The organism is Bacillus sp. SH7-1 (assembly GCF_008042405.1).
GTDB lineage: Bacteria > Bacillota > Bacilli > Bacillales > Bacillaceae_G > Bacillus_A > Bacillus_A thuringiensis_N.
Genome location: NZ_QNUD01000007.1, coordinates 1 through 115,343 on the forward strand (window position 1 = coordinate 1; position 115,343 = coordinate 115,343).

The following is a 115,343-nucleotide window of genomic DNA, read 5'->3' on the forward strand; positions in this document are numbered from 1 at the left end:
CGTGTATAAAAAAGTAAAACTAATTTGGGGCGTAATCTATCTATATGATAATTTAAAATGAAATATAAGTCTATATCTTTGTTGTTTTTTTGATTATATTTATATCACTGAGCTCAGAACAATGATGTGGAGGATGAATATATGAAATCAAATGATGTACCGGTTTTAATTGTTGGAGGAGGATTATCAGGATTAGCATCTGCGCTCTTCCTTGCAAAACATTATGTTGATTATTTACTTATTGAGAGGCATCCATCTACTGCAATTCATCCGAAAGCAGGTGGAATCACTTTTCGTACGATGGAGTTATTTCGAGAATTAGGTTTAGAACAAAGAATTAGATCGGCGGGTAAAACATTAGAAAATTGCCGAGGAAGAATAGTAGTTCATACAATAGCTGAGGCGAATAAGGAAGAATTGTCACAAATGAGGGCGACTCAATATGGAAACGATGAAAAGTTACTTCAAAAAATAGAAGAGATTAGTCCATCAAAACAAACTGCGTGCTATCAAATAATTTTAGAAGAGATGATGTTACAAAAAGCGGAAAAATCAGGCGGAGAACTATCTTTTTATCATGAATTAGTTTCTTATGAGCAAAATGAGCACGGGGTAATAGCAACGATTCGGAATCGCGAAACGGAAGAAGAAAGTAATATTCATTGTGACTATGTAATTGCAGCAGATGGAGCGAAAAGTAAAATACGTGAGCAGTTAGGGATTAGTACCGAGGGCCGTGGAACAATTGGTGGTTATTATATGAATATTTATTTTGAAGCTGATTTAAGTGAATTTATACAAGGAGACGCATTCGGATTTTCTATGATACTTCATCCTGAAGTTCTTGGTGCGCTTATTCCAGTTGATAACGCAAGAAGATGGATTTACCATGTATCCTACGATCCATTAAAAGGGGAGGGGCCAGAGGATTTCACTATAGAACGTTGTAAACAAATTATTCAAACTGCAATTGGAAGCACAAATGTTGAATCAGAAATCTTAAGTGTTTTACCGTGGGAGGCGACTGAAAGTACTGCTACAAAATTTCAAGATAATCGCATTTTTTTAGTTGGCGATTCTGCACATATTATGCCGCCAACTGGAGGGTTTGGTTCAAATACAGGAATACAAGATGCGCACAATCTAGCTTGGAAATTAGCGGCTGTTTTAAAAGGGAAGGCAAAACCAAATTTGTTAGAAACATATCATGAAGAGAGATACCCTGTTGCAAAATTAACGACAGATTATGCGAGTAGTTTACTGTTTCGTGCGGCGAATAGAGAGGGGGGCAGTTTGAATAATATGGATGGTTTAGCTGTAACTGCTGGGTATCAGTATAGTTCAGAGGCGATTATAGATGACTTAGTTACCCCGCATAGAATGGATATTGTACAGTTGAACGGAAGACCTGGTACGCGGGCACCACATTTTGTTGGAATGTATGAGGAGAAAGAAGTCTCTGTACTTGATTTATTAGGTAACGATTTTGTTTTATTTACTGGAGCAGAAAATGGTTCTTGGGCTGAATCAGCACATATTGTTTCAGCTAAATTAGGAGTAAATATAAAAGTGTATCGCGTTGGTTTAAGTGGAGGCTTTATTGCTCAAGAAGATATTTTTAGCAAATTATATGGAATAGAGAATGGAGGAGCTGTATTAATTAGACCAGATGGTTTTATAGGATGGCGTTCGGAAAAAGAGGTAGTAAATCCATATTTCGTGCTGGAAGAGGTAATGAGAAATTTATTATGTGATTTTTAAGTAACTGAGGAAGTATTGTCTTTTATAGGACGATACTTCTATTTTTTTAGCTTACAAAATAAAGATTGTGTAGTGAAGAGACATTATTATTATAAAAATATATGTAAATTAATTCTCTTTCTTTTTTGTTATTAGAATTTTTTAGTTTTTAGATATAAGTGTTGACAATTACTAGATTGGATCATTTTTTTATTGTATTATATTTCCTAGAGATTACATACTACATTACCTCTAGCCGAAGTAAAGCAAATAGACGATGTAAAAAGACATATTTTATTAACAAAAGAATTTCTTAAAGATTCATTGGAATTAAAAACAAGTGCTTTAGGCTATGCAGCAATCGGGGTTGGTACAACTGCTGTAAGTGCCTTTGCGGGAGCCAAAGTAGGCGCAGCTGTTGGAACTGTTGCTGGGGCTTGTATTGGCTTTGGTGTTTCTATAGGAGCTAGTATAGTAACAGATGGAATTAAGTTTAATAAAGGTAATTGGAATCATGATGGTAAACAGGATTCGATAAAAGATAAAGTTAAAACTGGAATCGGAGCAGCTTTAGATAAAATTTTTTAGTTTTTGGGAGATTAATATGGAAAAATACCACGGAAAGAGCACGGAACAAATTATTCAGAAATTGATGCCTGACAGTGTAAGATCGAGTGTTGTTATGGTGTGGGTAGTTATTAATTTTATGATTTTAACCCCATTTTTATTTCCTCCAACCTTTACTATATACTTATATATAATTTTACCTTTTCTTTTGACTGCTAATATATGGGGGGGATGGGTATTTTTTTATAAACCAAATGAGCCAAGGTTGGTACACATTTTATATAATGGATTTATGGGAATAACTTTTTCTTTTGGAAGTTTTATAGTGATTCAAAAGATTGCATATACTTTTATTAAAATTGAAACACCTCTGTTTTTTATTGTTACTTTTCTGCTTTACATTCTTACAATCTATAAATTGATTTCAATTGGAATGAAAAGTTTTTTAAGGCGATTAAACAATGAAGAAAATGACAATATAAAAATTTCTCCAATTGTTTATTTATCAGGATTGGGATATGTAATTGGACAAATATGTATAGGTACATTATCACAAAACGGTTTAGCGACGGTCTTAATTTTAGTCTTTTCTTTATTGGCTGTTGTGTGTAGTATATATAGCGTATACATATGGGTATATGTGGATTTGAAGAGGAAGGAAATGGATGGGATGCATAATGGACAAATATAATGGCAACAACATAGTGGATTGTATACGAATATTAATACCATTTGATATAAGGAATATTGTAGGCTTTGTATGGTTCTTTATGAATTTTATGCTACTTATCATTCTATTCATATTTCCACCGTTCAATATATACTCTTACGTAGCCTTACCATTTTATGTGATATGTAATCTATGGGGGATTTGGGTTTCCATTTATAAGCCTCGGCAGCCTCAGTTGCAACATTTACTATATTCTGGATTTGTTTCATTAAGTATTTCATTTTGTAGCTTCATAGCTGTGCAAAAGTTAGCTTACGAATTCGTAGAAATAAAGTCACCTTTATTTTTTATTCTATCGCTTATTGCATATAGTTTAATTGTTTATAAATCTGAATTATTCTGGATTAAATATTTTATAGCCCGCTTAAGGGGTACAACTGATCAAGATGTGAAAATTCCTAAAATTGTATTTTTTTCAGGTTTAGGCTATATGATTGCTCAAGTTATTATTGGTGTTTTGAGTCAAAAGGCTATGGCTATTGTATTAATCATTCTCGCTTCATTTTTTTCCGTTGTGTTCATAGCTCTAAGTACACATTTGTATTTTTACTTTGATTTCAAAAAAACAATGTATTGCTTCAGGACATTTAAAAAAATTACATTCTCAAAAGAAGCCTAGGCTGTCAAGGAAGGAAAGGAGACAATCCGTGGCTGCTTCGGGACATGTAAATATACCACATTCTCAAAAGAAACCTAAACTTGCAAGAAAGGATATACGAAATTAAGAATTTGTAATTAAGTAAAACCTATATTTACGTAAATATTACGTCAAATGACAATAGAATTTTATCTTGTATGAATGGAAATTAAAGAAGTTAGATAGGAATTAGGCTGTACAGAAAATTTGATGTGTTCAAATACTAATTAGTATAAGATAGATATATAACTTATACTGATTAAAGCTTTACCGTACTGAAAAAATAATATTCACAAATTTTAATAGGTTTGGTATGATTAATTTCGACAAGTTAATCGAGGCCGGAGATATTTGAGATAAGCCATAAATTTATTTAGGGGTACAGAAGTGTCCTCTAAATAAATTATGGCTTTTTTTATTGGATGAACCGTACACAATAGGGAAGTTACATGTGGAAAGGAGGGGTATAGAAAATAAATAGTTTTCTATATTAATAACATAAGGAAAGTATATTCGTAAGACTGAAATTTTAATATAAGCTTATAAAAATAATGAAAATATATCTTCTATTTCGTGTAAATCTCATTAACTTGTTGAAATTTACAACATAGGAAGGGTTAGAAGGATGAGAAAAATTATTAGCGTGTTAGTTATTTTCTTTATGACGGGAAGTATCTTTGCTGGGGGAGCTGTTCATGCGAAAGCAGAAGGAAAGCATGAGGGGAATACGAATAAGTTTTTAAATATTGCACATCGCGGAGCAAGTGGACATGCACCTGAGCATACTTTTGCTTCTTATGATTTAGTGAAAAAAATGAAAGCGGATTATTTGGAGTTAGATATTCAATTAACTAAGGATGGCCAATTAATTGCAATGCATGATACAGCAGTTGATCGCACGACAAATGGAACAGGGGAAGTACGAGATAAAACGTTAAGCGAAATAAAGAGTTTAGATGCAGGATCGTGGTTCAATAAAGCTTATCCAGAAAAGGCTAAGCAAGAGTATGTTGGTCAAAAAGTTCCGACTCTTGAAGAAATTTTCCAAAAGTACGGAAGAAGCATGAAGTATTACATTGAAACAAAATCACCAGATGTGTATCCAGGAATGGAAGAAAAATTATTAGCTTTATTAAAAAAATATAATTTAGTAGGTCAAAACATGTCTTCTAGCCGTGTTATGATTCAATCATTTAGTAAAGATAGTTTAACAAAGATTCATAGTATGAATGAAAATATTCCGTTAGTTCAGTTGCTTTGGTATTATCCAAATGAAAACAATGAGATTGTTGAATGGTCTGGGATTACACATGAGCCGAAAAGTGTAACGAATGATGATTTTCAAGAAATTAAAAAGTATGCAGTCGGTATTGGACCAAACTTACGTAATGATAACGGGGAACTAATTATTGATGAGTCATATATGAAAATGGCTAGGCAAAATGGACTGTTAATTCATCCTTATACAATTAATGAGAAACCAGATATGAGATTGTTAATGAAATGGGGTGCTACAGGAATGTTTACAAATTACCCTGATCGATTACATAGTGTACTAAAAGAAAAATAAGTGAGATAGGAGAAAAGGTATACCGAGGTTTTGGTATACCTTTTTCTATTATGCTAGATTATAGTAGTAGGATACATATTCTTCTAAACCTTCAACCTCATTTTCAGGTGGCTCAATGCCGCCTTTTCTACCGTAGCAAATATTTCTCAAGTATTCTCCAAAAATCATAGAGCGACTTTTTTCATTTTCCATCCAATTATATCTATTAATTATAAACTCACCATCGAAACTTGTATCAAATGTATATGGGATACAAGTAATCGTTTTAGGTAAATGTTTTTTTAATACTCGATATTGCCGACCAGCGCCTAAGCTTTTGCATACAAATAGTAGTCGATTAATCTTTGTGAAATCACAAATCTTTTTCGCTTCCGTTACATTAGCGATAGAATGGAGGGAGTTCGTCTCGAACATGATAGTGTCGTTTGGTACGCCATGTTCGATTAATTTATTTACAATTACTTCTGCATCTGACAAATCCCCGTAATTCCAGCTCGGATGTTTCATACCATGCAAACTAGTACCACCTGTAACGATAATTTGATTTCCTAAACCTTGTCGATAAGCTTCTAGAGGAGCTTGCCAATTGCCAGGGTGAGAACCGCCGAAAACGAAAATGGCATCACATTTTTGTGGTGTTATTTCTTTTAGAAAAGTGATTTCTGTAATTTGATCGATTTGTTTTTTCGTAAGAGTAGGGACATCAGGATATTTAGGTATTACCATTTAAAAACCTCCTATATAGTAAAATGATAAATTCATTATATAGCGATTTTGTTAAGTGGAAAAAGGGAAGCTTTTCATTTAAAAGTACCCCTTTTAAGATAACTCTCCAATAAACCAAATCTCTTTTTCATCGATTGCATCCTCATCATAAGTGACTTCTTGAAAGTGCAACATTTGAGGAGTAGGACAAATTGAAATTCCCCATGTTTCCCAAAAATCAATTTCATTCGAAAGAGGGATCCATGTTTGAAATTCATTATTTCTATTGAAAAAGTTATCAAAGTAGTCATCGTTTTTGAATACGATAATTTGCGATCTCCATAAATTCTCTATAGAAATTAAAGCAACAACTCGATATGTATGTGTATCACTCGGTTTTATTTTTATTAAATGATTTACTCGATCTATTAAGGTTTGTATACATAATCGTTTTACTTTTCTAGGTGTTTTATGAGACCCGATAAAAGCTTGAGAAACTGGTAAAGGCATACACCAATATTCATCGTTATAGAAAGTAGAAGGGAACGTTTTTGTATGTTCCTCAATGCGTTTAATCATAGTGTTTGTTTTTCGTTTCATACCACGTATTTTCTTTTCATGCATTGTGAGTCATCTCCATAAATTTTTGTAATGCAGCTGAGCGAAATATGTCTTTTCTAGTAATGAAAGTAGTAGGAACTTTTTTGAAGCTATTTGGTAAAGGGTTGAATGATACGTCATGTTCATGCTCTTTTAAAATTGATTTCATCATAATCGCTATGCCCATATTTGATTTTACACATGCAAGTATGGCTTCGATTGTCCCGAATTCTAATACTCGTTTAGGTGAGATGTCTTCTTCTTGAAGCCAGTCTTCTAATAAACTTCTATAATAGCACCCGCGACTAAAAGCGAGTAAATTCATATCTTCTATGTCTTTAAGAGAGGATAAAGATTTTTTACTAATAAGAACCAATTCTTCTTCACGAAATACATTTGTATGAAGTTCAGCATGCTGAGTAGAGCCAGCTATAAACGCTCCGTCTAGTTTTCGCTCTAATACAAGCCTAATTAGTTGTTCAGTCGTATTTGTGTCTAAAATCAATTCGACTTCTGGGTACTTCTCATAGTAGGCCGTTAATATAGAGGGAAGCCTTACCGCAGTTGTAGATTCTGTACATCCAATTTTTAAAATGCCTTTTGGTTCCATTCCATTACTTTGAACCGCTTTTATAGATTGATCCATTAAGTGGATAATTTGTTTGGCGTACGTTAATAAAATCTCACCGTTAGAAGTTAAAGTTACACCTTTTCCGTTACGGTAAAATAGAGGCACGCCTAATTCATTTTCTAGTTGTTTCATACGCATTGTTACGCCTGATTGTACGTAGTTCAAATTTTTCGCTGCGTGAGAAATATTATTTTCCTTCGCGACTTCGTAAAATACAGTTAAATCTTTTATGTCCACGTATCATCCCTCCAAAAAGATATCAATTTTTTTGATGGATTATATGATGAATCTTTATTTTATATGATATCAGAACTTTCATACAATGGAAGGGGGGAGGGATTATTATGTTGATTGAAGAAAGGGTGAATAGTACTTATAAGTGGGTTATGTTAATTGTTGCGACGATTACACAAACAACAGCGACACTTATAACATATGGTGTCGGGGTTTTCGCTTTATTTTGGAAAGAAGAATATGCACTTACGAATACGGAGAGTGGATTATTAGTAAGTGTTGTGAATATTGGACCGTTATTGTGTATGCTTTTTGTCGGTCGGCTACTTGATCAATATAATGAAAAAATATTAATTTCTATCAGTTCATTTTTGCTAGGGAGTTCGCTTTTACTGACTAATATAGTAAGTGGATTTAATGGGTTATTATTTGTACTTTTATTAATAGGCATGTTTTATAGTGTTTCCCAGCCAGGAGGAAGTAAAGTGATTTTAAAATGGTTCCCAAAAGAAAATCGTGGGTTAGCGATGGGAATAAGGCAAGCTGGTATACCGATTGGTGGCGCGTTAGCGGGAGTGCTAATTCCGTTTCTTACAATACAATATAATATGACTTACGCGATAAATAGTATTGCATGCATTTGTATTATTGGAGGGCTATTATTTTTTATGTTTTATAAAGAGCCATATGTTCAGGAGGAAGCGGGGAAAGGACATATTAAAGTTTCTTTTTGGACACAGCTAAAAGTAGTGATATGCAAAAGAGAGTTGTATCCAATTTATATGACGGGTATGTGCATGATTTCATTACAAATGGTGTTAGTTGGACACTTCATGAAATTTTTAGTAAGGGAACAATCAATTACATCTATTGTAGCCGGAACAGTATTTTCAGTTATGTTCTTTTCTGGAATGATTGGTCGTGTTGTATTAGCAGCTATTAGTGATGTGTTTTATAAGGGAAATCGGCGCATACCTTTATTTATAACTGTCTGTGCTTCTATCGGTTTGGTTCTATTGTTAGTAATGAGTATACATACAATAACGAGTGGAGTATTGTATGGTGTAAGTGCATTGTTAGGATTCTTTTCAATTGGCTGGTTTAGTCTTTTTATAGCCGAAGTTGCTGAATTGGCAAGTGAAGAATCTGTAGGAATAACAGTTAGTTTGGCACTTACATTAAATCAAATTGCTATTATTGTTGCACCTGTTTTATTTGGTTATATTGTAGATGAGAAAGGGTATGCGTATGCGTGGTTATGTATAGTGCTATTGTTAAGTATCTCGGCAGTCAGTTTATATAGAAAAAACAAAAAATAAAAGAAAGTTAGCAATGTAAATTTTTTATGAAGAAAGTCTAAAGAAATGCCGAATAAGCGACATTTCTTTTTTATATGTTGTATAATTAAAATATAAATGAGATTCATTTTCATTTGTGTTCATTTCCTCTTTTGAAATTGCCTGTTACTTTAGCCATAATGAGTTGTTTTTCTGTATCGTTATGTGCATGATTTATTTTGTATAAAAATTTTTCAGCGTCATTTCCTTTTAATATCGTAATCTATTTTACGTAATATTCAATTAAAGCTATGTTGGTTTTTGTTACCCTGTAATGAAACATCCTATCATTTAAACGATTGCGTTTGTCAGTATTTTTCATCGTAACAACTCCGTTTCTTATCGTGTGTAACAAATGTTACATAAGATGTTGAAATTATAGTAGGGTGCATCCGATTGTAAGGTGGAAATTTTGCAAGAAAGAAATACAATAGAGAGTAGCCAAAAACTGAATATGAGAAAAAGGAATCTAGTTTACTTGGGTGAATAATAGATAGTATTATAAAATGTTTGAAAATTAAAAGATATAGAATAGAATGGATGCATGTTAAGTGAAACTAGATAAAAGAGGGTTCCTATTATGCTAAAGAAATGGTTAATCGTTTTCTTTATTTTTGCTGTTTTTTGTGGGAGTGTCGTTGCACTAATACATGCAAATAAAGGTAAGAAATATGATATAAAGGCATTTTCTAATTTAAATAGTAAGCAAAAGGACAAAATGCAGGAAGTTGATGCAAATGAGAAAAAACGCTATGAAGTTGTAGCTAGTAAATTAGATCAATATTTAAAAGATAAAGGATTTAATGGGAGTGTTCTTGTAGCTAGTAAAGACCATGTGATTTTACGAAAAGGTTATGGGTATGCGAATGTGAAAGATAAAGTAGTAACAACGCCAAGAACGAAATATCGCATTGGTTCTATTACGAAAACAGTCGTTGCAATATCTATCATGCAATTAAAAGAAAAAGGGAAATTGAATATTGAAGACAATGTAAACAAATATATCCCATCGTTTCCAGCAGATAAAAACATTACGTTACGAAATCTATTAACACACACATCTGGCTTGCCAGATCAAGGACAAGGTAGGGTGGATGCGGGGTCACGTTTAAAGTTAGTAACGTGGATTGGAGCGCAAAAATTGCAATTTCCTGCAGGGACAGGCTGGAAATATACAGACTATAATTATATGGTGCTTGCATATATTGTAGAAAAAATTACGAATAAACCGCTCGCTGAATACGTCAAAGAAAATATTTTTACTTCTGCTGGCATGCATGAATCTGGAATGGGGGCGACTCTCCCAGAAGATATTTTTTTAGCAGAAGGTTATACGAGAAAAGATAATGAATTAATAGCTGCACCCCGCTTAAAAATGAACTGGTTGTATGGGTGTGGTGAAATGTATACGACTGTTGAAGATATGAAAAGATTAGATGAGGCAATAATGGATGGAAAACTGTTATCTAAACAAAGTGTATTAGATATGTTTACGGCATCACCTGCAAGAAAATATGGATTTAGTTTCTATACGTATCCAGATTATTATCATAACCACGGCGTATTGGCAGGTTGGAATACTTTTAATAATTTTAACTGGGATAAAAAAACGTTTGTCATATTATTCTCTAATGTCCAAAATGGTATGAATGATGCATTTAATCAAGAGTTTAGGAAAATGGCGAGTGATTTAATAGAAGCAAAATAATGATTTTTAAATCGGTATTGATATGAATTTATCAATACCGATTTTTTTTGAATGTTCAACGAAGAAGTAACTATGAAGGGGGAATAGTAGAATAATTTTATTTAGGAAGTTAAATGATATGAATGTTAAATATAGGAAAGATGCTGCGTGAAGTTTATCTATTCATATTGAATTTATGAGGAAGATTAATTGGTAAATTTTACATCAATAAAAAAGCTTGAGCTTCACACTATGTGAAGCTTTACATTATTGGAGACAAGAACAGGAGGTTTACAAAATGAAAAAAATAGTAAAGTTTTGCTTAATGGCTACATTATCTACAACGATTATTAGTGGATGCTCTTTTGAGGGGAACAATGAAAATGCTAAAGGGAAAGAGAGTGAAAAAGTAGAGGTACAGAAAAACGTTGGAAAATATACGATGCCAGATGAAAAAGATAAACATGAAGGTACATGGCTGCAATGGCCTCATGAATACACATATGGTGAAGAGTATAAGCAGGAAGTTGAACCGATTTGGGTTAAGATGACAAGTACTTTAACTGAGGGAGAAACAGTCCACATTGTTGCATACGATGAGGAGGAGAAAGAGCGAATCAATAAACTATTAATAGATAAAGGACTGAATATGGATAAAATTGATTTCTTTATCGCTCCTACTGATGATGTATGGGCACGAGACAGTGGACCGATTTTTGTTTATGACAATAATAAAAATTTAAAAATATTAGACCCGGCATTTAATGGGTGGGGAAAGAAAACGCCGTACAAAAATGATGCTCGTATACGTGAAAATGTGAGTAAACAATTAGGGATTGAAAGAATTGATTGGGGGAAATTTGTCCTTGAAGGCGGCGCAATTGAATTAGACAGCAATGGGACTGCTTTATTAACTCGAAGTGCGGTAACGAATAAAAATAGAAATCCTGATTTATCCGAAAAGGAAATTGAAAAATATATAAGTGACCTGGGTGTGACAAACTTTATTTGGTTAGACGGAGTGCCTAATTTAGATATTACTGATTTTCATATTGATGGATTTGCTAAATTCCATAATAAATCTACCATTGTAACGATGAAAGAAGATGACCTAGCCGAATGGGGTTTATCTAATAAAGATATGGATACATTGTTAGATGCAAAAAATGCTTCAGGAAAGAAATATAAGTATGAATACTTACCGCTTAGTAAAGAAAAAGTGGTATTAGAAAATGGAAAAACTCTCGATTATAAAGGGTCATATATCAATTATTATATTGGGAATACAGTGGTATTGGTGCCTAATTATAATGATCCAAATGATAAAATCGCAAACGATACGATTCAGAAATTATACCCAGATCGTACAGTAGTTGGTATTGATGTGAGAGAACTTTATAAAAATGGCGGTATGATTCATTGTGTTACACAGCAACAACCAATTGCATTGAAGTAATAGATTGAAATTTCGTTGTGCTGCTATATAGACAAAATAGGTGAAATGTTATCTTTGCCTATTTTGTCATTCCTTATTATTTGTAACAATAAAAAATATAAATGCAATGATAAATGAATTATAGTGTGTATTCATTTTTCGTTTTATATGGAAAAGGAGAAAAATGTTTGTGTTAAAGAATTTTAAAATAGTATTTTCGTTTTTCCCTATCGTTCTACAGTACATTTTAAATGTGGCTTTGATTTGTTTTGGGGTTGTTTTAAGTGTGTTTCTAATGAAAGAAGTCATTCAATTTATACAAGAGCTGAAATTAAATGGTGAAGAATCTAGTTATCATTTGATTGATAGTATCGTCGTATTCTTTTTATATTTTGAATTTATTGTAATGATTATAAAGTATTTTCAAATGAATTTTCATTTCCCATTACGATATTTTATTTATATAGGTATAACAGCTATCGTTCGTCTCATTATTATAGATCACGATAGTCCGATAGATTCATTGTTATACGCCTGCGCAATTCTTGTACTAATTAGTGCTTTATTTATTGCAAATTCTAAAATAATGCGTCGTGATTTAGAAGAGTGAATGTTTGTTGTCTGAATTTAAAAAGAGTTATATCTTTTGACGAAAAAAGGAGTAACGGTATTGAAAGAAATAATTTTAACGAGTTTCGTCATGATAGGGTTTATGATTTTACTATTTAATTGTATACTCTCATGATTTTAAAGAATAAAAAGTTAATAAGGGAAGAGGTTTTTGTAAATATGGTGCATTATAATAATCAAAATAGTTTACATCAAATATTTACATTAAAGGGAACAGTAATAAGAGATATTTTCCCGCAAATTTTATTATATATATGTGTTTCAACGGTAGTAACTGTAATTCATTATTATTATGCAGCAATTAAAATGAATCAAACTCCATGGATAATTGTTGGAGGTTCTTTAGGTTTACTGTTAGTTTTTCGTACTAACACCGCCTATGATAGATATTGGGAAGGTAGAAAGTTGTTCGGCACAATTGGTGCTTGTAGTAGAAATTTAGCAGTTAGTTTTTTATGTTATTGGGATTCCGAGGGGAAAAAGACAGATCAGGAACAACTAAAATTTTTACAGTTATTAATTGCTTTTCCGAAGATAGCGAAAGGACATTTGAGAGACGAAAAAGATTTATCTGAAATAAAGGAATTATTAAATGTTTGTTCTGAGAAGGAGAAGGAAATGTTGGATCAATCTATGCATTTACCGATTAGTATAGTTCTTATGTTAAAAACTATACTATCAAAAGGTTTGAAAACGGGTCAAATTCATCCAAATGCAATAATTAATATGGAAACTGATTTGAATAATCTGCTTACGGCTGTGGGGGGGTGTGATCGTATCAAAACGACACCTATTCCTTTTGCCTATTTTGCGCATATAAAAATTTTATTGCTCATATTTTGCGGGACTTTACCGATTGGTCTTGTTGATAGTCTTGGCTGGGTGACTGTACTTGCAACTATGTTTATCAGTTTTGCGTTTATTGGTATTGAAGCGATAGGAGTTGAAATTGAAGATCCTTTTGGTCAAGATCCAAATGACCTTCCGTTAGAAGGGATTTGTATAGGTGTAGAAACGAATTTATTGAATTTATATAATCAAAACGGTCTGTTAGAAGTTATGGATATGAATCAGAATCAGAATCAGAATCAGGTTGAAAAATCATGTAATCGTTAATTGTGTACGACTATTAATTTTAGAATGTTGTTATAAAAAACTTTATTTAAAATCTTGTCAAGAGTCAATTTACAGCTCAATGACGGCTTTATATTTTTTATATAAATATATAATATTTCACCGTGCTATAATCCATTTAAAAAATGTTGAGGAAGAGCTGGCTACTTCATTATTATAAAAAAGCGAGGGAAAGAAAATGGAACACAAACAAAAGGGAATTATTTTTACTGCGATACCAGATGAATCAAATGAATATTATGAACCGTTTTATGAAGAACTTATTTATTTTAATGAAAATTTAAATGAAAAAAAGGGAGCTACAGATCAATTTATTTCTTTATCTGTTGAAGAACAAGACTTTCATACAAGCTTTTTTGAGTATGATGATATTTGGCTAAGAGATGTAGCGCCAGTTGTAACGAATCATCTTGTTAAATTTAAATATCGACCAAATTATTTGCCAGATGATCAAGGGCGATATTTAGATCAACAATTTAATAAATGGTTGAAAAAGAATGACTTTGAATATGTGAAATCCCCATTAATATTAGATGGTGGTAATTTGATTTGGAATAAAAAAGATACCGTTATATTAACAGAACGCATATTTGATGATAATGATGATTGGACAGAAGAGGAAATTATTGAGCAATTAGAGTGGGATTTAGATGTGAGCCGAGTTATAATTATTCCTGCTGAAGAGGGAGATGTACTTGCACACGCGGACGGAATGGTTAAATTTATTGGTGAACATACGATGTTTATTAGTGATTTTTTAGGGGATCATGAATTTAGATATCATGTTCAAGAGATAATTCAAGAGCAAATGCCAGAAGCTGAATTTATAGTTGTTCCATCCTCATATACAGAGAAAGGGCAATATGATCAAGAAATAGCATCGGCAAAAGGATTATATATAAATATGTTAGAAACATGTGATGCTCTTTACGTCCCTAAGTTTGGACTAGCTAAAGATAGAGAAGTTTTACGATATATTCAACAACATACAGAGAAACAAGTTATTCAAATTCATGTAGGAGAAATCTCGACTATGGGAGGCGCAATGAATTGTTTAACGTGGTATTGTCCGAGTCATTTGTTACCTCCAAAAATGAAAAGATTAAACAATCAGAATGAAGGTTCTTCAATTAGAAAGTTTTTAGATTGGTTTTAATAATAAAGGTTACAAAAGAAAATGTATTCAAGGGGTATGTATATGTATACAATTACTGAATTTTCTCGGATTTGTAAAATGAGTACACGGATGCTAAGACATTATGATAAAGAGGAAATATTGAAACCGGCATATGTAAATCCAGTAAATGGATATAGATTTTATGAGCAAGGGCAGTTAGAGATAGCCTTGAAAATTAAAAAGCTGAGGGAGTACAAGTTTCCTTTACCGAAAATTAAAGTAATACTGCAGTCATCAGATCAAGATTCATTTATTCACTATATGCAAGCGCAAATTATCGAGTTGTCACATGAGGTGAAACAAAATTTACAGGTTATTTCTGAAATGAGTGAAATGGTCAATATGAATTATGCTTTAAATATTGCTCGCCATAGAAATTACGATATATTAAATGGAACGAGAAATGAAATAACTGTAATTGCTCAAAGGTTACAAATAGATATAGATTATATGGATGATTATTTTTATGATTTATATGAAGAAGTACAAAAAAATAGTTTGCAAATAGTAGGTTCTCCTTCTACCGTTTTTTATGATGAAGAATTTATGCCGGGTCACAGCGATATTGAATTAAGAATTCCGATTATGGATGGGGACGGTAAAGATGGATTACAAGGATGCGAGATAAAAAAGATACATCAACATCAAATTGTTACTACTATGCATTATGGTAGCTATGACTATATAGGTTATGCTTATATGGCATTAGAAGAGTGGGTGGAAAAGAACGGTTATATAATAGATGGTCATCCATATGAAGTTTATATAAAGGGACCTGAATGTGATTGTTTAGTAGAAGAGTATGTGACGCAAATTTGTTTATTAGTTACGAAAATAGAATGGGAATAAGGATTGACATTAATGTTATGTCAATGTATGGATAAAGTTCCAAATACGAAAATTTTTAATGCTGATTTTACAAGTAGAAATAGTTTATCATAAGGATAATGGAGATGGAAGGAACGACGTTCATGAAATTAATGCAAGCGAATCTAGAGATTTTTGAGGATAAAATTATTAAACCGTCCAACTATTTAATTGAGCGTGCTGGGAATCAATATATATTGCACAGAGAGGTTTTGCAATATGAAATAGAAGCGTTTAGAGAAGAAAAGTTATTTCAATATAAAGGGAGAAGTTTTTTGCCAAATATTGAACGATTTCCTTCAGAGAAGCAAGCTAGAGAAGCTGTATGCTCTTATTGGGCAGCGATTAGTGAATTAGATTAAAAGTGGATATAATTATTTGTTGATACTCATATAAGATAGCAATACATATAGCGAGTTAAAAAAGAGAGCAGACTTCGAATGTTCTCTTTTTTATTTGGAAAATTACAGAAAATAATTATAGTGTCTGTGTAATGATATATTCGCTTGGGCTTTACCGTAATGATTAGCCTTCGAATAGGTATTCTTTTTTATCTCGCATTAGCGAGTAGTAACTTATGCCTACCTCGAGATTCAGAGAACACGAGGAGGTTAGATGAGAGATTACCTACACATAAAACATGATTACCTTACTTAATAATCGGTAAGGGATGAACAAAGTTTTATTTTATTCTTTTGCTAATCACCAGTATTTTGTTGACCTTAACACGATGTCAAAGTATAGACTGTACTTACATTCAGAGAAGGGGTGAATATGTATGAGGAATATAGAAAATAGTTTGTATTATATGCCGGCAGAATGGGAGAAACATGAAGGGACATGGCTCCAATGGCCTCATGATAAAACGCATAGAGGTGAAGGTTACAGAGCTAAGTTAGATGATATTTGGGTAACGATGGCAAAGGAACTTCATTACGGAGAAACTGTGCATATTGTTGTATATGATGAGGAAGAAAAAGTACATGTCCAATCGAAGTTAATGGAAGCGAAAGTAGATATGGATAAAATTGATTTCTTAGTACAAGAAACTGATGATGTTTGGATACGAGATAATGGACCGATCTTTGTAAAAGATAAAGAGGGAAATTTGTGCTTAACACACTGGCTATTTAATGGTTGGGGAGATAAATATCCGCATGAAAACGATGCTGTTATTCCGGCGAAAATAAGTGAAATGTATAGTATTCGAAAAGTTGAATCTAGTTTCTGTCTAGAGGGCGGGGGAATTGAGATAAATGGAAACGGAACCTTAATGGCAGCGAAAACTTCTATTATAAATGAAAATCGAAATCCTACACGAAGTCAGGAAGAGATTGAAATGGAGTTAACGAAATATTTAGGGGTAACGAATTTTATATGGATAACTGGTATTCGCGGTGAGGATAATTATGATGAAGATACGGATTACCATATTGACGGAGTAGCACGTTTTGTAAATGAAAATACGATTCTGTATGAATATGATCCTTTTAAGGAAGGAGAGCCGTATCTTTTGGAGGCGTACGAAAAGCATTATCAAGAATTGCGACAGGCAAGAAATATAGATGGAAAGCCATTTCAACTCATACCAGTACCAGTGACAAGAAAAGTGGTAAAAGAAGCAGACTGTAAGGGCTCATATTTGAACTTTTATATCGGAAATGAAGTTGTATTGGTTCCTATGTATGGAGATGAACATGACAAGTTAGGGCTGCAAATTATTGAAGGTCAGTTTCCAGGGAGAAGAATTGTTGGTATTTATGTGAATGAATTGTATGCGTATGGTGGCATGATTCACTGTGTGACGCAGCAACATTTAGCATAAAGTAACCGAAATGAAAAAAGCATGCAGAGTATATACTCTGCATGCTTTTTATAATGCTGAAAATTCTTCAACAAGTTCACTAAAACGATTTAATGCACTCTCAATCGGTTCTGGCGTAGTTAAATCAACACCAGCTTTTTTCAATAAGTTTAATGGGTAGTCTGAACTTCCGCCTTTAAGGAATTCAATATAATGTTTTTGAGCATTTGGATCGCCGCTCAATAACTTATCGGCAATTTGGATTGCAGAAGCGAATCCAGTTGCATATTTGTACACGTAAAATGGACGATAGAAATGCGGTATTCTAGCCCAGCCGTATTTTACTTCTTCGTCAAATACGAGGGAGTCGCCATTATATTCTCTAAACAAGTTTTCGTAAACCTCGCTAAAGGTTTGGGCATTTAATGGTTTACCTTGCTGTGCCATTTCATGTGTGATTTTTTCAAACTCAGCGAACATGATTTGTGTAAAGAAAGTGCCTTTAAATTTCTCGATGAAATGGTTTACTAAATGGTTACGTACATCAGCATCTTTTGCTTCTTTTAATAAATGATGAATTAATAGCACTTCATTTACTGTAGAAGCGACTTCTGCGACAAAAATAGTATAGTGTGCAGAAATTCTTGGTTGGTATCCGTGTGAGTAGTGCGTATGCATACCGTGCCCACATTCGTGAGTAAGAGTGAAAAGACTATTTAAATCATCATGATGATTTAAAAGAATGAAAGGATGAACACCATATACACCAAAGTTATAAGCGCCGGAACGTTTTCCTGGCGTTTCTCTCACGTCGATATAACGTTTATCTTTAAAGCTCTTTAATGTTTCAATATATTCTTCACCTAAAGGAGCCAGTGATTCAATCATTATGTCGAACGCTTTATCATATGGAATGTCTTGTTTTACACCAGCTACTAAATCAACGCTCAAGTCGTACTGGCGTAGTTCATCTACATTTAATTTTTCTTTTCGAAGCTTATTATAAGTATGTAATGATTGAATGTTTTTTTTCGTTGTATCAATTAGGTTTTCATATACTTCTTTCGGAACCATATCGCCAAATAATGATTTCTCTAACGCAGATGGATATTTTCTCAGCTTCGAAACAGTAACATTATTTTTAATAGCAGCGGATAAAGTAGACGCGATGGAGTTCTTTAATTGAACGTAAGGTTTGTAATAAGCTTTATAGGCTTCTTTACGTTTCTCGCGATTCTCATCTTCTATTAATTTTGCATACATCCCGCGTGTTAAAGTAACTTTTTCTCCATCATCAGTAGTCACTTCACCAAATAGTATGTCTGCATTATTTAACATACCAAATGTGTGCTGCGGGGAGGAGAGCGCTTCGCCCATTTGTGATAAAATTTCTTCTTGGTCCTTATTCAATACGTGTTTTTTATAACGGTATAATTCAAATAAGTCTTCTTTATAATATTGTAAGCCTTCTGCTTCTTCTATGTAAGATTGTAATGTGTTTTCATCTACGCTAAGTAAGAATGGGGAAAAGAAAGATTTAGCCGCACTTACTTTCACATGTAATTGTGATACTTTATCGACAAGAGATTGAGCGTCAGTATCGCGCGTATCAAGATCTGATTGTAGTCGTGCATAAGCGAACATTAAAGATATGATGCTAGATATTTCTTCACTCTTTGTTAAATAAGCTAATAAGCTATTACCATCGTAAATATTTCCATTAAACTCGTGTAATTCCTTCGTTAATACTTCGATTTTTTGGAAATCACTTTCCAAATCTTCAATTGTATGGTAAATATCCGTTAAATCCCACTTCTCTTTATCATCTACTTGTAGTCGATCTTTAAGTTCAGTCATAATCATTTCCTTTCTAAATATGTAGTTATATTCCTATATAACTATGAAATACAACAAATTGCAAAAAATCCCTGCTGAAAATTGAAAAGCCTTGCTAAAATGGCAAGGCTTAAAAAATTATAATGTAATTCCGAATTTTGAATGTAAAAGATTTTTATATTGCACATCTGTAACGTTTTCTTTCGTTTTTTTACCGTTTTTCGCTATTGTGAGACTATCCTTTGTTAAAGATGCATGCCCACCTTCAGTTAGTTTTACAATGAGAGGTACTTTGTTAAATGGTGAGCCTTCATGTTCAACAATAATTTTTTGTGCTGCATTTGTTTTTTCTTCATCCACTTCTTCTATATAAAATGCATAGCCTAACATCCAATCATCAGTAGAAGATTGATCCAAAAACTCATTATTTTTACGCATCTCTAACATGTAGTTTCCCTTTTCGGTCATTTCTTTACGAATACGATAATCTCCTGTAACGGAGTGAATGACTTCACCTGAGAAAGGGACAGGTGCAAGAGGTAAGTATGAGCCGAATCCTACTTCAATTAAATAAAGTTCATTATGATGTGTTAAAACGGTTGCGATATGGCCAGAATCAACAGCCCATATAGAATTTGCAGCATTGTACACTGTTCCTGAAACGAGATGAACATCAAATCCAGCGTCTTTAAGGAAGTAATACATAGTAGGATTGAGTTCATAACAAAGACCGCCACGGTTGTTTACTAAAATTTTTTCTTTTAGATTTTCTTTTGATATTTCTGTAAAGTTGTTTTCGAGAATATTTAAGTTTTCAAAAGGGACAGTTTGTGCCATTGCGTACATAATGTTGGGTAAATCTTCAAATGAAACTTTGTGTTTTTCTTCTATATTTAATCTTGCAAAAAATTGCTTTTGAAAGTCGGTCATAGAAATCCCTCCGTTATGCTTTTATAGATAAATTGTAAACAATCTTGAATAAGATGTGAAATGAAAACTACGTTGAAGTATTGGTTGAATATTTGAAGTTAGACTAAAAAAATATGGGAGAATAAGAGATTCCTACTTTACTAATTGTAGAACGAATATTATAATGATTCCGATAAACTATGCAAACGTTTTCTTGAAAGGGTGATGGTGTAAATATGTTAAAAAAAATAACAGTAGTCGGCTTGTCGGTTGTTTTGTTTTTACCTGGTATATATGGGAGGAGTGAAGCCTATGCAGATACGGTTAACAATGGAACGTTAATGCAATATTTTGAATGGTATGCTCCAAATGATGGGAATCATTGGAACCGCTTGCGTTCGGATGCTGGAAATTTAGCTCAAAAGGGAATTACATCTGTCTGGATACCGCCTGCATATAAAGGAACTACGCAAAATGACGTAGGATATGGAGCATATGATTTATATGACTTAGGGGAATTCAATCAAAAAGAAACGGTACGAACAAAATATGGGACGAAAGCACAGTTGAAATCTGCAATTGAAGCTTTACATAAGCAAAACATCGATGTATACGGTGATGTAGTTATGAATCATAAAGGTGGAGCAGATTATACTGAAACTGTAACAGCTGTTGAGGTAGACCGTAACAATCGAAATATTGAGGTATCAGGTGATTATGAAATTAATGCATGGACAGGGTTTAACTTTCCTGGGCGCGGAGATACTTATTCTAATTTCAAATGGAAATGGTATCATTTTGACGGAACGGATTGGGATGAAGGAAGGAAATTAAATCGAATTTATAAATTTAGGGGTATAGGTAAGGCATGGGACTGGGAGGTGTCTAGTGAGAATGGAAATTATGATTATTTGATGTATGCAGACCTTGATTTTGATCATCCAGATGTTGCGAATGAGATGAAAAATTGGGGGACGTGGTATGCGAATGAATTAAATTTAGATGGCTTTCGTTTAGATGCTGTTAAACATATTGATCATGAATATTTACGCGATTGGGTAAATCATGTCAGGCAGCAAACGGGGAAAGAAATGTTTACGGTGGCTGAATATTGGCAAAATGATATCCAGACTTTAAATAATTATTTAGCGAAAGTCAATTATAATCAATCTGTATTTGATGCACCACTGCATTACAATTTTCATTATGCTTCAAAAGGAAATGGGAATTATGATATGAGAAATATTTTAAATGGAACAGTAATGCAAAATCATCCTGCACTCGCAGTTACTCTTGTTGAAAATCATGATTCTCAGCCTGGACAGTCATTGGAATCTGTAGTCAGTCCATGGTTTAAACCGTTGGCATATGCATTTATTTTAACTCGTGCAGAGGGCTATCCTTCAGTTTTCTATGGTGATTACTATGGGACAAATGGAAATAGTAGTTATGAAATTCCAGCGTTAAAGGATAAAATAGATCCGATTTTGACGGCACGAAAAAACTTTGCATATGGTACGCAGCGTGATTATTTAGACCATCCAGATGTGATTGGTTGGACAAGAGAAGGTGATAGTGTACATGTTAATTCTGGTTTAGCTACATTAATCTCTGATGGACCAGGAGGATCAAAGTGGATGGATGTTGGAAAGAATAATGCAGGGGAAGTATGGCACGATATTACAGGTAATCAAACAAATACTGTAACAATTAATAAGGACGGATGGGGGCAGTTCCATGTAAGTGGAGGATCAGTTTCTATATATGTTCAGCAGTGAATTGTTCATAGAAAAGAAGAGGTAGACTATAATATAAGTTTTCCTCTTCTTTTTATATTGTTATCATTCCTAAATCTGTATTTTAATAAATAAACTAGTTGACTTTTGAAACAACAAGAGATGCGTTGGAATAAATAATGTCACCCGTGGCGTCTCTTATTCGTACTCGAAGAACATCTCCTTACTGTGATTGCTATAGAACTAAATATTAGTATGTTTTTAACGTGATTTTAATAGTAATTATATGTGCTTTACGATAAAATGATTATAGTGTAAAATTACACTATAAGTGTAAAATGGTAACTGATAGTTTTATTATACATATGATTATTAGAAGAAGTTTTTTATATAAATCGCAAATTAAAATCCATAAGGACAGTTCTGTATAGGTGGTAGTAGCAAAAGGAGAGGCAATATGAAAAGAACAATAATGAAATGTAGCATAATGTTTAGTTTATTACTATTAACATCATGTGATATATCGGATGAAGAAATTGAACAAAAAGCACAAAGTTATACAAAATCGGAGCATGGTATTTCTGTGAAACTAGATCGAATTGAAATACCTAGTCAAGGTAAGGATTTTTTAGGACCAGATATACGAATAGCTTATGTACAGCAAGTAGATGAACCATATTTGCAATTTCAAATGTATTTCGATGGACGAACCTCTCCAAAGGTAAATAATGATAACTATAAAATAAAAAAAGAAGCGAATGATTTACGAGAAAGATTCAATACATATTATGAAGAAAAAGGGACTAATACTATACTTACTTTCGAGAAAATGCAAACAGGGGACACTGTTTTCGGTAAGGATGCAGAGAAAAAAATAGCGAAGAAACATCCGAAGCGTTATATTACGGCGGTTTTCAGAAGTAATATCTTTTTGGATTTAGACAACCGGACACATATGGAAACATTAGCAGAAGTTGCGAGAAGTATTCAGGAATTCAATAAAACGATTGAAAATAGTAAGAGTAGTGTGGATGATATAACGGTTCAGCTGCCAAATGCTAATAAGGACGTATTACAACATATTGTGGTAGATTATATAGTAACGGCTGAAGAGGCGAAAAAGACACTTGAGAAAAAGGCTGATTATATGAAGGCTTTACAATCTGCAAGGGAATAGTCTGACACCTTTACTTCTCACGAAACATATAGTATGATGATTTCAGTAAATTAGATTTCAATGACTATAATATAAATTAATGAGAGGTGCTTTTTGTGAGTGCGGTAGGTACTAAATAGGAAAAATTTAATGAAATAAATCGGATAAGAACAGGGGATTTTTATGTATACCATACCCCTAATTTTGTCATGGATTTATTTCGATACCTATGAAGATACCTACAATACTTTATAAAGCGTGTAATAAGGGGATTGCCATCTGTTTTTATGGTTTATTTCCTCATATGTTTATTACTCAAGCCTTGTAAATGTAAAAGCTGCGGTATCCCCGCAGCTTTTTTGTATATGTTTTTAATGTATAAAAATGGTAATTGAATAATGTAGAGCTCATTGGAATCTAATGAGTAGGTATCTTCATTTATGATAAAAATCAATCATAGTGAGGAGAAACAAAATGAATACGATGACTTTTGAAAAGTTACAATATAACGAATTAAAGGATATAGTGAAATCTTATTGTGTAAGTGGATTAGGTAAGGAATTATTAAATAAATTAGAACCAAGTACGAGTATTAAAGTAGTGAGAAATCGTTTGAATGAAACAACTGAAGCGAGAGCTATATTAGATGCAGAAGGGCATGTTCCTTTCTTTGGAATTTCAAATATTGCTAGTACAATTCAAAAATTAGAAAAAGGGATGATTTTAGATCCGGAAGAATTAGTAAGTGTTTCAGACTTTTTACGTGGATGTAGAAAAATTAAAAAGTTTATGTTAGATAAAGAATTTTTTGCGCCAGTATTAGCTTCTTATGCAAATTCAATGACTGAATATAAAAGTATTGAAGAGGAAATTAATTTTTCAATAAAAGGCAATAGTATTGATGCAGCTGCGAGTAAAGAGTTAAAGCGAATTCGAAATAACATTGATTCGGTAGATGGGAAAATAAAAGAACGTTTAACGAAGTTTTTAAATAGTAGTGCAAATAAGAAGTATATTCAAGAATTTTTTATTAGTAAGAAGGATGATAGGTACACGATTCCGATTAAATCTTCTTATAAAAATCAAGTTGCGGGGAGTATAGTTGAAGCTTCCGCTAAAGGTTCTACTGTATTTATAGAACCGCATACGGTTACAAAGTTAAATGTGGAACTCGCAAGTTTGAAAGCAGAAGAAGCGATGGAAGAATATCAAATTTTAGCAACTTTATCAGGAATGGTAGTAGAAAATATTTATCATATAAAAATTAATATGGAATTGATTAGTCAGTATGATATGGTGTTTGCGAAAGCAAAGTTTAGTAAATCAATCGATGGAATAGAGCCGAAGTTAAATGATCATGGCTACATTCATTTAGTAAATTGTAAGCATCCGCTTTTAAGTGGAAAAGTAGTACCATTAAACTTTGAAATCGGTCAAGACTACCGTAGTTTAATTATTACAGGGCCGAATGCGGGAGGGAAAACAATTGTATTAAAAACAATTGGACTACTAACATTAGCGACAATGTCAGGTCTGCATATTGCTGGAGATAAAGAAACAGAAATTGCTATTTTTAAAAATGTATTTGTAGATATTGGTGATAATCAAAGTATTGAAAATGCACTAAGTACATTTTCATCACATATGAAAAATTTATCTGAGATTATGAGGATGTCAAATAATAATACGTTGCTATTATTTGATGAAATAGGAAGCGGGACTGAACCGAATGAAGGAGCAGCACTTGCAATTTCTATTTTAGAGGAGTTTTATCTTGCTGGATGTATTATAGTTGCGAGTACGCATTACGGTGAAATTAAACGCTTCTCAGAGATGCACGATGATTTTATGAATGCAGCGATGCAATTTAATAGTGAAACGTTAGAACCACTTTATAAATTAGTAATCGGTAAATCAGGTGAAAGTAATGCGCTTTGGATTGCAAATAAAATGAACGTAAGAGAACATGTACTGAAAAGAGCGAAAGAGTACATGGGAAATAAAGAATATGCATTAGAAAAAGTAAATGAAAGTAAAATTAGAAAACCGAAATTCGTGCAAGAAAAAAGAGAAAATCATTACGAGTACAAAATCGGTGATCGTGTAAATGTATTAGATTATGATGATTTTGGTATTATCTATAAGGAAATAGATAATTTTTATAACGTCGTTGTATATTATAACGGTGAATTTGTTGAAGTAAATGTAAAACGTATTACTTTAGAGGTAGCAGCAAAAGAATTATATCCAGAGGGATACGATTTAAATACACTATTTGTCGATTATAAAGAGCGAAAAATGCAACATGACATTGAACGCGGATCGAAAAAAGCACTTCGTAAAATCCAAAAAGAAATAAGAAAGAATAGAGGATAATATAGAGTGGTAACGATTAGGCAAGAACAAAAAAGTGATTATAGAAAAACAGAAGAAGTTGTAAAAAAAGCATTTTTAAATGAAGAGTATAGTGATAAAAAGGAACATGAACTTGTAAAGCGTATTAGAGAATGTGACGCGTTTGTTCCAGAGTTATCTATCGTTGCGGTAGATGAGGAAATAGTCGGTCACATTATGTTATCGAAAATTACGATAGAAAAAGATGGAGCCTCTGTAGATTCATTAGCGCTTGCGCCAGTATCAGTTGCTAGTGGCCATCAGAAAAAAGGCATTGGCGGGAAACTTATTGTAGCTGCGTTAGAAAAAGCGAAAGGCCTTGGATACGGGTCAGTTGTAGTATTAGGACATCCAGAGTACTATCCGAAATTTGGTTTTAAGAAAGCAAGTGAGTGGAATATAAAAGCACCATTTGAAGTGCCAGATGAAGTGTTTATGGTGATGGAATTAAGGGAGAATGCTCTTGAAGGCGTAAAAGGAATTGTACAATATTCGAGTGCTTTTGCTGAATAGGAGTATCGGTTAAGAAATGTAATCATAAAAGATGCTATCTTTTTGTATGGATATACAGAAAGGTAGCATTTTTTATTAAGCGAAGCTACTTACATATATTTTGCTCAATGAATAATTGAGGTGGTAAAATTGAGATAGAAATGTAAAGGGAGAGAAAAAAGAATGAAGAATCGAGAAACAGATAGCAATGTAGTTACGTTATATGTTACAAGACATGGTAAAACAATATTAAATACGAACCATCGCGCGCAAGGTTGGGCAGACTCTCCGTTAGTAGAAAAAGGTGTGGAAGTTGCCTCTAATTTAGGAACGGGATTAAAAGATATTCATTTTACAACTGCGTATAGTAGTGATAGCGGCCGAGCGATTGAAACTGCTAATTTAGTATTAAAATATAGTGAGCAATCAAAATTGAAACTTGAGAAAAGAAAAGATTTACGAGAATTAAATTTCGGTATTTTTGAAGGTGAAAAACTTGAAAATATGTGGGATGTGGTTGGAAAAGCTGCAGGCGTTGCATCACCAGAAGAACTTATGAAGTTTTCTATTCAAGAAGTTATTGATCTTATTAGAGCAGCAGATCCTACGAAACAGGCGGAAAATTGGGAGTTATTTTCTACTCGTATAAAAGCAGAGATAGATAAAATTAGTGAAGAAGCAGCTAAAGATGGTGGCGGTAACGTTTTAGTTGTCGTTCATGGGCTATTGATTACTACCTTAATAGAAATGCTAGACAGTAGTAAAACGAAACTTGGAGTGGAAAATGCTAGTGTGACGAAAATTTTATATAAAGACGGGGAATATATCGTCGAGTCTGTTGGAGATATGAGTTATGTTGCAAAAGGGAAAGAAAGTGTGGAAATATAATTAAATCTCAAATAGAAATAAGAAAAGGAAGCTAGAAAATCTAGCTTCCTTTTCTTACTTCTATTTATAAAATTAGGTTGGGGTATTTTAGTGACAATATCCATTATGTAGAGTATTTCTTTGTTCAACAATTGGATCATTTAATTGAATAAGGGTGTAACTTTTTGAATAGGGCTGCTTTGTTGAAAAGGATATCTCCAATTTTTAACGAATACAGGGTTATAAATAAGAAAAAGTGGTGAGATAAATAGGAAGAGAATTTAATTTCTTTTTGGAAAATAAAACGGAAAAATGTATCATTAACAAGCTTCAGAGCGCGGGTTGTGTTTTCGCAGAAGATGAGACCCGGTTACTTATGGCAGAGGCACAAACACCAGAGGAGCTAAAGAAAATGGTGGAAATGCGGGCTCATGGTTTACCACTTGAATATGTTGTTGGATACGCAGTATTCTGTGGGTTGCGGATAGAAGTGGACCGAGGGGTTTTCGTACCTCGTCAACGTACAGAGTTTCTTGTTCACCAGGCAAAAGCTCTGTCGTGTTTTGGTGATATCGTCGTGGATCTATGTTGCGGATCAGGGGCTGTGGGTGTAGCTCTGGTGGAAGCTTTAGGACGAGTTGAATTGTATTCTGTTGATATTGACCCTGTCGCAGTACGATGTGCAAGCCGCAACGTAACAAATTTTGGTAGCCATGTTTTTGAAGGTGACTTGTATAATGCCTTACCTCATTCACTTAAAGGTCGTGTGAATACCTTAGTTGCAAACGTACCATATGTTCCTACTAAGGCGATAAAGCTGCTCCCACAGGAAGCTCGTCTACATGAACCAAAGATAGCGCTTGACGGGGGAGAGGATGGACTTCACATTCAGCGAAGAGTAGCAAATGAAGCATCTCTCTGGCTAGCACCGGGGGGACACCTTTTAATAGAGACGAGCGAAATGCAGGCAACTCATACCTTTGAAATTTTTGCTGATGCTGGGCTTACTCCGAAAGTGGCTAGAGACGAGGAAATAGACGCTACTGTCGTTATAGGAGTGAATTCTCGTTTCTAGCATAAATTAGTACGTAGTCTTATTCACAAATAAAAGATCTATATTCACTTAAAGAGCATTTTAATTGAGCAATGAGCACAAAATTTATTCCAAATTTACACGGGCCCGTTATTTGAAAAAGAAAGGACATAACATATGTTATGTCCTTTCTTTTATTAACTGTTTCAATTTAGGTCTTGATAAAATCGAATCTAGCTTCTTTTTTTTAATAGGAACGATTAAGGGATTAATAAAATCTTCCCCGTACTTTTTCTGCTCTCTAATAATTCATGGGCGCGAGCACCGTCTTGTAAAGAGAATGTAGTAGGACTCGCAATGTTTAATTTTCCACTAGCGATCCAATCAAATAATTGAGTAGAGCGCTTCTTACGTTCTTCAAAGGTAGTAAGCACGTTCCAAAGGTCTCCACCAGTTAAAGTTTTTGAAGTATCCATAAGCATGCGTGGATCAACGGGAGCAGGATTACCGCCAGCCATTCCGTAAAATACGACAGTACCACCAATTTTAGTAGCGGTAAAACTTTCCTCTAATGTAGAACCTACTGATTCATATACAACATTTACTCCAGTGCCGTTTGTTATTTCAAGTACTTTTGAATGCCATTTTTCCGTATATAAAAATACATGATCAGCCCCAGCTAACGTGGCTATTTTGTTTTTTTGGGTTGATGACGTAAGACCAATTACTGTTCCGCCCTGTAGTTTAATCATTTGAATAAGAAGTTGACCAACGCCACCAGCCGCAGCATGGACTAAAGCTGTATCACCTTGTTTTATTTGATAGCTATCTTTCGTTAAATAATGTGCCGTTAGACCTTGTAATAAGACAGAAGCAGCTGTTTCAAAAGAAATAGAATCCGGAAGTGGGATGGCTTTTTCTGATGGAACGGCAACTAATTCTGCATTTGCAAATGGAACGTCAGCAAATGCAATACGGTCTCCAGGATTGATAGTTGTAACGTTAGCTCCTACTTCTTCAACAATACCAGCCCCTTCATAACCTAATATATAAGGTGGATTTCCAGCGAGATGATAATCACCGCGGCGTCTATAAATATCAGCAAAGTTTAAACCGATTGCTTTGGTGCGGACAAGAATTTCATTTGAATTTATGATTGGATCATTTAGTTCTTTATATTGTAGTACATCTGGACTTCCAAACTGTTCGAAACAAAGTGCTTTCATATGGAATACCTCCATTTTATTGTTTGTCGATGCTCTTTATCATACAATATAAATATCAATAGGCAAAGAGGATTATTTCGATGGAATCAATCGAAAATATCGATTGGAAAGAGGGATGATAAATGGAGATAAAACAATTAATTACATTTAAAGTAGCGGCAGATACTTTGAACTTTACACAAACTGCGAAGAAATTAAACTTTGCTCAGTCGAGCGTAACGGCGCAAATTAAAACGTTAGAAACTGAGCTAGGTACGCCGTTATTTGAAAGATTAGGGAAACGTCTTTTCTTAACCGAAGCGGGCAGGAAGTTTCAACTATATGCTGATAAGATGGTTGCGCTTAGTAACGAAGCGAAAATGGCTGTGAAAGATGATGAAGAAATAGCTGGTACGTTAACGATTGGTGCACAAGAAAGTCAGTGTACATATAGGCTTCCATCTATATTAAAGAGGTTTAAAGCACAATTTCCTCAAATAAAACTTATATTTAAACCAGCACATTCTAATAAAGATGCGAAGGAACAATTGATGGAGGGAAAAGTCGATCTTGCATTTATTTTGGATGAATGTAAAACAGAAGATGCTTTACATGTGGAGCCGCTTATGAAAGAAGAATTAAAAGTAGTAGCTGCTTCAGGGCATCATTTACTCCAGCAAACTTCCGTTTCTATAAAAGATTTAGAGAAGGAAACACTTTTATTAACAGAAATAGGGTGCTCATATCGGACTTTATTTGAAGAGTTATTTCGTGCGGAAGACGTATATCCGGCAAATAAGATTGAGTTTGTTAGTGTCGAGGCAATTAAACAATGTGTCATTGCGGATTTAGGTATAGCAGTTTTGCCAGCAATAGTAGTAGAAAAAGATATACGAGAGGGGACGATAAAAGAGTTACATTTAGAAAATGCAATCTCTCCGATTTTTACACAAATTGCTTGGCATAAAGATAAATGGATGACAGTGCCACTGCAGCAATTTATTGATGTAACGAGGGAGTTTTTTACAACGGATTAAGTGGAGAAATATTTATTTTATATAAAAGAAAAAATGGCAATTTTGTATAAAGAACCGATGCTTGAATATAACAAGTATCGGTTCTTTTATGTTTTAAATATACAATGCTATAAAATGTGTATTTCTCAACTTTTTTTCTTACAAGGATAAGTAAATTTCTTCGTATATTCCAATAATCGTAAGGGAATTTACAACTTTTATTCGTTTCTGTAAGATGCCTCTAGGCAGCACGAAAGGAGGGGCGTACATAGGGAGGAGATTGTCTTGAGTATACGTACTTATTTTGAGGGAGGAGATTTACAATGTTTAAAAAGTTAATGAAAGTATGTGTGTTAAGTGTAGCGAGTGTAGGGGTATTATTTAGTTTTCAAGGAAGTACATTTGCAGCAACCGATCTGAGTAGTTATTATGACGGGAAGAATCCAGCAACAACGAAAGTATACGGAGGCAGTACAACATGTGATGCAGATGGATTTAATGCAAAGTCTACAGCGGTGTATGAAGGTAGTAAAAAAGTAGGAACAGTGTATTTACGTTACAGTAATAAATGTCACGCGGCATGGTCTAAGCTTGTTTTAGATCAACCAGCACCTGCTGTTTCTGGAGGAGTATATGCTTACGCTGTTATTAATAAATATAAAAATGGTGTATTTCAAAAATCAGTAGATTCTAATAGTGGTAATGGAGCAATTAAAACGGGGCAAACGAGCACCTATACAGGAATGGTATTTGATTTAACTGCTGATTTTGGTTATACAGCTGATGCTGAAGCGGTGACGATTAATAATGGCTATGGGAAAACTGGACGTTATTAATAAAGGAGTGGAATGTTATGAAGTTTTTTAAAAAGGTAAGCGCATGTCTTTGTCTGGCATTGCTCGTCATAACTAGTGTTTTTAGTACGACGAATAATGATAAAGCATTTGCAGAAGACCATTCATATGATGGGAAAAGTCCTTACTACAATAGCTGTGATCAATCAGCAGTAACGAAAGAAAAGAAGTGGATTGATTCAAATTCTTATGTAGAATTAAAATTTAGCACGACTTGTAAGACAGCATGGGCAAAAGTTACTGTAACTCGTGCAGCGGTTTATAATAACGAAGCTGATGCAAGGATCGTCAGAAAAACCGATGGAAAGGCATATACTTGCGGAAGCGCTGGAGGAAATGGTGTCGTGAATAAAGGGCAAACATCATGCTATACGCCAATGGTATATGATTTAGATCCAAGAAAGGCACAAGCACAAGGGAAACATGCAATTCCGAATAGTGATGCATATAATTATGCTGAGACTATTTGGTATTAATACGATTATGAATGCGTTAAGAGCTGTTATTTGATATGAAAATGAAAGAGCCTTACTGCATTTTACTGTGGTAAGGTTCTTTAAAGTTGTTTAATAGCTTAAGACATTCATTTACAAAGGTCTCTCTATATAATCGCTTTTAAGTATGGCCATAATAATTTCATCCGAGTATGCATCGTTATAAAATAAAGATTGACGTAAAGTTCCTTCTTTTACAAAACCAACTTTTTCATAAGCTTTAATTCCGCGTAAATTATGGCTAAATACTTCTAACTGTAAACGATTTAATGATAGTTGTTCAAAAACAAATCTTAAAATTATTTTAATAGCTTCAGTTCCATAGCCTTGTCCTGTTAATGCTATTGAAAGCATTGATATTCTGAATCCTGCTCTTTTGTTCTCCTCATCGATATCTAAAATCGACAACTCTCCAATCATCTCGTCAGTGCGTGTTAAACAAATAGCAAAATCATAGCGACTTGAATCATTATTTATATGATCTATATGTGTTTTAATTTGCTCCAATGAAAAAGTGGACTTAGTTCCAGTCATATATCTTATTTCATCATCCATTGTACTTTCTAATATAATAGGCGCATCTAGCTGACAAAGAGGTTTTAAATAAATTCTTTCGCTCTCTAATTTCATTATAATTTTCTCCTTTAGTTAGTAATTGAATGTATAAATACTTAAACTTTCTTCAATGAGTTACATAAAAAATATGAATCTTAATTCGATGTTACATGAATTTTATAATGGTTTGGTATACCTAAAACAAATAATAAAAGTTTTATACACAACAAAATGTATCAACGAGTTTTTAATAGATATTTTAAGCTGAAAAATAAGCATGTATCACTAAACTGCATCGTAGTTCAACAAAAATTAAATTATTTTATCGTCACTTTAAAAGCACATGTTTTGATCGCTTTTCAAAACAAGCCCTTTCTTTTTATTTATTTATTTATTTATTTATTTATTCCCCCTTAACGGATAGTAAGATTCCACATTCGAACTGCGAATGAAACAAAGTAGGTAGGTGGAAGTGGGCGCACTCATAAAAGCCTGATTTAGTATGGATGATCCTTTAATATTTTTGGGATAATTTAACATTAAATATTTTATTTTATCCAAATTTATGCTGTAATTAAAACAAAGGAGGCAAATAAATGGGGAATGAGATTAAACGATATGTAATAAGTACTTTAATATTTACATGGACACTTTGGGGGTTATTAATTAGCTTGATAAGATTAAACATTACGACATTTGGTACACCGCTAGCGATGATACTATTTGTTTTCGGTGGGATTATGCCGGCAATCATTGCGATTAGTCTAAAGAAAAAATATGGATCACAAGAGGAGTTTAGAAGTTTTATTAAAAATATTGTAAATCCTAAACATCACTTTGCATGGTATATTCTAATCATTATTCTAGCTTTTATTAGCTGTTATCTTCCGACAATATTTGGTGGAGCAAAGATGCAAACACCATTATACGTGGCATTACTTAGTTTTCCAATAATGATCGTTGGTGGTGGTCTTGAAGAAATTGGATGGAGAGGATTCTTACAACCTGCCCTTCAGAAAAGGTTTTCGGTATTTTTAAGTACGGTTATTGTGAGTGGTATATGGGCTATTTGGCACTGGCCGTTATGGTTTATTCCAGGTACGAATCAAACTCAAAGGGATTTTATAGCCTTCATAATTACGACAATGGCTGTGTCTTTCTTACTTACTACAATTTTTAACGTAACTAAAAGTATTTTTATGTGTCTAATTTTTCATGCGCTTCTTAATTCTTTTTGGAGTGTGTATGTGCCAAATGATAAAGTGTTACCAGCAATTCCAACTTTAGTTTTCGGAATTTTCGTTTTTATTGTGTGCAAAGTCGTAATAAAAAGAAAGAACTTCTTATTGATTAAGTAACTCAAATAATAGAAGGAAAAATAGTAATATATTTTTTAATGGATATTAAACTAATCAATAAGAACACGACACAAACATAATTAAAATATAATACAAGTTTGTGCCGCAAGAAAATTTGCAAAACAATTAACAACATCAAAAAGAATGAAAAGCCTTTCCGTTTACATAAACAATGTTAATGACAATTATAGTAATTCATTTGTTGGAACAATCGAATTAACTAAGGTCTGTATCAGGAGGAGTATATCCAAGGTGCCTAGCCATTGATACGATTTGTCCTTTATGATGAAACTCATGTGTCTCCGTATGAGTTAAAAGCCATAGTGGAGTTGTACTCCAAGGCTCTTTTTGCCACTTTACTTCATTTGCAATATTTTCGAGCCAACGGTCATTGTATTCATCTAGAAAACGTTGTACAGTCTCATCTACTAACTTAAATCTAGCACGAACTTTTTTCACATCTGCATGCTCAATTTCGTAATCGCTAGCAAATGAAAAGTCTGCTCGCTTTTGTTTAAATGCGAATGATCCAAGCCAGTATCGATAGCAATCGGCTACATGAATATGTGTCTTTATAATGCTACCGCTCCCGAAATTCGGAACAGTGCTATGTAATTTTTCTAATGGGATTTCTTCCAAAAACGAAAGTAGAGTTTCTCTTGTAGAGCTAATAAGATTATATTGTTGTTTTAAAATATGTATCATGCAAGTACACTCCTCTTTTATTTACATAGTAAGTAATTCTATATTTACGAGGAGTGAACCTTTTTCTTATTTTTAATAAGCATATTAGATGTATTTCTTATTTGTTTCTGATAGATTAAACAAGGTGAAACTTTAATAAAATGAACATTATTAGTTCATAATAAATTTTACATCAAGAAGGAGAACGATAAAATGAATAGACTAGTTGGCTTAAAACAATTTGAAATAACGCGTGGGGCATTACTTAAATTTATGGAAACGTTAGATGATAAAATTGCAGATACGCAGCCAGAGGGTTTTAACAATACAATTCGTTGGCACATTGGTCATGTATTAACAGCAGCAGAGATTTTCATGTTCGGAAGAGAATTTAAACAATTACCAATGGAATATCCAGGTATGTTTGGATATGGATCAAGACCATCTAAATGGACAACAGAAGGACCGTCATTAGAAGTGTTAACGGCTCAATTAAAAGAACAAGCAAAACGTATTAACGAAATGCCAGCAGAAGCATTTGAAAATAAACTGCCAGAGCCATTTTTAGGACTAGAAACAGTTGGTGAGCTTTACGGTATGATGCTTTATCATGAAGCAGATCATATTGGTCAGATGAAAGCAATGGAACGTATTATTAAGGCTCTTTAGTTTGAATTGCATATAATAAACGAAATGACAGATGTTTTGTCAAAATTGAGTTGTAAATAGTTACATTCTGAAAGCCCATCACTCTCTAATGAGTGATGGGCTAACTGTTTTTACATAATCAGTATTATCTTTTCAACTGCTTCAAATGTTTGAGTTGTGTAACAATCATAATGCTAATAACAACGAGTAAAAACCATGAGCTGATTTTACTTAAGTGAACGAGATTCCACGCTTCCCGTTGATTTGGATATTGCCATGCACCGAAAAATGTTGCGATGTTTTCTGCAATCCAAATAAAGAATCCGATAAGAAAAAAGGAGAGAACGAGCGGCATTTTATATGTAACGCCTCGTAATGAAAATTCCACAAATGTCCGAAAGAAAACGATGAATAGAAGTAAAGTTAAGAACCATCTAAAATCGTATAGAAAATGATGTGTGAAAAAATTGAAGTAAATCATTGCTCCTAGAGGTATTACAAAAATAGCTTTCGGCCAATGATACATTTGTAAATGCAGTCTTCTCCACTTTACAGCGGCTTTATGTAACTTGCGACACTCGCATACATAAAGCCGCTGTAAAGTGGAACTCCAAAAACCTTTGAATATGCCTCTTCCGGATAACTCCATGAACCGAAATGAACTTTATATATTTCTAGTAAAAGGCCGATGAGGTGGAAGACAGTAATTACTTTTAATTCGTCTTTCGTCTCAAGGCCAGTCTTGTACATAACCCACTGCATAAGAAGGCATACGATGAGTATGAAATCGTAGCGGTATAACCCTGGGATCGAAACGATTTTTGAAAGGGCTAGTGTTAAGAAAATAACGACTGGGAATAAGCAGGATAATGCTTGCGCATAAGTGAAGTGTAGTAGTTGTTTTATATATAACATTGGGTCACCTTCATTATTTTTATTTGAAAAATCAAAATAATGATTAAGTATACTACACTTTTAAAAATAAGCTAGTAGTCTATTTTGCGTGTATTTGTAAGTTTTGGAAGGGAATTGTAATAAGTATTTTAATATTTAGCGAAGTGAAAAAATAGTTTGCTATTTAAAAAAAGTGGAGATATAATATCTAAATGAAAATGATAATTATTATCAATAATAATTACAAATAAAAAATAATTATAAAAAACAACTGAATATAAAGGATGAAATGAAACATGTTACATAAGCCTGCTGTATATGCTGGCAATAATCGCTGGCTACATATTAAGTTCATATGTTTCATGAGCTTAACAATTTTATGTTTAATCGGCTCTATATTTTTAGCTGTTGCATTTGGTGCAAAGGATATCCATTTGCAAACCGTATGGACAGCGGTTTTTGATTATAATCCGAAATTAACGCAGCACCAAATTATTTATGAATTAAGACTCCCAAGGGTAATTGGTGCAGCAGTTGTAGGAGCTGCTTTTGCGGTGGCCGGAGCTGTTATGCAAGGAGTAACACGAAATCCTTTAGCGGATGCAGGTGTGCTTGGCATAAATGCAGGTGCGATGTTTGTAGTAGCACTTAGTTTTGCCTTTTTCCCGCATATGCCGTATTCCTATTTGATGATTGTCTCCTTTATTGGAGCGGTCTTAAGTACAGTGCTCATTTTTATTATCGGATCAGCAACATCAGGCGGATTAACACCGATGAGGTTAACGATCGCTGGGGCAGTTATGGCCGCGCTTTTGCATTCGTTAAGTTCAGGTGTCGCGATTTATTATGATTTAAGTCAAGATTTAGCGTTTTGGTACGCTGGTGGTGTTGCAGGGGTTAAGTGGGAACACTTAAAATTTTTAGTTCCTATTATTCTCATAACAATTGTTTTTGCGACAGTATTAGGGCGGTCTATTTCACTCATATCAATGGGGGATGATGTCGCTACGAATTTAGGAGTAAAAACAAATCGAACGAGAATACTAGGAATGATTATAGTAGTCATTCTTGCAGGGGTATCTGTTTCAGCTGTTGGCTCTATTGGATTTGTAGGACTAGTTATCCCGCATATTGCTAGAAAATTAGTTGGTGTGAATTATCGACTCATTATTCCTATGTCAGCATTTTTAGGAGCTATGTTATTAGTTTTAGCTGACTTAGGGGCAAGAACAGTAAATCCTCCTAAAGAACTTGCAATAGGAATTATGGTAGCTCTTGTTGGAGTTCCATTCTTCCTCTATATAGCACGTAAAGTTGGGAGGGAGTTGTAAGTGAAGAAGATTCTAAACACGGATAAAAAGAGAGCCGTTACTGTAACTATAATATTTGGTTGTATTGGTATCGCTGTCATTTTACTTAGCTTAAATACGGGGACACTTAGCATTGCACCGCTCAAAGTAATTCAAACGCTTTTTGGTCATGGTGATTTTGAGAGTGCAACCGTGCTATACGATTATCGTATGCCAAGAATTATTATCACAATGTTAGCTGGTATTGGCCTTGGGATTTCTGGTGCGATTTTGCAAGGGTTATCACGGAATGCGTTGGCCGATCCTGGTATTCTTGGACTGCATTCAGGTGCATCGTTCGGGCTAATTATATTCGTTACTTTCTTTCATTCTATTAATGAGAATGCATCGATTTTAATACCGTTATTTACATTTGGCGGGGGAGTACTAGCTGCATTTTTAATTATTATACTTGCGAGTGATCGGTCAAAAGGTTTACTTCCTATCAGACTTATTCTCATTGGTATTGCAGTTTCAGCTGGATTTAGTGCGATTTCGTTATTTTTCTCCCTCAAGTTAAATGATGAGACATATACATTCGCTTCTAGATGGTTAGTTGGTAATGTGTGGGGAAGGGATTGGATTCATGTTCTATCTTTATTACCTTGGATTTTCATACTAACCCCGTATGCATGGTTAAAATCTAAAACGTTAAATGCATTGTCACTAGGCGATAGTGTGGCAGCAGGACTTGGTGTTTCTGTTCAAAAAGAACGGTTATTCCTTTTAGCTACAGCGGTTGGATTATCTTGCGCGAGTGTATCGATGGCAGGAGGGATTGGTTTTATCGGTTTAGTGGCTCCGCATATTGCAAGAAAGTTAGTAGGTACTACATATCAACACTTTCTTCCTTTAGCTGGCATTATCGGAATGATTATTTTAGTACTAGCAGATACGATAGGCCGTTCTATATTTGAGCCAAACTCTATTCCAGCTGGTGTAGTAGTGGCCGCATTAGGAGCACCGTATTTTCTTTATTTACTTACAAAAACAAAATAAATACTTCAAAGAGGAGAACATATGAAAAAGAAACTTACTATTTTATTTAGCATCATGTGTATTTTAGTATTAGCAGCATGTGGTCAAACGAAATCTAATGAAGAGGCAACGAAAAAAACGAAAAAAAATAATGACCCAAAAATTGCTTCAATGTCTATTCATTTAACAAATGATTTGCTTGCATTAGGAATTACACCAGTAGGTTCTGTAATTGGTGGAGATTTAAAAGATTTCTTACCGCATGCAAAAGAACAACTGAAAGATACGAAAAAACTTGGTATTGTAACTGATCCCAATATGGAAGCATTACTTCAATTAAAGCCATCTGACATTTACGTGGATAAAAAATACGCTGGCAAAGATGTAGCGAAATACGAAAAAATTGCAAAAACACATACTTTCAATTTAGATGAAGGTACGTGGAGAGACCATTTAAAACAAGTTGGTAAACTTGTAAACCGTGAGAAAGAAGCGGATAAATATATTCAAGATTACGAAGAGCAATCAAAACGAGTAAAAAGTTTAATCGATAAAGAGCTAGGTAATAACGAAAAAGTAATGGCAATTCGCGTTACTGCCAAAGAATTACGTGTATTTAGTACGAAAAGACCGATGGGACCAATTTTATTCCAAGACTTAGGATTACAACCTGCAAATGGTGTAGAGAAAATCGATGGAAACCGTCCTTTCGAAGTCATTTCACAAGAAGTATTACCTGACTTTGATGCAGATGCTATATTTGTTGTTGTAAATAGAGATGATAAAGCAAAAGAAGCATTTAAACAACTTCAAGAAACACCAATCTGGAAAGACTTAAAAGCTGTTAAAGGCAAGCATGTATACATTATTAATGATCAACCATGGCTTGACTATTCTGCTTTAGGTAACAAAATGGCAATGGATGAAGCGGAGAAAATGTTTACGAAATAATACAGTTTTACTACTAGGAAAGGCCCTCTAAAATTGGAGGGCCTTTTTGTTATTGTTAGAATAAATGAAAAATTATACAATGAATTTAATTTAATGTAGAGGAGATGTGCCGATGTCAGCGCTTATTGTATGTATCCCGTTTATGAAACAGTTATGGAACAAGGGGATAAATAGGCTAAAATAAGTATCCCCGTTATTAAAAAAGGGGGAATTTGAAATGACGATGAATCTTTTTCAAAATAAAACGATTAAATTATCAGCTATTAGAGAATCAGATGCTGCAGTAATGGCTATGTGGCAAGAGGATAGTGAGTATTTAAGAAATGTCGATACAGATGTAGCATTCCCACAATCGTTACAAGAAATAGCAAGTGATGGGCTGTTAAAGGGACGGAAATCGAATAGTGTATCTTTCATGGTAAGAACAGTTCAAGATGATCGATTAATTGGTTTTGTGGCGATTCATGGCATAGAGTGGAATAACAGAATGGGTTTATTAGCAATTGGTATAGGAGATGTAAATAATAGAGGAAAAGGATATGGGAAGGAAGCAATACATCTTATATTAAATTATGCATTTTATGAATTAAATTTGCACCGTGTCGGTCTTGATGTTATTTCTTATAACAAAGCTGCTATTGAGTTGTATAAAAAGATGGGTTTTCAGATGGAAGGCTGTATGAGAGAAGCAGTGCAAAGATATGGGAAGTGTTTTGATCGTATCAATATGGGGATATTGCGGGATGAATGGATGGAGATGCAAGACTAGAAAGTACATTCAAAATTATATATGTAGTATGCAGGAGAAATAATGATAATTGGCGAAAATTTACAGTGAACTGATTGAATTTATAAGGAGCTATGCAAAATGAATTTAGAAAAAGCAAAACCAGTAAATGAAGAGGTCGCTGAATTAAAAGAGCTAATTAAAGAATTACACGGAAGTGTACATCAACTTCAAAGTGAAGTACAGCAACTAAGGCACGAAAGACCGGTTGTAGAAGTGAGGAAAGGTGTTCAACTATCGCCAACAATCGTTGGACAAATTGGTGGTATGATTTTAGGTGGATTAGCAATTATCGGTATATTTTGGTGATGAAAAAAGGTTTGCAGCACTTTGCTGCAAACCTTTTATATGAGACGATATAATTTCATGCAATACAACTTTTACAGTAAATAACGTAAATATATATAAGCATGTGATAATAGTAATGCAATGATTGTTAACGGCAAACCAATTTTTAAGAAGTCCATATAAGAGAAAGCATGTCCTTCACGTTTAGCAATACCAGCAACGACTACGTTTGCTGATGCTCCGATTAACGTTCCGTTTCCTCCTAAGCAAGCTCCAAGTGATAATGCCCACCATAGTACTTCGATTTGTGGAGAATCAACAGATAGTCCGAGTCCTGTAGCTAAGTCTTGAATAAGTGGTATCATCGTTGCGACAAATGGAATATTGTCAATTGTTGCAGATGCGATACCTGATACCCATAAAATAAGTATAGCGGCGAAACCGATATCGCCATTTGTGACGTCGATTACTTCTTTTGCGAGTGAAGAAATAAGTCCGATATCAATCAAACCACCAACGAGAACGAATAGTCCGGCGAAGAAGAAAATGGTTACCCATTCAACGTGTGCAAATACATCTTCAATATCATGTTCTTTCACACCGATTAACATAAGAAGTGTAGCACCTGTCATCGCGATAACTGCAGCATCTACATGAATAATCGAATGAAGTACAAAGCCTAAAATAGTTAGTCCTAAAATCGAAATAGATTTTAAAAGGAGGCTTTGATCTTTAATATAATCTTTTTCATTTAATGCCATTAATTTTTCGATTTGCTCAGGTGTTGTTTTTAGTTTGTTACGATACATGAAGTAAATAATGACAAGTGTAACGATAGAAATAATAATTACAATAGGAGCTAAGTTAAGTAAAAAGGCATTGAAGTCTAAATGCTTATTTGCTGATCCGATCATAATATTAGGTGGATCACCGATTAATGTTGCTGTTCCCCCTATATTTGAAAATAATACTTCTGAAATCAAATAAGGAACAGGATTAACTTTTAAAATACGTGTAATGGATAGTGTAACAGGTACGATTAATAATACGGTTGTTACGTTGTCCAAAAATGCTGATCCGACAGCAGTTAATAGGGATAGCAATAATAAAATACGGATTGGTTTTCCGCCAGCTGCTTTTGCCGCTTTAATGGCCACAAATTCAAAAACGCCTGATTGACTCGTAATATGCACGAGAATCATCATCCCAATTAAAAGGGTAATCGTTTCCCATTGAATATGTGATGTGAAAGCAGTATGTAATTCAACAACTCCAAAAATAATCATAATAGCAGCACCGAATAGTGCAATTACAGCACGATTCAATTTCTCAGAAATAATAAATCCGTATGTGACTAAAAATACGGCAATTGCAAAATAATATTGCCAATTTGCTACTTCATGTGCTGATTGTTCCAATCCTGTCACCTTCTTTAAAGTATGTATTCAATTGTCGAAATGTATCTCGTTATATTAATACGGGATAAAATATATTGTAGCAAATTCAAAAAAGAAAGAAAACTATTTAACAAAGTGAAGGGAAAAATGATGATTTTACATATGATATAAAAAAATAAAGAAACACAGTGCAAATTATTAGGAAAAGTGGGCGTTGTCCTCTAATATAGAGATAGCAATTTACATTATTTTTGCGTAAAATGGTTTAAAGAGGTGAATTCCGATGGAAATAGTAAAAGATAGTTCTCTTATTCAAAATGAAATTGAGCGTTTTGTAAATAAAGATGTATATATTCATTTAGAAACGACGAACGGAGCGTACGCGTCACACTTTAATGAAAAGATGATGACAGTTGGAGCATTCATTCGAAATGCAATTATTCGCTTTGAGCGCGGGAAGATTACTGGAACAAACCCATACCGAGTTGGTCTAAAGATGGATCACGGCTGGGTATATGCAGAAGGTATTACGCACTGGGAAGTAGACGATAAAGAGCGTTTATTACTTGCAGGGCACGATAATCAAGGTCGCTTAGCAGTAGCGCTTGAGTTAAGCTTAACGCCATTTAAGTAAGAAGGAGGGAAACTTATGGAGAGACATGTACTTGTTGTATTTCCGCACCCAGATGATGAAGCATTTGCTGCGGGAGGAACAATTCGCTTATTAACAGATCAAGGAGTACCTGTAACGTATGCGTGTGGTACTTTAGGACAAATGGGACGTAACATGGGGAAAAACGTATTCGCTAACCGTGAAACGATTCCAAATATCCGCGAAAAAGAATTAAAAGATGCATGTGAAGCGATGGGAATCAAAGATTTAAGAATGCTTGGTTTCCATGATAAAACGTTAGAATTTGAAGATGTTGATTTCGTTGCAGATAAAATTGAAGCGATCATCCAAGAAGTAAATCCATCTCGAATTATTACATTTTATCCAGAGCACGGCGTACATCCAGATCATGATGCATTTGGCCGCGCTGTCGTTCGCGCTGTATCACGTATGTCAAAAGAAGAACGTCCAGTTATTCATGCGGTTGCGATTACGAAAAATCGCGAAGCTGTACTAGGTGAGCCGGATGTTGTAAATAATATTAGTGAAGTATTCGAGCATAAATTAGCTGCACTAGGTGCGCACCGTTCACAAACAGAAGCAATGCTTGAAGAAACACACGCGAAAATCAAAAACAAAGATGCAGCAACATTAAAATGGTTGCAACTTGAACAATTTTGGACTTATAAATGGGAGTAGGCTAGAAGGGACCCTTCTAGTAGCTCTTACATAGAAAAAGCACCGTCACTTGTGACGGTGCTTTTTTTGTTGAAGACTATATATTTTTTAGAGATTTGCTTCAAAATTTTAAAATTAATGTGCAGTATAGCCTCCATCAACAAGAAGTGTTGTACCATTAACAAAACTAGCATCATCACTTGCTAAAAATAAGACAGCTTTTGCTACTTCTTCTGGTGTTCCAAGTCTGCCTTGTGGATGAAGTGAAGCTAAATATTCTTTCTGTTGAGGATTAACACTACTAAGTAAAGGGGTGTCAATATAGCCAGGACAGACCGCGTTAATACGTATTCCATATTTAGCGTAGGCAGTACATAAATTTTGAGTTAATAGTTTCACACCACCTTTTGCAGAGGAGTATGCTGTTGGGGTAGGTAATGAAACAAAACTATGAATCGAACCAGCATTAACGATGACACCGCCTGTACCTTGTTTAAGAAATTGTTCAATCGAATATTTATCAGAAAGGAATACCCCAGACAAGTTAATATCAATGGTTCTTTTCCATTTTTCGTAGGATAATTCGTTTGCCGGTGCATCATCAGCAACGCCGGCATTGGCATACATAATATCTAATTTACCGTATGTACTTACTGTCTCATGGATTAGCTGTTTAATATCTGCCTCTTTTGTTACATCGGTTTTAATAAATAACGTATTATATCCATGTGCATTCAATTCATCTGATAGATCTTTTCCACGTTCAGAAAAGTCAGCAATAACTACTTTTGCACCTTCTTTGATAAAAAGGCGAACAGTAGATTCGCCAATTCCACTTGCACCACCAGTTATGATTGCTACTTTGTCTTTTAATTTCATATAAACCTCTCCATTCATCAATGAATTTAAGTCGAATTTTTTTAATTTGGTTATATTACCATTAACCTTAAATAGTAAGTAGATAGAAGGAAAAGCTTGCGTTTACTTAATTGTGAGAGTGCTATTTTTTTATTGTAATTTTTTATACAGTGATGGACGAAAATATTAATTAAGTCAATTTTATCATTAGATTAAATATTCGGTAAAGTGTTCTCGAATAGGGGGAGTGATGAAGCTAAACTACTGATCTACATAGATATAACGAGGGAGATTTACATATAGTTGCTCTTTTTATTTTATTAAATAACAAATTTTTAAACTTGCTGATGATGTAGTGGAATTAAATGAGTCGGTTGTTTTTAGATTGAATCAGAACTAAAAACAGCAAAAATAAATCGTTGAATAATAATAATTTATTGAAAAACGATAAATGACATGTTAATATCAAATTGAAAATTAGTAAGAGAGGTGTTTTTTATAAAATGTAAAACGAATGTTATGTACTAAAAAGAAATTGATAGAAATTAGGAAAGTTATATATTTTAATAGCAAAAAAAGAAAAGGGAGTTAGAGCATGATTAATACAACAGTAAAGAAAGTTATCTTGATTGCAGGTGGTTTGTATATTACATATTTAGTAGGTGTAGCCATATTAGCGGAATCTATACCATATCCTACATCTCAACAACTTAAAGAAGCCGAAAAAGTAGTTGAACGTTATATAGGTGAAAATAATGGAGTTAAACTGATAAATACATCTAGCAGCTTCACGGCTGAGATGTTCGATCGTTCATTTCATATTGAAGGGAATTCAAAAGAGAATCCGGAACAAGTATTTCGAATGGATTTAGATCGAGTTTCTAATGAAAATGAAAGAATAACAGAAAAATCTATAAATAATATTTGTAAATCAAATGATGGAGGAAAGAATTTTACGTGTGTTGATGCAGAATAGCTAAAGGTGGAATGTGTAGCAGTATAGTAACGGTTAATAACTACTATTCTAGTTAAATAGGAAAAAGCCTCGCAGGGGGGCGAGGCTTTAAACAGGGTATTAAAAATTATCGATTCATTAAGAATAACTTCTTTTGAATAAACTAATTTTAGTATGATAACTCATATATATGTGTTACGAATTTATGAACAAAAAATCAATGATAAGAATATAGAAAAGATAATAATTTATTTGTAATCTGTATCATTACATAAAGTTCGAGTGGAATAGAGAGTATACTTTTGTATGGTGTAATAAAGATATAGTCTACTTACGGAAATAGGTAGGCTATTTTTTATAAAGAAAAGACAACTTAAGGCTAGAGCCCTTGTTAAGAAATAGGGTGAAAACAAGATTTTTTAAGGAGAGATAAGGTCGTTCAACAGATAAAGATATTGTATTTGAAACACGTGATTATTCGTGGATTAAGTTCTATTTTTGATGAAAAATCTATAAAAGGCATTACAATCCCTAGAACTGATATTTAGTAATGATTTGCAAGAAACATATATTTTGAATTATTTAATAAAATAATATATATTTATATTGATTTAATGATTCTAGTTTGTTAAAAATGGGGAAATCAATATGAAGGTTAAATTTGCCGTAATAAAAGATGAGAACTTTGATTGTAGTTTATTGGAAACAAAATTATTGAAAACTTTTAAAGAAGTAGATTGTGAAGCAGATATTGTAAAGGTTGAGGATGAAATTTTTGAAAACAATGACATACAAATGAATTTATCAGAAATAACCATTAATGTTACTGGGAAAAATATGGGGTATAGGTTCGTTTCAGCTAGTATATTTATTGTTTTAGAGAGTTTATCAATACAGCTGTTTCGTATTAATATTAGTATACATTAAGCAGCTAACAAAGTGGACTCTTCATAAAATTATACTGACTATATTGAGTTGTAAATATGAAAGTGTTGATTAAAACAATAGAAATTATCGTAGGTGCTCCCGGATGTTGAATTGCACCTTGTTTGTTGTTAAATAAAAAAGGGATTCCTTTTCCAATTTTAATTTATCTTAATCGCATATTATCTTAACGCTGAAATTGACAGTCTCAAGGCTGAGCAAAAAGAAATTATGAGAGACATTCGAAATTTAGAAACGCGTACCACTATTAATGAGAAAGACATAGCAACAATCAATAAGCAATTAGAAAAAATAAGTACAAACACAACTTAGATTTTGCGGATTATTATTAGTGCGATAGTAATGTCAAAAAGGGATGATTTAATCTTGTGAAATAGGACGATATAAAAGAAAGAGGGGAGCTCCCTCTTTCTTTTATATAAATGAGAAGCTATAAATTTTCCGTTTCTTTTTCATCTGCATACTTTTCCTCTAAAGAAATTAATAGAGTAATTAACCCAATTACTACAATAATTAATGTAATTATAAAAGATTTAGAAAGAGAGAAAGGACCTTCAATTAAAAGTGGTAAAAACTTGAATGAAAGTATACTAGCTATTAAGGAAATTACTAAAATACTAAAAAGGGATATATTTTTATTTTTTATAGATGCTTGTAGAAAATCTTTAATAAAGCCTGTAGAGACAAATATAGTTAATATGATAAGTGAAATAAAATAATGTGTTACATTTGTCATACTAATAGTAGGATCGTCTATTATGTAGGCAAGTAACTTAGATATTAACATACCGCCAAACAATAGAATGATAAAAGCGAGTAATTCTGTTGACATATAAGTGCTGAAATTAGCTTTCTTTTTAAAGAGCTTATAGCTTAGAGTAGCCTGGATTATTTGCATGATAAATAGAGCGATAATCCACACATAATAGACAAGTGGTAATTCTCCTGAGAATAGAGAGATTAGGAAATTTATTACTGTTCTTAAAATTTCAATCATTACGGAAGGCCTCCTGTTTGTAGGCTTGCGATATTAAAATATGATAGTCTAGCGTTTAATAACTAAATTTATTGATTCAAACTATTTCTAATTATTCCATAAAAAGGTGGTTGCATCAAGTTATCTTTTTAACAATCTTCCAAGGCCGAGCACTAGAAAAAGAAACGCAATATGTAATATAATTGAAAAAGTAATTTAAAAATCGATGTTAATATTACCCTCCTATAAGTATTAACATACGTAATTGAGGTGTTTTCTTTGTTGTTTTATGATCGAATTTCTATAATGGCCCCTCCTGTTCCGTAGCTAAGGAAAGTCTTTTTATTTCTGAGATTTTCAAAGTTATAGGAGGGTATGAAAAATGAAAAAAGTCTCAGTACCATCACTTTTATTAATGATCATTCTTGTTGCATTTCCGCAAATCAGTGAAACAATTTACACACCGTCTTTACCTGATATTTCAAAGGCGTTACATGTAAGTAATAATGAGGTACAGTTAACACTTAGTGTGTATTTTGCTGGATTTGCTTTAGGTGTATTTTTTATTGGATGGCTATCAGATATAATTGGTCGTCGCCCAGCAATGTTATTTGGAATTGTTGTATATGGCGTTGGGAGTTTCTTATGCTTTATTGCCAATTCCATTGAAGTTTTATTGGTAAGTCGTTTTATTCAAGCGTTTGGAGCAAGTGCAGGATCAGTTGTGACGCAAACGATTCTACGTGAAAGTGTAGAGGGGCATAAGCGCCACGTTATGTTTGCTCAAATTTCGGCAGTTATTGCTTTTACACCAGCGATAGGGCCGTTAATTGGTGGCTTTCTTGATCAAATGTTTGGATTTAAAATAGTATTTTTAAGTTTAGTAGTTATGAGTATCGGTATTTTTCTGTATACGTTTGTTTCTCTTCCAGAAACAAAAACGGACTCGGTAACGAATAAAATAAATGTGTTTTCAGTCTTGAAGAGGTTAATTACAAATCCGAAAGTAGTAACATATGGGGTATTAATTGGAGGAGCAAATGGTGTTTTATTTAGCTATTATGCAGAAGCACCGTTTATCTTTATTGAATACTTTCAGTTGTCGCCTAGTATGTATGGATTTTTAGGAATTGTTGTTGCTTCTGCTTCTATTATTGGGGCGAAAGTTTCAAAACGATTGCTTGCCACGTATAAACCAGAGAAAATTATATATATTGGTTGTCTTGTAATGACAGTGGGAGCTATCCTTTTAACTGTTATTACAGCATTGGGATCAAATCCAAACATAATATATATGATAGTATTTTTAATAGCGATGTTTATATTGTTATTAGGAATTGGAGTAGCGTTACCTAACTGTTTAAGTTTAGCATTAGTAGATTTTCAAGATGTCATTGGTACAGCAGGTGCATTGTTTAGCTTAGGGTACTATGTAATTGTAACGATGACAATTTTGGGAATGAGTCAGCTGCATACGGGCTCGTTACTGGTAATGCCACTTTATTTTCTAGCTATAGTCGTTATCATGATGGTGTTTACTAAAGTGTTTATTTTAGGTAAACAAACTTCAAAAATGATTTAAATATGAAACGGTAAAAGAGTCTCATTTTTAATGAGACTCTTTTATATTTTATGAAAATGATTAGTGGATATACGAACAAAAATTAAAGGTATTATTAAGGAAAAGGGAAAAGCTGAAGAGAAAAGCTTTCCACTTTCTGGTGTATTGTTGATTGTTTTAAGTGTAGTTATATATATCTTAAAGTAGGAGAAGGGATAGAAAATTTTTAGCTGTGGTAATGGGAAAAATAAGAGATGTAGAAGATAGTGACTTTGTAGTTCTATTAATATATTAAATTTCTGCTTGGTGCGTTAATTGCATGTGTAAGCAATTACAGTACAAACTATAATTAGTGAAATAACCGAGGAGGATAGAATCTCCTCGGTTATTTATATTGTAATAATATACTTGCCGGAATCATATTGAATAGATGTATTTTATTGTTAATTTAGTTAAAAATTAATCAGACTTATGTATAATAATTTATTGAAAAAATAATTGAATTTTTCAGATTAATGAATTAATATAAGGTAAGTAATTTTAAGATTTATAGAATATTGGAAGATGAAAGGTTTTGAGAATTTTATTAGGAGCACAAAACGATTTTAGGATAGCTTTAAAGCTAGTGTAAAATGACGTTTGCTCCATCATTTTCAGGGCCGAAAGGAATTAGGGGAAAGCATCTTGTTTTAAAATGCGGCTATGAATCATCTAAGAGGGGGAAGTGAAGTGGCAAACAAAGAATTGAAAAGAGGTTTAGAAGCACGTCATATTCAAATGATTGCTTTAGGCGGAACAATTGGTGTTGGTTTGTTTATGGGTTCAGCTAGCACGATTAAATGGACAGGTCCGTCAGTAATGCTTGCTTATGCAATTGCAGGTATTTTTATCTTCTTCATCATGCGTGCCATGGGAGAAATGTTGTATATGGAGCCAAGTACAGGATCATTTGCAACGTTCGGTCATAAGTATATTCATCCGCTAGCTGGTTATATGACAGCGTGGAGTAACTGGTTCCAGTGGGTTATCGTTGGAATGTCAGAGATTATCGCGGTTGGAGCATATATGCAATATTGGTTCCCTGATTTACCAGCTTGGATACCAGGTGTAATTGCAATGGTTATTCTTGGTGCAGCTAACTTAATTTCTGTTAAGTCATTTGGTGAATTTGAATTTTGGTTTGCGATGATTAAAATCGTTACGATTCTATTAATGATTATTGCGGGATTTGGACTTATTTTCTTTGGGATTGGTAACGGCGGAGAAGCAATTGGTATATCAAATCTTTGGTCAAATGGCGGTTTCTTTACAGGTGGTTTCTCAGGATTCTTCTTTGCTTTATCACTTGTAGTTGGAGCATATCAAGGTGTGGAATTAATCGGTATTACTGCTGGTGAAGCGAAGAATCCGAAGAAGACACTTACAAGAGCGATTCAAAGTACAATTTGGCGTATTTTAATTTTCTACATCGGTGCTATCTTCGTTATTGTAACTGTGTATCCGTGGGATCAATTAAGTACAATTGGTAGTCCGTTCGTAGCAACTTTTGCGAAAGTTGGTATTACGGCAGCGGCTGGACTTATTAACTTCGTTGTTATTACAGCAGCAATGTCTGGTTGTAATAGTGGTATTTATAGTGCTGGTCGTATGCTGTATACGTTAGGTGTAAATGGACAAGCACCGAAATATTTCACGAAACTTTCTGGAAATGGTGTACCTTTATTTGGTACAGTTGGTGTGATTATCGGTTTAGCGGTTGGTGTTGTATTAAGTTATATCGCACCGAAAAACTTATTCGTCTATGTATATAGTGCGAGTGTACTTCCTGGTATGGTACCATGGTTCGTTATTTTAATTAGTCAAATTAATTTTAGAAAAGAAAAGGGAGCAGAGATGAAAGATCATCCGTTCAAAATGCCATTTGCTCCTGTTACAAACTATTTAACAATTGCCTTTTTAATTATGGTATTAATCGGAATGTGGTTTAACGATGATACGCGCATTTCATTAGTTGTAGGTATTATTTTCTTAGCTATCGTTACAATTAGTTTCTATGCTTTCGGAATAGGAAAGCGAACTCCGTTAGACGTTCAAAATGATCAAGAGATTTCAAGTAAATAAAGATAGTAAAAAGTCCGATTTCTCATTTGGAAATCGGACTTTTTGTTATTAAAACTTTTCTAAAACGATCTTCCCAATTGTACTTCCGCTTTCAAGTAGTGCATGTGCTTTCTTTACGTTTTCAGCGTTAATTGGTGTGAATGTTTCATTTAAAGTAGTCTTTAAAATGCCTTCATCTAGTAGTTCGCTTACTTTATTTAATAGTTCGTGCTGCGTAATCATATCTCCAGTTTCATACATCGCTTTTGTAAACATAAACTCCCAAACGAGTGTAGCACTTTTACTTTTTAAAATACCCATCTCAAGAGGGTGCTCATTTTCTACGATAGAGCAAATTTTTCCTTGTGGTTTAATGAGGTCACACATTGCTTGCCAATGTTGATCTGTATTGTTTAAACAGAAAATATAATCTACATCTTTTAGCCCGAACTCTACTATTTGATCTTGTAAAGGTTGGTGATGGTTAATGATATAATCAGCACCAAATTTCTCAACCCAGTGTATCGTTTCATTGCGGGATGCAGTTGTGATAACATTCAGTCCAGCCCATTTTGCAAGTTGAATGGCAATTGAACCTACACCACCAGCACCGCCTATAATTAAAATGTTTTTAAAGGAGTTCGTATCTTTCTTATTATAATCAATACCTAAACGTTCGAATAAACCTTCCCAAGCTGTAATAGCTGTTAACGGAAGTGCTGCAGATTCAGCATCACTTAACGTTTTTGGTTTTTTACCAACGATTCTTTCATCAACTAGGTGGTATTCACTATATGTACCTTGTCTCGTAATGCTTCCAGCGTAAAACACTTCATCGCCTTCTTTAAATAACGTACAATTTTCGCCGGTTTGTACAACAACACCACTCGCATCCCAGCCAAGTATTTTCGCTACATCTTCTTTTTTCTCTTTTGGAGATCGAACTTTTGTATCAACTGGATTAACGGAAATAGCGTTAATTTTAACGAGTATATCTCTCCCTGTAGCAACAGGTTTTTCAACTTCCATATCAATTAAACTATTTTCTTCTTCAATAGGTAAGTATTCATGTAAACCAATTGCTTTCATTTGTATTCCCTCCATTAAAGTAAGAATTCTTTACTTCTATATTATAGATGGTGAAATACTGCTATGTAAAAAAATACCCTCTTTTTTATGCAAGCTGTACTGATAGTCTAGAAGGAGTTTATTTCTAAAAAGAAGAATTTTTTACTGTATTACTTTATCCAAAACTAAATGTAAAGGTGGATACATAATGACAGTAAAGAAGCTTTATTTCGTTCCAGCAGGTCGTTGTATGTTAGATCATTCTTCTGTTAATAGTACAATCGCGCCGGGAAATTTATTGAACTTACCTGTATGGTGTTATCTTTTGGAGACGGAAGAAGGTCCCATTTTAGTAGACACAGGTATGCCAGAAAGTGCAGTTAATAATGAAGGGCTTTTTAACGGTACATTTGTTGAAGGGCAGATTTTACCGAAAATGACTGAAGAAGATAGAATCGTAAATATATTAAAGCGTGTAGGGTATGAGCCGGGCGACCTTTTATATATTATTAGTTCTCACTTACATTTTGATCATGCAGGAGGAAACGGTGCTTTTACAAATACACCGATTATTGTGCAACGAACGGAATATGAGGCAGCACTTCATAGAGAAGAATATATGAAAGAATGTATATTACCGCATTTGAACTACAAAATTATTGAAGGGGATTATGAAGTGGTACCAGGTGTTCAATTATTGTATACGCCAGGCCATTCTCCAGGCCATCAGTCGCTATTCATTGAGACGGAGCAATCCGGTTCAATTTTATTGACGATTGATGCATCTTATACGAAAGAAAATTTTGAAGATGAAGTACCGTTCGCAGGGTTTGATCCAGAATTAGCTTTATCTTCAATTAAACGTTTAAAAGAAGTTGTGGCGAAAGAGAAACCAATTATTTTCTTTGGCCATGATATAGAGCAGGAAAAGGGTTGTAAAGTGTTCCCGGAATATATATAGTGCAAAAAGTCATGAGCTTACGTGCTCATGACTTTTTTCGGTTAAATAATTTTTTTGAATAAGTTATAAAGCTTTTTTGAGCTATCTTCATTTAATTGATAGTACTTGAGGTTTACATCATCAGGAGTATCTTGCTGAGCAATCATCACTTCGTTATTGTGATGATCAACTACCCATATGAAATATTTTTTATAAGTTCCATCCTCAAAAGTAATCCACATATCACAATCTATTAAATCTGATCCTTCTTCATCTAATGTTAATTTTCCTTTTTTTGCGGTATCCATACTATTAATAAACGTTTTTAATTCATCTGTTTTTGTAAGGAAGATATCCTTTTTTGTTTTAATGGACTCGACATGTATATCTTTTATTTCTTGTTTTCCTAAGAAGACAGGGGGCTCATTTGGATCCCTTTGAGTTGAAATAATAGTAGCTTTTTTCTTTGGCTTATTTGCTGTATACAAATCTTGAATAGATTTTCCAGAGTTTACAAACCATATGATTCCACAAATAATCAATGTGCTACAAAGTAGTAAAATAATTTTCTTAATAGAATATTCTCCTCTCTCTTACTTCGTATGAAGAGCTTTTCTATTAATATATGATAGGTAAGCATAAAGTATTATAGTTGAACGTGGCTATTCTTAACAGTTTTAAGGGGGCGATCAACGAGTAAATTGTAAGTAAGCCCAATTAATACGAAAACACCTCCGATAATCTTTCCAGTTGAGAGTTCATTTGTTAGGAAGAAATCAATGATAGTTCCTGCAAATAATTGTCCGATAAAGATGAGTAACGTTAAATAAAATGCTGATATTTTAGGAGTAATATAGTTTGATAATGAAATAACGATAACGCCTACTAATCCGCCTAAATATACAGCGATAGGTATGGATTGTAACGTATGCATTGGAATATACAATGAATCTGAACTGAAAATTAAAAATAACATAGAGAAAAATAAGCCAGTAATATAATTAAAAAACGTGCCTTCCCAATTGCCAATTTTTTTTGCTAAATTCGCGTTAATAATTCTAGCAACAACGATAGAAACACCAGCTAAAATAGCGATCGTAATATATAACATTTTCTTGCCTCCATTAATAAATTGTCATGATTATAATTCCAGAAGAGATGAAACATAATCCAATTAGTTTTTTCTTTTCAAACTTTACAACTTTCATTCCTAATAAACCGAAATGATCAATAACGATGGAAGCAATGGATTGACCGAGTAAACTTAATGCGATTGTAATAGAGGCACCAAGGACGGAGAAACTTATATTGTTAAAAAGAACAGTGAATACTCCAATCGCTCCAGCGCTATATAAAAAAAGTGGAATACTTTTATCAAAATGGATTTTATGTTTGTTTATGATTAAAACGAAAATAACTGCAATTAAACCGACAAGGTGAATGACGACACTTGCTGTATACTTGCCGATTAACTCAGATAAAATCCCATTCAATGGGAGCATAACGGCGATGAGCACACCAATAAAGACAGAAAGAAAGTTATACAATGTAATATCCCCTTTGTATTTCATATTTGTAATGACTGTATCATGCTGAAATTGTGAATTACTATGACATATGTCATAGTGGAAGGAGAAAATTTTGATTACAATGGGGAGTAGTTGTAAAGGCGGGGGAACTATGAAGAAAATATGTAATTCTATTAAATTAGCTGAGTATATGAAACAAAATAATATTGACTCATTTTTTAGTAATGATATGAAACCATATATGGAACTCATATTTTTTAAAAAGAATGAGTTTATTTGTAGAGAAAATGAAGAGATAGATTATTTATTTTTCTTCGTTGAAGGAAAAGCGAAAGCGTTTAATACATTAAGTAACGGGAAATCTGTATTATTATGCTTTTATGATAGCTTGCAGCTGTTAGGAGATGTGGAGTTAATTCATTCTCAAAAGACAACTTCAAACGTACAAGTGATGGCAGATTCATATTGTGTTGGTTTGCCTTTAGGGAAAGTGAGAAATCAACTATTTCATGATGCGAAATTTTTACGATGTATTTGCGGATCGTTAGCGCATAAGTTAAATCGGCTTTCAAAAAATAGTACAATTAATTTATTATATCCACTTGAAAATAGACTTGCGAGTTACATGTTAGCAGCAGGGGAACGAGCGGTGCAGCATGGAAATAGAATTGTATTTAGTGGGAATTTAACGGAAACAGCCGAATTGTTAGGGACGAGTTATCGGCATTTGTTGCGCACATTAAATATCTTTTGTGATAAAGAGATTATAAAGAAAAACAATGGTTGCTTTGAAGTAGTGAATGTGGGTGTTTTGAGGGAATTGGCTGCGGATGTTTATAAATAGGAGGAGAGTATAAATGATAACACCTATATTTAGAATTTTCGATATTGAAAAAGCGAAGTTATTTTACTTAGGCTTTTTAGGATTTAAACTGGATTGGGAACATCGGTATGAGGAAAATATGCCATTATATATGCAAATTTCGTTACATGATGCTGTGATACATTTATCAGAACATCATGGTGATGCCTTACCAGGTGGTGCAATTCGGATCAAAATAGATGATGTAAAGGATTATCATTCTGTATTATTAAGTCAAGAATATGCTTATTCGAAACCAAATATAGAAAAAACATCTTGGGGTACAATTGAATTAACTGTAATTGATCCATTTTCAAATAGAATTACACTGTACGAGGAAAAATTGTAGAAATGGAATGAAGAGTAGTTCATAGACCAGTGAACTGCTCTTTTTTATTTTAAGTAGATATTGAATTATATAAAAATAAAATGTTATGATTATGGAAACATATGAATATGTGAACAAGTATTCATATGTAAAAGAAGGAGGGATTAGAATGAAAGACCTAATTATTATTGGGGCGGGTCAAGCTGGATTAACAATGGGATACTATTTGAAGCAAGAAGGATATAATTTTTTACTACTCGAGTCAGGAAACCGAATTGGTGATTCATGGAGAAACAGATATGATTCTTTACAGCTCTTTACACCGAGGGAATATAGTAGTTTACCAGGGATGATATTAAAAGGAGAAAAGAATGAATTTCCACATAAAGATGAAATTGCAATGTATGTAGAAGAATATGCACAGTATTTTCAACTACCGGTACAATTGCAAACGAAAGTTTTAAAAATAAGGAAGGAGGAAGAAATATTTGAATTACACACTCCGACAGAAGTTTTACAATCGAAAAAAGTTATTATCGCATCAGGTGGTTTTCAGCAACTGTACATCCCCTCATTTTCACAACATCTTTCATCGCATGTTTATCAAATACATTCATCACAATATAAATCACCATCACAAATTCCTAAGGGAAAAGTACTAGTAGTAGGTGGCGGGAATTCAGGAATGCAAATTGCAGTAGAACTGGCAAAGACTCATGAAGTTACAATATCTATCAGTCATCCTTTAACGTTTTTACCGTTACATTTTTTTAGAAAAAGTATTTTTAATTGGTTAGAAAAATTGGGTTTATTGTATGCTGAAGTTAGTACCAAGAGGGGGAAATGGTTTCAGAAGAGAAAAGATCCTATTTTTGGATTTGAAGGTAAGGAACTTATTCGTAATGGAGCAATACAACTACAGGAAAAAGTAGTAAGTGCATCAGAAAATAACATTATGTTTCAGAACGGTGAAACATATAGTGCAGAAAGTATTATATGGTCAACAGGTTTTATTCAGAATTATAAATGGATTGAAATTGAAAAGGCAGTTAATGAGAATGGACTTCCCAATCATGTAAAGGGGATAAGTCCAGTAGGAGGATTGTATTATATCGGCTTGCCATGGCAGTCTCAAAGAGGTTCTGCACTTATTTGTGGTGTAGGAAAGGATGCGGCGTATTTACTTTCTGAAATCAAAAAAATAGATCAGTAGCAGCGACTACTGATCATCCATATGTACATGAATTAGGAGAGGTCAAACATTTATTAACTTTATTATAATAGATTTTCATAGAATAAAAAACTGAAAATTCTAATTTTATGTTGAGAAAGTTTTTTGTATCGAAATATATAAAAGAATAGGGGTTTTTAGTAAAAAGAAATATGATATTTATATTTTAATAAATTGTGATATAGTTTATAAAGAGTAGATTACATAAAATGTTATTTTATTACATATAAAGGGAGAGGGATGATTGTGAAGTTTGATGATCAACGCCTACTTGGAGTACGATTAGGATCGGTACTTGTAACAGAGGAAAATCAATATTTAGTAATTAAGAAAAAAGATCATTATGCATTATTAAATATACATAATTTAGAATGCACACATGTTGAAGTGCAGCTAGAACATATTGAAGAAATGTTGCAGGAAGATTTCCAAGAAAGTATAACAGAGATTATTGCACCAGAACATATAAAAATTGTTGCGAAAAATGTTATATAGAGAAAGAAGCTGGAAGAACAGCTTCTTTCTTTTTTATTATAAGGATAACGTTTTTATAACATCACCAATAATCCCTTCCATTTGATGAACACCTAAGTCAGCGTTCGTCATTATAACGGCACCATTACCTCGGTATGGATAGCATACCATTATACATTGAAATCCCACGCCCCATCCAAGTGAATAAATTTGTAAGTCCTCATCCGAATCATCTAGAAAAACACCTAATCCAGTCCATTTTGAGCAACCTTGAGGAGAAATCATGTCCTGTACTGTTTTTTGAGAAAGTTTTAGTTTGCCCTTTCCTTGTAAGGAATGAATAATTTCAAGTACTAAAGTTGATAAGTCTGTTGATGTTGTCCAAATGCCTGAAGCAGCTGCGAATGGGTAAAATGGATAGTTCTCATTTGTAACGGTGCCATCTTTATTATGCCCGCAAGCAAAAACGTCGGTTTTATCTATGTCTTCAGGAGAGAAGATTGTACTATTTTTCATTTGCAGTGGTTGAAATATATATTCTTCTAGTAAAAGGTTAAATGGTTTTCCAGTTATATCTTCAAGTAGTAGTTCGATAATACAAAAGTTTGCATCAGAGTATTGAAATTCGCTTTCTGGTTTATAAGTTATTTCTATCGGTACGGGGCAATATGATGTTTTACCAGCAAGAAGTTCAGACATGTATGGTTGCCCTTGTGCAAGTGTATAATGTTCAAAACTATTAGGAGGATCAATAATTCCAGATTGATGACTTAATAAATTTCGCAACGTGACCTTTTTCTGTGAAGTAAATAGATTGGTAGGAATATTCCAAGATGTGAGTCTATCATTTACGTCTTCGTCTAAATACACGATTTCTTGATCTGATAACGTTAGTACGAGCATTGTAGTGATGAATTTGCTAATAGAACAAGAATTGAATATAGAATTCGTAGTTACCGTTCTAGTTGTTCCAAATTCAAGTGTTCCGAAAGCAAACGCTTCGTCTAGTTTACGGTCACGTATAACGGCAAGACTTAAACCAGCAACGGAATATTGGTTCATTTTCTCATATATAGTGTTACTTTTTAAGTTCATAGTGACTCCTTTCTCGTAAAAGACAGAATGTTAGTTCTATTATACAGTAGTTAATAGAGAGAATGAGAGAAAATAAAAAAACTTCATCGTTTATTGATGAAGTTTTTTTTAGTTAATTCGAAGTGAATGCTTTAAAAAATTTATCCCGGTACATGTATATTAGCCATGAGGCTGTTAGTAAGGAAATAATGCTTACTTTGTTTTTAATTGGCGCATTGAAAACAAGCCAGCCAACGATATCAAATAATAAATGTAGTCCAATTGAAAGAACTACAAATTGTAGTAATGTCTTAAAGAATCTTTTCATAAAGTGCCCCCTTAAAATAAAAGGTTTTATCAACAGTGTTGTATATTACTATTATACATTAAATGTGTCCTATGGTAAAATTTACATAAGTTAGTGAAATAAAACAAATGAAAGCTAATGAGGAGGAATAGTCATGGAATTTTGGATGATCATACCGATAGCGGTCTTTGGATTTATTTATATTACTGAAAAATTAAATAGAATTGAAAAGAAAACGGATGCACGTTTAAAGAGGATGGAAGATAGATTACAGCTAATTTCGAAAGAAATGGGAATTGTAGATAGAGAACCTGAAATTAATAAAGAGTTGCGTCAGCTTATGGAAGAAGGAAAAACAGTTACAGCAGTTAAGAAAGTAAGAGAAGTTTTTGGGTTTTCATTGTTAGAAGCGAAGCAATATGTAGATAAATTATAAAAAGATCATCCATTTGGGTGATCTTTTTTACTGAATCGTACATGTATTTACTTTTACATACATTGGATTTGTTGAAATAAGAAACTGTGGGAATATAAAAGCGAGGAGAAACAATTTTCTCCTCGCTTTCTTCTAACTATATTTAAATGCGAAGTCTGCATACGTTACTGAGATTTTAATTCCAAGTATACAAATACCAGTACCGTCATAATTGCTATAACGACGTAAGTAGCATCAAGCATTATAAGTGTTTTTAAAGTTTCAGTCATCCTCATTCACCCCTGGTATGAAAATATAACATAATCTCTTATCAATCAGATCAGAGATTATAAAGATAACAATGTACATGAAATTGCTTAAGTAGATTCTATATAAATATATCATATAAATAATGTAAATATTGTAAAGATAGTGTAAATGTATTGTAAATAAAGTGATTTTTCATAAAATATTTAATCAAAAAATTGATAGGTCTTCAAAATGAAAAAACGCTATTCTTTCTGTTGAATGATAAAAAGAAAGAATAGCGTTTTTGCATGTCTATTTCTGTTTGCTTAAGAGATTCATAGTACGAAATTTTCATTTCGTACTATGAAATAGAAAGTTAAATATGTAATTCAGTAATAGTCTAGCTATTTGAAAACTTTAACAACAGGATTATGTAATGGTTTTTTTGACTTCAATAAAAATATTATTTCAACAATATGAACTGTCACAAATTTATACTTAGTATTGTGATTGATATCACATCCTTTTTTCCTAATGGGTATTATGCTTAGGTTGTAAGGAATGATTGGGAGAGGGTGGGATGATAATGTTTTGTTATCAATGTGAACAAACGCCAACAGGCGGATGTAAAGTAATAGGTGTTTGTGGTAAAAATGAAACAATAGCAAGTTTACAAGATACGATTGTGTTTGGGTTAAAAGGAATTGCGGCTTATCGCACACATGCTGCTCAGTTAGGCTATACGGATGCTTTTGTAGATGCTACAACGCAAGAAGCGCTGTATATGACATTAACAAATTCTAATTTTAATGAACAAGAGCATATTGATATGGCTATGAAAGTTGGGAAATCAGCTTTACGAGTAATGGAGTTGTTAGATGAGGCACATACGAATCACTTCGGTGTGCCAGAGCCTGTTCAAATTACACAAAACCATGTAGAGGGTAAAGCTATTGTAGTTACAGGCCATAATTTATTTGCATTAGAAGAACTATTAAAGCAAACGGAAGGAAAAGGAATTAATATTTATACGCATTCTGAAATGCTACCAGCGCACGGTTATCCGCAGCTGAAAAAATATAAGCATTTAAAAGGGAACATTGGTAAGGCATGGTATGATCAAAGACGTCTTTTCGAAAAATTTACAGGTGCCATATTAGCGACAACGAATTGTGTTATGCCAATTAAAGGATCATACTCTGATCGACTCTTTTCGTATGATATTGCAGGTTTAGAGGGCGTAGAAAAAATTGAAAATGATGATTTTGCACCATTGATTCAAAAAGCGCTAGAACTTCCAGAAGTACATATGGAATCGGATGAACAGTTAGTAACAGGGTTCCATCATCATACAGTATTATCATTAGCCCCAGAAATTATTGAGGCAGTACAAGAAGGAAAGATTAAGCGTTTCTTTGTTATCGCAGGTTGTGATGCTCCGGGAAAAGGCGGAGAATATTATCGTGAATTAGCAACGTCACTTCCTCCAGAAACAGTTATTTTAACGACTTCTTGCGGGAAGTTCCGCTTTAATGATGTGGATTACGGTGTTGTGCCTGGTACAGAGATTCCACGTTACATTGATTTAGGACAATGCAATAATTCCATTTCTACAGTGAAAATAGCGGCTGCTTTAGCAGATGCTTTCCAATGTGAAGTGAACGAATTGCCAGTAAGTATTGTCTTATCATGGTTTGAACAAAAAGCGGTTGCTATTTTACTTGGGCTATTTAGTCTTGGAATTCAAGATATTCGTATCGGTCCAAAGGCGCCTGAATTTATTTCACCTGGTGTGCTTGATGTATTACAGGAAACATTCGGTTTAAAACTAATTACAACTGCAGCGGAAGATATGGATATGATGTTATCGTAACAAAAGGATGATCTGTCTTATTCAGAAGAAGAGCTAGCCTATAGCGCCCCAAAACAAAAATGTAGAATTTTTGTTTTGGGGTATTTTCTTTTCTTAGCGGGATAGGTAATAGTTGATTTTAGAAAAATATAAAAATCGAGTTGACATTTACAACTACTCAGTCATACAATGTAGGAGTAATAGGTGATACTGAGTAGTGCTGTTTCTCAAAATGTTTTCAGTAAACAATAGATAAGAGCGGATTTTAGAAAAATTGTGAAAATCAGTTGACATCTATCGCTACTTAGTCATACAATGTAGTTGTAATAAGTAATACTGAATAGTGTGGTTTTACTCAAAAGCTATTCAGTAAAAATTCGCCTTAGTACTCTGTAATACTGAATATAAGTCAGACAGAATAGGGGGTAAAGGAGGATCAGAACATGGAAAATTTAACTGAAATGCTGAAAGGTTCACTGGAAGGGTGTGTGCTGGAAATCATTAGCCGCCGTGAAACATATGGCTATGAGATTACACGTCACCTGAATGATCTTGGGTTTACCGAAGTAGTAGAAGGAACGGTTTATACCATCCTCGTAAGATTAGAAAAGAAAAAGCTTGTGAATATTGAAAAGAAACCATCAGATATGGGACCGCCTCGTAAGTTTTATTCATTAAATGAGGATGGCCGTCAGGAGCTTGAATTGTTTTGGAAAAAATGGGATTTTGTATCTTCAAAAATTAACGTCTTGAAGTCAAACTAGCCTCATAATATAAAATGTTCCGGCTCATATTTGGAGAGTTTCTTGTTCTGCTTTATAAAAAGGAGGAAAATAAGATGTTGGAAATGTTCAAAAAATTAATTGGTGATAAAAAAGAGTACAAAATGATGATGGCACGTGTTGAAGCACTGCCAGAGGACTATCAGTTTGTGTTTAAGAAAATTCAAAACTACATGTGGAATTTTTCGGCTGGCAACGGGATGGATATGCTGCACATACAGTATGAATTAATCGATTTGTTCGAAGCGGGTGCAGCGGAAGGAAGACAAGTGCTTGACATTACTGGGGAGGATGTAGCATCCTTTGCTGATGAACTAGTGGCAAACGCTAAAACGTATGTCTCGAAGTATCGTGAAGATTTAAATGAAAGTATTATGAAGAAATTGAGAAAAAAATAAATGCAATAAGTAATACCGACTGATTAGCTGGTTACAAATGTGAACTGCCGCCATCGCTATTCAGTTATATTTTTAAAGCACTACTAAGTAATACAGATTATCAGTATTACTAAATAGAGGGTGTATGTAGGTAATCTATTTTTATAAGGGGGAAAAAGTATGAGCAATGTAGCGATTTCTGTAAAAGGGTTAAAAAAATCATTTAAAGACAAGGAAGTTTTAAAAGGGGTGGATTTTGAGGTGCAGCGTGGAGAAATTTTCGCGCTGCTAGGCTCAAATGGAGCAGGTAAGACGACAACGGTTAACGTCCTTTCGACGCTACTGAAGCAAAATGGTGGTGAAGTAAGTATTTGCGGATTTGATGTCCAACGCCAACCAGATTATGTTCGCCAAAGCATCAGTTTGACAGGGCAGTTCGCAGCTTTAGACGGTATGCTCACTGGGAGAGAAAACTTGATAATGGTTGCTAAGTTACGCGGAGTATCCAATCCTGCTCAAGTCGCCGACAATTTGCTTGAGAGATTTAGCTTGACTGGTGCAGCTAATCAGAGGGCAGAGCAATATTCAGGAGGGATGAAGCGCCGGCTTGATATCGCCATGAGTTTGATTGGGGCGCCAGCAGTTATTTTCCTTGACGAACCGACGACAGGGCTTGATCCTGAAGCGCGGATTGAAGTTTGGGATACGGTGAAGGAACTTGCTGGTAGCGGCACAACGATTTTGCTTACGACTCAGTACTTGGAGGAAGCAGAACAACTGGCGGACCGTATCGCAATCTTGCATGGAGGAAAAATTATTACGACAGGTACTCTTACTGAACTGAAAGAGATGTTTCCACCAGCTAAAGTGGAGTATATCGAGAAGCAGCCGACATTGGAAGAGATTTTCCTTGCTATTATTGGTAAAAAGGAGGAGATGTAAATGAAAAGCAAAACAGGGGTATTACTAGGTCGTTTAATGCGTAACATTATGCGCAGTCCGGATACAATTATTACGGTAGCGATTACACCGATTATGATGATGCTATTATTTGTCTATGTGTTTGGCGGCGCAATAAAAACAGGAACGGAAAACTACGTAAATTATTTATTGCCGGGAATTTTGCTAATGGCTATCGCATCCGGTGTAGCTTACACTTCCGTGCGACTATTTACGGATGTAAAGAGTGGGCTGATGGCACGTTTCATTACGATGCCTATTAAGCGCTCATCGATATTGTGGGCGCACGTATTAACCTCTCTTGTTGCTAATGTACTTACTATCGTGGTGGTTATTCTTGTTGCACTCTTAATGGGATTTCGTTCCAGTGCGAATATTCTAGATTGGCTTGCAGTAGCTGGGATACTAGGAATGTTTACGTTATCGCTAACATGGCTAGCTATCATTCCAGGGCTGAAAGCGAAGTCCATGGAAGGGGCGACAGCATACTCGTACCCACTCGTTTTTCTTCCATTTATTAGTTCAGCCTTCGTACCTACTGAAACGATGCCAAAAATTGTTCGTGCATTTGCTGAGAATCAGCCTGTAACTTCAATCGTGAATGCGATTCGTGCTTTATTATATGAAGGAACTGTTGGCAACGATATTTGGATTGCACTCGCTTGGTGCGTAGGTATCATGATCTTTTCTTACTTTTTCGCTAGTAAAGCATTTAAACGTCAGTTAGGGTAAGTAAATCAAATCTTCCGAAATAATATATATCTTTGAAAAAGCACGGGAAGATTTTCCGTGCTTTAATAATACATTCATACTTCGCTTAATGGTAGTAGTTATAAAGTAAATAGGAGAATAATAAATCAAATACACATGCCTTGAAGTATAGTATGTTAACATTTAACTGAAATAAACAGAATATTCTATATGAAAATAGAGGTTAAAGATGTTATGTGCTATATTTATACTTATAAGGTATAAAATGTATAAAAATCGTTTAGGGGATGGAAAAGGGAGAGGTTCAAATGAAATGGTATTTATATACTCTCAAAAACTATGCGAAATTTAGTGGGAGAGCTACGAGAAAAGAGTACTGGATTTTTACGTTAGTTAATAAGGTTACGTTTTGGTCATTAATATATTTGGCCTCTTATTCTTCGTCTGCCTTTTACTTAAGAGCCAATATTACTTTGCTATATATAGCAATTTTTATCGTTCCTACTTTGGCAGTGGAAGCTCGTCGATTACATGATAGTGGAAAGACAGGATGGTGGCAGTTATTAAATTTGGTGCCATTTGGAGGAGCGGTTCTACTTGTGTTTTGTATCATTGAAAGTGATGAAGGTGAGAATAAGTATGGACCAAATCCACATTCAAATCTTAAACAAGCAATTTAATGTGTTTATAGTAAACTCTAATATAAAAAAGGTGTGAACTAAGAGCTAGTTCACACCTTTTTTATTGTATTATTCCTAGAAGCTTCGTTTAGTAGTGATAGCAAATACAATGTTTTCCCTAGGTATTAGAAAAATATGGATGATGGGTAACGAATTAACCTCAATATTTTGAGGTTTCACCGATCAATGCTTATGGAGAGTATAAACATAATCTCTCTTGTAAACCTTCTAATACTTCTTTAGGTATTTCCCTGATTGTAATATCCTTCCCTAGGAAAAGTAGCCAATTTGTTATTTCCGTCACTTCATCGGAATTGTTAACATTGATAAATGTTTTTAAAATGGCTGTTGATTGGTAAGGATTTGTATAAGAGATTGAAATTTTGAAAGGGTGGTATTTTTTGAACTGGGAAATTGCTTTTGGACCAAGTTCAAGTACAAGATTAATTGCTTCATCCTTCTTACTTAGTTTTTCTAAAATCCTTTTCTTATTTAGCTTTTTTTTCGTCGTGTATGGCTCGATATTGATGAGATCATCGACAGGAAACATCCTCTTCTTTTCTTCTTTTAAGTCAAACCCTTCAATGATCCATTGGCTTTTTTCTTGATACAGGTGTAATAGATAAATTGGGTAAGATTTAATTTTTTCTTCTTTGACAGTAATCAATAAATGTCTATCCAAAAGAAGGATTTGGATGAGTTTTTCTAACATAGGATGGGGGAGGTCAGAAAGCTCAAGTAGATCAGGGTTATGTGGGTTAGTCCCTTCAAAAAGTAAGAGTTGATTTAAAAGAACAAGGTCATCTTGCTGGGTTTCTGAGATGAGTCCTAGCAGTTTTTCGGCTAAAGATTGACGACTCTTTAGATAGGGAAGTTGTTGATTTCTTGTAGCCATAAAGGCAATAAAAAGAGCTTTCACTTCGTTATCAGTAAAGCGAACAACGGGTAAGATAGAGTTATGCATAACGCAATATCCACCAGCTCTTCCGACTTCAGCTACAAGTGGCATCCCCATAGCTTCAATTTCTCTAATGTCTCTAACAGCTGTCGAACGTGAGATGTTAAATTCTTGTATGATTTCTGAAATTGTAAAGTGGGAGCGGTTGTTGATATATCGCATGATGGTATTAATCCGTTCAACTTTTTTCATTGGAGTCTCCTAAACAGTATCATTTTTTGACATGATTTAAAGATATTATAAACTCATCAGATGAAAAGATAAATCATTTGATTCATTTTAAAAAAAGGAAGGTTTTGAATATGAAAAATTATACTATAGAAGAAAAAGATAGCTTTATCGTGTTAGGAATTGGAACTGAAATTAAGAGCGAATACACAGACTTTGCTGGAATAAATAAAGAAAAGGAAGACTTTTGGTCAGCTGTTAAAGAAGATGGAAGGCTGGACACTTTAAAATCTTTAGCTACAAATGATTACATTTTTTCCGTGAGCGAAGCGGTGAATAACAAGATGATGTATTATGCTGGTGTTATGACAGAAGCACAAATAGAAGGAAAATCTAGAGTGATTCAGTTTCCGAGGGGAGAATATGTAGTAGTGAAAGGAGAAGACAAAACGGCTGAAGAGTTAAGTAATAAGCTGACTGGCATCGCATTCGGTCAAGCTTTACCAGATGCAAAAGATTTTGCCTATGTTGGTGGGCCGAATACAACGGTTGCGATGGGACAAAGAAACGGCTTAGTGTTTGGTGAAATGTGGATTCCGGTTGTTAGGAAGTAAAGTAATAAAAGGCATGATTAAAAAAGGCTAACAATCTTGAATTGTTAGCCTTTTTGACATGCATATAATATTCATATACTGCTACACAATATGTTCTGATAAAATGGAATAAAAGGAAATTATTGTAAGGTGGTGGCGAGTTGAGTAAAAAAAGAATATTTACGCTATATTTCTAGAACGGTATTTTGATGATATACAAAAGTGGGTTCGAAATATCACAATTTGTTTTGCTTTGTTGGTAGTAGTTTTAGTAGCTTTATGGATAGGTTATTTTTAATCCTTACTTAAGAGAAGGAGAAGTATGTGATTACAATACATTCGATCCGACAATATTACTTAGCTGCATCGGCTTGTATTGATATTTTCTCTCCTCAATCATGATAAAATGTACAATAGGAAATTTTATGTAACATAAAGGGGGAAGGTTTATGGTCAGTTTTAGTACTTTACTAGCTTTTGCAATTGTTTCACTTAGTATGGTTTGTTCACCGGGGCCTAATATGATTTATCTCATCTCTCGTTCCATTACGCAAGGGCGTATGGCAGGATTTATTTCCCTCTTGGGCATTATGCTCGGATTTGTAATTTATATAATCGCAACAATGTTCGGACTTACAGTTCTATTCCTTGCTGTTCCTGCTGTCTATGAAGCAGTCAAGTGGGCAGGTGCCGCTTATTTGCTCTGGCTAGCTTGGAATTCGATTAAACCTGGTGCTACATCTATTATGGAGCCAAGTACGATTTCTAATGAGCCACCACGGAAATTATTTTTGATGGGACTCATGACCAATCTTCTAAATCCCAAGATTGCTATTTTGTATGTGTCACTTTTACCTCAATTTGAAGATCCTGAGAAGGGATCGTTGCTTTTACAAGGTGCAGTTTTGGGTCTTACGCAAATCACTGTTAGTTTTATAGTCAACCTCCTAATTGTGTTTACAGCAAGTCGGATTGCGAAATGGTTTGGCACACGTCCAACGTGGCTACGAGTGCAGCGTTGGCTTATGGCAAGTGTTCTAACGGGGCTTGCTGTACGTCTTGCTTTTGAACGTCGATAGTAATGTTATCTAAAAAAGTAAATTTTTTTATTTTAGGGGGATGTGAAAAATATGCAATGATGAATAAAATTCCTACTTACTAGCGATGATATGGTTTTCATAGAAATATACGAACAAACTATGTAAAAAAGCAGATTGATTATATGCATAATATACAGCGTCAAAAAAGCTACAACTGGTAAAAACTAATACCCCTCTCATAAACAGTAAATACTTTTTATGAGAGGGTATCCAATTTAAGTCTATAAAAAAGCAAGGCAAGTTCTCACTTATTTAGAATAAGAGAAAAGATGATGTTTTATTTGTTCAATAAAATAATGATGATGTATATTATCGTTAGATACTCGACTTGCCATAATAGCGCCCTCCATTGAAGATGCAAGAAAAGAAGCGAGCGATATAATGTCTATATCTTCTTTAAGTTCTTGTTTCTCTATTCCTTCTTTTATGAGAGAAGCCATTAACATTACTGTATCATCATAGCCTTTTGCTGCTGCTTTTTGTAATTCTGGAAATACTCCAGTACTTTCAATTGCGCTATTAAGCAATGGACAGCCTCCAGCAATAGGGGGATTATTAGCTGCATCTTGATATACAAGGAAAATTGCAAGGATTTTATCAATTGCTGTCTTTTTATTTTCCATTGCTTTATGAAAATGACTCCACATAATCTCACCACTTTTGTCGTAGGCAGCAAGGACAATTTCTTCTTTATTTTTGAATCTACGATAAATAGATCCTTTAGGTAGTTCAGTAGCTGTCATTATATCCTGGATAGATGTGCGAGTTATTCCATTGGTATTAAATAAATATAAAGATGTTTCAATAATCTTTTCTTTAACCTTATCAACTTTAGTCATGCTTTATAGTCCTCCTAATAAAAACGAGCTTAATATTCCAGGTAATGTTTACCCTCTATTTTCTTAATGTTTTTGTAAGTATAAATAAGTTTGGAGCAAAAATATCTTATCAATCCCTATCTTATGGAAACCTCAAAAAAAATTTTTTTGAAAAGAGGTTTATCAAATGGTGTTATCTATATCATTCGAATGAATTTTCTGTCAAAAATAATATGACTAGTTGGTTGATTTAGTCATATTATACAACTAATTTTACATAAAATCGTATAAGGTGTAAAAATATATAGTTAATTTTAACGTATAGACATATGAGTATTATATATAATTTTAATTAGTATGTTTAGCTAAAATGTTTGAACTACTTCCACTTTCATTTCGTTTAATTAGGATATCTTATCACTTCATACTATAAAAGATTAACCGTTAATAATGAATGAGTACTGGAATTTGATTGTAAATAAGAAATTGAGATATAAATTTATTTACTTTTTCCCGTTTTGATTGTGTTAATAATTTGTAAAGGGGGTTTAAAAAACTAGAAACTTATAGTATCATTAGTTTTCAGACCGAACCGTCCGGTCTATTTTTATATAAATATATATAGAAGGAGAACGTTATGCAGAAAGAAAAATCAAAGATTCTATGTAATTTAATTATGGAGGTAATAAAGTGAACTTTATTAAAATGAATACAAAAGAACTTATTATGCTAATAGTTTATACAATGTTTGCATTACTTCAAATTGGCTTGTTCATATTATTTGGCATATCACTTTTAACTAACAGCAATTTAGTTGAATCAGAATTTGCTCTTAGTGCCATCGGTTTGACTGTACCTGCTATTGTAGGAATAATTTTCTTTAGGAAAGAAATTATTGAAAGTTTTACTTATTTTAAAGAGAAGACAATTTTGAAAATAGTAAGTATTCCTATGGTGGTTTTATTTACGGTAATTGTAGAACAGATTGTTATGCGTTTTCTAGCAACTGGTCAGCCAGAGAACCAAGAACAGCTCCTTGAAACGGGCGCGGAGATACCTCTTATATTTACATTGCTTGTATTTGGTATTCTAGGTCCAATACTTGAAGAAATTATATTTCGTTATATAATATTAAATCGTTTTTCACATTATATTGGTACTGCTATTGCATCTATCATTTCGATTATAATTTTTACACTTCTTCATACGAACCAACTTTCGGATATTGCTATTTATTTACCTGGTGCAGTGATACTTACTGCGGCTTATCTTATTTCTAACAGATCCCTTGCATATGTTATAGCGATACATATGTTAAATAATTCTATTGCTTTCATTCTAAACTAGACTTGTTTCTGTTGCAGAGTGTAAAGAATAAAAACAGATGTTGATAAATCATTAGATAGTGACTAATGATTTATGTAATTCTTTGTACGTCAAAAAGCCGCAGTTTGAATGTAAACTGTGGTTTTTTATATAGGGGCCTACCACATCACCATTAAGCTAATATTTTCATATCCCCCTAAATTAAAATTTTCTTTCTCTACAGATAGTTATTCTGAGAAGCCGCTCATTTTTTCGTTTTGGGGCATTTCTTTTTCTTAAGTTGATGGGCATGTATGGTGACCTCTATTAGACGATAGTGAATTAACAATTTCGGGGTTCAGTTCAACTTTATTCAAAATAAGATTTTTTTTGCAGTAAAATCAATGTTAGTGGAACTTTTTTAATCAAACTTTTTTCTAAATTAACATAAATACTTGCAATATTCAAATTAGTACTATATAGTTCTAGTTATGACAAAGGTAAAATTAATGAATCAAAAACGTGTGATTGAAGTAGCTGCAACATTATTTTTAGAAAAAGGGTTTGCTTATACAAGTATGGATGAATTAGTACGTGTAAGCAAAGTTTCAAAGTCTAATGTGTATTATCACTTTTCTAATAAGGAAGTATTATTAGAAGGGGTCGTTGATTATTGGATTGAAATGTATCAATCTGCAATTGATGACGTACTTTCTCAGAATCAATTTTTAGTTGAAGATCGTATCCAACTGTTTTTAAAGCAATTATCACAAGGAGTTCAGTCGAGAGAGTATAAGGGGAGCTGTCCATTTATTACTCTTTATATTCAAAGTCCTACACAGGCCACGCAAATTAAAGAAAAAATAGGTCTTTTTTTTACAGGATTACAAAAGAAAGTTTCTCTATTACTTAAACAAGGGGTAGAGAATGGAGAATTCAGAAATACGATTAATATTGATGAGGTTGCATCACTTTTTATTACAAATCTTGAAGGAGCATTATTTATTTCAGAAACATTGAAGAATGCAACTGTAATCACGAAAACAGCAGATCATTTTTTAAAATTGCTTCGATAAAAGAAGCTTTTTTTTTACATCAAATTAGTACTAAGTAGTACTAAAAGGGGGATTTTATATGAGAACAGTATTTTTAATTGGTGGAACAGGCTTTATTGGCAAGCAATTAGTGAAAGAATTAGCCAAAGAGGATGTTAAAATTCTTCTTTTAGTGAGATCGAAAAGTAAAGCGACACGCCTTTTTCAAGAAAGAGGCATCTTAAAAAAGGCAGTTATGCACTTTATTGAAGGTGATTTGACTAAAATAGATTTAGGTCTAAGTGCTGAAGATAAGGAGAGGGTATTGAAAACGGATGTGATTATTCATGCAGGAGGCCCCATGGATATTCAAGCGACAAGTAAAGAGGCAGCTTCCGTATTTTTAAATGGCGCCAAACATATTAGTGAATTAGCTAAAAGCATTCATCAATTGAAGGGCTTGCAACAATTTATTCATGTTGTAGGTTATATGAGTCCCTTTGATGATAAAAATAGCAAGATTGCAATGGATGTGTTTCAAGAAGGAAACAATTATTTGAAAATAAAAAATCCATATGAGAGAACAAAATTTTTAGCAGATCTTTATATCCGTCAACAGGCATCAGCAGTAGGTTATCCGCTTTCTGTAATTAATCCGCCAACTGTAGTCGGTAGTAGTAAAACAGGGAGTACAGAGCAGATAACAGGATTAGGTTTGCTTGTGATGAGTATGCGAAGAGGGCTCATGCCAGTGATTCCTGGAGGTAAGGGATATAGGTTACCACTTATTTCAAACGATGAGCTTGCGAAGTTTATTGTGCAGGTTTTCAGATTGGAGCAACCGACTATTCAAACATATACACTTGTTGAAGACAAACAGCACGATCAGAACATTGCTGAATTATTAAGTATTATGTCGGAAAGTATGAATATGAGGGCACCAAAAATCTCTGTCCCAATGCCACTTATGAAAGCAATTATGAATAGTGGAGTAAGTAAAATAACAAAAATCCCTTCTGATGGACTGAATTTTATTACAAAACGAAAATTTTTAAATGTTTCAGCGAAAAAAATTATGGGAGGAGATTGGTTTAAGAAGACGAGTGTAATGAAATTTTTCCCTGCCGTAGTAGCTGATCTGGATTATCGAATGATGTATCAAAATGGCCAGCATAATCATTTATTTAAACGAACATTATGCGATAACACTACCCTTTACCAATTACAAGGAGAGGGTCAACCGTTTATTTTATTACATGGTTTATTGAGTGATGGAGAGGATTTATTTCCTTTAGCACAAGAGCTTCATGAAAAAACTGGTCAACCTGTATGGGTCTTGGATCTTCCAGGTTTGGGACGTTCTCCTTTTAAACGAGAGAAAAATCTTCTAGATATCTATTTGAATGTAGTGAAAAAATTATTGGAGAAAGCTACTAATGGTGCACATCTAATTGGCCATTCATTCGGTGCGTTTATTCTTCTGGAAGCATTGGTACAAGAGTACATAGATAAGAAGTATTCAATCACTTTACTTCAGCCACCTGTTGCTAAAAAAAATGCTAAATCGCTAAATGTTCCTCAATTCATGAACAAATGGACATTAAAATTGGCAACTACTAATTTGATAGAGCGTTATTTATTAAGTAATGGTTTGTTTGAAAGTACGGAGAGTATCCCTGAACATTATATTGAAAAAATAAGTAACAGTTTTACTTCTCCTAGAATTTTAAATACTACAGTTCAGCTTAACAGTTTACTTCTGAAAAACGATCAAGGTGATTTCAATGAAGTAACAAAGTATAATCTGCACATTATTTGGGGGGATTATGACAGAGGCTATTCTGCTCCATCGCATCTTGGTAAGGTTGATTTTGTTCCATATGGCCATCATTTTCCTCTTAGCCATCCGAGTGAAACGGCAACATTAGTAATAAAAAATAGTAATACTAGCAGATGAGAGTGTGGGATAAATAAAAAGTGTGTAGTAAGATCGTTGTGTCTTTGAAATAAAATCGTACTGTTTGGGGTCCCACCCAATGCACATCAACTTAAAGATTTTATAACACCCCAAAACGAAAAAATGAGATTTTTATTACAAGTAAGCACAATTTTTCGTTCTGGGGGTAGTTGTATTTTCTTAGCTTGATGGTGATGTAGAAAGAGCTCTATTACATTTAAAATAATATGTTCATATTGTTTTAAGTACTTTTTTTATAATATAACCATATTATAAAAAGGGGGGATGTGAATGCCTAAAATAGTTGATCAAATACAAAGGAAGAATCAAATCGCCACCGCTACTTGGCGTGTAATATTAGAAAAAGGTATTGATAAAGCTTCCATACAGCAAATCGCTGATGAAGCAAACATTTCGGTCGGACTTGTTCAGCATCATTTTTCGTCTAAAAATGAATTAATTTATTATGCAATGAATTTAGTATTGAATCGGATGGAAGAGCGAGCGACTACTCGTACAAATGAATTTAAAGGAACGAAAGAAGAAGCACTTAGAAGATTAATGAAATTTATTATTCCATCTAATAAAGAAGAAATGTTGGAAGGGAAGGTTTGGATTACATTTCTCGGTATATCCTTTAGTTCCCCAGAGCTTATTGAACTTCGGAAGAAAATGGATTCCCATACGAGGTATCTTATGGGAATAATCCTAGATTTAATGAAGGAGCTAGGCTACGTCAAACAAGACCATAATAGAGAGTTTGAATTGGAGATATTGTACGGATTTATCGATGGGCTAGTAATTCATGTCCTTCAAACAACAGAATCATATCCAGAAGAAAAAGTAAATCAGCTTATTGAGTATTATTTAAAAGAAAAAAAGAGGGATTGATTGCATGAATAAAGTTTTCATTATTCTTGTAGTCATTATTGTATTAATCATTAGGCAGCTTATCCCTAAAAAAGTAGATAGTTTTGATCTTCTTGGTATACCAATCATGGCTATAATTAGAACATATATGGGGCTTCCAAATAGTTTGGACTTTATTATTACAATTGAATTAATTAGTTTACTTATATTAGGAGCGATAGTTGGTTATTGGCAAGCTAAGAGAGTGAAAGTCTTTCATCATAACAATCAATTATGTAGTGTTGGTGGCTATTCGTATATTATCGGATGGATTATTATGCTTTTGGGAAGGATTATAATTTTATTATTGTTTAACCTTAATTCTCTCGTATCGACATTTCATGCTGGACAGGAACAATTTACGAGTGAAATAATTAAAGTTCTTTCTTATGCTGGAGATTGGTTAATATGGTCTACTATACTTGCATCTTCAATCATGTATACCGTTACCTTATATAAGGATCATCCAGATATCAATAAATTTATACGTGCTCGTTTTGAAGAAATAAAGCAACGAATAAAATATTAATGTAACTAATAAAAAACGTTATTCTTTCTAATAATTTAGCTCGTTTAGAAAGAATAACGTTTTTGATTTTTTATACGCAAGTAATAGTTACCTGCAGTTCCTATAATATAACTTAATAAATTTTAATATATGTTATGTATAACAGATATTTATCTTATAAATAAGGGGGATATTATGACAGAGACAACCGAATCTCCAGGAGTCAATTTGAAAAAAGATATGAAATTTTCTATTATAATTCCTGCACATAATGAAGAAAAGTACATTAGAAAATGTTTGGATTCAATTGCAATGGCATCAGAGGCATATAAAGAGCAAACGGAAGTTATAGTCGTTTTAAATCGTTGCACAGATAAAACAGAGGAAATAGCAAAATCTTATCAGTGTATTACATTAAAAAATAACGATAAAAACTTATCTAAAATTCGAAATGCAGGGGCTAAAATAGCTAGTGGAGAAATAATCGTTACTATAGACGCTGATACGATAATGACAGAGTCTATGTTGTCTAATGTAGATAAATATTTAGCTTCAGGTAAATATATTGGTGGTGGGGTGAATGGGAAGTTTGAAAGAATATCTTTAGGAATATTTCTCTCCGCAATGTTAATAATAATCCCCTTACTTTTTAAGTACGGAGCTATATCTGTAGGGATTTTTTGGTGCTATAGAAAAGACTTTATGGCAATCAACGGATTTAATGAAAACATGCTTATGGCAGAAGATGCAGATTTCGCTAAACGGTTAAAAGAATGGGGAAAACGGAATCATAAGAAATTCGGTACCATTAAAAATGGAATGATCACTTCATGCAGGAGATTTGATACATATGGAGACTGGACCTTACTTAAAAATCCAAAAGTAATATTAGCTTATCTAAAAGGAAATGATCGAAAATATGCAGATAAGACATATTATGATAATCAAGAAAGATAACAAAAGAGAAAATCGGCAGGAAATAGTGAGAACAGCAGATTTTCTTATATATAATGAGAGCACAACTTAATTTAATAGATATTATAAGCAAACCATTGATTAGCCCTTTTTCAAATCAATGGTTTTTATTTTTGAAATACATATATATTTTTTATAAAAATATTTTTTGACCCCCATAAAACTATGTATTCCTCCGAATATGTATAGTGAAGAAAATAAATAGAAGAAAAATGACTATGAAAGAATATTGAAGTGTTAATAAAATTATTAGATTAAGTGGGGTATCCGAAATAAAAGGATTAAATTACCAATGATATAGAGAAGAGTTATTCAAGGATTGCAGATAAAATAGAAAAAGAGTAAGCAAAACAAGCGGAAGAACATAAGAACGTATATTAAAATATAAGCTTAACTTTAGTGCCGAGGGAAAAGGAAAATCATTAGGAAAACGGTGGGAAAAGTTAGACTCGAAAAATATAACTAACAGCAAGAAGACAAGACCAAAGAAAAGTGCTAACAAAATGTGGTTAAATGGTCACTTGTTTAGTGACCATTTTTCTATTTAAAGCAGAAGGAGGCTGAGAGATTACCAGTGTTAAGTTTAGTAATGAAGATCCTAAGAAAACCGAAAATAGAGGATATCGTATGTAACATACAAAACAACGGAGAAGATAAGGAAGCCTTTATCGTACAGTATCAGCCGTTTATTAGAAAATCAATCTCGTCTGTCTGCCGCCGATATATTACAGAACAGGATGATGAATATAGTATTGGATTGTTTGCGTTTAACGAAGCAATTGAACAGTATTCATATAAAAAGGGAAAATCTTTTCTAGCGTTTGCTGATCTTCTTATAAAAAGAGATGTAATTGACTATATACGCAAGGAGTCTAAGCATACCCGTGTCTTTTTAAAAGAAGATGAGCAAGAGGAAATGTTAGAAATGCAAGTGTCGCTTACGGAGTATATGAAAGAGATGGACAATAGTAACCGTAAGGAGGAAATTCTTCATTTTCAAAGTGTGTTAGCTGAGTTTAAAATCACATTTTCAGAGCTTGCAAAAGAATCTCCTAAGCATCGTGACACCCGTGAGCACTTAATAGAAATTGTAAAGATGATTATAAAAGAAGAGGAAATGATGGAGGAGCTGTTCCGAAAGAAAAAGTTACCGCTTAAACATATTGAACCGCGTGTTAGGGTAAGTCGTAAAACGTTGGAGCGGCATAGAAAATATATCATTGCAATGTGTATTATCTTCGCAAACAACTATACATACATTCTTGATTATATAAGGGGAGGGAAGCATGATGAATAAAGGAATTGTGATGGATATAAAAAAACATAGTGTAGTTGTATTAACACCGAATGGAGAGTTTATTACGTGTAAAAGAAAAGGGGATTCTTGCATGATTGGGGAGGAAATTTCATTTGATGAGCAAGAACAAAAAGCATCGCGTTTTTCAATCCCTTATTTCTTAAAGCCGGCATCATTACTTGTTGCTTGTTTTCTATGTGCGCTGTTATTTTTCTACAACCAACCGGAAGAAAAAGTATTTGCTTACGTTTCAGTTGATATAAATCCAAGTTTAGAGGTGAGCGTAACGAAGGATCTTCGCGTTATAGATTTGCAAGCTTGCAATGATGATGGAAGGCGTATTTTAAAAGAATTGAAGCAATGGGAAGATAAACAATTGCAAGACGTAATACGTACGATTATAAAGCAGAGCCAAGAAGATAAGTATTTAACGAATGATAAGCAAGTTATGCTAACAGCTGTTGCGAAGGACAATTCGTTAGAACCACAGTTGGAAAAGGAAATGAAAGAATTAAAGAAAGAATATGAGTTAAAACATATTACAGTCGAATATCAAAGTAGTACGATGCAAGTACGAGAGAATGCTAGAAAAGCCGGAATTGGCACAGGTGTCTACATAAAGCAAGAGAAAGAGAAGAACAAATCGCTTACTCCACCTGCCACGCCGTCTAATCCGGTGGAAAACGAAGAAGAGGTGCAATCGCAGCAGGAGTCATCTCCTGCTGCATCACCAGATTTGTCTCCTGTAAAAGAAAAAAAATATGAGAAGCCAGAGCATAAAGAACAAAAGAAAACAGAGGAACAGCCATCTAGGCAAATAAAAGAAAACAATAGTAGAGGATCTCAGCAAGAAAATAGAGGGAATCAACAAGAGAATAACGGTAGAGGATCCCAACAAGGGAATAATGGAAATCAGCAAGGAAACAACGGAAGGGGATCCCAACAAGAGAATAATGGAAATCAGCAAGGAAACAACGGAAGGGGATCCCAACAAGGGAATAATGGAAACGAGCAAGGGAACAATGGAAGGGGATCTCAACAAGGAAATAACGGGAATCAGCAAGGGAACAATGGAAGAGGATCTCAACAAGGAAATAACGGGAATCAGCAAGGGAACAACGGTAGAGGATCTCAACAAGGAAATAATGGAAACGAGCAAGGGGACAACGGTAGAGGATCTCAACAAGGAAATAATGGGAATCAGCAAGGGGACAACGGTAGAGGATCTCAACAAGGAAATAATGGGAATCAGCAAGGGGACAATGGTAGAGGATCACAGAAAGAAAATGTTGGAAACGAGCAAGGGAACAATGGTAGGGGGTCTCAACAAGAAAATAGAGGCCACCAGCAAGGGAATGAAAAGAAGAATCAATAGAATATGAAAGTGAGAGATTCATTTCAAAGCGAAAAGGATTTATCTCGCTATTGCGGGCAGTAAAACTCCCATCTTAAAATTTGGCTGGGACAAAGAAGTTAGGTGGGAGTTGGGCTGCTTAAAGTTGCACTTTATTATTCTATAGTTCTATTAAGAAGGAGTATGTGAAAAATATAATGGAGAAAAACATTCAACAAGAGAAAGATAAAGCAAACCCTGTTTTTTATGATCCGAAAGGAAGGAGAAACATAACTTTTATTTGGTTCCTATGTATCTCAATAGTTAGCGTAAGTATTGTATTTTATTTTTTCTTTCAAAGTATTTTTTCAACACCAGAAATTCCAAATATGAATACCGCTGTACAACAAGATAATAAACTTGTACCAATTAATCAAAAACTTAGTGATCAGCAGTTAAAGAAGGAAGAGTTTAAACCAAATACCGAAACGAAGAATAATAAAAATTTGGTGAATTCACCGAAGGATAGTAAACAACGTAAAGAAGTGTATGGTTTTTATGTAAACTGGGATGAAAATAGTACCGCTTCTTTAAAAGAAAATATCGATTCATTAACCACGCTAGTACCAGAGTGGTATCATTTACAAGCAGATTTAACGATTAGAAGTGAGATAAAACCTGAGATAGTAAAGTTAGCAGAAAAAAATCAAGTGAAAATTATGCCTTTACTTACTAACTATACTGAGGAAGCTTCTGGTCCTGATAGTGGGCTAATTCATAAGTTACTGAATTCCTCAAATGATGAAAAGACAAAGTTTATAAATGATTTAGTAAAGCAAGTTGAAAAGAATCGATTTGCGGGTATTAATATTGACTTTGAGGCGATACCTGAAAGTGATAGAGAAAACTTAACAAATTTTATGAAAGAACTTACTACGGTCTTTCATAAACATGATTTGCTCGTTACACAAGATGTCCCAGCTAATGATAAAGCTTTTGATTATAGTGCGTTAGCAAAGGTAATAGATCGAATGATTGTAATGATGTACGATGAGCACTATGGAGCGGGGGAACCAGGGCCAATTGCTTCGAATAAATGGTTCCAACACACATTGAAAGAACTGAATATTCCGTCTAATAAACTTATAGTTGCTTTCGGTAACTATGGATATGATTGGAAAGTGAACATTAAAGAACCTGCGAAGTCTTTAACTTTTTCAGAAGTTATGGCAATGGCTCATAATTCAAATATGACAATTCAATGGGATAAGATGAGTGGAAATCCTTATTTTAGATATAAAACAGGAGAGAAAGAACATACTGCTTGGTTCTTAGACGGTGTTACTCTCTATAATCAAGTGAAAATCGCAATAGAAAACAATGCAAAGGGGTTTGCATTATGGAGACTAGGAGCAGAAGACCCTACAATATGGAAAGTTTTAAAAAATCCAATTGAGGCACAAAAAAATCCTGATGTATTACATAAAATCACTAGTTTAGATGAAGTGAATTATTCTGGACAAGGTGAAATTCTACAGATTGAGAATGAAAGACAAAATGGATTGAGAGATTTTAAAGTAGGAAAAGATGGTTACCTTACAGATGAAGTATATCAATCCTTACCATCTGCGTATGAAGTGCAACGATATGGAAAACCAAAGGGGAAACAAGTAGTATTATCATTTGATGATGGACCAGACCCGAAATATACGCCGGAAATTTTAGATATATTAAAAGAGAATAAAATAAAAGCTGCTTTTTTTGTACTTGGTGAAAACGCACAACTAAATCCTAGTATTGTAAAAAGAATATACGATGAAGGGCATGAAATTGGCAATCATACTTTCAAGCATCCTAACGTAGCTGATACGTCTTTACTGCGAACAAAAGTAGAACTTAATACGACGCAACGTTTAATTCAGGAAGTAACTGGACATTCTACGGTTTTATTTAGACCACCATATGAAGCGGATGCTAACCCGGATTCATCAAATGAAATATTGCCTATTTTACGTGCACAAAATATGAACTATACAATGGTAGCGGAAAAAGTTGATCCCGAAGACTGGGCAACACCATCAACAAATGAATTAGTAAAGCGTGCTGTTAATCCCGTTTATAAGGGAGAGGGAAATATTATTCTTCTCCATGATGCGGGAGGGAATCGTACCCATACAGTAGAGGCGCTCCCAATCATTATTAAAGACCTAAAAAAGCATGGATATAGTTTTGTAACAATTTCAGATTTAATGAATAAAGAACGAGATGAAATTATGCCTCCTGTTTCTTCTGAGGGGAAGCAATATTTACTTTACAATAAAGCTGTCTTTTCGGGAACTGGATATTTTAAGCATATATTAACTGCTATTTTTTATATTGCTATTGGATTAGGGATTTTTCGATTTTTATTCTTAATTTATTTTGCATGGAAGCAGAAAAGAAAAACGCTATCTCGTTATATTAATTCGTCCTATCAACCTTTTGTTAGTGTTGTCATAGCAGCATATAATGAAGAAAAGGTGATAGCTAAGACGATTCGCTCAATTTTGGATAGTAATTATAGAGAATTTGAAGTTATTGTTGTGGATGACGGATCGACAGATGGTACGTCAAAAGTAATACAAGAAACATTTTATAAACACCCTAAAGTTCGTTTCATTCAGAAAGAAAACGGCGGGAAATCATCGGCAATGAACCTAGGATTTCAACAATCGCGAGGAGAGATCATTGTCACTTTAGATGCGGATACTATTATTGCGCAAGACGCCATTTCTCTAATGGTTAGACACTTTGAAGATCAGAATGTAGCAGCAGTTTCAGGTAATGTCAAAGTTGGGAATAGACGAAACTTGTTAACTACTTGGCAACATGTTGAATATATTACAGGGTTTAATTTAGAACGCAGAGCTTTTGATGAGTTAAATTGTATTACAGTAGTTCCAGGAGCTATTGGGGCGTGGCGTAAGAAGAATGTAGTTGAATCTGGATATTTAAGCGAAGATACATTAGCAGAAGATACGGATCTTACTATTACATTTTTACGTCAAGGACATAGAATTGTATATGAAGAAAAGGCTTATGCTTTTACGGAGTCACCTGAAGATGTGAAAAGTCTCATTAAACAGCGATATCGTTGGTCATATGGTACACTTCAATGTCTTTGGAAACATCGAAAAGCGTTATGTAATTTAAAGCATAAAACTTTAGGGTTTATTGCATTGCCAAATATGTGGTTATTCCAATATGTTCTGCAATTCATTGCTCCTTTTGCGGATATATTAATGATTATAGGGTTATTTAGTAGTGATCCACTAAAAGTTTTAGGATTTTATTTTGTATTCTTTTTAATGGATCTTTTCGCATCTCTGTTTGCATTTAAATTAGAGGAAGAGAATCCAAAACCACTAGCATGGTTAATTTTACAACGTTTTATTTATCGTCAATTTATGACTTATGTTGTCATTAAATCTATATTCTCATCGATTCGAGGAGTAGCTGTAGGGTGGAATAAGCTAAAGAGAATGGGAAGTGTTAAACATTCCACGGAACAAAAGGAGGCATCTTAAGAGAGCAGGATATCTGCTCTCTTTTTCATTGATTTTAGTTTGCTGAGTGTAGAGTAGGTACGTCTGTATCTATAAGGGTACCGATAGTGAGACAGTATGTTAAGATACTCCTTTAGTTTCGGGAAAAAGTTTTTTTATATTTTTTTAAAATGACGGACATAAAATCGTATATACCTTCGAATTATATATATGGATAACATAAATGTGTATATAAAAGGGGAGAAATAAGATGAAAGAACAAAAAGAAATGTTTGAAGAAATCTCTGAAGTACTAAAGGTATTGGCGCATCCTGTTCGTTTATCCTTAGTGAAAATAATGCTTGCAAAAGGTCCTACTAATGTAACGACAATGTATGGGGATTTACAAATGCCTCAAAGTACAATTAGTCAACATTTATCTAAACTAAAAGCTGCTAAAATGGTTACAGGTACTCGGAAAGGATTAGAAATTTATTATGAGGTAACTGACAATCGCACGAAATCAATATTAGCATGTCTAGTTTAAATGCTGACTTCTATTTCAAAATAAAAAACGCTATTCTTTCCTTTGTTTTTATAGAGAGAATAGCGCTTTTTATTTTTAAGGAGTATCTTTTTATTAGCTTGATGGCGATATGGTATTATCTCTGAAATGCAGGAATATTGATTTCGCTTTCATTCTTTCTCAGGAGTTTGAGCTCAAAAGACCGACTATTACTTTGTTTCCAATGAACTGGGCAGTGGAAGAACTCATATTTTTGAATAGAGGGCATTCTATGTTTTTGATATATTAATAGTTAGGGAACAGAAATAAGGGAGGAATATAGAAATGGAATTATTTGATTACTATAAGCGAAAAGGAAAGATGAAACTGTTAATTGGAACGGGTATTTTTATTCTTGCTTTATGTGCTGTATATGAAGATTGGGGACATATTATTTGGGGGCAGTTTATCTTTTTTGTTATCGCTGCTTCTATCTTTTTTGGAATTGGATTTTGGCAGTTAAGAAAAGGAAAGTTGATACAAAAGAATATGATAAAAAGTAATGCAACATTTTGGGATATTGATACTTTAGTTGTATTAGAATTACCTAAACGAAACAAGCAATATGGTTTATATCATCCTGATGGCGGATATGTTGCAGGAACAAAGATGGTTTCATCAAATATTCTTTTTTCAGTAATACCTTTTTTACATAATAAAGATGTTTACGGATTAGAAACGAGTAGCGGGGAAATTCTAGCTTATTTTCATACTGAAGTGGACGGATATGATTGGGTAATTTATGACTCGAATTATAACCAAATTGGTATGTTTAAAGAAAAAATGATACAAGGATTTACTATGATACGTGGTACTTTGATGACAGATAAAGCCACAAAATTGTCAGATGTAGAAGTTGAGTTTGATTTTATTCAAAGTACTCTCCGTACAATAGATGGACGTACATTAGCAATTGGTAAGCAGGGATATATGCCTATAGAATGGAGTGAAAGGTTTATGGGTTTAAATGTACCTACTATTACCTTAGGTTCTAATGCGTCTAATAATGAAAAAATTCTTGGTTTAGGGGTGCTTCTTTATAGCTTACGTACAATTGAGATTAGAAAAAGTAGAGCGAGCGTTTAATGAGGCGGAAGTAGTGTTTATATGCGAAACTTTATAGAAATCTCATTTTTCTAATTGTATCTTTTTAGATTGATGGATGTGGGGTCACGTCCATCAATCTAAGAAAACAAGTTAGCTAAAAAATGATGAAAATAAACTTTATAAAAATAAAAAATATGAACGTAGAGGATTAAACAAAGTATATAGTGCTTTTTTAGTCATGTAATCTTTTAATCTGATGATCTTTTCCCCATTCAAACAGATCATTCATTATTTGCATTAAAGATTTTCCGTATTCACTTATGGTGTACTCAACCTTTGGTGGTACTTCTTGATATACGGTACGATAGATAATCCCATCAGCTTCAAGTTGCCGAAGTTGTTGTGTAAGAACCTTTTGTGTAATGTTTGGGATTTCTCGTTTAATTTCATTTGTTCGCATTTTTCCATCCGACAAAACACATAAAATATGAACTTTCCATTTTCCGCCGATTACATCGAGAGTCGTTGCAATTGGACAGTTATCATTTTGATTCATATAACACCTCCAAAGGTACCTCAAGGTTCCTATAGCACTTGAAAGTACGTACTTTTCAATTATATGTAACGCATTCATACTAATACGTAAAGGATTGATTAATTTATAAAGGGGATGGAAAATGATGAGAACACTTGTAATTGTAGCACACCCTCATATTGAAAAATCAAAAATTAATAAAAGATGGTTAGAAGAACTTGAGAAACATTCGGATGAAATTACGGTGCATGAATTATATAAAGTGGCACCGAATTGGGAGTTTAATATTGAAGAAGAGCAAAAGTTATTAGTAGAACATGACAGATACATATTCCAATTTCCACTTTACTGGTACAGTTCACCACCATTATTGAAAAAATGGTTTGACGATGTATTAACATATGGGTTTGCTTACGGATCAAAAGGAGATAAAGTGAAGGGGAAAGAATTTGGTGTGGCTATTTCTATAGGTGGATTAGAAAAAGATTATGAAAATAGTGGAATTACGATGGATGATTTAACGAAACCATTTCAAGCTACTTGCTTATATACAGACATGAAATTTATACCTTCATTTTATTTATATGGTGCCGAATATAAATTAAGTGACGAAGAGATTGATAAAAGTGCACCTGAGTATGTGCAATATGTGATGAGTAAGGCGTATTCTAATATATAAGGAGAAACAGTCATTTACTTGTGAAGTAAATGACTGTTTCTTTCTTTATTTATTTTATATTCACTAAGTGTAATCTTTAGTGAATTAATAGTTAATCTGGTAAAATAAAAAACCTAACATATATAAAGGGGAGTTTTACTTGAGAACGATGCAAAAATTATTACAAAAAAGAGCAATGCAATCACCAAATATGGAAGCGCTTGTAGGCGGAGGGAAAAGGTATTCGTTTCAGCAGTATAACGAACGAGTAAATCAGCTAGCACATTATTTGCTACATAGTGGTGTGCAGAGAGGAGATCGTATAGGAATACTTTGCAAAAATAATCATCCGTTTCCAAGCGTTATGATGGCAAGTTTAAAAATTGGAGCGGTATTTATTCCGCTAAATCATCAGCTTACTGTTTATGAATTAGAAACGATTGTAAAAGAAGCGAAATTAAAAGTGCTAGTTATTGATGAAGAATTTAGTGAAGTTTTATTAAAGATTGATGCTGTTAAAGAAATTCCTTATGTAATTCAAACGACAAAAGAAGGCTTTGGTTCATTTGAATTAGAGTTGCAAGAACAGCCAATGACAGAACCGAACGTAGAAGTTCAGGAAGATGATGATGCGATTTACTTATTTACTTCAGGAACGACTGGTCAGGCGAAAGCATGTGTAATTGGACATAAAAACTTACATCATTATTTTGCTGAGATTGCAGGACAAACAGAAATTCCAGCGGGTGAACGCTTTTTATCGGTGCATCCATTGTTTCATATGAGTGGCGTGCTTTCTATTTTAAATTGCATTTATCATGGTGTTACGATGATCTTCTTAGCTGATTCGAATCCTACTCTTATTTGGGATAAGATTGAAGAAGAGCAAATTACTACGATGCTTGCATTCCCAGCTGTTTATAGCTATATGCTTGATGAACTAAATAAAAAAGAACGTAACATTTCTACTTTTAAAGTAGCACAAAGCGGTGGAACAAAAGTGCCAGAAACACTCATCCAAAAATATATGGAAAAAGGAATCTATATGGTGCAAGGCTATGGTAGTACAGAAGGTTGGGTTGTAACATCATGGCATCCAATGATGGGAAAAGAAAAGATGTCTTCTGTAGGAAAAACCTTGAAAAATGTAGAGGTGAAAATTGTTCATCCAGAAACAGGTGATGAACTAACAACGAATGAAGTTGGAGAGATTCATGTAAGAAGTCCATACATGTTTAAAGGGTATTGGAATAATGAAAAGGCGACAAAGAAGGTAGTAAAAGATAATTGGTTTAACATGGGCGATGCTGGCATGATAGATGATGACGGATTCCTGCATATTATGGGAAGATATAAAGACGTTATTATACGCGGTGGTGACAATGTATACCCAGACCAAGTAGAAGATGTTATTCATGAAATACATGGTGTTTTAGAAGTTGCAGTAGTTGGAGTTCCAGATGAATTTTGGGGAGAGGTTCCAAGAGCTTATCTTGTGAAGGATAGCGAAAGAACATTAACAGAAGAAAGTATTATTCAGTATTGTAAGGAGAAATTAGCAAGTTACAAAATTCCAGAAGTGGTATTCTTAGAAGAGTTACCGAAAAATGCTTTAGGAAAAGTGTTGAAAAGGGAATTACGGGATGTAGTTCTTGTGAAATAGAAAATTATGAAACGATGGAGAACCCAGTTATGTATAAGGCATGACTGGGTTTTTATGTATAAAAAACATAATAATTTACTAGATTTTGTATTTTGTGTAAGATAATAAGGAATATTCTAATATCAATCAAGGGAAGAGATGTAAATGAAGTTGCCGCTATTACAGGTAGAGACAGAGAGACTCATGATCCGTCCGTTCCAAAATGGTGATTATGAAAGTTGGTTAGATGGATTTAATAAGAGGTTAACATCGCAGTATAAACATGACGACGGTTATCAAGTTATGGCATCATCAACAAAAGAATGGTTTACGGAATGGATAAGGGGATTTGATGAAGCAGCACATCGAGATGAGATGTATGTATTAGGTATTTTTCGTAAAGAAGACGGAGCTAATATTGGTAAGCTAGAGCTTATAAAAATTTTACGTCTGGATTATCAGTGGGCAATGATGGGCTACTCTATTCATAACCAATATTGGAAAAATGGATACGGAGTAGAAAGTGTAAAAGCTGCGTTGCCGTTATTTTTTAATCGTCTTCATTTTCATAGAATTGAATTGCATATACGTGTTGATAATGAGCCATCCGTTCGTCTTGCGGAAAGAGCAGGTTTTTCTTTTGAATGCAAGAGAGAGGCGTTTTCATTAGAGAATGGTAAGTGGATGGATTTTCTTATTTATTTTAAAAATAAGGAGATGAATAGATGAGAGTAATTATTACAGGTGGAAATCGTGGATTAGGGTTACAGCTAGTAAAAGTATTTCATGAAAAAGGGCATATTGTTTACCCATTAGTTAGAACTGAGGTTGCGGTAACGCAATTGAAGCAAATGTTTAGTGGTAGATGTTTTCCTATATTGGCAGATTTATCGATTGATGAGAGTACGGAGCAAATTAAGAAACAGCTTGAGGAATATACAGAGTATATGGATCTAGTTATAAATAACGCTGGAATTACTGGAAAGGAAACTGAGATTTTACATACAAATTTAGAAGAGTTAATGGACTTATTTAATATTCATTGTTTAGGTGTAATTCGAGCTGTAAAAGGTACATATACGGCTTTAGCTAGATCGAATCATCCAAGAATAATAAATGTGTCTTCTCGATTAAGGTCATTGCATAAAATGGCGAATAAAGAGTTTGCACAAGGACAATTTTCGTATTCTTATCGAATTGCTAAAGCTGCACAAAATATGTTAACACTTTGCTTACAACAAGAGTTTGAGAATAAAGGAATAAGTGTAACTGCCATTCACCCAGGAAAATTAAAAACTGATATTGGTGCCTTTGATGCGAATATGACTCCGGCTGAAGGAGCGAAAAATATATATGATTGGGTAATAGATTCAAACGAGGATGTTTCAGGGAAGTTTATTGAGCCAGGCGTAGGTGAATTAAAGTGGTGATATACGATCTTGCAATCATTCAGAATCTGTTTGGCCCTTCTAAAAAAGTATTAAATGGCTTACCAAATGCAGTGACAATTGAAGAAATAGAAGAGGATGTTCTTTATGATGTACAAACATATAAAGAAAAGATAAGTAGATTTGAAGAGGTTTGTTTTAATTGGGAGTTAAAAAGAGCGAGTATTGTATTAAATAAAAGGTTTAGTAGTTATAACTCAAGTGTGAGAGTGTTACTTGATGCCGGTTTTTCTTTGTATGCCGCAAAGATAGAAGTATGTAGAGAATTGAACAATGTAGAAGAGCTTGAAAGACAATATACATATCGATCAATAGCAGAAGGAACGTTACCGGAAAAAGAATTTAAATATATTTGGGAACAATGTATGTCGGGTTCAGGGAATCAAACTTCAATTTTAACTATCGATGATCATTTTTATTCAGTGCAAACAGAGTTAGGTAAAGGTTGGGAAAAGTCATGCATTGTTTTTTATGATAAAAATGAGCCGATTGGTATGTCCATACCGCATATAGAACCCGGAACAGAAAGTGAAGGACGGTTATTTTATTTTGGGATAATGCCTTATTATCGCGGGAAAGGAATTAGTTCACAAATTCATCTTCAATCTTTACATATGTTAAAGGGAATGGGGGCTACTTATTACATTGGAAGCACACATACTTCAAATGAAAAGATGCAGAGGGTGTTTTGGAGAAATAATTGTTCGATAAAAACGGAGATAGAGCTTTATTATAAAATTTTTAAAGAAAGTTAGGGGAAAAGAAAATGAAGACTATAAATGTATTTCATTATGACGCATTTACGAATAAACCAAATAAGGGTAATCCAGCAGGTATTGTATTAGAGGCGGATGGATTAACGGGAGGGGAAATGCAGCGTATTGCTGAAGAAGTTGGATTTAATGAAACGTCTTTCGTTCTTCCTTCAGAAGTAGCAGATATAAGAATGCGCTTTTTTACACCTGGTTTTGAAATGGATTTATGTGGTCATGGGACAGTTGGAACAATATTTGCTTTGCGTGAAAGAGGGTTATTAGAAGAAAAAAATAATCTTACGATTGAAACGAAGGCCGGGATTTTACCGATAAAAATAGATGTAAATGAAAATGGAGAAACCTTTATTAAAATGAGGCAGGCAGCACCTCAGTTTAAAGATTTTGCAGGTTCAACAGAAGCATTAGCTCATAGTATCGGTTTAGAAGTAAATGATTTAGATGTAAGTTTACCGATTGTATATGGAAGTACTGGTAATTGGACTGTAATTGTACCGATTAAAAATCTTGATGCATGTGAGAGAATGAAACCTAATAATGCTGCATTTCCATCAGTATTAAAAGAAATACCTAATGCTTCTATTCACCCAATTTGTCTAGAAACTTATGATGAACTAGCACAAATGCACGGCCGTCATTTTTCATCAGCTTACGCTGGGACGCTTGAAGATCCAGTGACAGGAACAGCTTCAGGTGTAATGGGGGCGTATTATGCGACGTATTTGGAGAAAGATTTTGACCATGAAATGGAATTAATTGTTGAACAAGGTCAAGAAATACATAAAGATGGTCGTGTAACGGTATATGTAACGAAAGATGTAGAAAATGAGAAGCTACAAATAGATATTGCTGGAACAGCGGTATATGTGAAAGAGTTTGAAGTTTTAATATAAAAAAGAAAGCCCGGCATACATCCGGACTTTCATCATCTGTTCAATACTTCAATATACGAAGCATCTCCAGTTGTTCTTAAAGCAGAGCGAAAATTGTTATTTTCTAGCGTTTTAGCAACTTGTTGTAACTGCTGTGCATCATCATGATGGATAAGTAAGCTGTCAGCACCGCTTTCTTCTATATGAATATGTTCGACATTTCCGATGGCATCATGTACAGCTTTTAAAAATTCAGGTTTCATAGTGTCCTCCTATATGTATGTAACGTTGTTGTTAGTATTTCCTTATTTTTGAAATATAAAAGTAAATGATTTTTTGTTATATTAAGATTTTTGAAGGGATTTACCATTTGTTTGTCAAATAATAGTAAAGTTGTCTTTTGAATTGAGGGAATCTTCGGAATTGAAGGGTGAAGGAATGGACATTTCAATAATTGCTGCACAACTAGTTAAGGAGAACGTGATTTCGATTTATCCAAATAGCATAAAAGCGTTGAACGGAGGAACGACAAGTACAGTATATTTGTTGGACGGAAAATATGTTGTAAAGCTGAATGAAGCGGAAGTGATACGTGAAGAAGCTTATTTCCTTAAGTTTTATAAGGGGAACGATTCGTTTCCAAAGCTTTTATATAAGGATTTTTTTAATCGATATATTGTTTACTCATTCCTTGAGGGCACAACTTCGTGTAAACCTGGTTATAAACGGGATGTACTTTGCAAACTTGTGAAGGAAGTTATTAATAAGTATGAAATAATTCCAAAGGCGAATGTCTGGGGATGGAAAGAAAGTCCGGTTCAATCTTGGAATGAATTTTTAACGACAAATGTGATGGAAGCTTATGAAAATGTAAGACGTTACATAAGTGAGGAAGAGTATAGAACGGTTCTTAAGTTAGCGAATAGTCCGAGTAGGAAGGCTGGAATAAATCAGCCGTTTTTATTACATGGTGATCTTGGATTCCATAATTTTATATTTCAAGGAAATAAGCTGCATGGTGTAATTGATCCCTTACCAGTGTTAGGAGCTCCTTTATACGATTTAATTTATGCGTTCTGTTCAACCCCGGAAGATGTAAAAAAAGAAACAATTAATTATGCGATGAAACAGTGTATATTTTATATAAAAAACCGTGATTTATATGAAGAAATAGTCATAGGATTATATTTGCGTATAGATACATGTTTACGGCACCACCCGAAAGATTTAGAAGATTATTTAGTAGCTTGGCGTTATTGGATGGGCGAGGTTGAGGTGACTTTATAATACAAATATTTGGGGGGAATCGTGAAATGAATGTTTCAGAAGCAAAAAAGGATTTAGCAATCAAAACGAAGAGAGGATTACCGATTATATTAGCTGGTGTTTTATTTTGGATAGTTATGAGTATAACGGGCTTTGTTCTTTCTGAAAAACAAGTAGTGTGGGTATATTTAATCGGTATGGGATGTGTGTTTCCTTTCGGCTTAATGATAGCTGCTATATTGAAAATTGATATGTTTGCGAAAGGAAATCCGTTAGGGATTTTAGCAGGATTAATTGGTGGGATAAATGTATTGAATATTCCGCTTGTATTACTTGCCTATTTTCAATTTCCGGAATGGTTACCTTTTGTAGTAGCAATGTTAATAGGTGTTCATTTTGTACCGTACGTATGGATTTATGAAAGCAAAAGTTATGGTATATTGTCAGTAGGGACTGTATTCGTAACGTCAGTTTGCGGGATTTTTTTTGCAGAAAAAGGATTTACTGTAATTCCATTATCGGTTACAGCTGTTTATTTACTTACTTTTATAAGTTTATTAATTGAAAATAAAAAAACAGATCATTATCAACAAAAATCAGCTTAATAAAAATATAGGGATAGGGGGAATTATGATGAAAAATTTCGTTTGTACAACGTGTGGCGTGCAGTATGCAGCGAGTGTAGAGGAACCGGTGAGTTGTCATATTTGTGATGAAGAAAGGCAATATGTGAATCCGAAAGGGCAGTCTTGGACGACTTTAGAAAATTTGCAAATAAGTGATACATATAAAAATGAAATACTCGAAGAAGAAAACGGGCTTTATAGTATTACGACAAAACCAGGGTTTGCAATCGGTCAAACAGCATTTGTAGTGAAAACAGAATCATATCGATTATTATGGGACTGCATTACTTATTTAGATGAAATGACAATTGCAAAAATAAAAGAGCTTGGCGGATTAGATGCAATTGCATTGTCTCATCCTCATTATTATTCAACGCAAGTAGAATGGGCAGAGACATTTGATGTACCAATTTATATACACGAAGATGATAAAGAGTGGGTGATGCGCCCGAGTAGTCGTATTATTTATTGGTCTGGTGAGTCTTTACAATTAGCTGATGGATTAGTCATTCATCGTTTAGGAGGACATTTTAAAGGTGGATCTGTCTTACATTGGGAAGAAGGTAATGACGGAAAAGGAATTTTGTTAACAGGTGATATTATTCAAGTTGTAGCAGATGAGCGATGGGTAAGTTTTATGTATAGCTATCCAAACTTAATTCCATTACCAGCGAGAAAAGTGGAAGAAATGGTGAATCGAGTGAAGCCGTTACAGTTTGATCGTTTATACAACGCTTTTCATCGCGTAGTAAAAGAGAATGCAAATGAGGCAGTGGAACGTTCTGCTGAAAGATATATTAAGGCGGTAGAAGGAAAGTTGTTTCATACGTAAAAGGAGAGAAAGTCTAATGAAAACGTTAGTATGCTTCGGTGATAGTATTACAGCTGATGATGTATTTTTTGATGGTACACCTAGATTAACACCAAGGTTACAAAGGATATTCTTAAATTGGGAAGTGGTGAATGCAGGTGTTCCAGGTGATAATACATTCGATGCGTTAAATAGGATTGAAGAAGATGTATTATCACATAAACCAGATTTCGTAACAGTTTTTCTTGGCACGAATGATGCAGTTTCTTTTTCACAAGGGTCATTACAAGCATACAAAGAAAATTTAGAGAAGATTGTGAAACATATTTCGTCAGGTAAAGTACTGCTTATTAGTCCTGCCCCAGTTGATGAAGAGAGGCAGCATAATAGAACAAATGAAGTGCTCGGTCAGTATGCAGACGTGGTAGAGGAAGTGGCGAAAGAAACAGGAAGCTATTTTCTAAATTTGTATGCTGAAATGATTCAAGAACTGAATTATAAAAGGTTTGTAGAAAATGATGAAAAAGATGGATTACACTTTGGACCAGAAGGCTATGAGTATGTAGCGAAGTTAATTGGTGAAAAGTTAAAAGGGATTTTATAAAAAAGCAAAGCGATATCGCTTTGCTTTTCATTGTTTTTAGTAGTCAGTCTAGAAACGCTTGCTGCAATGCTTTCAATCCATCACTGTAAATACCATGAAACAGATTTATTGCCTCTTCATCACTAACCTCAACAGGAGTGAATGTACCAGACCACTCTACTAACGATGTGTTACTTTCAGTACCTTCTTTAACCTGGATTGTAGATAAATAATTTGTGACTGGGAACGGTGCATTCATGATTGAATACGTGTAGTAGCGCTCTTTCTCATTGAATACTTCTAATCGTTCTATAATTGTATCGCCATCTGGATTAGCTAGATGACGTACACGACCGCCTTCAGTTAATTTACTGCTAGGTATATAAGGTAACCAGTCTGGAAGGGAGTTGAAACCGCCGATTAATTGCCATACTTGTTCAGGTGAACCGAAAACTTCCATAGATGTAGTAGTATGTGCCATGTTCATTACGCTCCTTTTTATCTCGATATTTGCAAGCAAATAATCAGTGGGGGATGCTCCCACTGATTAAGGTTTTAAATTATTTTACGTTGATTGGTAGTGGTGCATTAGGTGCTACTAGTTTTTGTTCGCGCATTTCTTCCCAGAATGCTGCTGGAATTATTGTGTTTAAGGCGTTTTGATCTTCTACAATTCGTTCTGGTTTACTTGCACCAGGAACAACAGCAGCAACTGCTGGATTCGCTAGTGAAAATTGTAATGCAGCAGCTTTGATGCTGATTTCGTGACGATCTGCAAGAGCTTTGATTTTCTCAACTTTTGCAATAATTTCTGGCGATGCTTTTTGATATTCGAAGTGAGCGCCTCCAGCAAGAATACCTGAGCTATATGGGCCACCAACAACAATATCCATATTATGCTTAACAGCTGCAGGCATTACTCGTTGCAATGCACGCTCGTGGTCTAGTAATGAATAACGACCAGCTAGTAAAGATATATTTGGCTTCGCTTCTTCTAAATCAAGCATAAGTTCAATCGATTCTACTTTGTTTACTCCAAGTCCCCAGCCTTTAATGACGCCTTCTTCACGTAAGCGTGTTAGCGCACGGAATGCTCCTGTTCGAGCAATTTCAAATTGTGAAATCCACTCATCACCATAAAAATCTTGTGCTAAATCATGAATGAAAACAAAGTCTAGTCGATCTGTTTTTAAACGTTTCAGACTTTGCTCAATAGAACGAAGTGTTGCATCTGCGCTATAATCATTGATCATTTTATTTTTACGACCAAATTCGAACAGTCCGCCTTTTTCACCTAAATCACGTGCAGATGGATCTTCTAGTTCATCTGAAATCGTTCGACCTACTTTCGTACTTAAAAAGTAATCATCACGATTTCTTTTTGATAGTGCTTCACCAAGACGAATCTCCGCTAAGCCAGATCCATAAAGTGGAGCTGTATCAAAGTAACGAACGCCATTCTCCCAAGCAGCATCTACTGTAGCGATTGCTTCTTCTTCTGGGATATTACGGTACATATTTCCTAGTGGTGCTGTACCAAAACCGATTTTTTCATTTAGTAATTTACTCATTATAGATATCCTCCTAAATTGTATTTAAAAATCAATATATATCATTTAATTGTCTGACAAAAGGCATGATAAAAGTATATAAACAGTTAAAAAAGTACGTTAGCACTAAAAGATAACATGGGTAATTTCTAACACTGCATGACTCACTCAACTCTTACAAATGCTATTATGAAATGTATTTTACATAATGAAAAGTACGTACTTTAAAGTGATATAGATACTAAAAAGTAATACAGGTACTTTTTAGTGCCGTACTACTCATCTGCTGTTTACGTATGCTATTATGAAACATGTTTAACAGAATAAAAAGTACGTACTTTAAGGTGCTATAGATACTTAAAAGTAATATTTAAATCTTTAGCTTAATTGCCTTATAACATTATTAAAGGAGATTTTTATATGAAAACATACAATATTCCTGTAGAGGCGACTTTAGAGGTTATCGGTGGAAAGTGGAAAGTAGTTATCCTTTGTCATTTAAAGAAAGACAAAAAGAGAACGTGCGAATTAAAACAATTAATGTCTGGTATTACACAAAAGATGTTAACACAGCAATTACGTGAATTAGAAGAAGATGGTGTAATCGAGAGAAAAGTGTATAATCAAGTGCCGCCAAAAGTAGAGTATTCTTTAACGGATTACGGTCATTCTTTAGATGCTATACTGGATTCTCTTTGTAACTGGGGAGAAAATCATCTTGAAAAGAATGGTAACACGTCTATGCTTATAACAGCAGCTGAATAAAGAAAGAAAAAACGAGCGAAAATACGCTCGTTTTTTCTTTTTGTATAGAGGGAGATTTTTAAACGGCATAATTACTTTTTTGTAATATAGGTACTTTTTTGTGCTGTAGGAACTAAAATGTGCCGTATAGAAAATTATCTGTTTTTACGCAACAATAGAGAAGAAATTTAGAAAAAGGAGGGGAAATCGCGTGAAACAATATAATATACCGATAGAAGCAACTTTAGAAATTATCGGGGGAAAGTGGAAGGTCGTCATTTTATGTCACTTAACGAAAGGAACGAAGCGAACGAGTGAATTGCAGCGTCTAATTCCTGAAATTTCTGTTAGAATGTTGACGCAACAACTACGTGAGCTGGAAGATGATGGTGTGATTACACGTGAAATCTATAAAGAAATTCCACCCCGAGTAGAATACTCCTTAACTGATTATGGGTGGTCTTTGCAAAATGTATTAAATCAATTGACCGTATGGGGAGAACGATGTATAGATAGAAAAAATAGTAAAGTTAAGTGAAATCTCTATATGTAATATTGAAAACACCACCTAATGACGAGGTGGTGTTTTTCAGTATGAATCTTTAAAAAAGTAAGTGGCTATACCTTATCAACAGCTGTTTTAGCTAGGGAGAATGTTTAACGCATCATTCATCATAGGTACTTAAAAGTGCCTTCATCACTTTAAAGTACGTACTATGCTTCATAATATAACCGTTTTATAATGGCACTCGTAGCAAGAAGTCATAATGGTTTTAAGCTATGTTCAAAAAAACTTATTAACTAGTATAGTTTTTTTGTTCAATTTTTTTAGTAGGAGATGTCTAGATGGTTGAAGAACTTTTTTATAAAAAAATACTCAAAAATCTTTTTTTAGATCCGGTTCAAATTACACTTTGGAATGGAGAAACAATACAATATGGAGAAGGGGAACCTCAATTTCATGTAACATTCCATAAGCCGCTTTCCAAAAAAGAAATGGCAAAGGATCCTTCTATTGCATTCGGTGAAGCATATATGAATGGGGACCTTGAAATAGAGGGGAACCTTGAAAAAGCAATTCAATCTATTTATAAAAGGCAGGACAGCTTTTTAGGTGATAGTAAGTTGCAATATTTCAAAAGTAAATGGAATTTCTCGAAACAAAAAAATAAAGATGATATTGCTCATCATTATGATATTGGGAACGATTTCTATAAATTGTGGCTTGATGAAACAATGACATATTCTTGTGCATATTTCCAAAGTGAGCAAGATTCTTTAACGACAGCCCAACATAATAAAGTGAATCATATTTTGAAAAAGTTGAACCTTCAAAAAGGTGATACGTTATTAGACATTGGTTGCGGGTGGGGTGAGCTCATTACAGCTGCCGCTAAGCAGTACGGTGTGAAAGCGATGGGAGTAACGTTAAGTGAGGAACAATATGCTAAGACTTCCGAGCGAATCAAACAAGAGGGACTTACGGATTTAGTTGAAGTATCTTTACTTGATTACCGCGATATTAAGAATCGCAAATTTGATAAAATTGTTAGTGTAGGTATGATTGAACATGTAGGAAAAGACAACATTACGCAATACTTTGAGACAGTGAATACACTACTAAATGATGGTGGGATTTCTCTACTTCATTGTATTACTTCTCCGGCCAATGGTGGTGCTACGAATGGTTGGATTGAAAAGTATATATTCCCTGGCGGTTATGTCCCTGCTGTTAACGAATTAATCACGAACATGACAAACGAACAATTTTTCATTGTTGATGTGGAAAGCTTACGTAGACATTACGGGAAAACATTACAACATTGGTCTCGAAATTTTGAAAACGTACTGGAGGAAGTTCGCAAAACGAAAGATGAGCGATTCATTCGTATGTGGCGCTTATATTTAAATGCATGTGCAGCTTCGTTCTTTACAGGTAATATTGATTTACATCAATTTGTATTTACAAAAGGTATTAACGATACAATTCCGATGACACGTTCTTATATGTATGAATAAGAGTGTAATCTAATAGCACTTAAACAATGCTTAAATTTATAAATCCATAATTTGAAGTAAAAAGTCGGGATGAAAATCGAAATGATTTGTATCCCGACTTTTTTATTTGTTATATATATTTAAAGTCAAAACTATATACTTTTAATAATAAAAATATATAATAAAAATAGAAACAAAATTTTATGAGCAAGGAAGTTGAAGAATATGACATTAACAATGGGCTTTATTGGATTTGGAAAATCAGCTAACCGCTATCATTTACCTTATGTAAATACACGTGAAAATATAAAAGTGAAAACGATTTTTGCTCGACAAATTAATGAAGAATTAGCGGCTCCATATGAGGAAAAAGGTGTTAGTTTCACTACTGATTTGGATGAATTGTTGAATGATAAAGAAATTCAAGTGGTGACGGTCTGTACGCCAGCACATACGCATTACGAATTAGCGAAAAAAGTTATACTTGCTGGAAAATCAGTTATCGTTGAAAAACCATTTTGCGATACAGTAGAACATGCGAAAGAATTGTTAGCTTTAGGGCGAGAAAAAGGTGTAGTAGTTATGCCTTATCAAAACCGCCGTTTTGATGGTGATTTTTTAGCGGTGAAGCAAGTTGTAGAACAAGGATTCCTTGGTGATATCGTTGAGGTTGAATCACATATTGATTATTTCCGTCCGGGTTCAATCACTCACGAAGGTCCGAAAGAAGAAGGTTCATTTTATAGTTTAGGTATTCATACGATGGACCGCATGATTTCACTATTTGGCCGTCCAGATACGGTGACATACGATATTCGTAATAATGAAGTGGAAGGTGCGGTTGATAATTATTTTGATGTTAGTCTACATTACGGAAATAAGCTAAAAATTAAACTGAAAACGAACCATGTTGTAGCAAAAGATTATCCACGCTTTATCATCCATGGAACAAATGGATCGTTTATAAAATACGGTGAAGATCAGCAGGAAAATGATCTGAAAGCGGGTATTATGCCTGAGAGTGCAGGATTTGGTGAAGATTCGCCGATGTACTATGGAATTGCTAAATATCGCAATGCAAACGGTGATTGGATTGAAAAACAAATTAAAACGCCACTTGGTGATTACGGTCGTTTTTATGATGCAGCGTATGAAGCAATCGTTAATGGTGCACCAAAGCTTGTGAAAGATGAAGAAGCGGTAACGAATATTGAAATTTTAGAAAATGGGTTTGCTGCTCCATCACCTTCCGTTTACAAACTTGAGGCTTTAAACTTGAATGAATAGAAGAGGGCATACAGTATAAAGGAGGTATGGAAATGGCAAGCGGATCAACACAAGTAAAATACCTCGGCATCTATCAAAAAATTAAACAGAAAATTTTAGACGGTGAATATAAAATTAACGAAAAAATCCCAAGCAGTCCCGTCCTTGCTGAAGAATTTGGCGTTTCAGCTCTTACTATTAAAAAAGCGCTGGATCTGCTAGTGAGAGACGGATACATCATCCGCCGGCGCGGAAGTGGAACAGTCGTTCAAGATTGGCGTCAGCAGGAAAAGGCACGAATGATTCAAACTTTAACAGGTACGAAAGCTGTTTATGGCAGCGAGGTAGAAAGTAAAATTATCGAGTTTACGATTGTCGGTTCCGATGAAATCATTGCTGAAAAATTGGGCCTTTCAGTGGGGGATTTTGTATATAAAATCATCCGCCTCCGCATCATTCACAATATCCCAACGATTATGGAGCATACATGGATGCCTATTTCGGTCATCCCAGGTGTTGAAGCTTCGGTTTTAGAGGAATCGATCTACTCGCACATTCAAAATAAACTAGGTCTTGAAGTAGGAACATCCGTTGTTAGGGTCAAAGGGGTTCGCCCAGATGATAAAGAAAAGCAATTTATGAGCTTAACAAATCATGACTTTTTAATGCGAGTCGAACAAGTAGCCTACTTGACTGATGGACGCACTTTTGAGTACTCTTACGCCGATCATCTGCCGGAAACCTTTGAATTTGAAACAGTTATTACCGCAAAAAGTTATAAAGACGTATAAAAAATAGGTTGGGGCATGTATTACCTCAACCTATTTTTGGTTTTCAATATAGTAGGAACAATTACTATTCATCAGCTGTAATAAGCATGGACGTATTCCCGTTTTTTTCAAGATGAACTTCTCCCCAAGTGCAGAGGGAATCGAGTATGGCTCCTAAAGAAGAACCGTAATCCGTTAAAGAGTACTCTACTTTCGGTGGTACTTGGTCATACACTTTTCTTTGGATTACATCGTCTTCTTCTAGTTCACGTAATTGTTGTGTTAACATTTTTTGAGTAATACCGGACATTAAACGTTTTAATTCGCTCGTTCTTTTTGTTCCTTTTTTTAAATGACAAAGGATAACAACTTTCCACTTTCCTCCAATAACTTCTAAAGTCGCTTCTACAGGAATATTGTATGTCTTCATAAAAAAACTCCTTTGATGAATTTAGATTACAGTTTTGAACCTACATACTTTGTAATACTAAAATTATTTCTTTTTAGTGCCTATGACACTTTAAAGTGCGTACTATTTATTGTGCTAAATATCGGTCATAATAACCGATGTAAGAGATAAATAAGCAGAACTACATTTGAAAATGCATATGTTACTTTTTAGTATCTATAATACTTTAAAGTGCGTACTTTTTATTAGGCTAAATATAATCCATAATAGCACTTGTAAGTAAGAAATGAATAAAATGTATTTTGAAGTGCATTGGAAATTGGTTCGCTATAACGCTATGGGGAAATTCACACAAAAAAATGATTAATTATTCCAAGACTTAACATTTGATTAATAGAACTGTAAGGTTTAAAATTACAGTAAGCTTTTTAGAGGTGAGTTGTCATCATCTGTAAAATGTAGTTTCAATCATTTTATAAAAGAAGCATGAAAAGAAATGAATAGTAGAAATAAACGAAAAATTGCCGAATAAATAATATTACGTGTATTTGATTCTAAACTGTAATTTTTTTTAATACATTTTCATAACCGACAATTAAAATGTACGTTCCATAAAGAACATTAAAGGAGTGAGTGAAATATGGTGGTTTTATATACAACAGCAAGCTGTGGTTCATGTCGAAAAGCGAAAGCATGGCTGGAGGAGAATCAAATTGATTATACTGAAAAAAATATCGTATCCAATTCTATGACAGTGGATGAACTTAAATCCATTCTTCGTTTAACGGAAGAGGGTGCTACTGAAATTATTTCAACTAGATCCAAAACTTTTCAAGACTTAAATATAAATATAGATGAGCTTTCGCTGAATGAATTTTATAAATTAATAATTGAGCATCCGCTCATGTTGCGTCGCCCAATTATGCTGGACGAGAAAAGATTACAGATTGGTTTTAATGACGAAGAAATTCGTAAATTTTTACCACGTAGCGTTCGAACATTCTTAAATATTGAACTGCAAAAGTTGGCTAACTAATAAGGAATAGTATGAAAGGGAAATTTTTCGAAAGGAGGAAACAAAAGGTGATAGAAGTATGCGTTACAGTTAATTATAAAGATAGAAACTACCAAACAAATGTTATTGTAAGCAAAGATACGGTGTGGACAAAGATTAAACAATTGGCAGAAGAACAAGTCAAAAAACAGTGGGATTTTTAAATTTGATTATTAAAAAATGAAGTTATAGGTTAGAGATTATAACTAAATCCAAGACTTTTCAGCAATTAAATATAAAAAAATTTGAAAGGAGAAAGCAGAAAATGATAGAAGTATGCGTTACAGTTAATTATAACGATAGAAATTATCAAACAAATGTTATTGTGAATAAAGATACGATATGGACAAAAATTAAACAATTGGCAGAAGAGCAAGTGAAGAAACAATGGAGTCTTTAAATGTATTTTTAATTTAAAAAGCTAAATGGAGTTATGGGATATAGGTGAGTTCGGATAAAATATAAAGGAATTTATTTTTTATGCTAAGAATGATTCTTATATATTTTAATGTTCGACTAACGTATCTGTAATATTTATGGCTACAGTAAGTTAACATGCCAGAAACATTATTCTTTATCGTAGGAGGAAAACCATGAGTAGCGACTTTACCTTGGCCATTCACAGTTTAACTTATTTAGCTCTACAGCCAGACCGAATGTCAACAAGTAATGCTATTTCAGAAAGCGCAGGTGTTCACCCAGTGCGCATTCGTAAAGTACTAAGTTTGTTAAAAAAACATAAGTTTATACAATCAAAAGAGGGTACTGGTGGAGGTTTTATTTTCGCTCGCGATTTAAGTGAAGTTAATCTCTGGCATATTTATCAAATAACCTCTGAAGGTGCTTTGCAACCTAAATGCCCGGAATCAAATAATCAGTGTATTGTAGGTTTGAATATGCAAAAAGTCCTTTTCACAATTTTTTTAGGTGCGGAAGAACATCTAGGTGAATACTTAAAGAATTATACAATGAAAGAAGTTGTTGATCTCATCAATAAAGAACGTTAAACGGCTTAATTGTTAAATAGCCGTAAGTTCTTAACATTTAAATGTAATAGAAAATATTACAGTTCGATTTTGTTTTTATATCTTGTTTATCGTCATTAAAAATAATTTGTAAGAAGGTGAAAAAGTATGATGTCAAATAATAATCATATTTTAAAAGTAGGAGATTGGGTTCGAGGAATTTCAAATGAAGGTGAATTAATAGTTGGTTACATTGCATCCCTTGATGATGTAGAAGATGTAGTTACAGTTATTATTGTGAAACGTGACAACAAGTATACAATGAACGAAGCAATTTCACTTTATAGTAAACATGTTAACAAACTCCCAGAGTCAAAGGCAGTAAATAAAGAGCAAATTCTTTATCTTATAGACCTAGCATTATTAACAGGGGATGAAGAATGGTTTATCGAGCTTTCTTCAAAATTAAACTCGATCAAAGAGTTAGTTAATGAGGGGTTTTAATTTGTTAGGTTGTGCAATAATCAATAAAATCCTCTCTTTTGTTGCATCTTAATAAAAGAGAGGATTGATGTTATGGAAATAAGACTAACAATGGTTAGCATTATGTGTTTTCTTAGTTTTATATTACCCTGTATTTCTGTTCAGGCAATTGTAAAAAAGGAAAATAGTATAAACGTAAACTTTGACATAGATTTAACTGGTTATGAACTTTATTCGTTTGGTGATTTTAATCAATTAGGTTATAAGATAACGCCACTTACTCAACTGTTTCTAGGGATAGTCCAAACAGAAGGTGAGTGGATTGATGAACCACGATTATATATTAAGGGAAATAAAGGTTATTTTTATCTTTGGAAAGCTGATGGTACGAATGTTCTTTATACTGTTGAAAAGAGCGTTGATTTTTGGGGAATTATTGATGTGAAAAGAAAGAAAATCAACAGAATACCTGTACCAAAAAAGTTTTTAAAAGAAGTAGTCATTGAGCTCTTATTAGAGCCGATAAGTAAAGAGGTTGAAAACTATTATAAGGAACCGAAACTTTGGTATCGAGGTTCTGAAAAAATACTTGAAATAAAAAAAGACGAAGTAAACTCTATTTTCTATATAGCTGTTCAAATTCAAACCTTTGAGGGTGCACACAATCCGCCTTATGGAGAGGACACAATTATTTTTCGTATAAAAGGAAATGATGTAAAAACGATTCATTACAAACATAGGGATATTTCTGAAGAAGAGTTGAAAAAACTCGAATTAAGATGAATTTGAAGTGAGTTGTTTGCACACCTCTGATAACAATTGTTATGTAAATAAAGCTGCCCGATATGGGCAGCTTATTGTATTTTTGCGTTTAGCGTAGGTTTTTGTAAAATGTTAGCGGTCCTCTTATTGCCATAAAGTAAAAAATATATCTTCCTAAAAATGTATATGAATACAATGTCTATAATATATATCCTGAAAATTAGTTTGTACATTCAATAAGATATTTATTTTTAACCATATTAATTATTTATTAGAATATCTTTTTTTATTCGAAATAAAAATTTTTGACAAAGAAGGATATAAATGTTTGTATGATGAGTAACTTGAATAAGTAATATATTAGTGTATTTTATGCTAATTAATTCAATTTTAAGTGATAGGAACAAGGGTTGCGTGCTAACTGTAAAATGTTATCCATGTAAAATTATATCCATTAAATATTTCTGAAAATATAAAAATATTAATTTTATAAATATACACGTTATAATGAGGGCGTCGAGAGAAATTTTATTATCTCTGGAGAAAATATAAAAAATGCGATTATGAGTTAAGAAAGGTGTGTGATTAGAGGCAAAATGTATGTAAAGTACTTCAGTGGCTTGTGTAAGCAATATCATCAGTGCTGCCGAAGTTATGAAAGTAATGTATAGAATTGAGAAAGAAATGCCTCGCAAATTAAGAGAGGCCGGTTTAGCTAAAATTACTGTTAAAAGTAAAAAAGAGAAACCATTAAAGTAATACACTGTTATTAGAAATGTTGCAACGTATTTATGAAGTCTATTCTATATTGTTCTCTTAAGGGTCTTTATATAAAGAGCGGATATTACGAGTAAACTTTTTTGTGAACGCTAACAATTATATTAGGACGCTAACTAGCGAATGTTTCAATTTGGATTTATTATGATGAAGGACATGCAATGTGGGGCAACTTGTAAGGAATTCATTTTCCCAAAAAGGAAAATATTCGGTAGCTAAAAAGGGAGATGCAGGAATAGATACAAGGGGGAGTTATTATATGAACGGGAATACTGCAAAGAAAATAGAAGTTCAAGCTGAAAATACCGCACTAAAAAATGAGCAATATGCAAATCCGAAAAAGTGGCATAAGCAGGATACAACATGGGCACTCAGTCTATTTGGAACTGCAATTGGAGCAGGGGTGCTCTTTTTACCGATTAATGCAGGTTCAGGTGGTTTATTATCTTTACTACTAATTACATTACTTGCATATCCAGTTATGTACTACTCACATAGGGCGCTTGCTAAAATGATATACGCTTCTAATTCTGCTGATGAGGGGATCACAGGTACAATTAGAGAGTATTTCGGAAATAAAGCGAGTATCATTTTTAACATCGTATATTTCGGTTCAATTTATACAATCGTACTAATGTATTCGGTTGCGCTTACAAATACTGCAAGTAGTTTTATCGTGCATCAATTGCACATGCCAGAACCTCCAAGGGCTATTTTATCACTTGTATTAGTTCTTGGTCTTATCGCTATCCTGAATTTTGGTCAAGATATCACTGTAAAGGTTATGAGTATGCTAGTGTATCCTTTCATAGCTTCTCTACTTTTTATCGCAATATCTTTAATTCCACAGTGGAATACGTCAATGCTTAGTTTTTCAGCTGTTTCTACTGCTTCAACAGGAACAGGGTATTTTGGAACGATATTAATGATTCTACCAATCATCGTATTCTCATTTAATCATTCACCTATGATTTCATCATTTGTTGTGAAACAGAGAGCTACGTATGGAATCGAAGCCACTGATGCTAAATGTGCGCAAATACAAAAGGTTTGTTATATCATGACATTTGCGGTTGTTATGTTCTTCGTCTGGAGCAGTACATTGAGTTTGACTCCAGATGATATTAAAATGGCAAAAGAGCAGAACTTATCAATCCTTTCATATCTTGCTAATGAGCTTAATTCGCCTGTAATCACTATTGCAGCTCCACTCATTGCTTTTGTGGCTATTACAAAGTCTTTCCTTGGCCACTATATCGGAGCATATGAGGTAATGCGTGACGTGATTATGAAGTTTGGTAAAACACGTGGAAAAGATATAGAAGAAAAAACAATAAAGACAATAATCCTTACTTTTGTCGTATTAACATGCTGGTATGTTGCTTATGCAAATCCAAGTATTCTTGGAATTATTGATTCACTTAGCGGTCCATTAGTTGCTGCTATCTTATGTCTATTACCGATGTATGCGATTCAAAAAGTACCAGTACTAGCTAAATACAAAGGGAAAATGAGTAACGTATTTGTTATTATTGTAGGTGTACTTACTGTTTTAGCAAGTATTAAGTCATTATTCTAATTCACGATTGTTGATTGTATTGTCAAAGTAGTGGAATATGAAATATCTATTTTTGGACAAACTTCTCAAGTTGGAGAGTTTGTCCTTTTTTATTCAATCTATCAACTTACCGACAAGCAGCCACCTTTCAGATAAGGTGGCTGCTTCGGTATTAATTAATTTTAACTATTCACGTCTAAATGGACCTTTTGGAGCGATAAGTTCTAAATTAGTACCATCTGGATCACGGAAGTAGGCAACGCCTGTACCAAATCCAGATTTTAAGCTGTCTTCTTCTTGAAAGACAATTGGCTCTCCATCTGGTTCTACTCCAATTGCTTTTAGACGTTCTACAGCGGCATCGATATCTTCTACTTCAAAACAAAGATGCATCGCACTAATTTGATCATTTGAGTAAGAGGCTTTATCTGATTTAGGGACAACGTATTCTAGAATGTCAATATTCAAATTATCTAAGTGTAGATTGGCATATTTAATACGAGTATCTTCAAGTCCTTGGGTTTGCGCCATTCTCTTTCCGCCTATTTCATCGATATTTGATACTTTCTTACCTGTTAATGCTTCATAAAAAACGATAGATTTTTCTAAATTACTTACTGTAATTCCGACGTGATTTACTTGTGAGAATCCTGCTGTTTTTTCACTCATTTTTGTTGCCTCCTATTTTTAAGTGGTGTAATGTATTCGTTTCACCAATCTTTTACTGTAATTAAAATGAGCCTTTAGTAGTAGTTCTATTCTAAGTCGTTTGTAACAACACACGAGAAATATAAGAGTATTTTTTTGATCAGAAAAGAATCTAGTATCGGCTAGGTTCTTTTTATTTTTCGTTTGTCTTGATACAAAAATTTGATGAATTTGAATTACAGCTATTGAACCAAAAAGTTTGATATGAAAAATATTATTCTTTAGTACATACATTTTTAAGATGTTAAATATATTTCATAATAGTCTCTGTAAGATAGGGATAAGTAGAATAGTACTTTAAAGTACCTATAGCACTTTAAAGTGCGTACTTTTTATAACTTTGAATATCATTCATAATAGCACCAGTAAGAAGAAAACAAGCTTTACGGTACTAGTTACCAACGATGTTACAGCATTTTATTTAGAATCAGATTGATTGAAAGGTTGTACTATGTGGCCTAATAATTTCAAAAAATGCCGCAGTGGCATAAAACAATTATGGAGGTTAAAGATATGAGTACTTCAAATTTGAATGAAATAAGTAAACAAATTTTAAAAGAGGAGGAAACACTTCAATTTTCCTCTTTTACAAATGAAGATGCATTGCAATTAGGTTTATTTATCGTTGAAACAGCAAAGCGAGAGGGGAAATTGATTGCTGTTGATATAACGAAAAACGGTGTGCAATTATTTCATTTCAAGATGACAGGGACAAATGAGGAAAATACGAAATGGATTGAGCGTAAAAAGCGAGTCGTTTCCCTGCATGATCGTAGCTCGTATTATATGCAGATACAAAGTGAAATAACTGGAATTTCATATAATGAAAAATATCTTTTAGATACTTCGGAATATGCTGCGTTTGGTGGATGCTTTCCTATCAGAATAAAAAACGTAGGGGTTATTGGAATGATAACCGTTTCAGGATTGCCACCAGAAGAAGATCACGAATTGGTAGTAAGAGCAGTTAAAAATCATTTGAACCAATAGTTGTAGTTAGTGAATAAATAATTAACTTTAGGGGGCAATACTATGCCATTAATCGAGCTAAATACTTGGCCAACCATGTCAACAGAAGAAAAGAAGGAATTCATTTATAATGTAACGGAACTTACAATAAAACGATTAAAAATTGTCCCTGACAAAATTCAAGTGTTGATCACGGAACTTGAGAAAGAAAATTGGGGGAAAGCTGGGGCTGTAGCAAGTGATGCTACCTTTGCTGAGAAAAGTAGGGTGTCCAATTGGGAAACAAAAGAGTCTTACGATACACCGTCTGGTAACGTTGATGGAATGGCTATTATTAAGATTGATATATGGAATACATTTGATCAAGATACAAAGGATAAGTGGGTAAACGAACTTACACAAGTAACATCTAAATATACGCATGCACCTTTGGATAAAGTCCTTATCCTTATCCGTGAAATGATTCCAGGAAACTGGGGGCAAAGTGGTGTAACGGGAGCTCATGCAGATTTCCTTTCCAAAAGTCGTACATTTTAATGATTAAATAAAAAAGGCAAAAATGAACATATTTCTGTTCGTTTCTGCCTTTTTATTATTTGTCTACGGTAATGAACATGATCCTTTACACGTTTAAGCAATGTCCTCTAAAGTTACCTCTACGGGAAAAGTGTATTTCTTCATTTGAAAGTCTTCTTCATGGAATGTAGATTTCAATTTTTGAGCAAAATAAGCTGGGTTATATAAATGTTACTTTTTAGTACCTATAGTACTTTAAAGTACGTACTTTTTATTATGTTAAATATCATTCATAATAGCACATGTGAGAGGGAAACAAGCTTTATGGTACTAGTAATTAACTATGTTACTTTTTAGTACCTACAGCACTTTAAAGTGCGTACTATTCATTATGTTAAATATATTTCATAATAGTACATGTAGGAGAGAGACAAGCTTTACGATACTAAAAAGTATCTATCGTACTTTAAAGTGCGTTCTTTAAAAAGAGAATGAAACCATTCATAATAGCGTTTGTAGAAATTAAATATATTTTTTGAAAGATAAAAGGGCCTTTTTATCGCACTATTATGATAGGAATTATGGGGAAGAGGGGAAACTCAATTGAATTCATATACAGCATCGTCTTCAGAAGTTCAGACGAATCGAAGAAGTATATTTGCGTTATTAGCGCTAGCAATTAGTGCGTTCGGGATTGGGACAACTGAATTTGTTAGTGTCGGTTTATTACCATCTATTTCGGAAGATTTACATGTGTCGGTGACAACAGCTGGTTTAACAGTTTCTTTATATGCGTTAGGAGTAGCATTTGGTGCTCCAGTATTAACGTCGTTAACAGCTAATATGTCACGAAAAACGTTATTAATGTGGATTATGATTATTTTCATTATTGGTAACGGAATTGCAGCTGTCGCAACAAGCTTCACTGTATTACTTATTGCGCGAATTGTTTCTGCACTTTCGCATGGTGTGTTTATGTCAATTGGTTCAACGATTGCTGCGGCACTTGTACCAGAAAATAAACGTGCTAGCGCCATTGCAATTATGTTTACTGGTGTAACAGTTGCAACTATTACAGGGGCACCAATTGGAACATTTATTGGTCAACAATTTGGCTGGAGAACATCATTTTTAGCAATTGTAGTAATTGGAATTATTGCCTTAATTGCAAATAGTATTCTCATCCCATCTAATATGAAAAAAGGTGCGTCTGTATCATTCCGTGATCAGTTTAAATTGATTACGAACGGAAGACTGTTACTAGTTTTCATCATTACTGCATTAGGATATGGGGGAACATTCGTAACATTTACGTATTTATCTCCGTTGTTACAAGAAGTAACAGGATTTAAAGCTAATACGGTTACTATCATTTTATTAGTGTATGGAATCGCAATTGCAATAGGGAATGTGATTGGCGGAAAATTATCGAATCATAATCCGATTCGAGCGCTATTTTACATGTTCTTTATTCAAGCGATTATATTATTTGTTTTAACATTTACAGCACCATTTAAGGTAGCTGGGTTAATTACAATTATCTTCATGGGACTATTCGCATTTATGAATGTTCCAGGGTTACAAGTATATGTCGTAATGTTAGCTGAACGATTTGTACCGAGTGCTGTCGATGTTGCATCGGCAATTAATATTGCGGCGTTTAATGCTGGGATTGCCCTTGGTGCTTATTTAGGCGGTATTGTAACGAACTCGTTAGGGTTAATTCATACAGCTTGGGTAGGCGGCATTATGGTAGTAGGTGCTGTTATTTTAACAGCATGGAGCATGACATTAGAAAAAAGAGATTAAGTAAAATAAAAGGAGAGAAAATAAAATGAAAAATTTACAAAGTAAAACAGTATTAAATAATGGTGTAGAAATGCCTTGGTTCGGTTTAGGTGTATTTAAAGTAGAAGAAGGACCAGAACTTGTAGAAGCAATTAAATCAGCAATTAAAGCAGGGTACCGTAGCATCGATACAGCAGCGATTTATGGAAATGAAGCAGCTGTAGGTGAGGGAATCCGTGCAGGTATTGAAGCAACTGGAATTTCAAGAGAAGAATTGTTTATCACTTCAAAAGTATGGAATGCAGACCAAGGATACGAAGAAACAATTGCGGCATATGAAGAGAGTTTAAAAAAATTAAAACTAGATTATTTAGATTTATATCTTGTTCACTGGCCTGTGGAAGGGAAATATAAAGATACGTGGAGAGCGTTAGAAACACTTTATAAAGAAAAGCGTGTACGTGCAATTGGCGTAAGTAACTTCCAAATCCATCATCTGCAAGATGTAATAAAAGATGCAGAAATTAAGCCAATGATTAACCAAGTAGAATACCACCCTCGTTTAACACAAAAAGAATTACAAGCTTTCTGTAAAGAACAAGGTATTCAAATGGAAGCATGGTCACCATTAATGCAAGGTCAATTATTAGATAACGAAACATTACAAGCAATTGCTGAGAAACACGGTAAAACAACAGCGCAAGTTATTTTACGTTGGGATCTTCAAAATGGAGTAATTACAATTCCAAAATCAACGAAAGAACACCGCATCATTGCAAATGCTGATGTATTTAACTTTGAATTAACGAAAGAAGATATGGAGAAAATCGATGCGTTAAATGAAAATCACCGCGTTGGTCCAGATCCTGATAACTTTGATTTCTAAGATTAATGAGTAAAAAGAGTGCAAAAAATTGCGCTCTTTTTTTTATAGTTTCTATTCAATAAAGTGTTTCTGTTTATGACTTTTGGATTGTTTTAGGCTATGCGGAAAACTGATTTTAAAATAGTATAAAGTTTGACATAAAATAATGCATTCTATAATATATATGCTATAGCATATATATGTTAAGTTATTTGGAGGTGACATATGGACTTATATGATTTAACAGGATATCTTGTTCATCGTACTGATGTGAAGTGAACAAATTATATAAGGTAAGATTATCACATATTCCTTATATAATTCATCATTTATATGCTATGGCATATAAATGTCATTTCTTAACTGGTAATGTTCAAAATTTAAATAATATAGTAGGGAATTTATGAAACGAGGAGATTTTAGTTATGGAAAAATTCATATTAGCGTTTGATAGAGAACTTGTAATTGCAGAAAAAAAAGACTCAACATGGAGCGTTCAATCACAGTTTGTAGGTGCGAATCCAGTTGCTTTAGCTTTAGATCCATACGATCCAGAAAGAATGTATTGTGGTACTTTTGATAGAGGATTATGGAGAAGTAGAGATGGAGGAAGTTCTTGGGAACCGATTGGAACTTTACCTTCTTTTGGTGAAGTGTTCCCAGCTAATACTATTCATATGAGAGCTATTACAGCAGTTTCTGTATCTCCAGCGAAGGATGATGACGGTAACGGGATCGTATATGTAGGAACTGAACCGAGCGCCATGTTTGTATCCAAAAATGGAGGAGACAGTTTTGAATTGCTAACGGATTATCGACAAATGCCATCGTATTCATCATGGTTCTTTCCTCAACGAACATATACGCACCACGTAAAACATATTGAAATTGATGCTAATAATCCAGAAACTATTTATACAACGATTGAGGTAGGAGGATTAATTAAAAGTGTAGATGGCGGTATGACATGGACTGAGGAAAAAGAGGGGAACTATCTTCAAGATATTCACATTCTTAAATCACATCGCAATGCGCCAAATCGCTTATACGGGGTGTTAGGTGATTCATTCTTGAAAGAACCAGGTCACGAGTATGCGGAGAGTAATGATGGAGGTAAGACGTGGAACTATATGTGTAGTGGGCTAAAGCATCATTACGCATATCAAATGGCAGTTAATCCGAATGATCCAGAAAATATTATTATCGCGACATCTTCAAATCCACACGTAGCGCATGATTACAATAATGGAAATTGTGAATCATTTATTTATAAGAAAGAAAAAGATCAGCCTTGGGCAGAAATGAATGCAGGTTTACCAACTCCTAAAGGAACAATTATACCAGTATTAAAGGCAACAAGTGATGGAACGTTCTATCTGTTTAGCAATAAAGGAGTGTATCAGTCAGTAGATGGTGGTTCAAATTGGACATCATTAGAGATTCCTTGGGAGAATAGATTTATGGAACAACATCCTTATGAGATGTTAATCATTAAATAAGTGATGGATATAGTTATTACTACTATTCATTAAAAATGGTTAGTTGAATTTACAATGTAAAAAGCCAGGTAATGCATTATTCATGCTACCTGGCTTTTTTGATCATCAATTTAAGGTTATTTTCATATTTGTGTAAATATGAAACAAGCAGGATACATGAATAGAGAATGGGTAAAATAATACCGAATGATCACTAGATTGTATCAATGATGCTATAAGAGTTTTTTTAGGTAAACTGAAGCAATAAGCAGTGGTTTAGATTCAGAATGACTGGCAATTGGTGTTATGGAGTTCAATGGTTCAAAAATGAACTCATTTCAACTCATATTATCTTCGCAATGTAACATTTTGAAGAATATTAAAACTTAGGAGGAATTGAATTATGACAAAAGATTTCTATACTGCATTGAAAGAAAGACGTACTTACTATGGGATTAATAAAGAGGTACAAGTATCAGATGAAAAAATTAAAGAAATCGTGGAGTTTGCTGTGAAATATACACCATCCGCTTTCAATTCTCAAACTGCGCGATTAGTTGTATTATTTGGTGAAGCTCATAATAAATTATGGGATATTACAACGGAAACATTAAGAAAAGTAGTTGGAGATGGAGATTTTTCAGGAACGCAACAAAAAATGGATTCTTTTAAAGCTGGTTATGGAACAGTACTATTCTTTGAAGATGAAGCTATCGTTAAATCGCTTCAAGAAAAATTTGCTGCATATGCTGAAAACTTCCCAATTTGGTCACACCAAGCATCAGGTATGCACCAATTAGTCGTGTGGACAGGATTAGAAGCAGAGGGATTAGGGGCGTCTTTACAACACTATAATCCATTAATTGATGATGAAGTAAAAACAGAATGGAATGTTCCTGCTAATTGGAAACTGATTGCGCAAATGCCATTTGGTAATCCAACGGCTGCACCAGGAGAAAAAGAATTCCAACCACTTGAAGAGCGTGTGAAATTTCATAAGTAATAAAGTGAAACTTTAATTAGTAGTGGTCTTACTGTCCGCAAATAGCGGGGAAAGCTACCTGTATTGTGAAAAGAAAACTGTTTAGTTACAAAAAGTTTATTGGTTCTTTTTATTAAGCGAGTATGTATGAATAAAAGGCGTTAAAAACACTATTTTAATTTTTAAAGGAACAAGGTGATCGTTTTGATCATCTTGCTTTATTTCTTACATTTTATTTATTAAAAAACGCTAGGTTTTCATAAATGCTTGAAAAACTAGCGTTTTAATTATAGGTATTTGTAATTTGATTATTTAAAACTATATACGAAAAAGTTTTTATGCTATTCCTCAAGTTCTATCCATTCCTGTGACCATTCTTCTATTCCGCGAATAATAGCTTCTAAAGCAAATCCTTTTTGAGTTAAAGAATATTCTATACGAACTGGTGTCTCAGGAAAGACTTTACGTTCGACAATTCCTTCTAGTTCTAATTCTTTCAATCTTTCTGAAAGTAATCTTCCGCTAACAGGAAGAGAAGATTCAAGCGTACAAAAGCGCTGAGGTCCAGAGAAAAGTTGGTAAATAATGAGTGCTGTCCATCGTTGACTAAAAAATTTCATTCCTTTTTCAAAGCGAGGGCATAATGTAGAATCCTTCATTTTCCTTCACCTCCTAAAGTGAATTATATAACATATTACTATTAGTAACAAATGTTTTTATAATTAATTACTTGACGTAAACTGATTACAAATGTATACTCACTTACATAAAGTAACTAAGTAGTTTTATGTAACTAATGTTTTTTTCTTTAAATGGCCAAAGTTGTAATGATACATATTGCATATAAGCTGAGAGAAAAAAGAATATCATCTGTAAAAACACTTACGTTGTGTAAGTTAAACAATAAAAAATATAACAATGGAAGAGAATTTTTAGAGATTCTCTATACTAGGAGGTACCTAATGGTTACAACAGATACAATTCATATGTTAGAAGATAAAATTCAATTTATACATCAAGATGGAAAGGATATTTATTTAGTAGGACCTATCAAATTGCCAATTAATTTATATGGGGAGACTAAAGTTTTCCAATGGTATTCTTGGTTACAATGTAGTGAGGGTACAAATAGTGTAGAAGGGATTGTTGAAAAACTTTCATCTATTAATTTAGCTGATATGCAGCAATCTAGTGTGCTTGTATATGGTGATTTTGAGAATTCTGAAGATGCCCTAATTCGTATGCATAGTATTTGTCACACCGGTGATATCTTTGGTAGTAAACGTTGTGACTGTGGATTCCAATTAAAGCAGTCTTTACAAATGATTACAGAACATGGTTCAGGTGCTTTATTTTACTTAGCGAATCATGAAGGAAGAGGGATTGGCTTGTTTAGTAAAGCGATGACGTACCTCTTGCAAGAAAATGGATTAGATACAGTAGAAGCGAATCTGAACCTAGGTTTTGAAGATGATGTTCGAAACTATGATGATACAATTGAAGTATTAAAAGCGCTACGCTCAAAACCTGTAAAACTTATTACAAATAATCCGAAAAAATTAGAAGCTTTACAAAAAGCTGGATTAAATGTTACGAGTCGTGAACCGTTATGGGGTGATGTCTCAGAGTTTAATGAGAAATATTTGCAAACGAAGATTCAACGTTCTGGACATTTTGAAGGGGGACACTTACATGCTTGAGCATGAATTATATATGAAGCTAGCACTAGAAAATGCCAAGGCTATGAATGGACAAACGACTCCAAATCCATTGGTTGGATCTGTAATTGTAAATGATAATCGAATTGTAGGGATCGGAGTACATATGAAGGCTGGGGAACCACATGCCGAAATACATGCGATACGCATGGCGGGAGAACAGGCCCGTGGTGGTACAATCTATGTAACTCTTGAACCTTGTTCTCATCATGGAAGAACAGGGCCTTGTGCAGAAGCAATTGTACAAGCAGGAATTAAGAAGGTAGTAGTTGCTACACTTGATCCAAATCCACTTGTTTCTGGACGTGGAATTAAAATTCTGCAAGATGCTGGTATTGAAGTGCTTGTAGGAGTGTGTGAAGAAGAATCTAAAAAGATGAATGAAGTCTTTAATAAATATATTATGACAAAGCGCCCATTTGTAACGATTAAATCGGGTGTTACATTAGATGGGAAAATTGCTACTTCTTTATCGGATAGTAAGTGGATCACATCTACAGAAGCGAGACAGGAAGTACACCAAATACGAAATGAAAATGCAGCCATTTTAGTAGGAGCGAATACTGTACAAAAGGATAATCCATCATTGACAACGCGTATTCCAAATGGAAGAAATCCAATTCGTGTAATATTGGACTCAACATTACGCATACCAATGGAAGCTCACGTTGTTACAGATGGAGAAGCTCCTACCTGGATATTTACAACAAGTAATCATGCAGCGGAAAAAAGGAAGGCATTAGAAAATGCAGGAGTTAAAGTATTTGTTACTAGCGGAGAAAAGCATATAAACTTATATGAAATGCTTGATGTTTTAGGGGAAAAAGGAGTTTCCGCCCTGCTTATTGAAGGTGGTGGAGAGGTAAATGCTTCGTTTATTGAAAATGAATTGATGGATAAACTTATTTTATATTTCGCACCTAAAATTATTGGGGGCAGATTGGCGCCTAGCTTTGTAGAGGGGACTGGTATTACTAAAATGCAAGATGCAATTGAATTTAAGAATATATCATTTACCCAGGTTGGAAAAGATTATAGATTTATTGGTTATCCAGAATATCGGAAAGATGAGAAATAAGGAAAATAAAAACTACTTATATTTTCCGATAAATGGATTGCAGAAAGGAGCGATGAAAAGTGAAGTTTGGATTTGATATCGATGATACATTAATTGATTTAAGGCAGCATGCTTTTCATTTATATAATAAAAAATTAAACAAAAAAGTAGGATTGGATGTATTTCATTCTTTGAAAACAATTGAAATTCATGAAGCATTTGGTATGACTTCGGAGGAAGGCAGTCATATGTGGAATAGTTTGTTGGATGAGATTTATTATACTTCTTGTTCACCGTTTCCGTATGCAGTAGAGACTTTGCAAGAATTAGAAAGACAGGGACATGAAATATACTATATAACGGCGCGACCTAAAGAGCATGGAGAGCAAACAAAAAAATGGTTAATAGAAAAAGGATTTCCGGTACATGAAGATCGCTTTTTCTATGGAATGAAGGATGAAGAAAAAATACACTTCATACAAGAAATAAAATTAAACTATTTCTTTGATGATAAGCCGGCTGTCTTAGAAACGTTAATAGGAAAACCGATAAATGTGTATGCAAAAACTACTTCTTACAATCAATATCTCAATATTCCGCGTATTACAAGTTGGACAGAGTTAGGAGATATTTTAAAGAAAGATATGTAAGGATTTAATTAGAAAATCAAATAGAGCCAAGAGTATATTGAATATTACAATTTTAGAGGAAAGACATATGTCATATGTCTTTCCTCATTTTTTTTGGGCACTTCAAAATGTTAGCTTGATGGGCCTGGGGTACCGCCCACATTTTAACGAAAATATATGCTAAGAAAGTTTTGACATAAAAAAGCCGATTTTTACCCAGTTAAGAGTACATCGGCTCGTTAATATTTAGCAGTAATTTCTTATCCATTTATGCATAAAGATCTTACCGTTATCGCTGCCTTTGTTAGAATCCAGTTTTACATAGGGTGCTACCAAAAATTTGAAAAAATAAATTTAATTGCTTGAAAATTCATTTCGAATGATTTATATTTGTATTAAATGATAGATTTATCTATCAAAAATAACTTTATACAAAGAAAGGTGTGATTGAGATTGTTAAACGCCCCATTGATGGGAAGCATTTAGGTGCAACAGCATTGAAATGATTGGGAAGAAATGAGTGAGCCTTCACAATAAAGAAAGCTATAACTTTATGTAGTGCTTGATACCCTTGTATTAGATTATTTGATAAAAACATCGAAACTCATTGAAATATATTTCTGTCTAAGTTGTTATCATGTCTTGATGAAAAACGTAAAAAATAGACAAGAGAAAATCCTGGAAAACCTGTTCAGAAAGTATGGTATGAAGGCAAGCTTGTGAAGTGAATTCAAAATCAATTGGACAAAAGTGAGGTAAATAATATGACTTTTGAAGAAAAATTACAAGAATATGCAGAACTTACGGTAAAAATTGGTGTCAATATTCAACCAGGGCAATACTTATTAGTCAATACATCAGTGGATGCATTGGATTTCGTCCGTATAGTTGTGAAAGAGGCTTATAAGGCTGGGGCTGGGCGTGTTCATGTTAATTTTTCGGATGAGGAAATGGATCGTGCTTACTTTGATCATGCCTCAGATGAAGAATTTAATCGTTTCCCAGAATGGATAGTCAAAATGAATGATGAGCTGATTGAACGTAATGGCGCACTATTAATAATAGATGCTACAGACCCCGATAGATTTACAGGTATTTCAG

At 33.8% G+C, this 115,343-nt stretch carries 117 protein-coding genes and 6 pseudogenes (1 of these 123 running past the window's edge); 94 read left to right on the forward strand and 29 right to left on the reverse strand.

The window, feature by feature from the left end:
- The first annotated feature begins 141 nt into the window (after window positions 1-141).
- From DN390_RS06310 to DN390_RS06330, 5 genes and pseudogenes are all read left to right on the forward strand, one after another.
- Window positions 142-1,761 carry an FAD-dependent oxidoreductase gene (locus DN390_RS06310; protein ID WP_147806844.1) on the forward strand — a complete coding sequence of 540 codons (1,620 nt, stop codon included), beginning with the start codon at window positions 142-144 and terminating at the stop codon, window positions 1,759-1,761.
- Window positions 1,762-1,980: 219 nt separating this feature from the next.
- Window positions 1,981-2,328 (forward strand): annotated as a pseudogene (locus DN390_RS06315) (WXG100 family type VII secretion target); the annotation flags it as partial.
- A gap of 16 nt (window positions 2,329-2,344) precedes the next feature.
- Window positions 2,345-2,998 carry a hypothetical protein gene (locus DN390_RS06320; RefSeq protein ID WP_147806846.1) on the forward strand — a complete coding sequence of 218 codons (654 nt, stop codon included), beginning with the start codon at window positions 2,345-2,347 and terminating at the stop codon, window positions 2,996-2,998.
- Window positions 2,973-3,762, forward strand: a pseudogene (locus DN390_RS06325) (hypothetical protein). The gene DN390_RS06320 and the pseudogene DN390_RS06325 overlap by 26 nt, the downstream one beginning before the upstream one ends.
- Window positions 3,763-4,299: 537 nt before the next feature.
- Window positions 4,300-5,244: a glycerophosphodiester phosphodiesterase gene (locus tag DN390_RS06330; protein WP_147806847.1), complete on the forward strand. Its 945-nt coding sequence runs from the start codon at window positions 4,300-4,302 to the stop codon at window positions 5,242-5,244.
- A gap of 48 nt (window positions 5,245-5,292) precedes the next feature.
- Here DN390_RS06330 and DN390_RS06335 read toward each other — a convergent pair whose 3' ends face one another.
- The 3 genes from DN390_RS06335 to DN390_RS06345 all read right to left on the reverse strand — a co-directional run bounded on the left by DN390_RS06335 (window position 5,293) and on the right by DN390_RS06345 (window position 7,417).
- Window positions 5,293-5,970, reverse strand: a complete 678-nt coding sequence (locus tag DN390_RS06335; protein WP_147806848.1) for a YdcF family protein — start codon at window positions 5,968-5,970, stop codon at window positions 5,293-5,295.
- A 93-nt stretch (window positions 5,971-6,063) separates the two neighbouring features.
- Window positions 6,064-6,573, reverse strand: a complete 510-nt coding sequence (locus tag DN390_RS06340) for a DUF3916 domain-containing protein (RefSeq protein WP_147806849.1) — start codon at window positions 6,571-6,573, stop codon at window positions 6,064-6,066.
- Window positions 6,566-7,417, reverse strand: coding sequence for a LysR family transcriptional regulator (locus DN390_RS06345; RefSeq protein WP_147806850.1), 852 nt, complete (start codon window positions 7,415-7,417; stop codon window positions 6,566-6,568). Before DN390_RS06345 ends, DN390_RS06340 begins: the two co-directional genes overlap by 8 nt.
- A 107-nt stretch (window positions 7,418-7,524) precedes the next feature.
- Between DN390_RS06345 and DN390_RS06350 the strand changes: the two genes are divergently transcribed.
- A complete protein-coding gene (locus DN390_RS06350; protein WP_147806851.1) occupies window positions 7,525-8,733 on the forward strand; it encodes an MFS transporter in 1,209 nt (402 codons plus the stop codon).
- A 109-nt stretch (window positions 8,734-8,842) separates the two neighbouring features.
- Here DN390_RS06350 and DN390_RS06355 read toward each other — a convergent pair.
- Window positions 8,843-9,073: pseudogene (locus DN390_RS06355) on the reverse strand (hypothetical protein).
- A 258-nt stretch (window positions 9,074-9,331) separates the two neighbouring features.
- Here DN390_RS06355 and DN390_RS06360 point away from each other — a divergent pair.
- The 8 genes from DN390_RS06360 (at window position 9,332) to DN390_RS06395 (ending at window position 17,506) form a co-directional block, all read left to right on the forward strand.
- Window positions 9,332-10,459 carry a serine hydrolase domain-containing protein gene (locus tag DN390_RS06360; protein WP_098266150.1) on the forward strand — a complete coding sequence of 376 codons (1,128 nt, stop codon included), beginning with the start codon at window positions 9,332-9,334 and terminating at the stop codon, window positions 10,457-10,459.
- Window positions 10,460-10,736: 277 nt separating this feature from the next.
- Window positions 10,737-11,894 (forward strand): agmatine deiminase family protein, encoded by a 1,158-nt coding sequence (locus DN390_RS06365; RefSeq protein WP_147806852.1) that lies wholly within the window; start codon window positions 10,737-10,739, stop codon window positions 11,892-11,894.
- Between the two features lie 169 nt (window positions 11,895-12,063).
- Window positions 12,064-12,483 (forward strand): phosphate-starvation-inducible protein PsiE, encoded by a 420-nt coding sequence (gene psiE, locus DN390_RS06370; protein ID WP_147806853.1) that lies wholly within the window; start codon window positions 12,064-12,066, stop codon window positions 12,481-12,483.
- 179 nt (window positions 12,484-12,662) lie between these two features.
- The gene (locus DN390_RS06375) at window positions 12,663-13,619 is read left to right on the forward strand and encodes a bestrophin family protein (RefSeq protein WP_147806854.1); all 957 of its coding nucleotides are present in this window, start codon (window positions 12,663-12,665) and stop codon (window positions 13,617-13,619) included.
- Between the two features lie 196 nt (window positions 13,620-13,815).
- The gene (locus DN390_RS06380; RefSeq protein WP_147806855.1) at window positions 13,816-14,793 is read left to right on the forward strand and encodes an agmatine deiminase family protein; all 978 of its coding nucleotides are present in this window, start codon (window positions 13,816-13,818) and stop codon (window positions 14,791-14,793) included.
- Between the two features lie 42 nt (window positions 14,794-14,835).
- On the forward strand, window positions 14,836-15,663 hold the full coding sequence (locus DN390_RS06385; RefSeq protein ID WP_147806856.1) for a MerR family transcriptional regulator: 828 nt from the start codon (window positions 14,836-14,838) through the stop codon (window positions 15,661-15,663).
- A gap of 122 nt (window positions 15,664-15,785) precedes the next feature.
- Entirely contained in the window at window positions 15,786-16,043 is a 258-nt protein-coding gene (locus DN390_RS06390; protein WP_147806857.1) for a hypothetical protein, read from the forward strand.
- A 416-nt stretch (window positions 16,044-16,459) separates the two neighbouring features.
- Entirely contained in the window at window positions 16,460-17,506 is a 1,047-nt protein-coding gene (locus tag DN390_RS06395) for an agmatine deiminase family protein (RefSeq protein ID WP_147806858.1), read from the forward strand.
- A gap of 48 nt (window positions 17,507-17,554) precedes the next feature.
- Here DN390_RS06395 and pepF read toward each other — a convergent pair whose 3' ends face one another.
- Window positions 17,555-19,342: an oligoendopeptidase F gene (gene pepF, locus DN390_RS06400; RefSeq protein WP_147806859.1), complete on the reverse strand. Its 1,788-nt coding sequence runs from the start codon at window positions 19,340-19,342 to the stop codon at window positions 17,555-17,557.
- Between the two features lie 117 nt (window positions 19,343-19,459).
- A complete protein-coding gene (locus tag DN390_RS06405; protein ID WP_147806860.1) occupies window positions 19,460-20,251 on the reverse strand; it encodes an arylamine N-acetyltransferase family protein in 792 nt (263 codons plus the stop codon).
- A 215-nt stretch (window positions 20,252-20,466) separates the two neighbouring features.
- On the opposite strand from DN390_RS06405, the gene amyS reads away from it, so the two are divergent.
- Entirely contained in the window at window positions 20,467-22,008 is a 1,542-nt protein-coding gene (gene amyS, locus DN390_RS06410) for an alpha-amylase (protein WP_147806861.1), read from the forward strand.
- A 94-nt stretch (window positions 22,009-22,102) separates the two neighbouring features.
- On the opposite strand, the pseudogene DN390_RS31590 reads toward amyS, so the two are convergent.
- Window positions 22,103-22,189, reverse strand: a pseudogene (locus DN390_RS31590) (exosporium leader peptide); the annotation flags it as partial.
- Between the two features lie 234 nt (window positions 22,190-22,423).
- Here DN390_RS31590 and DN390_RS06415 point away from each other — a divergent pair.
- The 5 genes from DN390_RS06415 (at window position 22,424) to DN390_RS06435 (ending at window position 27,950) form a co-directional block, all read left to right on the forward strand.
- Window positions 22,424-23,143, forward strand: coding sequence for a hypothetical protein (locus DN390_RS06415; protein ID WP_147806862.1), 720 nt, complete (start codon window positions 22,424-22,426; stop codon window positions 23,141-23,143).
- A 453-nt stretch (window positions 23,144-23,596) separates the two neighbouring features.
- Window positions 23,597-25,498 (forward strand): endonuclease MutS2, encoded by a 1,902-nt coding sequence (locus DN390_RS06420; RefSeq protein ID WP_147806863.1) that lies wholly within the window; start codon window positions 23,597-23,599, stop codon window positions 25,496-25,498.
- 6 nt (window positions 25,499-25,504) lie between these two features.
- Entirely contained in the window at window positions 25,505-26,029 is a 525-nt protein-coding gene (locus DN390_RS06425; RefSeq protein WP_147806864.1) for a GNAT family N-acetyltransferase, read from the forward strand.
- A gap of 162 nt (window positions 26,030-26,191) precedes the next feature.
- Window positions 26,192-26,896 carry a histidine phosphatase family protein gene (locus tag DN390_RS06430; RefSeq protein WP_147806865.1) on the forward strand — a complete coding sequence of 235 codons (705 nt, stop codon included), beginning with the start codon at window positions 26,192-26,194 and terminating at the stop codon, window positions 26,894-26,896.
- Window positions 26,897-27,167: 271 nt separating this feature from the next.
- Entirely contained in the window at window positions 27,168-27,950 is a 783-nt protein-coding gene (locus tag DN390_RS06435) for a putative protein N(5)-glutamine methyltransferase (protein ID WP_147806866.1), read from the forward strand.
- A 218-nt stretch (window positions 27,951-28,168) separates the two neighbouring features.
- On the opposite strand, the gene DN390_RS06440 is transcribed toward DN390_RS06435, so the two are convergent.
- Window positions 28,169-29,134: a quinone oxidoreductase family protein gene (locus DN390_RS06440; protein ID WP_147806867.1), complete on the reverse strand. Its 966-nt coding sequence runs from the start codon at window positions 29,132-29,134 to the stop codon at window positions 28,169-28,171.
- A gap of 122 nt (window positions 29,135-29,256) precedes the next feature.
- Between DN390_RS06440 and DN390_RS06445 the strand changes: the two genes are divergently transcribed.
- From DN390_RS06445 to DN390_RS06455, 3 genes are all read left to right on the forward strand, one after another.
- Complete coding sequence (locus tag DN390_RS06445) at window positions 29,257-30,150, forward strand: LysR family transcriptional regulator (protein WP_147806868.1); 894 nt, start codon at window positions 29,257-29,259, stop codon at window positions 30,148-30,150.
- Between the two features lie 302 nt (window positions 30,151-30,452).
- Complete coding sequence (locus tag DN390_RS06450; protein ID WP_060631719.1) at window positions 30,453-30,965, forward strand: DUF2690 domain-containing protein; 513 nt, start codon at window positions 30,453-30,455, stop codon at window positions 30,963-30,965.
- 17 nt (window positions 30,966-30,982) lie between these two features.
- Window positions 30,983-31,459: a DUF2690 domain-containing protein gene (locus tag DN390_RS06455; RefSeq protein ID WP_147806869.1), complete on the forward strand. Its 477-nt coding sequence runs from the start codon at window positions 30,983-30,985 to the stop codon at window positions 31,457-31,459.
- A gap of 111 nt (window positions 31,460-31,570) precedes the next feature.
- Here DN390_RS06455 and DN390_RS06460 read toward each other — a convergent pair whose 3' ends face one another.
- Window positions 31,571-32,107, reverse strand: coding sequence for a GNAT family N-acetyltransferase (locus tag DN390_RS06460; RefSeq protein ID WP_147806870.1), 537 nt, complete (start codon window positions 32,105-32,107; stop codon window positions 31,571-31,573).
- A 521-nt stretch (window positions 32,108-32,628) separates the two neighbouring features.
- On the opposite strand from DN390_RS06460, the gene DN390_RS06465 reads away from it, so the two are divergent.
- Complete coding sequence (locus DN390_RS06465) at window positions 32,629-33,390, forward strand: CPBP family intramembrane glutamic endopeptidase (RefSeq protein WP_147806871.1); 762 nt, start codon at window positions 32,629-32,631, stop codon at window positions 33,388-33,390.
- A 216-nt stretch (window positions 33,391-33,606) separates the two neighbouring features.
- Here DN390_RS06465 and DN390_RS06470 read toward each other — a convergent pair whose 3' ends face one another.
- Complete coding sequence (locus DN390_RS06470; RefSeq protein WP_147806872.1) at window positions 33,607-34,095, reverse strand: DinB family protein; 489 nt, start codon at window positions 34,093-34,095, stop codon at window positions 33,607-33,609.
- A 192-nt stretch (window positions 34,096-34,287) separates the two neighbouring features.
- Here DN390_RS06470 and DN390_RS06475 point away from each other — a divergent pair, with 192 nt between their 5' ends.
- On the forward strand, window positions 34,288-34,743 hold the full coding sequence (locus tag DN390_RS06475; RefSeq protein WP_147806873.1) for a DinB family protein: 456 nt from the start codon (window positions 34,288-34,290) through the stop codon (window positions 34,741-34,743).
- A gap of 124 nt (window positions 34,744-34,867) precedes the next feature.
- On the opposite strand, the pseudogene DN390_RS06480 reads toward DN390_RS06475, so the two are convergent.
- Window positions 34,868-35,637: pseudogene (locus DN390_RS06480) on the reverse strand (DUF817 domain-containing protein).
- A 275-nt stretch (window positions 35,638-35,912) separates the two neighbouring features.
- Here DN390_RS06480 and DN390_RS06485 point away from each other — a divergent pair.
- The 5 genes from DN390_RS06485 (at window position 35,913) to DN390_RS06505 (ending at window position 39,990) form a co-directional block, all read left to right on the forward strand.
- Window positions 35,913-36,947, forward strand: a complete 1,035-nt coding sequence (locus tag DN390_RS06485; protein WP_087954753.1) for a FecCD family ABC transporter permease — start codon at window positions 35,913-35,915, stop codon at window positions 36,945-36,947.
- Window positions 36,948-37,964 (forward strand): FecCD family ABC transporter permease, encoded by a 1,017-nt coding sequence (locus DN390_RS06490; protein WP_147806874.1) that lies wholly within the window; start codon window positions 36,948-36,950, stop codon window positions 37,962-37,964. It abuts the gene before it with no gap.
- 21 nt (window positions 37,965-37,985) lie between these two features.
- Complete coding sequence (locus DN390_RS06495; protein ID WP_147806875.1) at window positions 37,986-38,894, forward strand: iron-hydroxamate ABC transporter substrate-binding protein; 909 nt, start codon at window positions 37,986-37,988, stop codon at window positions 38,892-38,894.
- 217 nt (window positions 38,895-39,111) lie between these two features.
- Window positions 39,112-39,663 (forward strand): GNAT family N-acetyltransferase, encoded by a 552-nt coding sequence (locus DN390_RS06500; RefSeq protein ID WP_147806876.1) that lies wholly within the window; start codon window positions 39,112-39,114, stop codon window positions 39,661-39,663.
- Window positions 39,664-39,762: 99 nt separating this feature from the next.
- Window positions 39,763-39,990: a coiled-coil domain-containing protein gene (locus DN390_RS06505; RefSeq protein ID WP_001047304.1), complete on the forward strand. Its 228-nt coding sequence runs from the start codon at window positions 39,763-39,765 to the stop codon at window positions 39,988-39,990.
- Between the two features lie 71 nt (window positions 39,991-40,061).
- Here the strand turns inward: DN390_RS06505 and DN390_RS06510 are convergent, their stop codons facing one another.
- The gene (locus tag DN390_RS06510; protein WP_147806877.1) at window positions 40,062-41,387 is read right to left on the reverse strand and encodes an ArsB/NhaD family transporter; all 1,326 of its coding nucleotides are present in this window, start codon (window positions 41,385-41,387) and stop codon (window positions 40,062-40,064) included.
- Window positions 41,388-41,649: 262 nt separating this feature from the next.
- Here DN390_RS06510 and DN390_RS06515 point away from each other — a divergent pair, with 262 nt between their 5' ends.
- Both DN390_RS06515 and bshB2 read left to right on the forward strand, forming a co-directional pair.
- On the forward strand, window positions 41,650-42,000 hold the full coding sequence (locus DN390_RS06515) for a YojF family protein (protein WP_000407039.1): 351 nt from the start codon (window positions 41,650-41,652) through the stop codon (window positions 41,998-42,000).
- A gap of 15 nt (window positions 42,001-42,015) precedes the next feature.
- Window positions 42,016-42,678, forward strand: coding sequence for a bacillithiol biosynthesis deacetylase BshB2 (bshB2, locus tag DN390_RS06520; RefSeq protein WP_000439461.1), 663 nt, complete (start codon window positions 42,016-42,018; stop codon window positions 42,676-42,678).
- Between the two features lie 114 nt (window positions 42,679-42,792).
- On the opposite strand, the gene DN390_RS06525 is transcribed toward bshB2, so the two are convergent.
- Complete coding sequence (locus DN390_RS06525) at window positions 42,793-43,536, reverse strand: SDR family NAD(P)-dependent oxidoreductase (protein ID WP_060631708.1); 744 nt, start codon at window positions 43,534-43,536, stop codon at window positions 42,793-42,795.
- Window positions 43,537-44,110: 574 nt separating this feature from the next.
- Between DN390_RS06525 and DN390_RS06530 the strand changes: the two genes are divergently transcribed.
- Together DN390_RS06530 and DN390_RS06535 are read left to right on the forward strand one after the other, a co-directional pair.
- Window positions 44,111-44,491, forward strand: a complete 381-nt coding sequence (locus DN390_RS06530) for a hypothetical protein (RefSeq protein WP_147806878.1) — start codon at window positions 44,111-44,113, stop codon at window positions 44,489-44,491.
- A gap of 627 nt (window positions 44,492-45,118) precedes the next feature.
- Window positions 45,119-45,397, forward strand: coding sequence for a hypothetical protein (locus DN390_RS06535; RefSeq protein ID WP_046954667.1), 279 nt, complete (start codon window positions 45,119-45,121; stop codon window positions 45,395-45,397).
- A 448-nt stretch (window positions 45,398-45,845) separates the two neighbouring features.
- Here the strand turns inward: DN390_RS06535 and DN390_RS06540 are convergent, their stop codons facing one another.
- Window positions 45,846-46,412, reverse strand: a complete 567-nt coding sequence (locus DN390_RS06540) for a DUF5823 family protein (protein WP_147806879.1) — start codon at window positions 46,410-46,412, stop codon at window positions 45,846-45,848.
- Window positions 46,413-46,773: 361 nt separating this feature from the next.
- Between DN390_RS06540 and DN390_RS06545 the strand changes: the two genes are divergently transcribed.
- Window positions 46,774-47,973, forward strand: coding sequence for a multidrug effflux MFS transporter (locus tag DN390_RS06545; protein WP_147806880.1), 1,200 nt, complete (start codon window positions 46,774-46,776; stop codon window positions 47,971-47,973).
- Between the two features lie 708 nt (window positions 47,974-48,681).
- Entirely contained in the window at window positions 48,682-50,073 is a 1,392-nt protein-coding gene (locus DN390_RS06550) for an amino acid permease (RefSeq protein WP_001284431.1), read from the forward strand.
- 48 nt (window positions 50,074-50,121) lie between these two features.
- Here DN390_RS06550 and DN390_RS06555 read toward each other — a convergent pair whose 3' ends face one another.
- Window positions 50,122-51,141, reverse strand: a complete 1,020-nt coding sequence (locus tag DN390_RS06555; RefSeq protein ID WP_147806881.1) for a zinc-binding alcohol dehydrogenase family protein — start codon at window positions 51,139-51,141, stop codon at window positions 50,122-50,124.
- 187 nt (window positions 51,142-51,328) lie between these two features.
- On the opposite strand from DN390_RS06555, the gene aiiA reads away from it, so the two are divergent.
- The gene (aiiA, locus tag DN390_RS06560; RefSeq protein ID WP_147806882.1) at window positions 51,329-52,081 is read left to right on the forward strand and encodes a quorum-quenching N-acyl homoserine lactonase AiiA; all 753 of its coding nucleotides are present in this window, start codon (window positions 51,329-51,331) and stop codon (window positions 52,079-52,081) included.
- 41 nt (window positions 52,082-52,122) lie between these two features.
- Here aiiA and DN390_RS06565 read toward each other — a convergent pair whose 3' ends face one another.
- The 3 genes from DN390_RS06565 to DN390_RS06575 form a co-directional block, all read right to left on the reverse strand.
- Window positions 52,123-52,602, reverse strand: coding sequence for a YhfM domain-containing protein (locus DN390_RS06565; protein ID WP_147806883.1), 480 nt, complete (start codon window positions 52,600-52,602; stop codon window positions 52,123-52,125).
- 104 nt (window positions 52,603-52,706) lie between these two features.
- On the reverse strand, window positions 52,707-53,171 hold the full coding sequence (locus DN390_RS06570; protein WP_140971150.1) for a DMT family transporter: 465 nt from the start codon (window positions 53,169-53,171) through the stop codon (window positions 52,707-52,709).
- Between the two features lie 13 nt (window positions 53,172-53,184).
- Window positions 53,185-53,631: a DMT family transporter gene (locus tag DN390_RS06575; protein WP_060631700.1), complete on the reverse strand. Its 447-nt coding sequence runs from the start codon at window positions 53,629-53,631 to the stop codon at window positions 53,185-53,187.
- Window positions 53,632-53,740: 109 nt separating this feature from the next.
- Between DN390_RS06575 and yeiL the strand changes: the two genes are divergently transcribed.
- From yeiL to DN390_RS06595, 4 genes are all read left to right on the forward strand, one after another.
- Window positions 53,741-54,433: a transcriptional regulator YeiL gene (gene yeiL, locus DN390_RS06580; RefSeq protein WP_147806884.1), complete on the forward strand. Its 693-nt coding sequence runs from the start codon at window positions 53,741-53,743 to the stop codon at window positions 54,431-54,433.
- A 13-nt stretch (window positions 54,434-54,446) separates the two neighbouring features.
- Complete coding sequence (locus DN390_RS06585) at window positions 54,447-54,800, forward strand: glyoxalase superfamily protein (protein WP_147806885.1); 354 nt, start codon at window positions 54,447-54,449, stop codon at window positions 54,798-54,800.
- Window positions 54,801-54,948: 148 nt separating this feature from the next.
- Window positions 54,949-55,992 carry a flavin-containing monooxygenase gene (locus DN390_RS06590; RefSeq protein WP_147806886.1) on the forward strand — a complete coding sequence of 348 codons (1,044 nt, stop codon included), beginning with the start codon at window positions 54,949-54,951 and terminating at the stop codon, window positions 55,990-55,992.
- Window positions 55,993-56,256: 264 nt separating this feature from the next.
- Complete coding sequence (locus tag DN390_RS06595; RefSeq protein WP_000666946.1) at window positions 56,257-56,505, forward strand: hypothetical protein; 249 nt, start codon at window positions 56,257-56,259, stop codon at window positions 56,503-56,505.
- A gap of 36 nt (window positions 56,506-56,541) precedes the next feature.
- On the opposite strand, the gene DN390_RS06600 is transcribed toward DN390_RS06595, so the two are convergent.
- Window positions 56,542-57,579 (reverse strand): serine hydrolase domain-containing protein, encoded by a 1,038-nt coding sequence (locus DN390_RS06600; protein ID WP_147806887.1) that lies wholly within the window; start codon window positions 57,577-57,579, stop codon window positions 56,542-56,544.
- A gap of 112 nt (window positions 57,580-57,691) precedes the next feature.
- On the reverse strand, window positions 57,692-57,886 hold the full coding sequence (locus tag DN390_RS06605) for a hypothetical protein (protein ID WP_147806888.1): 195 nt from the start codon (window positions 57,884-57,886) through the stop codon (window positions 57,692-57,694).
- Window positions 57,887-58,019: 133 nt separating this feature from the next.
- Here DN390_RS06605 and DN390_RS06610 point away from each other — a divergent pair, with 133 nt between their 5' ends.
- From DN390_RS06610 to DN390_RS06640, 7 genes are all read left to right on the forward strand, one after another.
- On the forward strand, window positions 58,020-58,301 hold the full coding sequence (locus tag DN390_RS06610; protein ID WP_147806889.1) for a hypothetical protein: 282 nt from the start codon (window positions 58,020-58,022) through the stop codon (window positions 58,299-58,301).
- A gap of 814 nt (window positions 58,302-59,115) precedes the next feature.
- Window positions 59,116-60,402 (forward strand): hydroxylamine reductase, encoded by a 1,287-nt coding sequence (hcp, locus tag DN390_RS06615; RefSeq protein ID WP_147806890.1) that lies wholly within the window; start codon window positions 59,116-59,118, stop codon window positions 60,400-60,402.
- A 422-nt stretch (window positions 60,403-60,824) separates the two neighbouring features.
- The gene (locus tag DN390_RS06620) at window positions 60,825-61,145 is read left to right on the forward strand and encodes a PadR family transcriptional regulator (protein WP_000429486.1); all 321 of its coding nucleotides are present in this window, start codon (window positions 60,825-60,827) and stop codon (window positions 61,143-61,145) included.
- Between the two features lie 74 nt (window positions 61,146-61,219).
- The gene (locus DN390_RS06625) at window positions 61,220-61,561 is read left to right on the forward strand and encodes a DUF1048 domain-containing protein (RefSeq protein ID WP_001969217.1); all 342 of its coding nucleotides are present in this window, start codon (window positions 61,220-61,222) and stop codon (window positions 61,559-61,561) included.
- A 159-nt stretch (window positions 61,562-61,720) separates the two neighbouring features.
- On the forward strand, window positions 61,721-62,482 hold the full coding sequence (locus tag DN390_RS06630) for an ABC transporter ATP-binding protein (protein ID WP_147806891.1): 762 nt from the start codon (window positions 61,721-61,723) through the stop codon (window positions 62,480-62,482).
- Window positions 62,483-63,232: an ABC transporter permease gene (locus tag DN390_RS06635; protein ID WP_147806892.1), complete on the forward strand. Its 750-nt coding sequence runs from the start codon at window positions 62,483-62,485 to the stop codon at window positions 63,230-63,232. It abuts the gene before it with no gap.
- 287 nt (window positions 63,233-63,519) lie between these two features.
- Window positions 63,520-63,891: a DUF805 domain-containing protein gene (locus tag DN390_RS06640; protein ID WP_147806893.1), complete on the forward strand. Its 372-nt coding sequence runs from the start codon at window positions 63,520-63,522 to the stop codon at window positions 63,889-63,891.
- A 190-nt stretch (window positions 63,892-64,081) separates the two neighbouring features.
- On the opposite strand, the gene DN390_RS06645 is transcribed toward DN390_RS06640, so the two are convergent.
- A complete protein-coding gene (locus tag DN390_RS06645; protein WP_147806894.1) occupies window positions 64,082-65,041 on the reverse strand; it encodes a helix-turn-helix transcriptional regulator in 960 nt (319 codons plus the stop codon).
- 110 nt (window positions 65,042-65,151) lie between these two features.
- On the opposite strand from DN390_RS06645, the gene DN390_RS06650 reads away from it, so the two are divergent.
- The 3 genes and pseudogenes from DN390_RS06650 (at window position 65,152) to DN390_RS06660 (ending at window position 66,689) form a co-directional block, all read left to right on the forward strand.
- A complete protein-coding gene (locus tag DN390_RS06650; protein WP_147806895.1) occupies window positions 65,152-65,631 on the forward strand; it encodes a GyrI-like domain-containing protein in 480 nt (159 codons plus the stop codon).
- 157 nt (window positions 65,632-65,788) lie between these two features.
- Window positions 65,789-65,908, forward strand: a pseudogene (locus DN390_RS06655) (DUF3963 domain-containing protein); the annotation flags it as partial.
- 151 nt (window positions 65,909-66,059) lie between these two features.
- On the forward strand, window positions 66,060-66,689 hold the full coding sequence (locus DN390_RS06660) for a LysE family translocator (RefSeq protein WP_097951714.1): 630 nt from the start codon (window positions 66,060-66,062) through the stop codon (window positions 66,687-66,689).
- 269 nt (window positions 66,690-66,958) lie between these two features.
- Here DN390_RS06660 and DN390_RS06665 read toward each other — a convergent pair whose 3' ends face one another.
- Entirely contained in the window at window positions 66,959-67,549 is a 591-nt protein-coding gene (locus tag DN390_RS06665; RefSeq protein ID WP_147806896.1) for a TetR/AcrR family transcriptional regulator, read from the reverse strand.
- A 669-nt stretch (window positions 67,550-68,218) separates the two neighbouring features.
- On the opposite strand from DN390_RS06665, the gene DN390_RS06675 reads away from it, so the two are divergent.
- The 11 genes from DN390_RS06675 (at window position 68,219) to DN390_RS06725 (ending at window position 82,021) form a co-directional block, all read left to right on the forward strand.
- Complete coding sequence (locus tag DN390_RS06675; RefSeq protein ID WP_147806898.1) at window positions 68,219-68,875, forward strand: CPBP family intramembrane glutamic endopeptidase; 657 nt, start codon at window positions 68,219-68,221, stop codon at window positions 68,873-68,875.
- Between the two features lie 467 nt (window positions 68,876-69,342).
- Window positions 69,343-69,909: a TetR/AcrR family transcriptional regulator gene (locus DN390_RS06680; protein ID WP_147806899.1), complete on the forward strand. Its 567-nt coding sequence runs from the start codon at window positions 69,343-69,345 to the stop codon at window positions 69,907-69,909.
- A 58-nt stretch (window positions 69,910-69,967) separates the two neighbouring features.
- Window positions 69,968-71,824 (forward strand): alpha/beta fold hydrolase, encoded by a 1,857-nt coding sequence (locus DN390_RS06685; protein ID WP_147806900.1) that lies wholly within the window; start codon window positions 69,968-69,970, stop codon window positions 71,822-71,824.
- Between the two features lie 291 nt (window positions 71,825-72,115).
- On the forward strand, window positions 72,116-72,715 hold the full coding sequence (locus DN390_RS06690; protein WP_147806901.1) for a TetR/AcrR family transcriptional regulator: 600 nt from the start codon (window positions 72,116-72,118) through the stop codon (window positions 72,713-72,715).
- Between the two features lie 4 nt (window positions 72,716-72,719).
- The gene (locus DN390_RS06695) at window positions 72,720-73,262 is read left to right on the forward strand and encodes a hypothetical protein (RefSeq protein ID WP_147806902.1); all 543 of its coding nucleotides are present in this window, start codon (window positions 72,720-72,722) and stop codon (window positions 73,260-73,262) included.
- A gap of 174 nt (window positions 73,263-73,436) precedes the next feature.
- Window positions 73,437-74,198, forward strand: a complete 762-nt coding sequence (locus DN390_RS06700) for a glycosyltransferase family 2 protein (RefSeq protein ID WP_147806903.1) — start codon at window positions 73,437-73,439, stop codon at window positions 74,196-74,198.
- Between the two features lie 592 nt (window positions 74,199-74,790).
- The gene (gene sigI / locus DN390_RS06705; protein ID WP_087986396.1) at window positions 74,791-75,513 is read left to right on the forward strand and encodes an RNA polymerase sigma factor SigI; all 723 of its coding nucleotides are present in this window, start codon (window positions 74,791-74,793) and stop codon (window positions 75,511-75,513) included.
- Window positions 75,503-76,888, forward strand: coding sequence for an anti-sigma-I factor RsgI family protein (locus DN390_RS06710; RefSeq protein ID WP_147806904.1), 1,386 nt, complete (start codon window positions 75,503-75,505; stop codon window positions 76,886-76,888). Before sigI ends, DN390_RS06710 begins: the two co-directional genes overlap by 11 nt.
- Before the next feature lie 176 nt (window positions 76,889-77,064).
- Window positions 77,065-80,412, forward strand: a complete 3,348-nt coding sequence (locus DN390_RS06715) for a trifunctional glycoside hydrolase family 18/polysaccharide deacetylase/glycosyltransferase family 2 protein (RefSeq protein ID WP_147807182.1) — start codon at window positions 77,065-77,067, stop codon at window positions 80,410-80,412.
- Between the two features lie 229 nt (window positions 80,413-80,641).
- Window positions 80,642-80,917, forward strand: coding sequence for an ArsR/SmtB family transcription factor (locus tag DN390_RS06720; RefSeq protein WP_000662958.1), 276 nt, complete (start codon window positions 80,642-80,644; stop codon window positions 80,915-80,917).
- Window positions 80,918-81,220: 303 nt separating this feature from the next.
- The gene (locus DN390_RS06725) at window positions 81,221-82,021 is read left to right on the forward strand and encodes a hypothetical protein (protein WP_060631674.1); all 801 of its coding nucleotides are present in this window, start codon (window positions 81,221-81,223) and stop codon (window positions 82,019-82,021) included.
- A 193-nt stretch (window positions 82,022-82,214) separates the two neighbouring features.
- Here the strand turns inward: DN390_RS06725 and DN390_RS06730 are convergent, their stop codons facing one another.
- Window positions 82,215-82,538, reverse strand: coding sequence for a winged helix-turn-helix transcriptional regulator (locus tag DN390_RS06730; protein WP_060631673.1), 324 nt, complete (start codon window positions 82,536-82,538; stop codon window positions 82,215-82,217).
- A 124-nt stretch (window positions 82,539-82,662) separates the two neighbouring features.
- On the opposite strand from DN390_RS06730, the gene DN390_RS06735 reads away from it, so the two are divergent.
- From DN390_RS06735 to DN390_RS06760, 6 genes are all read left to right on the forward strand, one after another.
- Window positions 82,663-83,196 (forward strand): NAD(P)H-dependent oxidoreductase, encoded by a 534-nt coding sequence (locus tag DN390_RS06735; RefSeq protein ID WP_147807183.1) that lies wholly within the window; start codon window positions 82,663-82,665, stop codon window positions 83,194-83,196.
- A 139-nt stretch (window positions 83,197-83,335) separates the two neighbouring features.
- A complete protein-coding gene (locus DN390_RS06740) occupies window positions 83,336-84,838 on the forward strand; it encodes a class I adenylate-forming enzyme family protein (protein ID WP_147806905.1) in 1,503 nt (500 codons plus the stop codon).
- Window positions 84,839-84,982: 144 nt separating this feature from the next.
- Window positions 84,983-85,546: a GNAT family N-acetyltransferase gene (locus DN390_RS06745; protein WP_147806906.1), complete on the forward strand. Its 564-nt coding sequence runs from the start codon at window positions 84,983-84,985 to the stop codon at window positions 85,544-85,546.
- Entirely contained in the window at window positions 85,543-86,247 is a 705-nt protein-coding gene (locus tag DN390_RS06750) for an SDR family NAD(P)-dependent oxidoreductase (protein WP_147806907.1), read from the forward strand. Before DN390_RS06745 ends, DN390_RS06750 begins: the two co-directional genes overlap by 4 nt.
- Window positions 86,244-87,020: a GNAT family N-acetyltransferase gene (locus tag DN390_RS06755; protein WP_147807184.1), complete on the forward strand. Its 777-nt coding sequence runs from the start codon at window positions 86,244-86,246 to the stop codon at window positions 87,018-87,020. The genes DN390_RS06750 and DN390_RS06755 overlap by 4 nt, the downstream gene beginning before the upstream one ends.
- A gap of 11 nt (window positions 87,021-87,031) precedes the next feature.
- Complete coding sequence (locus DN390_RS06760) at window positions 87,032-87,931, forward strand: PhzF family phenazine biosynthesis protein (RefSeq protein WP_147806908.1); 900 nt, start codon at window positions 87,032-87,034, stop codon at window positions 87,929-87,931.
- A 32-nt stretch (window positions 87,932-87,963) separates the two neighbouring features.
- Here DN390_RS06760 and DN390_RS06765 read toward each other — a convergent pair whose 3' ends face one another.
- Entirely contained in the window at window positions 87,964-88,173 is a 210-nt protein-coding gene (locus DN390_RS06765; RefSeq protein ID WP_000801653.1) for a hypothetical protein, read from the reverse strand.
- Between the two features lie 175 nt (window positions 88,174-88,348).
- Here DN390_RS06765 and DN390_RS06770 point away from each other — a divergent pair, with 175 nt between their 5' ends.
- The 4 genes from DN390_RS06770 to DN390_RS06785 are packed head-to-tail and all read left to right on the forward strand — an operon-like array spanning window position 88,349 to window position 91,217.
- Window positions 88,349-89,197 carry a phosphotransferase gene (locus tag DN390_RS06770; RefSeq protein ID WP_147806909.1) on the forward strand — a complete coding sequence of 283 codons (849 nt, stop codon included), beginning with the start codon at window positions 88,349-88,351 and terminating at the stop codon, window positions 89,195-89,197.
- 26 nt (window positions 89,198-89,223) lie between these two features.
- Window positions 89,224-89,781, forward strand: coding sequence for a DUF7010 family protein (locus tag DN390_RS06775; RefSeq protein ID WP_147806910.1), 558 nt, complete (start codon window positions 89,224-89,226; stop codon window positions 89,779-89,781).
- Between the two features lie 25 nt (window positions 89,782-89,806).
- Entirely contained in the window at window positions 89,807-90,634 is an 828-nt protein-coding gene (locus DN390_RS06780) for an MBL fold metallo-hydrolase (RefSeq protein ID WP_147806911.1), read from the forward strand.
- Window positions 90,635-90,650: 16 nt separating this feature from the next.
- Entirely contained in the window at window positions 90,651-91,217 is a 567-nt protein-coding gene (locus DN390_RS06785; protein WP_060631665.1) for an SGNH/GDSL hydrolase family protein, read from the forward strand.
- A gap of 43 nt (window positions 91,218-91,260) precedes the next feature.
- On the opposite strand, the gene DN390_RS06790 is transcribed toward DN390_RS06785, so the two are convergent.
- Together DN390_RS06790 and DN390_RS06795 are read right to left on the reverse strand one after the other, a co-directional pair.
- Window positions 91,261-91,677, reverse strand: coding sequence for an SRPBCC family protein (locus DN390_RS06790; RefSeq protein ID WP_060631664.1), 417 nt, complete (start codon window positions 91,675-91,677; stop codon window positions 91,261-91,263).
- Window positions 91,678-91,756: 79 nt separating this feature from the next.
- On the reverse strand, window positions 91,757-92,767 hold the full coding sequence (locus DN390_RS06795; RefSeq protein WP_098264947.1) for an aldo/keto reductase: 1,011 nt from the start codon (window positions 92,765-92,767) through the stop codon (window positions 91,757-91,759).
- A gap of 399 nt (window positions 92,768-93,166) precedes the next feature.
- Here DN390_RS06795 and DN390_RS06800 point away from each other — a divergent pair, with 399 nt between their 5' ends.
- From DN390_RS06800 to DN390_RS06820, 5 genes are all read left to right on the forward strand, one after another.
- Window positions 93,167-93,511 carry a winged helix-turn-helix transcriptional regulator gene (locus DN390_RS06800; RefSeq protein WP_071771906.1) on the forward strand — a complete coding sequence of 115 codons (345 nt, stop codon included), beginning with the start codon at window positions 93,167-93,169 and terminating at the stop codon, window positions 93,509-93,511.
- Between the two features lie 190 nt (window positions 93,512-93,701).
- A complete protein-coding gene (locus DN390_RS06805; protein ID WP_000816333.1) occupies window positions 93,702-94,028 on the forward strand; it encodes a winged helix-turn-helix transcriptional regulator in 327 nt (108 codons plus the stop codon).
- 308 nt (window positions 94,029-94,336) lie between these two features.
- On the forward strand, window positions 94,337-95,509 hold the full coding sequence (locus tag DN390_RS06810; RefSeq protein WP_147806912.1) for a cyclopropane-fatty-acyl-phospholipid synthase: 1,173 nt from the start codon (window positions 94,337-94,339) through the stop codon (window positions 95,507-95,509).
- Between the two features lie 204 nt (window positions 95,510-95,713).
- Window positions 95,714-96,775, forward strand: a complete 1,062-nt coding sequence (locus tag DN390_RS06815) for an oxidoreductase (RefSeq protein ID WP_147806913.1) — start codon at window positions 95,714-95,716, stop codon at window positions 96,773-96,775.
- A gap of 32 nt (window positions 96,776-96,807) precedes the next feature.
- On the forward strand, window positions 96,808-97,545 hold the full coding sequence (locus tag DN390_RS06820; protein WP_147806914.1) for a GntR family transcriptional regulator: 738 nt from the start codon (window positions 96,808-96,810) through the stop codon (window positions 97,543-97,545).
- 64 nt (window positions 97,546-97,609) lie between these two features.
- On the opposite strand, the gene DN390_RS06825 is transcribed toward DN390_RS06820, so the two are convergent.
- Window positions 97,610-97,954: a winged helix-turn-helix transcriptional regulator gene (locus DN390_RS06825; RefSeq protein ID WP_147806915.1), complete on the reverse strand. Its 345-nt coding sequence runs from the start codon at window positions 97,952-97,954 to the stop codon at window positions 97,610-97,612.
- Window positions 97,955-98,573: 619 nt separating this feature from the next.
- Here DN390_RS06825 and spxA point away from each other — a divergent pair.
- From spxA to DN390_RS06860, 7 genes are all read left to right on the forward strand, one after another.
- Window positions 98,574-98,969, forward strand: a complete 396-nt coding sequence (gene spxA, locus DN390_RS06830) for a transcriptional regulator SpxA (RefSeq protein ID WP_000261180.1) — start codon at window positions 98,574-98,576, stop codon at window positions 98,967-98,969.
- A gap of 47 nt (window positions 98,970-99,016) precedes the next feature.
- On the forward strand, window positions 99,017-99,151 hold the full coding sequence (locus DN390_RS06835) for a BA3454 family stress response protein (RefSeq protein WP_000573519.1): 135 nt from the start codon (window positions 99,017-99,019) through the stop codon (window positions 99,149-99,151).
- Between the two features lie 101 nt (window positions 99,152-99,252).
- Window positions 99,253-99,387, forward strand: a complete 135-nt coding sequence (locus tag DN390_RS06840) for a BA3454 family stress response protein (protein ID WP_000573529.1) — start codon at window positions 99,253-99,255, stop codon at window positions 99,385-99,387.
- A 193-nt stretch (window positions 99,388-99,580) separates the two neighbouring features.
- Window positions 99,581-99,994, forward strand: a complete 414-nt coding sequence (gene saiR, locus DN390_RS06845; RefSeq protein WP_060631656.1) for an Rrf2-family transcriptional regulator SaiR — start codon at window positions 99,581-99,583, stop codon at window positions 99,992-99,994.
- 126 nt (window positions 99,995-100,120) lie between these two features.
- Entirely contained in the window at window positions 100,121-100,456 is a 336-nt protein-coding gene (locus tag DN390_RS06850) for an IDEAL domain-containing protein (protein ID WP_060631655.1), read from the forward strand.
- 72 nt (window positions 100,457-100,528) lie between these two features.
- A complete protein-coding gene (locus DN390_RS06855; protein ID WP_147806916.1) occupies window positions 100,529-101,218 on the forward strand; it encodes a DUF3888 domain-containing protein in 690 nt (229 codons plus the stop codon).
- A gap of 1,015 nt (window positions 101,219-102,233) precedes the next feature.
- Window positions 102,234-103,553 carry an aromatic amino acid transport family protein gene (locus DN390_RS06860; protein WP_147806917.1) on the forward strand — a complete coding sequence of 440 codons (1,320 nt, stop codon included), beginning with the start codon at window positions 102,234-102,236 and terminating at the stop codon, window positions 103,551-103,553.
- Between the two features lie 165 nt (window positions 103,554-103,718).
- Here the strand turns inward: DN390_RS06860 and DN390_RS06865 are convergent, their stop codons facing one another.
- Window positions 103,719-104,201 (reverse strand): VOC family protein, encoded by a 483-nt coding sequence (locus tag DN390_RS06865; protein WP_147806918.1) that lies wholly within the window; start codon window positions 104,199-104,201, stop codon window positions 103,719-103,721.
- A gap of 513 nt (window positions 104,202-104,714) precedes the next feature.
- Between DN390_RS06865 and DN390_RS06870 the strand changes: the two genes are divergently transcribed.
- The 6 genes from DN390_RS06870 to DN390_RS06895 all read left to right on the forward strand — a co-directional run bounded on the left by DN390_RS06870 (window position 104,715) and on the right by DN390_RS06895 (window position 110,859).
- Entirely contained in the window at window positions 104,715-105,230 is a 516-nt protein-coding gene (locus DN390_RS06870) for a heme-degrading domain-containing protein (protein WP_141525167.1), read from the forward strand.
- 42 nt (window positions 105,231-105,272) lie between these two features.
- Window positions 105,273-105,746, forward strand: coding sequence for a tautomerase family protein (locus DN390_RS06875; RefSeq protein WP_147806919.1), 474 nt, complete (start codon window positions 105,273-105,275; stop codon window positions 105,744-105,746).
- A 582-nt stretch (window positions 105,747-106,328) separates the two neighbouring features.
- On the forward strand, window positions 106,329-107,534 hold the full coding sequence (locus DN390_RS06880) for an MFS transporter (protein ID WP_147806920.1): 1,206 nt from the start codon (window positions 106,329-106,331) through the stop codon (window positions 107,532-107,534).
- Between the two features lie 25 nt (window positions 107,535-107,559).
- Entirely contained in the window at window positions 107,560-108,399 is an 840-nt protein-coding gene (locus tag DN390_RS06885) for an aldo/keto reductase (protein ID WP_060631649.1), read from the forward strand.
- Between the two features lie 404 nt (window positions 108,400-108,803).
- Window positions 108,804-109,877 (forward strand): WD40/YVTN/BNR-like repeat-containing protein, encoded by a 1,074-nt coding sequence (locus DN390_RS06890; protein ID WP_147806921.1) that lies wholly within the window; start codon window positions 108,804-108,806, stop codon window positions 109,875-109,877.
- A 382-nt stretch (window positions 109,878-110,259) separates the two neighbouring features.
- Window positions 110,260-110,859, forward strand: a complete 600-nt coding sequence (locus tag DN390_RS06895) for a nitroreductase family protein (RefSeq protein WP_098126514.1) — start codon at window positions 110,260-110,262, stop codon at window positions 110,857-110,859.
- A gap of 320 nt (window positions 110,860-111,179) precedes the next feature.
- On the opposite strand, the gene DN390_RS06900 is transcribed toward DN390_RS06895, so the two are convergent.
- Complete coding sequence (locus tag DN390_RS06900; RefSeq protein ID WP_000655363.1) at window positions 111,180-111,497, reverse strand: winged helix-turn-helix transcriptional regulator; 318 nt, start codon at window positions 111,495-111,497, stop codon at window positions 111,180-111,182.
- A 303-nt stretch (window positions 111,498-111,800) separates the two neighbouring features.
- Here DN390_RS06900 and DN390_RS06905 point away from each other — a divergent pair, with 303 nt between their 5' ends.
- The 4 genes from DN390_RS06905 to DN390_RS06925 form a co-directional block, all read left to right on the forward strand.
- Window positions 111,801-112,538 (forward strand): GTP cyclohydrolase II, encoded by a 738-nt coding sequence (locus DN390_RS06905; protein ID WP_147806922.1) that lies wholly within the window; start codon window positions 111,801-111,803, stop codon window positions 112,536-112,538.
- Complete coding sequence (gene ribD / locus DN390_RS06910) at window positions 112,531-113,634, forward strand: bifunctional diaminohydroxyphosphoribosylaminopyrimidine deaminase/5-amino-6-(5-phosphoribosylamino)uracil reductase RibD (protein WP_147806923.1); 1,104 nt, start codon at window positions 112,531-112,533, stop codon at window positions 113,632-113,634. Before DN390_RS06905 ends, ribD begins: the two co-directional genes overlap by 8 nt.
- Before the next feature lie 59 nt (window positions 113,635-113,693).
- Window positions 113,694-114,263, forward strand: coding sequence for a 5' nucleotidase, NT5C type (locus tag DN390_RS06915; RefSeq protein ID WP_147806924.1), 570 nt, complete (start codon window positions 113,694-113,696; stop codon window positions 114,261-114,263).
- A gap of 743 nt (window positions 114,264-115,006) precedes the next feature.
- Window positions 115,007-115,343, forward strand: partial view of an aminopeptidase gene (locus DN390_RS06925; RefSeq protein WP_098951300.1) — the 5' portion only. Its footprint extends 893 nt past the window's final position; 337 of the gene's 1,230 nt are visible here — the first part of the coding sequence; the start codon lies at window positions 115,007-115,009; the stop codon falls past the right edge of the window.

Bases quoted from the DNA above. Each gene is read 5' to 3' on its own strand.
- DN390_RS06310 (WP_147806844.1), top strand. From the start codon at position 142: ATGAAATCAAATGATGTACCGGTTTTAATTGTTGGAGGAGGATTATCA.
- DN390_RS06320 (WP_147806846.1), top strand. From the start codon at position 2,345: ATGGAAAAATACCACGGAAAGAGCACGGAACAAATTATTCAGAAATTG.
- DN390_RS06330 (WP_147806847.1), top strand. From the start codon at position 4,300: ATGAGAAAAATTATTAGCGTGTTAGTTATTTTCTTTATGACGGGAAGT.
- DN390_RS06335 (WP_147806848.1), bottom strand. From the start codon at position 5,970: ATGGTAATACCTAAATATCCTGATGTCCCTACTCTTACGAAAAAACAA.
- DN390_RS06340 (WP_147806849.1), bottom strand. From the start codon at position 6,573: ATGCATGAAAAGAAAATACGTGGTATGAAACGAAAAACAAACACTATG.
- DN390_RS06350 (WP_147806851.1), top strand. From the start codon at position 7,525: ATGTTGATTGAAGAAAGGGTGAATAGTACTTATAAGTGGGTTATGTTA.
- DN390_RS06360 (WP_098266150.1), top strand. From the start codon at position 9,332: ATGCTAAAGAAATGGTTAATCGTTTTCTTTATTTTTGCTGTTTTTTGT.
- DN390_RS06365 (WP_147806852.1), top strand. From the start codon at position 10,737: ATGAAAAAAATAGTAAAGTTTTGCTTAATGGCTACATTATCTACAACG.
- DN390_RS06375 (WP_147806854.1), top strand. From the start codon at position 12,663: ATGGTGCATTATAATAATCAAAATAGTTTACATCAAATATTTACATTA.
- DN390_RS06380 (WP_147806855.1), top strand. From the start codon at position 13,816: ATGGAACACAAACAAAAGGGAATTATTTTTACTGCGATACCAGATGAA.
- DN390_RS06385 (WP_147806856.1), top strand. From the start codon at position 14,836: ATGTATACAATTACTGAATTTTCTCGGATTTGTAAAATGAGTACACGG.
- DN390_RS06390 (WP_147806857.1), top strand. From the start codon at position 15,786: ATGAAATTAATGCAAGCGAATCTAGAGATTTTTGAGGATAAAATTATT.
- DN390_RS06395 (WP_147806858.1), top strand. From the start codon at position 16,460: ATGAGGAATATAGAAAATAGTTTGTATTATATGCCGGCAGAATGGGAG.
- pepF (WP_147806859.1), bottom strand. From the start codon at position 19,342: ATGACTGAACTTAAAGATCGACTACAAGTAGATGATAAAGAGAAGTGG.
- DN390_RS06405 (WP_147806860.1), bottom strand. From the start codon at position 20,251: ATGACCGACTTTCAAAAGCAATTTTTTGCAAGATTAAATATAGAAGAA.
- amyS (WP_147806861.1), top strand. From the start codon at position 20,467: ATGTTAAAAAAAATAACAGTAGTCGGCTTGTCGGTTGTTTTGTTTTTA.
- DN390_RS06415 (WP_147806862.1), top strand. From the start codon at position 22,424: ATGAAAAGAACAATAATGAAATGTAGCATAATGTTTAGTTTATTACTA.
- DN390_RS06420 (WP_147806863.1), top strand. From the start codon at position 23,597: ATGAATACGATGACTTTTGAAAAGTTACAATATAACGAATTAAAGGAT.
- DN390_RS06430 (WP_147806865.1), top strand. From the start codon at position 26,192: ATGAAGAATCGAGAAACAGATAGCAATGTAGTTACGTTATATGTTACA.
- DN390_RS06440 (WP_147806867.1), bottom strand. From the start codon at position 29,134: ATGAAAGCACTTTGTTTCGAACAGTTTGGAAGTCCAGATGTACTACAA.
- DN390_RS06445 (WP_147806868.1), top strand. From the start codon at position 29,257: ATGGAGATAAAACAATTAATTACATTTAAAGTAGCGGCAGATACTTTG.
- DN390_RS06450 (WP_060631719.1), top strand. From the start codon at position 30,453: ATGTTTAAAAAGTTAATGAAAGTATGTGTGTTAAGTGTAGCGAGTGTA.
- DN390_RS06455 (WP_147806869.1), top strand. From the start codon at position 30,983: ATGAAGTTTTTTAAAAAGGTAAGCGCATGTCTTTGTCTGGCATTGCTC.
- DN390_RS06460 (WP_147806870.1), bottom strand. From the start codon at position 32,107: ATGAAATTAGAGAGCGAAAGAATTTATTTAAAACCTCTTTGTCAGCTA.
- DN390_RS06465 (WP_147806871.1), top strand. From the start codon at position 32,629: ATGGGGAATGAGATTAAACGATATGTAATAAGTACTTTAATATTTACA.
- DN390_RS06470 (WP_147806872.1), bottom strand. From the start codon at position 34,095: ATGATACATATTTTAAAACAACAATATAATCTTATTAGCTCTACAAGA.
- DN390_RS06475 (WP_147806873.1), top strand. From the start codon at position 34,288: ATGAATAGACTAGTTGGCTTAAAACAATTTGAAATAACGCGTGGGGCA.
- DN390_RS06485 (WP_087954753.1), top strand. From the start codon at position 35,913: ATGTTACATAAGCCTGCTGTATATGCTGGCAATAATCGCTGGCTACAT.
- DN390_RS06495 (WP_147806875.1), top strand. From the start codon at position 37,986: ATGAAAAAGAAACTTACTATTTTATTTAGCATCATGTGTATTTTAGTA.
- DN390_RS06500 (WP_147806876.1), top strand. From the start codon at position 39,112: ATGACGATGAATCTTTTTCAAAATAAAACGATTAAATTATCAGCTATT.
- DN390_RS06505 (WP_001047304.1), top strand. From the start codon at position 39,763: ATGAATTTAGAAAAAGCAAAACCAGTAAATGAAGAGGTCGCTGAATTA.
- DN390_RS06515 (WP_000407039.1), top strand. From the start codon at position 41,650: ATGGAAATAGTAAAAGATAGTTCTCTTATTCAAAATGAAATTGAGCGT.
- bshB2 (WP_000439461.1), top strand. From the start codon at position 42,016: ATGGAGAGACATGTACTTGTTGTATTTCCGCACCCAGATGATGAAGCA.
- DN390_RS06525 (WP_060631708.1), bottom strand. From the start codon at position 43,536: ATGAAATTAAAAGACAAAGTAGCAATCATAACTGGTGGTGCAAGTGGA.
- DN390_RS06530 (WP_147806878.1), top strand. From the start codon at position 44,111: ATGATTAATACAACAGTAAAGAAAGTTATCTTGATTGCAGGTGGTTTG.
- DN390_RS06535 (WP_046954667.1), top strand. From the start codon at position 45,119: ATGAAGGTTAAATTTGCCGTAATAAAAGATGAGAACTTTGATTGTAGT.
- DN390_RS06540 (WP_147806879.1), bottom strand. From the start codon at position 46,412: ATGATTGAAATTTTAAGAACAGTAATAAATTTCCTAATCTCTCTATTC.
- DN390_RS06545 (WP_147806880.1), top strand. From the start codon at position 46,774: ATGAAAAAAGTCTCAGTACCATCACTTTTATTAATGATCATTCTTGTT.
- DN390_RS06555 (WP_147806881.1), bottom strand. From the start codon at position 51,141: ATGAAAGCAATTGGTTTACATGAATACTTACCTATTGAAGAAGAAAAT.
- aiiA (WP_147806882.1), top strand. From the start codon at position 51,329: ATGACAGTAAAGAAGCTTTATTTCGTTCCAGCAGGTCGTTGTATGTTA.
- DN390_RS06570 (WP_140971150.1), bottom strand. From the start codon at position 53,171: ATGTTATATATTACGATCGCTATTTTAGCTGGTGTTTCTATCGTTGTT.
- DN390_RS06575 (WP_060631700.1), bottom strand. From the start codon at position 53,631: ATGAAATACAAAGGGGATATTACATTGTATAACTTTCTTTCTGTCTTT.
- yeiL (WP_147806884.1), top strand. From the start codon at position 53,741: ATGAAGAAAATATGTAATTCTATTAAATTAGCTGAGTATATGAAACAA.
- DN390_RS06585 (WP_147806885.1), top strand. From the start codon at position 54,447: ATGATAACACCTATATTTAGAATTTTCGATATTGAAAAAGCGAAGTTA.
- DN390_RS06590 (WP_147806886.1), top strand. From the start codon at position 54,949: ATGAAAGACCTAATTATTATTGGGGCGGGTCAAGCTGGATTAACAATG.
- DN390_RS06600 (WP_147806887.1), bottom strand. From the start codon at position 57,579: ATGAACTTAAAAAGTAACACTATATATGAGAAAATGAACCAATATTCC.
- DN390_RS06605 (WP_147806888.1), bottom strand. From the start codon at position 57,886: ATGAAAAGATTCTTTAAGACATTACTACAATTTGTAGTTCTTTCAATT.
- DN390_RS06610 (WP_147806889.1), top strand. From the start codon at position 58,020: ATGGAATTTTGGATGATCATACCGATAGCGGTCTTTGGATTTATTTAT.
- hcp (WP_147806890.1), top strand. From the start codon at position 59,116: ATGTTTTGTTATCAATGTGAACAAACGCCAACAGGCGGATGTAAAGTA.
- DN390_RS06620 (WP_000429486.1), top strand. From the start codon at position 60,825: ATGGAAAATTTAACTGAAATGCTGAAAGGTTCACTGGAAGGGTGTGTG.
- DN390_RS06625 (WP_001969217.1), top strand. From the start codon at position 61,220: ATGTTGGAAATGTTCAAAAAATTAATTGGTGATAAAAAAGAGTACAAA.
- DN390_RS06630 (WP_147806891.1), top strand. From the start codon at position 61,721: ATGAGCAATGTAGCGATTTCTGTAAAAGGGTTAAAAAAATCATTTAAA.
- DN390_RS06635 (WP_147806892.1), top strand. From the start codon at position 62,483: ATGAAAAGCAAAACAGGGGTATTACTAGGTCGTTTAATGCGTAACATT.
- DN390_RS06640 (WP_147806893.1), top strand. From the start codon at position 63,520: ATGAAATGGTATTTATATACTCTCAAAAACTATGCGAAATTTAGTGGG.
- DN390_RS06645 (WP_147806894.1), bottom strand. From the start codon at position 65,041: ATGAAAAAAGTTGAACGGATTAATACCATCATGCGATATATCAACAAC.
- DN390_RS06650 (WP_147806895.1), top strand. From the start codon at position 65,152: ATGAAAAATTATACTATAGAAGAAAAAGATAGCTTTATCGTGTTAGGA.
- DN390_RS06660 (WP_097951714.1), top strand. From the start codon at position 66,060: ATGGTCAGTTTTAGTACTTTACTAGCTTTTGCAATTGTTTCACTTAGT.
- DN390_RS06665 (WP_147806896.1), bottom strand. From the start codon at position 67,549: ATGACTAAAGTTGATAAGGTTAAAGAAAAGATTATTGAAACATCTTTA.
- DN390_RS06680 (WP_147806899.1), top strand. From the start codon at position 69,343: ATGAATCAAAAACGTGTGATTGAAGTAGCTGCAACATTATTTTTAGAA.
- DN390_RS06685 (WP_147806900.1), top strand. From the start codon at position 69,968: ATGAGAACAGTATTTTTAATTGGTGGAACAGGCTTTATTGGCAAGCAA.
- DN390_RS06690 (WP_147806901.1), top strand. From the start codon at position 72,116: ATGCCTAAAATAGTTGATCAAATACAAAGGAAGAATCAAATCGCCACC.
- DN390_RS06695 (WP_147806902.1), top strand. From the start codon at position 72,720: ATGAATAAAGTTTTCATTATTCTTGTAGTCATTATTGTATTAATCATT.
- DN390_RS06700 (WP_147806903.1), top strand. From the start codon at position 73,437: ATGACAGAGACAACCGAATCTCCAGGAGTCAATTTGAAAAAAGATATG.
- DN390_RS06710 (WP_147806904.1), top strand. From the start codon at position 75,503: ATGATGAATAAAGGAATTGTGATGGATATAAAAAAACATAGTGTAGTT.
- DN390_RS06715 (WP_147807182.1), top strand. From the start codon at position 77,065: ATGGAGAAAAACATTCAACAAGAGAAAGATAAAGCAAACCCTGTTTTT.
- DN390_RS06720 (WP_000662958.1), top strand. From the start codon at position 80,642: ATGAAAGAACAAAAAGAAATGTTTGAAGAAATCTCTGAAGTACTAAAG.
- DN390_RS06725 (WP_060631674.1), top strand. From the start codon at position 81,221: ATGGAATTATTTGATTACTATAAGCGAAAAGGAAAGATGAAACTGTTA.
- DN390_RS06730 (WP_060631673.1), bottom strand. From the start codon at position 82,538: ATGAATCAAAATGATAACTGTCCAATTGCAACGACTCTCGATGTAATC.
- DN390_RS06735 (WP_147807183.1), top strand. From the start codon at position 82,663: ATGAGAACACTTGTAATTGTAGCACACCCTCATATTGAAAAATCAAAA.
- DN390_RS06745 (WP_147806906.1), top strand. From the start codon at position 84,983: ATGAAGTTGCCGCTATTACAGGTAGAGACAGAGAGACTCATGATCCGT.
- DN390_RS06750 (WP_147806907.1), top strand. From the start codon at position 85,543: ATGAGAGTAATTATTACAGGTGGAAATCGTGGATTAGGGTTACAGCTA.
- DN390_RS06760 (WP_147806908.1), top strand. From the start codon at position 87,032: ATGAAGACTATAAATGTATTTCATTATGACGCATTTACGAATAAACCA.
- DN390_RS06765 (WP_000801653.1), bottom strand. From the start codon at position 88,173: ATGAAACCTGAATTTTTAAAAGCTGTACATGATGCCATCGGAAATGTC.
- DN390_RS06770 (WP_147806909.1), top strand. From the start codon at position 88,349: ATGGACATTTCAATAATTGCTGCACAACTAGTTAAGGAGAACGTGATT.
- DN390_RS06775 (WP_147806910.1), top strand. From the start codon at position 89,224: ATGAATGTTTCAGAAGCAAAAAAGGATTTAGCAATCAAAACGAAGAGA.
- DN390_RS06780 (WP_147806911.1), top strand. From the start codon at position 89,807: ATGATGAAAAATTTCGTTTGTACAACGTGTGGCGTGCAGTATGCAGCG.
- DN390_RS06785 (WP_060631665.1), top strand. From the start codon at position 90,651: ATGAAAACGTTAGTATGCTTCGGTGATAGTATTACAGCTGATGATGTA.
- DN390_RS06790 (WP_060631664.1), bottom strand. From the start codon at position 91,677: ATGGCACATACTACTACATCTATGGAAGTTTTCGGTTCACCTGAACAA.
- DN390_RS06795 (WP_098264947.1), bottom strand. From the start codon at position 92,767: ATGAGTAAATTACTAAATGAAAAAATCGGTTTTGGTACAGCACCACTA.
- DN390_RS06800 (WP_071771906.1), top strand. From the start codon at position 93,167: ATGAAAACATACAATATTCCTGTAGAGGCGACTTTAGAGGTTATCGGT.
- DN390_RS06810 (WP_147806912.1), top strand. From the start codon at position 94,337: ATGGTTGAAGAACTTTTTTATAAAAAAATACTCAAAAATCTTTTTTTA.
- DN390_RS06815 (WP_147806913.1), top strand. From the start codon at position 95,714: ATGACATTAACAATGGGCTTTATTGGATTTGGAAAATCAGCTAACCGC.
- DN390_RS06820 (WP_147806914.1), top strand. From the start codon at position 96,808: ATGGCAAGCGGATCAACACAAGTAAAATACCTCGGCATCTATCAAAAA.
- DN390_RS06825 (WP_147806915.1), bottom strand. From the start codon at position 97,954: ATGAAGACATACAATATTCCTGTAGAAGCGACTTTAGAAGTTATTGGA.
- spxA (WP_000261180.1), top strand. From the start codon at position 98,574: ATGGTGGTTTTATATACAACAGCAAGCTGTGGTTCATGTCGAAAAGCG.
- DN390_RS06840 (WP_000573529.1), top strand. From the start codon at position 99,253: ATGATAGAAGTATGCGTTACAGTTAATTATAACGATAGAAATTATCAA.
- saiR (WP_060631656.1), top strand. From the start codon at position 99,581: ATGAGTAGCGACTTTACCTTGGCCATTCACAGTTTAACTTATTTAGCT.
- DN390_RS06850 (WP_060631655.1), top strand. From the start codon at position 100,121: ATGATGTCAAATAATAATCATATTTTAAAAGTAGGAGATTGGGTTCGA.
- DN390_RS06855 (WP_147806916.1), top strand. From the start codon at position 100,529: ATGGAAATAAGACTAACAATGGTTAGCATTATGTGTTTTCTTAGTTTT.
- DN390_RS06860 (WP_147806917.1), top strand. From the start codon at position 102,234: ATGAACGGGAATACTGCAAAGAAAATAGAAGTTCAAGCTGAAAATACC.
- DN390_RS06865 (WP_147806918.1), bottom strand. From the start codon at position 104,201: ATGAGTGAAAAAACAGCAGGATTCTCACAAGTAAATCACGTCGGAATT.
- DN390_RS06870 (WP_141525167.1), top strand. From the start codon at position 104,715: ATGCCGCAGTGGCATAAAACAATTATGGAGGTTAAAGATATGAGTACT.
- DN390_RS06875 (WP_147806919.1), top strand. From the start codon at position 105,273: ATGCCATTAATCGAGCTAAATACTTGGCCAACCATGTCAACAGAAGAA.
- DN390_RS06885 (WP_060631649.1), top strand. From the start codon at position 107,560: ATGAAAAATTTACAAAGTAAAACAGTATTAAATAATGGTGTAGAAATG.
- DN390_RS06890 (WP_147806921.1), top strand. From the start codon at position 108,804: ATGGAAAAATTCATATTAGCGTTTGATAGAGAACTTGTAATTGCAGAA.
- DN390_RS06895 (WP_098126514.1), top strand. From the start codon at position 110,260: ATGACAAAAGATTTCTATACTGCATTGAAAGAAAGACGTACTTACTAT.
- DN390_RS06900 (WP_000655363.1), bottom strand. From the start codon at position 111,497: ATGAAGGATTCTACATTATGCCCTCGCTTTGAAAAAGGAATGAAATTT.
- DN390_RS06905 (WP_147806922.1), top strand. From the start codon at position 111,801: ATGGTTACAACAGATACAATTCATATGTTAGAAGATAAAATTCAATTT.
- ribD (WP_147806923.1), top strand. From the start codon at position 112,531: ATGCTTGAGCATGAATTATATATGAAGCTAGCACTAGAAAATGCCAAG.